This window comes from Paenibacillus sp. BIHB 4019 (assembly GCF_002741035.1).
Lineage (GTDB): Bacteria > Bacillota > Bacilli > Paenibacillales > Paenibacillaceae > Pristimantibacillus.
Genome location: NZ_CP016808.1, coordinates 2,581,040 through 2,696,382 on the forward strand (window position 1 = coordinate 2,581,040; position 115,343 = coordinate 2,696,382).

Annotated in this window: 84 protein-coding genes (2 of these 84 running past the window's edge); 81 read left to right on the top strand and 3 right to left on the bottom strand. The window is 47.5% G+C overall.

Features of this window, described 5'->3' with window-relative positions; genetic code table 11:
- The 18 genes from BBD42_RS11010 to BBD42_RS11095 form a co-directional block, all read left to right on the top strand.
- Positions 1-2,260 carry the 3' portion of a S8 family serine peptidase gene (locus tag BBD42_RS11010; protein ID WP_099518201.1) on the top strand. The gene continues 281 nt to the left of window position 1, outside the view, so only the last 2,260 of its 2,541 coding nucleotides appear in the window; the start codon falls outside the window, past its left edge; its stop codon occupies positions 2,258-2,260.
- Positions 2,261-2,329: 69 nt separating this feature from the next.
- A complete protein-coding gene (locus BBD42_RS11015; protein ID WP_099518202.1) occupies positions 2,330-2,596 on the top strand; it encodes a DUF1146 domain-containing protein in 267 nt (88 codons plus the stop codon).
- A 311-nt stretch (positions 2,597-2,907) separates the two neighbouring features.
- The gene (murA, locus tag BBD42_RS11020) at positions 2,908-4,344 is read left to right on the top strand and encodes a UDP-N-acetylglucosamine 1-carboxyvinyltransferase (RefSeq protein ID WP_099518203.1); all 1,437 of its coding nucleotides are present in this window, start codon (positions 2,908-2,910) and stop codon (positions 4,342-4,344) included.
- A gap of 252 nt (positions 4,345-4,596) precedes the next feature.
- Positions 4,597-5,574, top strand: a complete 978-nt coding sequence (locus tag BBD42_RS11025) for a LacI family DNA-binding transcriptional regulator (protein WP_099518204.1) — start codon at positions 4,597-4,599, stop codon at positions 5,572-5,574.
- 177 nt (positions 5,575-5,751) lie between these two features.
- The gene (locus BBD42_RS11030) at positions 5,752-7,095 is read left to right on the top strand and encodes an ABC transporter substrate-binding protein (protein ID WP_099518205.1); all 1,344 of its coding nucleotides are present in this window, start codon (positions 5,752-5,754) and stop codon (positions 7,093-7,095) included.
- Between the two features lie 104 nt (positions 7,096-7,199).
- Positions 7,200-8,084 (top strand): carbohydrate ABC transporter permease, encoded by an 885-nt coding sequence (locus BBD42_RS11035; protein WP_099518206.1) that lies wholly within the window; start codon positions 7,200-7,202, stop codon positions 8,082-8,084.
- The gene (locus BBD42_RS11040; protein WP_099518207.1) at positions 8,084-8,911 is read left to right on the top strand and encodes a carbohydrate ABC transporter permease; all 828 of its coding nucleotides are present in this window, start codon (positions 8,084-8,086) and stop codon (positions 8,909-8,911) included. Before BBD42_RS11035 ends, BBD42_RS11040 begins: the two co-directional genes overlap by 1 nt.
- Before the next feature lie 25 nt (positions 8,912-8,936).
- Entirely contained in the window at positions 8,937-10,418 is a 1,482-nt protein-coding gene (locus BBD42_RS11045; RefSeq protein WP_099518208.1) for a glycoside hydrolase family 32 protein, read from the top strand.
- A 276-nt stretch (positions 10,419-10,694) separates the two neighbouring features.
- Complete coding sequence (locus BBD42_RS11050; RefSeq protein WP_172455459.1) at positions 10,695-12,308, top strand: efflux RND transporter periplasmic adaptor subunit; 1,614 nt, start codon at positions 10,695-10,697, stop codon at positions 12,306-12,308.
- Positions 12,305-13,063: an ABC transporter ATP-binding protein gene (locus BBD42_RS11055; RefSeq protein ID WP_099518210.1), complete on the top strand. Its 759-nt coding sequence runs from the start codon at positions 12,305-12,307 to the stop codon at positions 13,061-13,063. The genes BBD42_RS11050 and BBD42_RS11055 overlap by 4 nt, the downstream gene beginning before the upstream one ends.
- The gene (locus BBD42_RS11060; protein WP_099518211.1) at positions 13,005-14,177 is read left to right on the top strand and encodes an ABC transporter permease; all 1,173 of its coding nucleotides are present in this window, start codon (positions 13,005-13,007) and stop codon (positions 14,175-14,177) included. Before BBD42_RS11055 ends, BBD42_RS11060 begins: the two co-directional genes overlap by 59 nt.
- A 98-nt stretch (positions 14,178-14,275) precedes the next feature.
- Entirely contained in the window at positions 14,276-15,457 is a 1,182-nt protein-coding gene (spoIID, locus tag BBD42_RS11065) for a stage II sporulation protein D (protein WP_237163446.1), read from the top strand.
- 119 nt (positions 15,458-15,576) lie between these two features.
- Positions 15,577-16,320: a M23 family metallopeptidase gene (locus BBD42_RS11070; protein ID WP_099518212.1), complete on the top strand. Its 744-nt coding sequence runs from the start codon at positions 15,577-15,579 to the stop codon at positions 16,318-16,320.
- A 171-nt stretch (positions 16,321-16,491) separates the two neighbouring features.
- Positions 16,492-16,779 (top strand): sporulation transcriptional regulator SpoIIID, encoded by a 288-nt coding sequence (gene spoIIID, locus BBD42_RS11075; RefSeq protein WP_046231346.1) that lies wholly within the window; start codon positions 16,492-16,494, stop codon positions 16,777-16,779.
- A 133-nt stretch (positions 16,780-16,912) separates the two neighbouring features.
- Positions 16,913-17,914, top strand: a complete 1,002-nt coding sequence (mreB, locus tag BBD42_RS11080; RefSeq protein WP_056036837.1) for a rod shape-determining protein — start codon at positions 16,913-16,915, stop codon at positions 17,912-17,914.
- A gap of 196 nt (positions 17,915-18,110) precedes the next feature.
- Positions 18,111-18,980, top strand: a complete 870-nt coding sequence (locus BBD42_RS11085) for a flagellar hook-basal body protein (RefSeq protein WP_099518213.1) — start codon at positions 18,111-18,113, stop codon at positions 18,978-18,980.
- Between the two features lie 36 nt (positions 18,981-19,016).
- Positions 19,017-19,862 (top strand): flagellar hook-basal body protein, encoded by an 846-nt coding sequence (locus tag BBD42_RS11090; protein ID WP_099518214.1) that lies wholly within the window; start codon positions 19,017-19,019, stop codon positions 19,860-19,862.
- A gap of 17 nt (positions 19,863-19,879) precedes the next feature.
- Positions 19,880-20,185, top strand: a complete 306-nt coding sequence (locus BBD42_RS11095; RefSeq protein WP_099518215.1) for a DNA-directed RNA polymerase subunit beta — start codon at positions 19,880-19,882, stop codon at positions 20,183-20,185.
- A 258-nt stretch (positions 20,186-20,443) separates the two neighbouring features.
- Here the strand turns inward: BBD42_RS11095 and BBD42_RS11100 are convergent, their stop codons facing one another.
- Positions 20,444-22,645 carry an Ig-like domain-containing protein gene (locus BBD42_RS11100; protein WP_150131537.1) on the bottom strand — a complete coding sequence of 734 codons (2,202 nt, stop codon included), beginning with the start codon at positions 22,643-22,645 and terminating at the stop codon, positions 20,444-20,446.
- A gap of 439 nt (positions 22,646-23,084) precedes the next feature.
- Between BBD42_RS11100 and fabZ the strand changes: the two genes are divergently transcribed.
- The 54 genes from fabZ (at position 23,085) to argH (ending at position 98,783) form a co-directional block, all read left to right on the top strand.
- The gene (gene fabZ, locus BBD42_RS11105; protein ID WP_099521566.1) at positions 23,085-23,516 is read left to right on the top strand and encodes a 3-hydroxyacyl-ACP dehydratase FabZ; all 432 of its coding nucleotides are present in this window, start codon (positions 23,085-23,087) and stop codon (positions 23,514-23,516) included.
- Positions 23,517-23,656: 140 nt separating this feature from the next.
- Positions 23,657-25,366, top strand: coding sequence for a phospho-sugar mutase (locus tag BBD42_RS11110; RefSeq protein ID WP_099518217.1), 1,710 nt, complete (start codon positions 23,657-23,659; stop codon positions 25,364-25,366).
- An 87-nt stretch (positions 25,367-25,453) separates the two neighbouring features.
- On the top strand, positions 25,454-27,604 hold the full coding sequence (locus BBD42_RS11115; RefSeq protein WP_099518218.1) for a DUF5693 family protein: 2,151 nt from the start codon (positions 25,454-25,456) through the stop codon (positions 27,602-27,604).
- Positions 27,568-28,767 carry a polysaccharide pyruvyl transferase CsaB gene (csaB, locus tag BBD42_RS11120; protein WP_099518219.1) on the top strand — a complete coding sequence of 400 codons (1,200 nt, stop codon included), beginning with the start codon at positions 27,568-27,570 and terminating at the stop codon, positions 28,765-28,767. The genes BBD42_RS11115 and csaB overlap by 37 nt, the downstream gene beginning before the upstream one ends.
- 58 nt (positions 28,768-28,825) lie before the next feature.
- The gene (locus BBD42_RS11125) at positions 28,826-29,536 is read left to right on the top strand and encodes a WecB/TagA/CpsF family glycosyltransferase (protein ID WP_099521567.1); all 711 of its coding nucleotides are present in this window, start codon (positions 28,826-28,828) and stop codon (positions 29,534-29,536) included.
- Positions 29,537-29,639: 103 nt separating this feature from the next.
- The gene (locus tag BBD42_RS11130; RefSeq protein WP_099518220.1) at positions 29,640-30,782 is read left to right on the top strand and encodes a glycosyltransferase family 4 protein; all 1,143 of its coding nucleotides are present in this window, start codon (positions 29,640-29,642) and stop codon (positions 30,780-30,782) included.
- 360 nt (positions 30,783-31,142) lie between these two features.
- Positions 31,143-34,805, top strand: coding sequence for an S-layer homology domain-containing protein (locus BBD42_RS11135; RefSeq protein ID WP_099518221.1), 3,663 nt, complete (start codon positions 31,143-31,145; stop codon positions 34,803-34,805).
- A gap of 535 nt (positions 34,806-35,340) precedes the next feature.
- Positions 35,341-38,019: an S-layer homology domain-containing protein gene (locus BBD42_RS11140; protein ID WP_099518222.1), complete on the top strand. Its 2,679-nt coding sequence runs from the start codon at positions 35,341-35,343 to the stop codon at positions 38,017-38,019.
- Positions 38,020-38,212: 193 nt separating this feature from the next.
- On the top strand, positions 38,213-40,357 hold the full coding sequence (locus BBD42_RS11145) for a hypothetical protein (RefSeq protein ID WP_099518223.1): 2,145 nt from the start codon (positions 38,213-38,215) through the stop codon (positions 40,355-40,357).
- Positions 40,358-40,452: 95 nt separating this feature from the next.
- Positions 40,453-40,962 carry a hypothetical protein gene (locus BBD42_RS11150; RefSeq protein WP_099518224.1) on the top strand — a complete coding sequence of 170 codons (510 nt, stop codon included), beginning with the start codon at positions 40,453-40,455 and terminating at the stop codon, positions 40,960-40,962.
- A gap of 106 nt (positions 40,963-41,068) precedes the next feature.
- Positions 41,069-41,341: an alpha/beta-type small acid-soluble spore protein gene (locus BBD42_RS11155; protein WP_099518225.1), complete on the top strand. Its 273-nt coding sequence runs from the start codon at positions 41,069-41,071 to the stop codon at positions 41,339-41,341.
- A gap of 193 nt (positions 41,342-41,534) precedes the next feature.
- On the top strand, positions 41,535-42,737 hold the full coding sequence (gene metK, locus BBD42_RS11160; RefSeq protein WP_056036883.1) for a methionine adenosyltransferase: 1,203 nt from the start codon (positions 41,535-41,537) through the stop codon (positions 42,735-42,737).
- Between the two features lie 820 nt (positions 42,738-43,557).
- On the top strand, positions 43,558-47,916 hold the full coding sequence (locus BBD42_RS11170; RefSeq protein WP_099518227.1) for an Ig-like domain-containing protein: 4,359 nt from the start codon (positions 43,558-43,560) through the stop codon (positions 47,914-47,916).
- 318 nt (positions 47,917-48,234) lie between these two features.
- Entirely contained in the window at positions 48,235-50,946 is a 2,712-nt protein-coding gene (locus BBD42_RS11175) for a stalk domain-containing protein (RefSeq protein WP_099518228.1), read from the top strand.
- 204 nt (positions 50,947-51,150) lie between these two features.
- On the top strand, positions 51,151-52,311 hold the full coding sequence (locus BBD42_RS11180; RefSeq protein WP_056036892.1) for a sensor histidine kinase: 1,161 nt from the start codon (positions 51,151-51,153) through the stop codon (positions 52,309-52,311).
- An 8-nt stretch (positions 52,312-52,319) separates the two neighbouring features.
- A complete protein-coding gene (locus BBD42_RS11185) occupies positions 52,320-53,048 on the top strand; it encodes a response regulator (RefSeq protein WP_056036894.1) in 729 nt (242 codons plus the stop codon).
- Positions 53,049-53,607: 559 nt separating this feature from the next.
- Entirely contained in the window at positions 53,608-54,153 is a 546-nt protein-coding gene (locus BBD42_RS11195) for a hypothetical protein (protein ID WP_099518230.1), read from the top strand.
- 376 nt (positions 54,154-54,529) lie between these two features.
- A complete protein-coding gene (locus BBD42_RS11200; protein ID WP_237163447.1) occupies positions 54,530-56,734 on the top strand; it encodes an ATP-dependent helicase ComFA in 2,205 nt (734 codons plus the stop codon).
- A 537-nt stretch (positions 56,735-57,271) separates the two neighbouring features.
- Entirely contained in the window at positions 57,272-57,700 is a 429-nt protein-coding gene (locus BBD42_RS11205) for a ComF family protein (RefSeq protein WP_150131538.1), read from the top strand.
- Positions 57,701-57,819: 119 nt separating this feature from the next.
- Positions 57,820-58,239, top strand: coding sequence for a flagellar protein (locus BBD42_RS11210; protein WP_099521569.1), 420 nt, complete (start codon positions 57,820-57,822; stop codon positions 58,237-58,239).
- A gap of 109 nt (positions 58,240-58,348) precedes the next feature.
- Positions 58,349-58,636 carry a flagellar biosynthesis anti-sigma factor FlgM gene (flgM, locus tag BBD42_RS11215; protein WP_099521570.1) on the top strand — a complete coding sequence of 96 codons (288 nt, stop codon included), beginning with the start codon at positions 58,349-58,351 and terminating at the stop codon, positions 58,634-58,636.
- Between the two features lie 16 nt (positions 58,637-58,652).
- Positions 58,653-59,150 carry a flagellar protein FlgN gene (locus BBD42_RS11220; RefSeq protein ID WP_099518232.1) on the top strand — a complete coding sequence of 166 codons (498 nt, stop codon included), beginning with the start codon at positions 58,653-58,655 and terminating at the stop codon, positions 59,148-59,150.
- Between the two features lie 15 nt (positions 59,151-59,165).
- On the top strand, positions 59,166-60,698 hold the full coding sequence (gene flgK, locus BBD42_RS11225) for a flagellar hook-associated protein FlgK (protein ID WP_099518233.1): 1,533 nt from the start codon (positions 59,166-59,168) through the stop codon (positions 60,696-60,698).
- A 36-nt stretch (positions 60,699-60,734) separates the two neighbouring features.
- Positions 60,735-61,652, top strand: coding sequence for a flagellar hook-associated protein FlgL (flgL, locus tag BBD42_RS11230; protein WP_099518234.1), 918 nt, complete (start codon positions 60,735-60,737; stop codon positions 61,650-61,652).
- Positions 61,653-61,757: 105 nt separating this feature from the next.
- Positions 61,758-62,201: a flagellar assembly protein FliW gene (gene fliW, locus BBD42_RS11235; protein ID WP_099518235.1), complete on the top strand. Its 444-nt coding sequence runs from the start codon at positions 61,758-61,760 to the stop codon at positions 62,199-62,201.
- 1 nt (position 62,202) lies between these two features.
- Positions 62,203-62,439: a carbon storage regulator gene (locus tag BBD42_RS11240; RefSeq protein ID WP_099518236.1), complete on the top strand. Its 237-nt coding sequence runs from the start codon at positions 62,203-62,205 to the stop codon at positions 62,437-62,439.
- 119 nt (positions 62,440-62,558) lie between these two features.
- The gene (locus tag BBD42_RS11245) at positions 62,559-63,326 is read left to right on the top strand and encodes a flagellin N-terminal helical domain-containing protein (protein WP_099518237.1); all 768 of its coding nucleotides are present in this window, start codon (positions 62,559-62,561) and stop codon (positions 63,324-63,326) included.
- A gap of 171 nt (positions 63,327-63,497) precedes the next feature.
- A complete protein-coding gene (locus tag BBD42_RS11250; protein ID WP_099518238.1) occupies positions 63,498-63,875 on the top strand; it encodes a flagellar protein FlaG in 378 nt (125 codons plus the stop codon).
- A gap of 23 nt (positions 63,876-63,898) precedes the next feature.
- A complete protein-coding gene (fliD, locus tag BBD42_RS11255; protein ID WP_099518239.1) occupies positions 63,899-65,374 on the top strand; it encodes a flagellar filament capping protein FliD in 1,476 nt (491 codons plus the stop codon).
- 13 nt (positions 65,375-65,387) lie between these two features.
- A complete protein-coding gene (gene fliS / locus BBD42_RS11260; protein ID WP_099518240.1) occupies positions 65,388-65,786 on the top strand; it encodes a flagellar export chaperone FliS in 399 nt (132 codons plus the stop codon).
- Positions 65,786-66,112 (top strand): hypothetical protein, encoded by a 327-nt coding sequence (locus tag BBD42_RS11265; RefSeq protein WP_099518241.1) that lies wholly within the window; start codon positions 65,786-65,788, stop codon positions 66,110-66,112. Before fliS ends, BBD42_RS11265 begins: the two co-directional genes overlap by 1 nt.
- 108 nt (positions 66,113-66,220) lie before the next feature.
- A complete protein-coding gene (locus BBD42_RS11270; protein WP_099518242.1) occupies positions 66,221-68,464 on the top strand; it encodes a motility associated factor glycosyltransferase family protein in 2,244 nt (747 codons plus the stop codon).
- Between the two features lie 368 nt (positions 68,465-68,832).
- Entirely contained in the window at positions 68,833-75,063 is a 6,231-nt protein-coding gene (locus tag BBD42_RS11275) for a beta strand repeat-containing protein (protein ID WP_099518243.1), read from the top strand.
- A 170-nt stretch (positions 75,064-75,233) separates the two neighbouring features.
- Positions 75,234-76,241 carry an NAD-dependent 4,6-dehydratase LegB gene (locus BBD42_RS11280; protein ID WP_099518244.1) on the top strand — a complete coding sequence of 336 codons (1,008 nt, stop codon included), beginning with the start codon at positions 75,234-75,236 and terminating at the stop codon, positions 76,239-76,241.
- 23 nt (positions 76,242-76,264) lie between these two features.
- A complete protein-coding gene (locus BBD42_RS11285; protein ID WP_099518245.1) occupies positions 76,265-77,467 on the top strand; it encodes a LegC family aminotransferase in 1,203 nt (400 codons plus the stop codon).
- The gene (gene neuC, locus BBD42_RS11290) at positions 77,464-78,636 is read left to right on the top strand and encodes a UDP-N-acetylglucosamine 2-epimerase (protein WP_099518246.1); all 1,173 of its coding nucleotides are present in this window, start codon (positions 77,464-77,466) and stop codon (positions 78,634-78,636) included. The genes BBD42_RS11285 and neuC overlap by 4 nt, the downstream gene beginning before the upstream one ends.
- A 12-nt stretch (positions 78,637-78,648) precedes the next feature.
- Complete coding sequence (gene neuB, locus BBD42_RS11295) at positions 78,649-79,719, top strand: N-acetylneuraminate synthase (RefSeq protein WP_099518247.1); 1,071 nt, start codon at positions 78,649-78,651, stop codon at positions 79,717-79,719.
- The gene (locus BBD42_RS11300; RefSeq protein ID WP_099518248.1) at positions 79,716-80,351 is read left to right on the top strand and encodes an acetyltransferase; all 636 of its coding nucleotides are present in this window, start codon (positions 79,716-79,718) and stop codon (positions 80,349-80,351) included. The genes neuB and BBD42_RS11300 overlap by 4 nt, the downstream gene beginning before the upstream one ends.
- The gene (locus tag BBD42_RS11305) at positions 80,348-81,397 is read left to right on the top strand and encodes a nucleotidyltransferase family protein (RefSeq protein WP_099518249.1); all 1,050 of its coding nucleotides are present in this window, start codon (positions 80,348-80,350) and stop codon (positions 81,395-81,397) included. Before BBD42_RS11300 ends, BBD42_RS11305 begins: the two co-directional genes overlap by 4 nt.
- Complete coding sequence (locus BBD42_RS11310; protein WP_099518250.1) at positions 81,394-82,308, top strand: Gfo/Idh/MocA family protein; 915 nt, start codon at positions 81,394-81,396, stop codon at positions 82,306-82,308. Before BBD42_RS11305 ends, BBD42_RS11310 begins: the two co-directional genes overlap by 4 nt.
- On the top strand, positions 82,301-83,011 hold the full coding sequence (locus BBD42_RS11315; protein WP_099518251.1) for an acylneuraminate cytidylyltransferase family protein: 711 nt from the start codon (positions 82,301-82,303) through the stop codon (positions 83,009-83,011). Before BBD42_RS11310 ends, BBD42_RS11315 begins: the two co-directional genes overlap by 8 nt.
- Positions 83,008-83,820, top strand: coding sequence for an SDR family oxidoreductase (locus tag BBD42_RS11320; protein ID WP_099518252.1), 813 nt, complete (start codon positions 83,008-83,010; stop codon positions 83,818-83,820). Before BBD42_RS11315 ends, BBD42_RS11320 begins: the two co-directional genes overlap by 4 nt.
- A gap of 133 nt (positions 83,821-83,953) precedes the next feature.
- The gene (locus tag BBD42_RS11325; RefSeq protein WP_056036940.1) at positions 83,954-84,151 is read left to right on the top strand and encodes a cold shock domain-containing protein; all 198 of its coding nucleotides are present in this window, start codon (positions 83,954-83,956) and stop codon (positions 84,149-84,151) included.
- A gap of 286 nt (positions 84,152-84,437) precedes the next feature.
- Complete coding sequence (hpf, locus tag BBD42_RS11330; protein WP_099518253.1) at positions 84,438-84,983, top strand: ribosome hibernation-promoting factor, HPF/YfiA family; 546 nt, start codon at positions 84,438-84,440, stop codon at positions 84,981-84,983.
- 463 nt (positions 84,984-85,446) lie between these two features.
- Positions 85,447-87,951, top strand: coding sequence for a preprotein translocase subunit SecA (gene secA, locus BBD42_RS11335; protein ID WP_099518254.1), 2,505 nt, complete (start codon positions 85,447-85,449; stop codon positions 87,949-87,951).
- Positions 87,952-88,115: 164 nt separating this feature from the next.
- Positions 88,116-89,223 (top strand): peptide chain release factor 2 gene (gene prfB, locus BBD42_RS11340; protein ID WP_099518255.1). Its coding sequence is split into 2 segments (ribosomal slippage): positions 88,116-88,187 and positions 88,189-89,223, totalling 1,107 coding nucleotides; the frame shifts between segments, so codons are not numbered across the junction.
- A gap of 201 nt (positions 89,224-89,424) precedes the next feature.
- Entirely contained in the window at positions 89,425-90,348 is a 924-nt protein-coding gene (locus BBD42_RS11345) for a YitT family protein (protein WP_481855933.1), read from the top strand.
- A 185-nt stretch (positions 90,349-90,533) separates the two neighbouring features.
- The gene (gene argC, locus BBD42_RS11350; protein WP_099518256.1) at positions 90,534-91,583 is read left to right on the top strand and encodes an N-acetyl-gamma-glutamyl-phosphate reductase; all 1,050 of its coding nucleotides are present in this window, start codon (positions 90,534-90,536) and stop codon (positions 91,581-91,583) included.
- Between the two features lie 49 nt (positions 91,584-91,632).
- Positions 91,633-92,874: a bifunctional glutamate N-acetyltransferase/amino-acid acetyltransferase ArgJ gene (argJ, locus tag BBD42_RS11355; RefSeq protein WP_099518257.1), complete on the top strand. Its 1,242-nt coding sequence runs from the start codon at positions 91,633-91,635 to the stop codon at positions 92,872-92,874.
- 44 nt (positions 92,875-92,918) lie between these two features.
- Positions 92,919-93,710: an acetylglutamate kinase gene (argB, locus tag BBD42_RS11360; protein ID WP_099518258.1), complete on the top strand. Its 792-nt coding sequence runs from the start codon at positions 92,919-92,921 to the stop codon at positions 93,708-93,710.
- A gap of 30 nt (positions 93,711-93,740) precedes the next feature.
- Positions 93,741-94,943, top strand: a complete 1,203-nt coding sequence (locus BBD42_RS11365) for an acetylornithine transaminase (protein ID WP_099518259.1) — start codon at positions 93,741-93,743, stop codon at positions 94,941-94,943.
- A 25-nt stretch (positions 94,944-94,968) separates the two neighbouring features.
- Positions 94,969-95,946 (top strand): ornithine carbamoyltransferase, encoded by a 978-nt coding sequence (gene argF / locus BBD42_RS11370; RefSeq protein ID WP_099518260.1) that lies wholly within the window; start codon positions 94,969-94,971, stop codon positions 95,944-95,946.
- A 94-nt stretch (positions 95,947-96,040) separates the two neighbouring features.
- Positions 96,041-97,270 (top strand): argininosuccinate synthase, encoded by a 1,230-nt coding sequence (locus tag BBD42_RS11375; RefSeq protein WP_046229721.1) that lies wholly within the window; start codon positions 96,041-96,043, stop codon positions 97,268-97,270.
- A gap of 97 nt (positions 97,271-97,367) precedes the next feature.
- Positions 97,368-98,783 (top strand): argininosuccinate lyase, encoded by a 1,416-nt coding sequence (gene argH / locus BBD42_RS11380; protein ID WP_056037105.1) that lies wholly within the window; start codon positions 97,368-97,370, stop codon positions 98,781-98,783.
- Positions 98,784-98,904: 121 nt separating this feature from the next.
- Here argH and BBD42_RS11385 read toward each other — a convergent pair whose 3' ends face one another.
- Positions 98,905-100,854: an amidase family protein gene (locus tag BBD42_RS11385; protein WP_099518261.1), complete on the bottom strand. Its 1,950-nt coding sequence runs from the start codon at positions 100,852-100,854 to the stop codon at positions 98,905-98,907.
- 237 nt (positions 100,855-101,091) lie between these two features.
- Entirely contained in the window at positions 101,092-102,573 is a 1,482-nt protein-coding gene (locus tag BBD42_RS11390; RefSeq protein ID WP_099518262.1) for a VanW family protein, read from the bottom strand.
- Positions 102,574-102,745: 172 nt separating this feature from the next.
- On the opposite strand from BBD42_RS11390, the gene ftsE reads away from it, so the two are divergent.
- The 9 genes from ftsE to BBD42_RS11435 all read left to right on the top strand — a co-directional run.
- On the top strand, positions 102,746-103,432 hold the full coding sequence (ftsE, locus tag BBD42_RS11395; RefSeq protein WP_046229739.1) for a cell division ATP-binding protein FtsE: 687 nt from the start codon (positions 102,746-102,748) through the stop codon (positions 103,430-103,432).
- Positions 103,422-104,333, top strand: a complete 912-nt coding sequence (gene ftsX / locus BBD42_RS11400; protein ID WP_099518263.1) for a permease-like cell division protein FtsX — start codon at positions 103,422-103,424, stop codon at positions 104,331-104,333. The genes ftsE and ftsX overlap by 11 nt, the downstream gene beginning before the upstream one ends.
- 12 nt (positions 104,334-104,345) lie before the next feature.
- A complete protein-coding gene (locus BBD42_RS11405; RefSeq protein WP_237163449.1) occupies positions 104,346-105,608 on the top strand; it encodes a murein hydrolase activator EnvC family protein in 1,263 nt (420 codons plus the stop codon).
- Positions 105,609-105,963: 355 nt separating this feature from the next.
- Positions 105,964-107,499 (top strand): S41 family peptidase, encoded by a 1,536-nt coding sequence (locus tag BBD42_RS11410; RefSeq protein WP_099518265.1) that lies wholly within the window; start codon positions 105,964-105,966, stop codon positions 107,497-107,499.
- A gap of 142 nt (positions 107,500-107,641) precedes the next feature.
- The gene (locus tag BBD42_RS11415) at positions 107,642-108,979 is read left to right on the top strand and encodes a PDZ domain-containing protein (RefSeq protein WP_099518266.1); all 1,338 of its coding nucleotides are present in this window, start codon (positions 107,642-107,644) and stop codon (positions 108,977-108,979) included.
- A gap of 335 nt (positions 108,980-109,314) precedes the next feature.
- Complete coding sequence (gene uvrB, locus BBD42_RS11420; protein WP_481855934.1) at positions 109,315-111,312, top strand: excinuclease ABC subunit UvrB; 1,998 nt, start codon at positions 109,315-109,317, stop codon at positions 111,310-111,312.
- 42 nt (positions 111,313-111,354) lie between these two features.
- Positions 111,355-114,237: an excinuclease ABC subunit UvrA gene (gene uvrA / locus BBD42_RS11425; RefSeq protein WP_099518268.1), complete on the top strand. Its 2,883-nt coding sequence runs from the start codon at positions 111,355-111,357 to the stop codon at positions 114,235-114,237.
- Positions 114,238-114,593: 356 nt separating this feature from the next.
- Complete coding sequence (locus tag BBD42_RS11430) at positions 114,594-114,806, top strand: hypothetical protein (RefSeq protein ID WP_099518269.1); 213 nt, start codon at positions 114,594-114,596, stop codon at positions 114,804-114,806.
- A 192-nt stretch (positions 114,807-114,998) separates the two neighbouring features.
- On the top strand, positions 114,999-115,343 hold the 5' portion of the coding sequence (locus BBD42_RS11435; RefSeq protein WP_099518270.1) for a TetR/AcrR family transcriptional regulator. The gene runs 237 nt beyond the window's last position; 345 of the gene's 582 nt are visible here — the first part of the coding sequence; its start codon is at positions 114,999-115,001; its stop codon lies beyond the right edge, outside the window.

Genomic DNA, 115,343 nt, shown 5'->3' on the forward strand with positions numbered 1-115,343 from the left:
ATGGCTGCGCCGGCTGCGAAGCACGCCGGGCGTCGAATACGTGTACCCGAATGGACGGGTACACGCCTTAGAGCTGTCCGCCGCACCGCAGGCGGACGACAGCCCTCCAGCCGAAGCTGCCTCCGGCGAGGCTTCGGCCCTTACAGCCGCCGCCGCGAAGGCAGCGGCGGCCAACGATCCCGAGCTTGCGAAGCAAAGCTATCTCAAGCAGATCGGCGCGCTAGCCGCTTGGAAAACCGTGCGCGAGCAAACCGCGCTGACGATCGCGATTGTCGATACGGGCATCGATCTCGACCATCCCGATCTCAAAAAAAATCTCGTCCCCGGCATCAACTTGATCGACACGGATACGCCGCCTGAGGACAATAACGGCCACGGGACAAGCGTGGCTGGAGTAATTGCTGCTTCCGGCAACAATGGCATTGGCGTATCCGGCATTTTGTGGAAGGCGAAGCTGATGCCGATCAAAGCGCTTGATCATAATGGCGATGGGACAGAGCAGGATTTGGGCGAAGCGATTTTGTATGCGGTGCGCAAGCAGGCCAAGATCATCGTGCTCTCCGTGGGATTATACCGTTATTCTCCTTATATGCAGGACATTGTAAATTATGCAGAGAGCAAAGGGGTGCTGCTGGTAGCAGCAGCGGGCAATGATGGACAGACGCTAGGAAGTATGGCAGCTGTAAAATATCCCGCCGCCTATTCGACGGTGCTGGCAGTTGGCGGCGTAAAAGCGGACAATTCGCCGGATTTGCGTTCGAATCCCGGTACGGAGCTGGATTTGTCAGCGGCCTGGAATGTGTATACGACAGCAGTAGGCGGGACCTATAAGAAAGAAGAGGGCACGTCGATGGCCGCCCCTCAGGTAGCAGCAGCGGCGGCACTCATCTGGGCCCGTTATCCGAAGCTCAAAACGTATCAAGTCAGGGAGCTGCTGCGCCAAACGACGCGCAACATTGGCGGCTCGGGCTTCGATAATCGTACAGGCTATGGGCTGCTGCAAATCGATAAAGCGCTGAGCACACCTGTTATAGCCGATGGTTTTGAGCCGAATGATACGAGGGCCACAGCTGCCTTTCTCCCCTTGAACAAGCAAATATCCGCCGTACTCAATACGGGCAAGGATATCGACTGGTACACCGTGGAGGCGCCATATGACGGCAAGCTCACGATGAAGTACCAATCACTGACTGAATCAGGGGCCGCGATTCCGCCTATTCGGCTGCTGCATTATGTGAATGGTGTCCAGAAAAATACTTATACGACGAAGCTTGCCAGCGGCAATGCCGAGTTCACGGTAAAAAAAGGGACCCAAAAAATAGGCGTCCAGTTCATGAACAGCGATAATGCAGCCCGTCAGCCCTATTTGCTGGACTCCTCTTTTATTATGAAACCTGATGCTTATGAATCGAATGACCAGACGTACGAAGCGTTCGCTTTGTCGCCGCGCAGCCAGACGGTAGTGGGCAATTTCCATCAGAAGGCGGATCGCGACTGGTATGCGATTACCTTCAAGCAAAGCGGCACGCTGCGGCTTACCTTGGAGGGGAATACGGCGCGAATCGATCCGGGCCTTGCCGTTCAGCGGGCCGGACAGTCGCTTCGAACCTATGATGAGGAGTCGGAGGGCCAGGCAGAAATATCGCCAACATTGACAGTAACACCCGGGAAATATTATATTCGTGTGCATAATGCTATTTCGTCTGAGGCCAGCCCCGTCATTGGGCAATACACGCTGAAAATCAACTATGTGCCGAAATACGATGATCCTAATGAGCCGAATAATCAATATTACGAAGGCTTGAGCATACGCAGCGGCACAGAATATGTAGGGGTCATTGACAGCAGCACCGATGTCGATTGGTTCCAGCTGCGCCTCGCCCAAGCGAGCCAAATTGATTTGCAGCTGTTTAATGTTCCTTCAGGAAAGGTAATGCAAGTCATAGCATACGATAAAAAGCAGCAGCAGCTTTTTTCACAGAAAACAGGCAGCACAGGCAAGCTGGATGTGAAAAACAAGCGGCTTCCTGCGGGCGTTTATTATTTTAAACTGACAGCCAATGAGCCCTTCGACAAGCAATATTACCGTTTCAAGGTAACGGTCAAAACGTCCTTTGCCATCGCTCCTGCAATTACAGAGCAGCAGCTTCCGGCCAGCGAAGCGGGAGCCGATGAAGGACTCCGCATGTTTAGAGTGGAGGACCCTGCCGTGGAAAGCAGTGGAGAGCCATTTGCAAAAGAGCGGCTGCTCGTGCAATAGCTGAGTAAATGAGCAATCAAGCGGCACATGGGAACTTAAGGCGAACAAAAGGAGGCATCTGGAGCACAGATGGGTTTGACTCAGGATATGTTGAACAACATGCAGACAGCCACAGGAGTTACGGGACTGTTCTCCATCGTTGTAACGCTCGTTAGCATTGTACTTATATGGTTTATTATGCAGGAGCTGAAATGGGAAGCGTTTTTTGCATTTCCCCGCAGCCCCAAGGCTCGCATGTTTCAGGCGGTTATTGCGATCATACTGGGGCACGCTTTTGCCAGCTTCATTTTGGATTACTGGTCTTGGACGACAATGCTGAAGAGTTTTGTCGAATAACGAGAGCGGAATATGTTAACAATGGGTAGTACATGACGGACTTAAAATCCCGCCTGCTTCCGAACGCTATACAAGTGCGGGAATTTTGTTCCAGTATCAGGCAGGGCAACACCTAAAAGCATCGTTCAGCATAGGATGTTAGGGTCAGGATCGGGCTGCTTTAAATGCTGTTGTTACATGGAAATTTAAAGCTTGTCGATTAGTGTAGATAAGTGTTAATATGGAGTTTGGATTAAGACGGGAATTTTTCACTTTTAAACAATAATTTTAAAGCGAGAGACAGAAATTCAGTTCGCGGAGGGAACCATAAGATGACCAAAATTATCGTCCGCGGAGGCAAGCGTTTATCGGGAACGGTACGTGTCAGCGGTGCAAAAAATGCAGTACTCCCCATTCTAGCAGCCTCTTTACTTGCGACGGAAGGAGACAGCGTCATCTGTGACGTTCCCCTCCTCGACGATGTCATGACTATACAGAAGGTATTGGCATCATTAGGCGCAACGATATCGTATCAAGATACAACAATGAGAATTTCGGCGGGAACGATTGCTTCTTACGAGGCGCCCTATGAGCTGATTCGCAAAATGCGCGCTTCCTTCCTTGTTATGGGACCGCTGCTTGCACGGATTGGCAAGGTGCGTATTTCGCTTCCGGGCGGCTGCGCGATTGGAACACGTCCGATTGATCAGCATTTGAAAGGCTTCGAAGCGATGGGAGCGGAAATTACGCTCGGACACGGCTTCATTGAAGCAAGCACAAGCACGCGTCTTAAGGGCGCAAAAATATATCTCGACGTAGCAAGCGTAGGCGCTACTGAGAACATTATGATGGCTGCTGCACTCGCAGAAGGCACCACACTGCTTGAAAATGCTGCAAAGGAACCGGAAATCGTCGACCTCGCTAATTATTTGAATGCGATGGGCGCGAAGGTTCGCGGCGCAGGCACAGGCCTCATTCGCATTGAAGGCGTTGAAAGCTTGCATGGTGTGACGCATCATGTTATTCCTGACCGTGTAGAAGCGGGCACCTATATGATTGCTGCAGCGATTACAGGCGGCGACGTGTTTGTAGAAGGAGCAATTGGCGATCATTTGACACCGGTCATTTCCAAGCTGCAAGAGATGGGCGTGGAGGTGCTTGAGTCGGATAACGGCATTCGGGTTAAAGCGGATCATCCGCTGAAATCGGTAGACGTGAAGACGTTGCCGCACCCGGGCTTCCCGACGGATATGCAATCGCAAATGATGGCGCTGCTGCTCGTATCCGAGGGTACGTCGGTTGTAACCGAAACGGTATTTGAGAATCGCTTTATGCATGTGGAAGAATTCCAGAAGATGAATGCGCATATTAAGATCGAAGGCCGTTCCGCTATCGTTAGCGGAAATATGCCGCTAACTGGCGCGAAAGTATGTGCGACGGACCTGCGTGCAGGCGCAGCCTTGATCTGTGCAGCATTGCGTGCTGATGGCGAGACGGAAGTAACGGGCATCCACCACGTAGATCGCGGTTATGTAGATATTACAGGCAAACTGGCTTCGCTTGGAGCGCTTATTCACCGCGTTGAAGCGGAGGAGGAAGAGAAGCAGGCGGCTGTTGTGGAAAATGCACTTCAAGCTAAAGCGGTCGCTGCTGTAGAACAAGCGAAGGAAACGGCTGCTGTTATCGCAGCAGTTGAGCTGGATTCGGCTTCAAGCTTCAAGCGGGAGAAGGAAGCAACGGTTTTGAAGGTTCAGCCTACTTGGGCTTAACCCTTTAATAAGCATAAGAGCAGAGCTGTTTGCAGACGCGCCGGATGGGGCGATGTGAACGGCTCTTTTTTTGAGATTAAAACCTTATAAGCTGCTCTTTGACCCTACCCTGCCATTTCTTCTTAAAACGAGCGTTGCCATCTATAACGGGCAGCGCCGTTTGTATTTTAAATATAAAGATTGTTTTCGTGTGGTATGATGAAAGCATAATTTGTAAGCGTATAACTTTCTGGATAATGAGAAGGAGATTTTATGGCTACTATTCATGATGTCGCGAAGAAGGCGAAAGTATCGGTTACGACGGTCTCCCGCGTATTAAACAACAGGGGGTATATTAGCGAGACGACTCGCAATAAGGTGTTCCAGACGATGAAGGAGCTGAATTATCAGCCGAACGAGCTGGCGCGTTCTTTGCTGCGCAAGCAGTCCAATGTGATTGGGCTCATTATTCCGAATGTGGCGCATCCTTTCTTCGCTGAGCTGGCCAGCTATGTTGAACGTTATGCCTACGAGAACGGCTATAAAATTATGCTCTGCAACTCGCATCTTGATCCTGTGAAGGAGAAGGAATACATTGATATGCTCAAGCGCAACCGGGTAGACGGCATTATTATGGGCAGCCATACGCTTGAGGTTAAGGAGTACAAGGAGCTGCATTCCCCGATTGTGACGATAGACCGGCAGATTAGCGAGGAAATCCCGTTTATTTCATCGGACAATTACGAGGGTGGCCGGCTCGCGGCACAGCTGCTTGTAGACAAAGGGTGCAGAAAAATTGCGCATATTTGCGGGAATTTAGAGCTTCAGATGATGGCGAACCTGCGAACGGCTGCCTTTCGTGACGTGATGGCGGCAAATGAGATTGAGCCAATTATCATCCAGACGGATATGAACGTATTCGACGAGCAGCAGTACGAGCAGATTATGAGCCGCCTGTTTGCGGAGCATCCGGATATCGATGGTTTGTTTGCGACAAGCGATATTATCGCTTCCTTCGCGGTGAAGGAATGCCGCAAGGCGGGCAAGTCTATTCCGGAGCAGATCAAAATAGTAGGCTATGATGATGTGAGCGCGGCCAACTGGATAACGCCAGCGCTAACGACGATTCGCCAGCCGATTGCCGAAATCGGACGGATTGCGGTTGATTCAATCATCCGGCAAATGAACGATGAGCCGCTGGAGCACAGGTATGTTTTGGATGTCGAGCTGGTGGAGCGCCTGACGACTTAGGAGAAGCTGAAATCCCTTATACAGCAAGGGATTTTTATTTTTATAATGTAATGTCAATCGTTTGACATGTCAAACGATTGACATATTATTTTGCACCGACTATAATACGTTATGAAAGCGGTTTATAAATCGGTTCCAGCATAGAATATTTATCATTTAGAATCGGGGGACGAACGAATGAAATCTTGGAAAAGCTTGCAGGCTCTGCTCGTATCTTTGGTAATGGTTATCGTAGTAACGGCTTGCGGAGGCAACGCTGGCTCAACACCTACAGATTCATCCACAGCTGAAGGCGGCGCAACTAGTGGAAGTGCTTCAGGAGAGGTGAAAATTACGCTGCTGAATTCCAAAGGCGAAATTTTGACGCAGCTTGAAGATGCAGCAAAAGCCTTTAAAGAGGATTATCCAAACATTACGTTGGAAATTATTCCGGTTGCAGCAGGACAATCGCCATTTGAGAAAGCCTCAGCGTTGTATGCGGCGAACAGCCCATCGACCATTACGATGCTGGATACAGGGGATGTCGAGAAGTTCAAAGATCGCCTCCTTGATCTGAGCGGGGAAAAATGGATGTCCGATGCCGTTGACGGCAGCAATGACCTGACGACATTTGACGGTAAAAACTATGCGTTCCCTCTCTCGATAGAAGGCTACGGCTTTATTTACAACAAAGCGGTCGTAGATAAGGCGGTCGGAGGCAGCTTTGATCCAGCTGCCATTACGACGACGAAAGCGCTGGAAGATTTATTTAAAAAAATCGAAGCTTCCGGCACAAGCGCTTTAATCGTGTCGCCTATGGATTGGTCGCTTGGCGCCCACTATCTGCCACTTTCTTACGCAGGGCAATCAGCAGATAAAGCGGCAGTTAACCAGTTCATTGCCGATCTGAAGGCCGGCAGCGTAGACCTTGCTTCTAATAAGGTGTTTAACGGGCTGATGGATACATTCGACCTGATGAAGCAATACAATATTGATAAAGCTTCTCCTCTTGCAGGCACGTATGAGAGAGGGCCGGAAGTGCTTGGCAAAGGCGAGGTTGGCGTCTGGTTCCAGGGCAACTGGGCTTGGACGGAAATTAGCAGCTTTGATACGGCGAGCGGCGAATACGGTTTTCTGCCCGTACCAGTCAGCAACAACCCGGAAGATTTCGGCAACACGCAAATTTCCGCTGCTGTATCGAAACGCCTCGTAATAGATAAAGAGAAGAGCACACCCGAGCAGCAGGCAGCAGCCAAGACGTTTCTGGAATGGCTAGTTTATAAGGAGAAGGGCCAAGACTTCCTGGTCAATAAAGCAAGCATTATCCCTGCGTTCAAAAACATTACTCTTGAGCAGAAAAATGCACTGGCCAAGTCGATTCAAGCTTATATTACAAACGGCAAAATCGAGGAGTCGATGAGCGCGCTCCCAGCGGACCACTGGAGCAAGCTAGGCGCTTCGATGCAAAAATATTTAGCTGGGGCCGCTGACCGCGCCACCTTGGCGAAGGAAATTCAAGATTATTGGACTTCTGTAAAGTAGATTAAAGTAGACAAACAATCAACAGCTGCGAAGCGGAAGCAGTGGAGAAGCCCATGCGACTTGTCCATTGCTTCGCTTCCATGAAACGTTAGCGAGGGATAACGATGATATCGGAAAAAGGACGTTGGAGCCGCCTTCGGCTGCGGTTATTGTTCACCGGGCCCACCCTGTTTGCTTTTGCCACCGTTATGATTGTGCCTTTTCTGTACGGCATTTATTTAACGTTTACGGATTGGGACGGCATTTCCACAACGAGCACGATGGTCGGTTTTGAAAACTATGCCAGCGTGTGGAAAGACGCGGTGTTTTGGAAATCTTTTTATTTGACGCTTAAATATGTGTTTATCAGCGTGGCGCTCGTCAATGTGGTGGCCTTCTTGCTAGCCTATTTTTTATCAAGCGGCTTGAAGGGCCAGAGCTTTTTCCGGGCCGGATTTTTCATTCCAAATTTGGTCGGCGGCATTGTGCTTGGATTTGTATGGCAATTTATTTTCTCGAACGTACTCGTATCCATAGGACAAAAAGCAGGCATCTCCGTATTCGGCACGTCTTGGCTCGCTGATCCGGATAAAGCATTTTTGGCGCTTATTATTGTAACGGTGTGGCAATATGCCGGTTATATGATGGTTATTTATGTGGCGGGCCTCATGAATGTGCCGAAGGATATTATGGAGGCGGCCAGCATTGATGGGGCAACGGCATTCCGCAAGCTGCGGACGATGATTTTGCCGCTGATGGTGCCATCCTTTATCGTATGTGTATTTTTATCGCTGCAGCGCACGTTTATGGTTTACGATTTGAACCTGACGCTGACGAAGGGCGGACCGTTCAAAAGCACGGAAATGGTCTCGATGCATGTGTATGAGAAAGCGTTCCTCTCAAGAGATTATGGGGTAGGCCAGGCGGAAGCGCTTGTACTGTTCCTGCTCGTAGCGGGCATTACGCTATTGCAAGTGTATTTCAGCAAGAAGCTGGAGGTGGAGGCCTGATGAAGCGCTGGAAAGCCTCTATGGAATGGAGCAAGTTTATTGTTTTGCTGGTTGGCCTTGTGGCCTTCGTCTTTCCATTTATTTTGCTAATCGTCAATTCCTTTAAGGAAAATAAAGTGATCACCGCTTCGCCGCTTTCTCTGCCTGGCAGCTTCAATCTGGCGAATTACGAGTCGGCGTTTACGAAAATGAATTATGTATCCGCGTTTACGAACACGGTTATCATTACGGTGCTGAGCGTATTGCTCATCTCGGTGCTTGCGGCCATGACTGCCCATTTCTTTGTGCGAAACCAAAGCAAATTTAATCAATATACGTTTTTTCTGATGGTAGCCGCGATGATTATTCCGTTCCAGGCAATTATGATTCCGCTTGTGAAGGTGTATGGCAATCTGCATCTGCTGGATAACAAATGGACGCTGATTTATATGTATCTCGGCTTTGGAAGCCCGCTTGCGGTGTTCATTTATCACGGTTTTGTAAAAAGCATTCCGGCGGAGCTGGAGGAGGCCGCAATGATTGATGGCTGCACGCGGACACAGACGTTTTTCCGCATTGTGTTTCCGGTGCTCACTCCAACGTCGGTGACAATTGCGATTTTGAATGTATTATGGATCTGGAATGACTTCCTGCTTCCATCGCTTGTGCTGACTTCATCGGAGCAGCGCACGCTGCCGCTCTCGACCTTTTATTTCTATGGCACTTATACCGTCGATTACGGACCGCTGATGGCAGGACTTCTGTTGACTATTTTACCGATACTCGTCGTCTATTTGTTCGCACAGAAATTTATTATTCAAGGCGTCATGCAAGGCTCCATTAAATAAACGCGTAAGAATAGGATGATTGATCATGTTGTATACGCTCGACAATGCCGAGCAGTTTGTGGCGGAAAGAAAGCATCTGCTGCGGCCGCAGTACCGTCTTGGCTATCATTTGATGGCGGAGTTTGGCTGGATGAACGACCCGAACGGTTTTATTTTTCATGAAGGGCAGTATCATTTGTTTTATCAATATTACCCGTATCAGCCGGCATGGGGGCCGATGCATTGGGGCCATGCGATTAGCCGTGATTTGGTTTCTTGGGAATATGCGCCGGTTGCGCTCGCGCCAGATCAGCCTTATGACAGCGGCGGGTGCTTCTCTGGGAGCGCGATTGTCCATGAAGGCAAGCTTCATCTTATGTATACGGGACATGTCGTGACAGGCCCGAATGGGGATACGGACTATTATCAGACGCAAAATATAGCGATATCAGACGATGGCTTGGCATTCGCTAAGCTGGCGAGCAATCCGGTGCTTGGGCTGGAGCAAATTCCGGCTGGAGCGAGCCGCAAAGATTTTCGCGATCCGAAGGTGTTTGAGCGTGACGGCTGCTATTATACGGTCATCGGCTCGAATGACGGTGCAGGGCACGGCTTGATTTTGCTCTACCGTTCACAGAATCTTGTGAATTGGACCTTTGTTGGCGAGATGGCGCGCAGCGACGGACAGATGGGCGACAATTGGGAATGCCCGGATTTGTTCCCACTGGGCGACTATGATGTACTGATGATGTCGCCGCAGCGGATGCCAGCTCAGGGCGACCACTATCGTAATTTGCATTCCACCACTTATATGGTAGGAAAATTAAATGCGGAGACAGGCTCGTTCTCGTATGACGGCTATGAGCCGGTTGATTACGGCTTTGATTTTTATGCGCCGCAGACGGCACTCGACTCGCAAGGCCGGCGCATCGTCATCGGCTGGATGGAAACGTGGGAGCAGGAAATTCCGACCCAGCTCGGACATTATTGGGCCGGGGCGATGACGCTGCCGCGTGAAGCTGTGCTGCGCAGCAGCGATAGGAAGCTGCTGTTTCAGCCGCTGGAAGAGCTGAAGGCGTACCGCCGCAATGGCTTTGAGCTGAGGGAGTTGGAGCTTGCAGGGGAGCAGCTGCTTACTGCTCGTGGGGATTGCTATGAGCTTGAAGTGGTGTTCCGTATCGGCAGCGCCCGTGAGCTCGGCTTGAAGCTGCGGACGAATGGGGCAGGAGAAAAGACGGTGCTTGCCTATCATGCAGAAGAAGGGCTGTTCCGCTTCAACCGGGATTGCTCAGGTATCGGGCAAGGCGGCGAAAGAAGGACGGCCATTGCGCTTGCGGAAGGCGAAGAGCTTTCGCTGCGTATTTTCGTCGATCAGTCGTCGGTGGAGGTGTTTCTCCAAGGCGGGGAAAAAGTGATGACCGGACGTATTTATCCGGGCGAAGCCTCGACAGGCATTGCCGCCTTCGCCTCGGGCGGAACGGGTACACTCGTTTCATTTAAAAAATGGGATATTGAACGCCAGCTTTAATGCAGCTTCAATTCAGCGTCCCTATAAGCGAGGGCAGCCTCGCGGCTAGTTTAGAGCGGCGCTGCAAACGTGAGCGTGATTGGCGCAAGCCAGGTTTGAGAACAGGACAGAGGTTGTGTCCTGTTCTCTTTTTTATTTTCAGCGGCAGAAACGATGGAGGTTCTTGCAGCGCGGTACTAGCTAGGGCGGATCCTCGGCCAGGCTTGTTCATTCTCCGTTCATTTTTTCATGCTATATTCGTCACGAATATGTCAGTCGGAGGGTGGAATACAGTCGATGAAAAAGTGGAAGCTATGGCTTGGTATTATCCTTGTAGTAGGCGCGGCCGGCGGAGGCGGTGCCTATTATTATTTGAAGATGGGGCAGCCGGCGACGGTGCAGGCGGCAACCTCGCAAACGGTGAAAGCGACGCGGGGCAATATTGAGCTGAAAATAAGCGCGACAGGCAGTGTAGAAGCCAACTCTCGCGAAACCGTAACGTCCGGCGTATCCGGTACGATTGCAAAGCTGAACTTCAAAGTCGGCGATAAGGTGAAGGCAGGCCAAGTGCTGGCAACGTTTGAATCCGAGAAGGACTACGATAGCCAGATTGAGCAGACGGAGCTTTCGATCAAGAAGCAGCAGGTGCAGATGGAGCAATATCAGACCAAATATAAGGAAGCTGCGGGCACGGAGGATGAATTGGCGACCCAGCAAAGCATCAAAACGGATATGGAGATGCTGGCGCTGGAAATCAAGCAAAACCAAGACAGCCTGACCACGATGAGGGAAGATCAGCTGAAGGTGACGGAAGTTGTGGCGACGATTGATGGCGAGGTGACGGAAAGCGAGGTTTCCGTTGGTGATGAGGTTGTAGCGAATACGGTTATTGCATCTATCGTCAATTACGATTTGCTTGATTTTGTCGTGCAGGTCGATGAGCTTGATATTCCATCGGTCAAAGTAGGCCAAGTGGTGCAAGTTTATTTGAGTGCCCTGACGGACAAGACGATCGAAGGCAAAGTAGCCAGCTTGGCTCGCGAGGGCACGGCATCGAATGGCGTATCCGCCTATGAGGTAACGATTTCGCTGGACACAATTGATGGCGTGATGACGGGCATGTCGGGGGAAGCGGACATTATTTTGGAGTCGAGAAATGATGTCGTCGTTGTACCGGTAGACGCTGTTATTGAACGTGGCGGCAAATCCTTCGTTCGCGTGCCAACAGGCACGCAAAGTGCGACCGGCACTCAAGGTGCGAACGGAGCAGCAGGGGCACAAGGAGCTGCTGGAGGGTCAGGCGGACAAGGCACGGATGGAGCTGCCGGAGCTCAAGGCTCGAACGGTGCGCAAGGTACTACGGGCACACAAGGCCAAGGCGCACCAGGCGCTCAAGGTGCCGGCGGGACACAAGGCGCTGCCGGTGATCAAGGTGCAAACGATGCTCAAGGCGGCACGGGTACACAAGGAACACGCGGAGCACAAGGTGGAACCGGCGGCCAAGCTGCGGGCGGAGCTGTCCAAGGTACAGCTGGCACCCAGGGAACACGTGGAACACAAGGCGCAGCGGGTACTCAAGGTACTGGAGCAGCAGGTACGGGCGGAACGGCGCAAGGCACGACAAACATGCAGCGCGGCGGCGCCCAGATGGAAGGCCAGCTAGTCGAAGTGGAAGCGGGAATCAGCGATGAAACGTATGTGGAAATTATTTCGGGGCTGAATGAAGGCGACTCCGTACTCATTCCAACGCCGCAGGGCACAGTGGGCATGACAACAACGACGACCCAGCAAAATCAAGCGACTATGGGAGGCGGCATGATGCAAGGCGGATTCGGCGGTGGAGGTGGCGGATTCGGCGGCGGTGGCGGCGGGTTCACTGGCGGCGGCGGAGCAGGCGGTGGTCGCCCATGAGTAGCGAGGGCAGCGGCATTTTAATCGACATTAACCATCTCGTCAAAAATTACGTGATGGGCCGGGAAACCGTGACGATTCTTAAAGGCGTATCCTTTCAGGTGGAAAAAGGCGATTTTGTCGCTATTGTCGGGCCTTCCGGCTCGGGAAAATCAACAATGATGAATGTCATCGGCTGTCTGGATACGCCGACCGATGGCAGCTATAAGCTGGACGGCATCGAGGTAAGAGGGATGAGCGAGAATAAGCTGGCGGATATTCGCAATAAGAAGATCGGGTTTATTTTTCAAGGCTTTCACCTGCTGCCACGGCTTACCGCACTTGAAAATTGCGAGCTGCCGCTCATTTATCGAGGGCTGCCTGCGAAGCAGCGCAGAGCTATGGCGATGAAGGCGCTGGAGCAGGTCGGCCTTGGAGAGCGGGTGCATCACCGTCCGAGCGAGCTGTCGGGCGGACAGCAGCAGCGGGTTGCCATCGCCCGGGCGCTGGCGACAAACCCGCCGATTTTGCTGGCGGATGAGCCGACTGGAGCACTCGATATGAAGACGGGGCAGGAAGTGCTGCAGCTCATGGAGGACTTGAATCGGCAGGGCCATACGATTGTGCTGATTACGCATGATATGGAGGTCGCTCATCGGGCAAGCCGTACGGTTATTATGCGGGACGGCGTGCTGACCGAGGAAAGGAGGGAAAGGGATGAAGCTGACGCAAGGGTTCAGGATGGCGATCAAGAGCGTCTTGTCAAGCAAGCTTAGAACGGCCCTCTCCATGCTGGGCATACTGATCGGCGTAGCGACGGTTATTGCGCTGGTCGGTATGGGGCAAGGCTCGACGAAGCAAGTGGAGGAGCAGGTTGCCAGCCTTGGCACCAACTCCTTGTCGGTAACTATAACAGGCCGCGGAACGGCAACCTCCCTTTCGCTAGACGATGCGATGGCTTTGGGTGATATTCCGAATGTGGAGGGCGTATCCCCGACGGTAAGTGGCAGTGCAACGGTGAAGTATGCGAAAAATAGTACGAGCGTGACGGTAGAGGGCATTACGCCGGATTACGAGCAGGTGAGCGATTTCAGCGTGCAGTCCGGCAGATACATCGCCTCGATGGATGTGAAAAACACCCAAAAGGTTGCATTAATCGGGGTTGATACGGCAACGGAGTTATTCGAAGAAGAGGACCCGATTGGCAAAACGATTCAAGTGAATGGCAGCCGCTTTACGATCGTCGGGCTTTTGGAGGCGAAAGGCAGCTCGCTCACCGGCTCCAACGATGAAAAAATTGCGATTCCAATTACGACGGCGCAAAAGCTTTTTGATAGTGTCGGTGTGCGTACAGTCGCTCTCAAGGTGACCGATCTTGATCTGATGGATATAACCGTCGCAGCGCTTGAGGCCAAGCTGCTGGAAAAATTCAGGGGGGACGACAGCAGCTATCGGGTGTTCAACCAGCAGGATGCGGTAGAGACGCTTAATTCGGTCAACGAGACGATGAATACGATGCTGCTTTATGTGGCAGCTATTACGCTGCTTGTCGGCGGCATTGGAGTCATGAATATTATGCTGGTGTCCGTTACGGAGCGGACGCGGGAAATCGGCATCCGCAAGTCGCTCGGTGCAAAGCGCAGAGATATTTTGTTCCAGTTTCTTGTGGAGGCCGTTGTCATTAGCGGCATGGGCGGCGCGCTCGGCATCGGATTCGGTTATTTGGGCTCCTATGTCATTGGGGTGGTGAATGGGACGGATACTTCGGTTCCGTTTAATACAGTCATTTTGTCGTTTGCCTTCTCTGCTTTTGTCGGAATCGTGTTCGGCATTTTCCCGGCCAATAAAGCTTCGAGGCTGAAGCCAGTCGACGCGCTGCGCCACGATTAGCTCTCCTTTCTGTTCTACCCTATTAAATCCGCTCATAGAATGGACTATCCAGTTAAGCAGGATGGCATTGCTATAAAAAGGTGGCGGAAGGAGCAGGGATGAGACGAAGGAGAATCGAACGCAGAGTGTCAGAAGCGCTGCAACGCTTGAAGAGCAGCCGCTGGGTGCCTATTTTTTCAATAGGCCTATTGCTTGGCATTACCGTAGCTTTAATGAAAGTTTCCCTTGGAGGTATGCCGGCCCGCATGCCCGCGACTCTAGCGAATGCACAGCCGGAAGGGGCAGCGGGGACGGTCTTTGAGCAGCCCGGCACGGGCAGCGGCAGCGGGGCGAATAAAGTCGAAGCGGGCAGCGCTGTTATTGCGCAGCATATGGGCGGGCTGTTGCCCAAAACGACAGGCGCGCTTAACGGGCTCATCGTACGCACTTATATGATGAAGGAACAGCGTACGGAAAGCTTGCCGCTGGAGGAATATGTGCGCGGCGTTATCGCCGCGGAAATGCCAGCGGATTTCGAGCTGGAAGCGCTCAAGGCGCAGGCGATAGCTGCTCGCACCTATATCGTACGCCGCCTCGCTTCCGGGGATGACAGCGGCGTGGAAAATATAGAGGCAGATGTAACGGACACGATTGCCCATCAAGCCTATTTGCCGCTCTCGCAGCTGAAGCAGCATTGGCAAGGAGCCAAGCAGACCGCTAATATGAAGAAGCTGAATGAAGCGGTGAAGCAGACGGAGGGACTAATCGTCACGTATAATGGCGAGCCGATCCAAGCCGCTTTTTTTTCCACAAGCAGCGGGTATACAGAAAATTCCGAAGACTATTGGTCGGGCGAGATTCCTTATTTGCGCAGCGTCGCGAGTCCATGGGACATCAAGCTGTCGCCGCGATACAAAGAAAGCGTGGAGCTGACGCTGGCGCAATTTTATGAGAAGCTTGGCCTTCAGGGGGAGAGCAGGGTTCAGCCTTCCATTCGGGTATTAGCTGCAACGGCAGGAAAAAGCATCAGCAAAATCGAAATCGCCGGAACGGTATTTACAGGCCGCGAGGTGCGCGAACGATTGGGACTAGCCTCAGCCGCTTTTACATGGAAAATGAACGATAAGGCCATCACCATTACAACTTACGGGTATGGACATGGCGTCGGCATGAGCCAATGGGGAGCGAACGGAATGGCAAAGCTAGGCTATTCGGCGAAAGATATATTAACCTATTACTATACGGGTGCGAAGGTAGAGCAGGCTTCCAAGTTCTCGGCAGCGCTGCTCGGGCGCTCCTAGCGCAGGGAAACACAGGCTTTTTCGAAATCTTAAAGTCTCTATATTTTTATCGATTATTCCATCTGCCCTCACGTATAAACCTAGCGAATCTGGCAACAATGGCTAGTGAGGTGATAGAAATGAACAATCAAAATAAACCAAAGCAAGGCTCAGAGGAAACTCCCAAAAATGGACTGGGAGCATCATCTGCCGCGGGTTCAGGCAATGGATTTAAAAGGCTGCTGGCACGCAAATGGGTTTCGCCAGCAATATTTATGGCCGCGGCAGCAATTATCGTAACCTTAATGTGGGTCTACCAGGGAGCGGATGACAGCAAGCAAACGACAGCCTCAGAACATCCGGGCCAATCGGAAGCCACAGTAGGCGAGGGTACGGCAACACAACCGGAGGGCGCAGTGGATGAAGTCATTCGCGAAGGCGAGCAATTGCAATGGCCGGTTGTAAACAAGGATGCGCTGCAAATCGAGACACCTTTCTATGATGCTAACGCGAGCAGTGATGAGCGTCAGGCAGCTATGGTGCAGATGGGAAATACTTTCTCGCCGCATATGGGTATCGATCTTGTAGACCCGAATGACCAGCCGTTTGATGTGGTAGCCGCTATGTCGGGCAAAGTGAGCCTCGTGCTCAATCATCCGACAAATGGCAGCATTATCGAAATCAACCATGGCGACGGTCTTGTGACTACCTACCAAAGCCTTAGCGACGTGAATGTGGCGGTAGGCGATGAAGTGAAGCAGGGAACGATTATTGCCAAAGCGGCTCGCAACGAGCAGGAAAAGGATTTGGGCGTCCATCTGCACTTTGAAGTGCGTGAAAACGGAAAAGCCGTCAATCCAAGCACCGTAGTCGGCGAGCAATAAACGCTGGCAAAATAGGTCTTCAGGCCTTGCAGGCAGGGGAATATCCCCTGCCTGTTTTGTATTTTTATGAAAATTTTATGACAAACTGGCTTGTCAGGCTTGACCATAAAGAATATATACCCGCGCCCCTCATATAATGTACCAAACTATCTCGAGTAGGGAGGCGGGAACGTGCACGATTACATCAAAGAGCGAACCATTAAAATAGGCCGTTGCATCGTGGAGACGAAGCATACGGTACGAACGATCGCCAAGGAGTTCGGCGTATCCAAGAGTACGGTCCATAAGGATTTAACCGAACGGCTGCCGGAAATTAACCCCGACCTGGCGGATCAGGTGAAGCACATTTTGGAGTATCACAAGTCAATCCGCCATCTGCGCGGGGGAGAAGCGACGAAAATCAAATATAAGAAAACGAGCACGAAGAAGAGGGAAGTTCTGGCAGCCGGGAAAACATAATTTATTCGCAAATTATTACAAACGGGTAGAGGATTTTATAGTTTTTTGGCGAATAATGTACGTTAGGGGTTTCTACGTCGTGGGAACTAATTGACCGTAGCGTTTACACTATTCGTTGGAGGACTTACGCCTTATGCTGAGCAAGGACATTGGAATTGATTTGGGAACGGCTAACGTATCTATTCATGTAAAAGGGAGAGGCGTTGTGCTCGATGAGCCGTCTGTCGTCGCGATTGAGAGCGACACGAAGAAGGTGCTTGCCGTTGGTGAGGAAGCTCACCGGATGGTCGGCCGTACGCCAGGAAACATTATTGCAATCCGCCCGTTAAGGGATGGGGTTATTGCTGACTTCGAAATAACGGAAATTATGCTGAAAGCGTTTATTGATCGGGTAGAAGGGCGTAAATGGCTGAGCCGTCCGCGCATCTTGATTTGCGCGCCAACGAATATAACATCCGTTGAGCAAAAGGCGATTCGTGAAGCGGCGGAACGCAGCGGAGCCAAGGAAGTATTTTTGGAAGAGGAAGCTAAAGCTGCCGCTATTGGGGCTGGAATGGACATCTTCCAGCCTAGCGGCAACATGGTTGTAGATATTGGCGGAGGCACGACGGATGTAGCGGTCCTGTCCATGGGCGACGTCGTGACCGCCTCTTCTATAAAAATCGCCGGAGACAAGTTCGACGCTGCGATCATGAAGTATATTAAAGATAAGTACAAGCTGCTGATCGGCGAGCGGACAAGCGAGGATATCAAGATCAAAATCGGTAAAGTTTACGAGGACGGACAACGCTCGGAAATGGATATCCGTGGACGCGATATGGTAACGGGCTTGCCGCTGACCATGACGATTCATTCGGAAGAGATTCAAGAAGCGCTTTGGGATTCGGTCATGTCCATCGTGGCTACGGCGAAGTCCGTACTGGAAAAAACGCCGCCTGAGCTGTCGGCAGATATTATTGACAGGGGCGTTATTTTGACCGGTGGCGGTGCATTGCTGAATGGCCTGGATACGCTGCTTGCGGAAGAACTCAAGGTTCCGGTGCTGATTGCGGAAGATCCGATGCATTGCGTCGTTAAAGGTACCGGCATTCTGCTTGATAACTTGGACAAGCTTGGCAAAAAGCCCCGCTTCTAAGGAGTTAGGCAGAAGCAGCGCTTGCATAGCCGTTTGCGCGGGTAGGGCGTTTAAAAGGGGACGCGCCGAGGCGTTAAATTGAGTCAAAGGTCGCATAGGAAGCTATAACTGAAGTCATGCCAATAACCGATATATAAATAGTGGCATATACAGCGAGAGGGAACAGCCTTATACGATCTTCGAGGAGGCAATTGCAATGCTTAGAGGGCTTTACACAGCAGCTGCAGGCTTGACGGCCCAGCAGCGCAGACATGATACCGTAACGAATAATATTTCAAATATAAATACACCGGGCTATAAGCAGACGAATGCGGTCACGCGTTCGTTCCCGGATACGCTGCTTTCCATGACAGGGGTACAGGGAGAGCCAAGCAAGTCCATCGGTCGTCTCGGCATGGGGGTATTTGCAGAGGAGAGCTTGTCGCTGCATGTTCAAGGGGACTTGTCCCAGACGGACAAGTCTACTGATTTCGCACTCGTGTCCAACATTGCGGTGGAGGGTGCGGCGTTTGACGAGTCCGGCAAATATGTGGCTGATGACGGTACGGTAACGTTCCAGCCGCAAGCATTCTTTACGCTTCAGGATGCGCAAGGGGATCTTCGCTATACGCGGGGCGGCTCCTTTACGCTGACAGCGGACGGTTTTCTCGTTAACGGAGACGGAGCCAATGTGCTCGGAGCTGATGGAAATCCTATTCAATTCGCAGCAGGCATTGGGCTTGAGCAGCTGTCGCTGACGAAGGATTTGCGTTTTGTTAATTCACAAACCGGTGTGGATAGTGGCGTACAGCCGCTTTTGGTGACGCGAATAAACGAGCCGAACCAACTCGTACGCGCCGGAGACGGCCAGTTCCGTTTTAATGGAGACGCCGCGCAGGCTGTAGCGCTTCAGGGAACGGATCAGGTAGAGGTGAAGCAAGGCTATGTGGAGCGTTCTAACGTAGATGCGGCACAATCCTCCGTTGATTTAATGGCGGCGCTTCGCGCTTATGAAGCCAACCAGAAGGTTGTGCAATTTTATGATCAAAGTCTGGAGAAGGCTGTAACGGAAGTAGGCCGCGTTTAAGACGAAATCAGCAACGGAACGTGAAGGAGGCAGACGATGAACGGCTCAATGATTAATGCGGTAGTCTCGATGGGTGGACTCCAGCAGAAGCTTGATATGATCGCTGATAATATCGCCAACGTGAATACAGTAGGCTATAAGCGGAAGGAAGCAACCTTTGAGGATTTGTTGACGAATGTCAGCAAGCAGCCAAATGAATTTAAACAGCCGGGCCGTATGACGCCGCTTGATTTTAACCAAGGCTGGGGCTCCCAGTTGACGATGATTAAGCCGAATCTGGAGCAAGGAACGATTGCGACAACAGGTAAGGACACGGACTTTGCAATTGAAGGAAATGCGTTGTTCGAGGTCATTGTGAACGCTAATGGCGACCGTGCTTATACGCGCAACGGTGCGTTTCAGTTGACGGTTAATGCAAACGGTGATAACATTTTGGCAACGGCTGAAGGCTATCCTATTGTTTCGACGGTAGTGACCCAGCCAGGAAATGTAGTAGTTGAGCAGCCAGTAACTGTTCCAGATGGCTATAAGCTGGTTATTGGTGCTGATGGCAGTGCGCAAGGTGTTGCTGCTGACGGTACAACCATTAATTTAGGCACAATTAAATTGATGCAAGCAACCCGGCCTTCTGCTCTTACTCAGCTGGATGACAATTTGTTTTCCGTAGCTGAAGGGCTGAATGTGGGTGATGTAATCCAAGAGGTTACTCCTGACGCGGATAATGCGATCGCGCTGCGCCAAGGCTCTCTTGAGCAATCCAATGTGGATATGAGCAGCGAGATGACTGAGCTGATTAATGTACAACGTGCTTACCAACTGGTAGCTAGGGCATTAACATCAAGCGATTCGATGATGGGGTTGGCGAACGGCTTGCGCAGATAGATAGGGTGATGGTGGTAATGAGTACGACGAATGAACGAGCTGATTTTGCGGATGACAGGCTGGAAGATGAACAAGCAGAACAGACCCGCAGCAGCTCGCGCAGGAAGGGGCAAGGCTCCGCTCCAGAGAAGAAGAAGCGGCCCCTGGTACTGAGAATCATATTATGGATTTTGCGCCGCAGCATTGTGCCTTGCATCATGGTCATTATGCTGATTGCGGGCCTCTATATCGGTTATACGGTGCTGGGCAAGCAATCGGGAGATGATGTGTTCCAATGGTCAACTTGGCAGCATGTCTATGATCTTGTATTTTCGGATTCGTAGTTCGCACCGTACGATTGGTTAAAGGCGGTATTCGCAGCTTATTGCGGATGCCGCTTTTTTTGCAAATATAGGAAAGGATATGATTTTTCTATCCTTGCTCTATATTTCCTGGTATGAAAGGCGCTGCGCCGCCCAAGGGCGGCGACAGCCGTTTCACCTTGGTCGTCTGCCGGGATAAGATCAGCAGATAAAAAAAGAACACCGATCCGTTTGTTTAAAAAACAAGCGGAAGGTGTTCTTTTTCATAAAATCATTGGCTTATTTTACAGTTACACGCATCGATACTGTTTTGCCGTCAAAGGTAGCTTTAATGGTAGCGGAACCTTTGCTCAGAGCGATAATTTTGCCATTGGATACAGTAGCTACGCTCGCTTTACTTGTTACCCAAGCTGCGTTCGTTGTTACATCTACTGGATTGCCAGTTGTATAATTGGCTTGCAGCTTCAGCGAATAAGAAGCGCCTGGGCTAAGTTTAAGCGATTTATCCGAAAGGGTTAGCGATTTAAGCTTAGGCGAAACCGTAATCGGAATTTCCAGCGTTTTGCCTTGATAAGAGCCAGTCAGCTTGCCGCTGCCTACAGCCAGCGCTTTGACGGTGCTGCCATTAACCGTTGCCAAGGTGCTGGAAGAAACGGTCCAGTTCATTTTGGAGCTCAGAACTACTTTCTTGCCGCTCACATAGTAGCCTGTTACTTTAACCGACTTGCTTTTGCCTGGGTAGAGCTCAAGGCTGGATGGTTCTGCTACCAGCTTCTCGATCTCTTCTTCAACGTAAGCTTTGACGGTAGTTGTTTTAGTTAAATAGGTTGCTGTTAATGTCACTTTGGAGGCTTCAAGCCCCTTTACTTTGCCATTAACGACAATTGCATTATCCGATGATGTTTTCCACGTTGCTTTGGAGGAAACATCCTCTTCCGATCCATCTTGATTGACAACCGTAATCGTAGGCAGCGCCGAATCCTTGCCGATAACTACGCTAAGTTCTTTGGTGCTTGGGACGAGCTTCACAGGTGTAAGGTGTACATTGAGCTCAAATGTCGCTTTCAGGCCATTAAGCTCGGCTGTTACGACCGTTTTGCCTACAGTATCCGCTGTCCATTTGCCATCTTTAATAGTAGCAATTTTTTCGTCGGCTACCGTCCATTTCACAATTTTGGAAACGTCAGCTGTATCTCCGCCGAAAGTAGTGCCGCTCACTTTAGGCAGCGTCTCGCTTTTTTCCGGGAATGTATCGATAGACTCTTTATCGATTGTCAGCTCGGTGACGCTAGGGAAAACTGTAATGTCAATGCTCCGGCTGATGCCTTTGATAGAAGCTGTAATTTTAGTTGTTCCAACTGCTTTTGGCGTAACAAGTCCATTCGTTACTGTAGCGACTAACAGGTTGGAGGATGTCCATTCCGCTTGCGTAGTCACGTTTTCGTCATTGCCGGAAAGCTCCTGAACTTCAGCTGTAATTTGCAAGCCTGGGCTGTTCAGCATCATTTGATATTCCTTGGCTGGCGACAGCTTGATCGATTGGTATGGCGTACGAACGACAACATCAATAGTCGAGCTTACACCAAGATAAGTTGCGGTAATCTTAGTTTGACCAGTCGCAACTGGAGTTACGACACCATCCTCGACGGTTGCAACAGCAGCGCTGCTAGTTGTCCAGGTCGCTTTTGCCGTTACCGTTTCTGTCGAGCCGCTAGTCGTTGTAGCTATTGCTTGAATCGTCTGGTCATCGTCGCCCATATCGATTTCAAGCAGCGTCTTTGGCGACAAAGCCAGTGATTTATAAGGGGAAGTGACGACGAGCTTAACCGTGTCGGTCTTTCCTTTATATTTGGCTGTAATGGTTGTTGTTCCTACGCCTACCAGCGTGACTGTACCGTCGTCGACTGTCGCGACGGAAGAGCTGGAGGATGTCCAGGTTGCATTGGTAGTAATGTTTTCATTGGAGGCGCCGCTCTTAATGCCGCTAAGCGTAAACACTTGCTCTGCGCCAAGGCTTACATCATAGCTTTCTGCGGCGTTGCTGCCATTTTTCAAAATTTGTACAGAATCATATACGTAATCGGATGTAACTTTAATATTTTGCGTGTATCCGCCATAAGTAGCGCTAATCGTAGCCGTTCCTTTGCCTACAGCCGTCAGGACGCCCTTGTCCACTTTGACGTAGGAGGTGTTGGAAGATTTCCAAGTAGCGGAGGCGCTAACGTCCTTCTTGGTGGAAGAGCTTGAAGTGGCAGCCAGCAAGGAGACGATAACGGCATCGTCATCAATAAATACTTCCAGTGAAGAAGTGCTGGTATTGTAATCCCAAGAATCATAGCTTAGTTCAATGCCTGTTACAGTTTCGTCCGCAGCACTCGCGATGCTGCTGAATGTGGTAGCGATGAGCATGACAGATAGAACGGCGGCGAGCCATCTCCTGATTTCCCTGAGCGACTTGTTCCCGTTTACACTTAAATTCACTACATCCTATCCCTTCGTCTATAGAATAAAAGAACTCTCTATCCTATATAACGGCTTACATATAGAGGAAATGAATAAAGATGTCGTATTTTGTTTGAAAAAAATCATTTGCCGCCGCAATTGTACCTGCAAGTCCCAAGTTTAGCCATACGAGGGCTATGGCAGTTTTATTTTTGATACGGTAGTTGTATAATGGTTTGGAGCCTTAATGCCGCGCCCGCCAAGGGGTAGAATGCTTGCCAATCTGCACTTGCGTGCCACCAGGGAGTCCATAGGGATTCGCGGTAAAATGAAAGAAGCTTGGCCGCAGACGCTTCGGGTCCGCACAGCCAAGCCCTCTATCTCAACCTTCACAAACTGCAGCTTCATGAAGGATATCTATAGTTTCAGTAAAAATTGCATTTTTTATACCCTCGACAACAAGGAAGGAGCTTTATTCATGCTCGATATTAATCAAATTCAGGAAATTATCCCTCACCGCCCGCCTTTTTTGCTCATTGACCGTATTTTGGAGGTAGAGCCGGGTGTCAGAGCGGTTGGCCTGAAAAATGTAACGATGAACGAACCTTATTTTGTAGGACATTTTCCAAACTATCCAGTTATGCCTGGCGTGCTTATCGTTGAGGCGCTGGCGCAGGTTGGTACTGTCGCAATGCTTATGCTGGAAGCCAACAGAGGCAAATTGGGCTTTTTTGCAGGCATTGATGGCTTTCGGTTCCGCGGTCAGGTAAAGCCTGGCGATACGCTTACGCTTGAGGTCGTCATTACCAGATTGAAAGGCAGCATCGGCAAAGGACAAGCAACTGCAAAAGTGGGAGATCAAGTGGTTGCCGAAGGCGAGCTTATGTTTGCCCTGTCCGATCCGTCTTAAATTTTTTAAAAATATAAGAATTTATAAGCTTGATCTTTATCAAACGGCTTATATTTCACACGCGAAACGGTAGCTTTGCCGCCATAGGGCGGCGACAGCCGTTTACGCTAGTTTCATTTATATATAAGGGAGAGATTCGTATGAGTCAAAATGAAGCGGCAATGCAGCGTTACAACGCTTGGTTAAATGATCCATTGATCGATGAAGCGACCAAAGAGGAGCTTCGCGGCATCGCGGGCGATGAGAAGGAGATTACAGACCGTTTCTATCGCGATCTGGAATTCGGTACAGGCGGATTGCGCGGCGTTATGGGCGCGGGCACAAACCGTCTTAATACTTACACTGTAGGAAAAGCGACGCAAGGGCTCGCGAACTGGCTGCTGGGCAATGCTGCGGGAAATGCTCCTTCAATGGTTATTGCTCATGACTCACGCAACTATTCACCGGAATTTGCGCTGGATTCAGCGCTTGTGCTGGCGGCTAACGGCGTGAAAACATATTTGTTCCCATCGCTGCGCGCAACGCCACAGCTGTCTTATGCTGTACGCTCGCTTAAAGCCTCCAGCGGTATTGTGATTACGGCAAGCCATAATCCGCCTGAATATAATGGCTATAAGGCGTATGGGGCTGACGGCTGCCAGCTCATTCCTGAGGATGCGGAGCAGGTTATCGCTTCCATTCAGCATGTGACGGGTTTTGATCAAGTGAAGCGTCTGAGCCGTGAAGAAGCAGAGGCACAAGGCTTGCTCGTATGGCTGGGCGAGGATGCCGACGAATCCTACATTAATACGGTGGTCGCGCAAAGCCTGAATGTGGAGCTTCTCCGCAGCGGTGTTGGCGAGCAGTTCGGCGTAGTATTCACCCCTCTTCATGGAACAGGTAATATACCCGTTCGCGAGGTGCTTGCGAAAGTCGGATTTAGCAATGTACATATTGTCGCGGAGCAGGAGCAGCCGGATGGCTATTTTAGCACGGTCAAATCTCCTAACCCGGAAGAACGTGAGGCGTTTACGCTAGCGATCAAGCTGGCGCAGCAGGTCAATGCCGATATTATTATCGGAACAGACCCGGATGCAGACCGGATGGGCGCAGTTGTGAAAAACAATAACGGCGAATATGTCGTGCTGACAGGCAACCAGTCGGGCGCTTTGATGGTGAATTATGTGCTCAGCCAGTTGGAGGAGCGCGGACAATTGCCGGATAACGGCGTTGTTATCAAAACGATTGTTACGAGCGAGATGGGTGCGGATATTGCCCGCTCTTACGGTGTAGCTGTTGAGAATACGCTCACTGGCTTTAAATATATCGGCGAGAAAATGACAGGCTATGAAAAAACGGGCGAGCGCTCGTTCCTTTTCGGCTATGAGGAAAGCTACGGTTATTTGACTGGAACTTACGCGCGGGATAAGGATGCTATTGTAGCAGCTTTGCTGATTTGTGAAGCAGCAGCATATTATAGAAGCTTAGGTAAAACACTATATGATGTATTGCTTGAGCTGTATGAGAAGCATGGCGTTTATTTGGAAGGTTTGGAATCCCGGACGCTGAAAGGCCTTGACGGCGTACAAAAAATTGCTGGCATTATGGATAGCTGGCGCAATCAGCCGCCCGTTGATATTAACGGCGTGAAGGTAGAGAAGGTGCTCGATTACAAGCTCGGATTAGACGGTCTCCGCCCGGAAAACGTGCTGAAATATATGCTTGCTGATGGCTCATGGTTCTGTCTTCGTCCATCGGGTACCGAGCCGAAGATTAAAGTTTATTTTGCGGTTCGCGGCGAATCGACTGCGCAAGCTGAAGAAGCGCTGAATGCTTTGCGTCAGGCGGTTATGGCAAGAGTAGACGGATAAGGAATATTTGGCTTTAACCGTGGGCAACCGCTCGGCAATAGAGCAGTAGGAAGCGGAATGACAAGGATCGATGAACGGAGGATTTTCGTGCTTCAAAACTGGCTGCAATGGAATCGCAGAGCTAAGCAGTGGCTCTGGATCATTACGCTCATTGGCGTGATGGCGGCACTTCCTATTGGTTATAACCGTATGAATACGGAGTCGACGTCAAAGCAAGTGGAATATGTGTTTGATTATCGCGACTTGATCGAAATTGCGGAATATTCGGCAAAGCCGCAGGATTTTATATCGCAGCATCTTATTTTTATGAAAGAAGCCGGCATTTCAACCATGGCTGTCTATGAAAGCTCGCTTCGCGAGCTGATGCAGGCAGGCAGATTGACCTACTACAACTCCAAGGAGGCGGCTTTGCTCCAAGGCAAGCTGGAGACGCCGGGTCAAAATTTCACTTATATTTTGTATTCCGGCAGTGCTGAGAAGGAGCAGATTGGACCGATTGTTCGCGCAGCATTTGACCGGGCGGGCATCGTCTATCGGGACTGGTCCTTCGATGGCCGCGATGGCCTTGTGGTGGAGCTGCCGCTGCAAAATTCGCTGCTTCAACCGCTTGGCTTTGATCCGATGTCGCTCGAAAGAATCCAAGCAGCAGGCTTCCGTGTTTTGCCTCGTTTGACCGACCGGGTTCTTCCGTATTCACAGGAAGAAGCAGAGGCGACTCTTGCCCAGTTGAAAAATTATGGCGTTACACGGATTTTGTTCGACGGCGATAAAGTAAAAGGCTACACCGACAACGCCGAGGAGAAGAGCTTGCGCGCATTTGCCGAGCTGCTTAACAAATATCAAATCGGTGTAACGACCATCGAGAATTTGAAAAAAGAGCAATCAGGCATGACGACACTCGCCTACCTGACAGACTATAATATTGTACGTCTTTATTCGTTGTCCCCTACGGACGCGATGAGAATGAAGCCGGAAGATATTGCCGACCGCTTCCTGCTTGCAGCAAAGGATCGCAACATTCGGATGTTTTTCCTGAATGGTGCGCCTGCATCGAGCCAGGACAAATCGGCGGTTATTAATCCGCTGGACAACCTCTACCTGTCCCTTAAAGGGGAGGATGGAAACAAAGGCACAATTCAGCGTTTGGCTGATGCCGGATTTGCTCCGGGTACAGCGGAGCCCTTTGACCGGGAATATCCGTCATGGGTTAAAATGCTGAAAGGAATCGTCGTCATTGGCGCTATCGCTTTGATTGCGCTGTTAATTAATGCTTTTCTGCCAGGTACGCTTATTGCGGTATTCCTGCTCGGTATTGCCGGAAGTGCCGGCTTGTATGTGCTGAGCAGCTCCGTGTTAGAGCAGGCTCTTGCGCTTGGGGCGGGCATTAGTGCGCCAACGCTTGCGCTAATCTGGGTTATGAACCGGATTTATAGCAGGACGGAAGGGAACCAGCGTTTTGTTGGTGGAGCGGATTGGACTTTCCGCAGCAAAGAAAAAGGACAAGGCGTCGTTATTCCGCTGAGCAGCTCCGGTGATGCTGGTAGCAAGTGGGTATTTGAAGGCTTGCCGGCACGCCGACGTCTGGGACTTGCTTTTAGCTGGTTTATTGTAGTAGCGCTGATGTCGCTTATTGCAGTGCCTTATGTGTTCGGTTTGCTGAACAATATAACGTATATGCTTGTGCTTCAACAATTCCGTGGAGTTAGCCTGCTGCATCTCGCGCCGATTGCGCTTGTTGCGATCTACGTTGTGTTTTACACAGGACATGCTCCAATTGCCCGCATTCGCAAAATGCTGTCAACCCCGATTAACGTGCTTATGGTTGTCGTTGGTTTAATTGTGGTAGCTGCGGGTATGTATTATTTATCACGTACAGGTAATGAGGGGCAGACGCTGCCATTTGAGCGTCCTTTCCGCGAATGGCTGGAAGGCACGTTTGGCGTCCGTCCGAGAAATAAAGAGTTTCTGCTTGCGCATCCGCTGCTGTTAGTGGGATTGTTCGCTGCGCTGCGTTACCGCGCAGCCTGGCTGTTCGTAATTATTGGCTCCATTGGCCAGCTTTCGATGGTCGACACATTTGCGCACATCCATACGCCGCTGCATATTTCCATCATCCGCGTATTCCTTGGCCTCGGCCTTGGCGCGGCAGTCGGATTTATACTCATCGGAGTGTGGCAGCTGCTGGAAGGAGTCTGGTCTAAATGGTCGCCGGCCCTCAAACGCATATTCGCCGAATAGCGATTTCTGGCTACTACGGCTTTCAGAATAGCGGCGACGAGGCTGTGCTGCGTTCTATTTTGCTGGCGCTTGCCGAGCAGAGCAAGGCGCATGGGCTTGAAGTGCAGCCGGTCGTGCTGTCGGGCGATCCGGCTTGGACGAAGGCGATGTACGGCGTAGAGGCCGTACATCGGATGCGCCCCGCGGACGTGTGGGGCGCGCTGCGCAGCTGCGATGGGCTGATCAGCGGCGGCGGAAGCCTGCTGCAGGATGCCACAGGCACGAAGACGATTCCGTATTATACCGGAATCGTGAAGCTTGCCCAATTGCTGGGCAAGCCGACATTCATTTATTCGCAGGGCATCGGGCCGGTGAACCGCCGGTGGATGGACCCGATGATCCGCCACGTTATGCGGCGGAGCGCTTATGTTTCGGTGCGGGACGATCAATCAGCCGCTTTGCTGGGGCGGATGGGCGTGCCGCATGACCGGATCGAGGTAGTACCCGATCCGGTGATGGGCTTGCCGCTGCCGCTAGGCGCAGCGGCGGCCGGGGCGCCAGGCGGCGAAGCAACCGCGGCGGCTGCGCCTGGCGGTGCGGGGACCGCGCAGTCCGGCAGCGAAGCTATGCCGGTCGTCGGCGTGTCCCTGCGCCGCTGGCGCGAAGACGGCGCGGATCTTGCGCGCGCCGCCGATGCGCTAATCGCGCTGACGCGCCGCCGCCAGGTACGGCTGCGCTTTCTCCCGTTCCATACCCCGGATGATGTGGAAACATCGAAGCAGGTCATGGAACGGCTGCAAGGGCAGCTCGCCAGCGGAAGCATCGCTGAGCTGGCGACGCCGGGCGACGACCCGCAGCAAATGCTGCTGGAAGTAAGCCATTGCGATATTTTATTCGGGATGCGGCTGCATGCGTTAATTTATGCAGCAAACCAGATGGTACCCATGCTTGGCTTATCCTATGATCCGAAAATCGATCAATTTCTGAAACGGATCCATCTGCAGCCAATTGGCTCAACAGAGCTGCTTGATGCAGAAGCTTTCGCCGATGAGGCGGAGCGGATGCTGGCGAACGGCGACAGCTGGCGCAGATCGCATCAGGAAGCTATATCAAAGTTGAAGCAACAAGCGCAGCAGCCTGCTGAGCAAATAATAAAACTGCTGCTCCATCCCATATCGAGGTGATATTCGTTTGTCGAACCATGTTCCAACCGTATCTATTTACGGCATACCCTTCTCTAAAATGACAATGGATGAGACGGTCAGCTACTTAGTGAAAGCTATTGAGGAGAAGCGTCAAACGCATGTCATTACAGCTAATCCGATTATGGTGATGTCTGCTCTGGAGAGTCCGGATTATTACCGGATGATGACGAAGGCAGAGCTTATTGTTCCTGACGGCGCAGGCGTTGTATGGGCCGCCAATTATGTGGGCACGCCTGTAGCCGAGCGAGTTGCCGGCTTTGACCTGATGCACCGTTTAATGCGCGAAGGCGAGCAGCGCAAATGGACGGCTTATCTGCTCGGAACATCCCAGGAGGTTATTGAAGCGGCAGCCGAAAAGCTGCAGCTCCAATATCCGCAGGTGCGAATTGTTGGATACCGCAACGGATATTTTGGTCCCGATCAGGATCAGGAAGTTGTGGAGGCGATTCGCCAGGCAGCGCCGCATATTTTGCTCGTTGCCAGGGGAGCCGAAACGCAGGAGCCTTGGATTGCTAAGTATAAGCATCAACTGGGTGTCCCTTATATAATGGGCATTGGCGGCAGCTTCGATATTATTGCGGGCAAGCTGAAGCGCGCGCCGATGATTTTTCAAAAGCTGCGCTTAGAGTGGTTTTATCGTCTGCTTCAAGAGCCCAAAAGGCTGCCAAGAATGCTCGTTTTGCCGAAATTCGTTGTGAAAGTGATGCGCGACAAAGAAAACGTAACAAAACCTGGGCCATTATCGTAAAAACTCGTGAAAACCGTTGAAATTGAATGAAAACGGGATTGGAGTTTCTTTTTCGATCGGAGTATAATTCACTTCGGTAGAAACAAAAGGGGAGCTGCATTACATGCCAGAAGGCTTATTGTATTCGATTGGTTTTATTCTTGCTCTGACGTTAGCGCTTGTCATGACACCGCTTGTAAAAAAATTCGCTTTTTTCGTCGGTGCAATTGATAAGCCGAATCATCGGAAGGTTCATACCCGCATTATGCCACGCATGGGTGGTTTGGCAATTTATGCTGCATTTGTTGCAGGTTTTTTATTGCTGTTCCCGTTCATTCCTGATGGAATGCTGACAGATGCAAATATGAATATGATTAAAGCGCTGCTTGTAGGCGGCACGATTATTATTTTAATAGGCGCCTTGGATGACCGTTTTGAGCTGTCCGCCAAAGTGAAGCTGCTGGGACAGCTGGCTGCGGCAAGCGTCGTCGTATTTGGCTTTGGCATCAAGATCGATTTGGTTAACATTCCGTTCGGAGATGCTATGCAGCCGATTGCAGGCTGGATTGCTGTTCCGATTACGATTCTCTGGATTGTTGGCGTGACCAATGCAATCAATTTGATTGATGGCTTGGATGGGCTCGCGGCTGGTGTTTCTGGTATCGCGATCTCTACTATTTTGATTATGGCGATTATTATGGGCAATATCCCCATTATTCTGCTTTGCAGCTTGCTGCTTGGCGGCATCGTCGGATTTTTATTTTTCAACTTCCATCCTGCGAAAATTTTTATGGGCGACTCGGGCTCGCTGTTCCTTGGATTCAGCCTTGCCACATTGTCTATGATTGGCTTTAAGCAGGTTACGATTGTTTCGTTCGTTACACCGTTGCTGATTATTGGCGTTCCGCTTTCGGATACCTTTTTTGCGATCGTCCGCCGCTGGGTGAATAAACGCCCGATTTTTGCGCCGGATAAAGGGCACTTGCATCATTGCTTGCAGGAGCTTGGCTTTAGCCATCGCCGTACCGTTCTGATTATCTGGTGTGTGGCGGCGATATTCGGAGGGTTTGCGATTTTGCAATCTACCGTTATACAGTCTACCGCAGCTAATTGGGTCACGTTCTCCGTCATTTGTTTGCTGATGTTCAGCCTGCAAATTGGCGCCGAACTTATTGGTATCGTTGACAAGACGCGCCGCCCGGTAATTAACTTCTTTAATCGCGTGCTGCTGCGGACAAAGGTAGATGCGCAATCGCGTTCGAAATAATTTAGCATTCCCGCTATTATTTATTAATAGGATTTTATGATGAAGCTCCACAGCCTTTGCAAAGGCTGTGGAGCTTTTTTTGCGTAACTTTCCCAAATAGACTAAAAATATAGGCCGGAATAACCGATAACAACAGTACGGAACTTTTCTTGGGTCTTTGCGTCTAATTGTAACAAACAATGGCAAACATTCACTCAAGAGGGAGAAGGAGGAAAGTTTATAGAGTAGAGAACGATAAGCTCTTTTGTACGATATCAACGTTTGTCTATACAGCAAGATCATAAACCATTTTTATGACGAACAGGTATCGGCTATTGAGATATTTGTTCAAAGCAATGCATATAAGGAGGAACCAGTGTGATGAGAAAGTGGAAACAAGTGTTAAGCTTATTTTTATCAATTGCTTTGATTGTAACGTTGGCTCCGCTCCAACCGGCGAAAGCTGCGTCAATCTATTTCCAATTTACCGATTTTAGTACAGTAGAGGCAAGTCCAACTATCGTTAATACGAGTACAGTTGATTTGCGAGGCTCATTCAGTGATGTGTCTGCAAACTCGATTACATTTAAAGTAGAACGTCTAGTGAATGGTACTGTAGTCGCCACCTCTAATGGAGCGCTTACCCCTTCTATAGTCGGAAATACCTTTTTGTTTGCAGGGGTACAGCTTTACGAGGGATTGAATAAAATTACGGTTACGGGCATGAGCAGCAGCATTACTGGAAATGGAGGGACAGTAGAAGGAGTCAGCTATGTCAGCTATGGCAATGTCCCTGTAATTTCAAGTATTGCTCTGGCTGATGGGACTGTCTTGCAAGAAGGACAATCGAAAATTGTAACGACTGCACGTCCTTCTTTAATTGTAAAGGCGGCAAATGCTACGGAAGTTTTGATTAACGGAACTTCTATGTTCAACGGTGGTGCAGGTACGTTCGTAACGTCAGATTTGCAACTACAGCTTGGATTAAACAAGCTGCAGATTGTTTCACGCAATGGAGATAAAAGTTACACGCTGAATCGTGAACTAGTATATTTTCAGGCAAATACACCGGTTGCTTATAATGTATTCGCCAATACGACTCAGCTTGATGGCAATCCAATAATCTCGCCTATTTCAAATCAAACGGTTACAGGTAGACTATTGTTTTCAACACCTGCAACTGCAACAGCAGCCCCGACAGTAACGTTAGAGCTTATTGATGATACTGCGACTATTGTGAGCACCCATACCGCTACAGTAACGGCAGGCACAAGCAACTCCACTTACACGGAATTTAGGTTCACTTCCGATACAGCTATTTCTGCAGCATCAAGTGGCAAATATCAATTGCGTGTAAGGAGCTCCATATATAGCGGGCAGGAAGCTAATTTTCCAGTCGATTTTACGGTTAGAACAGCTACTGCACCATATATTACAGGATTAAAACAGGTATATGATGCAACTGAATCAGGCACTACCGTAAACTATACTTCGAGCGGTATTTTTTCAAATAACGCTGTAGTATCGCAGTTGCCTCTTTATGTTGCTATTGATACGTCAAATTTCAATTTAGGCAGTGGATCTACAACTCTTACAGCAAAGCTAAATGGTACTGCAATTACAGGTTCGTCCTTCAGTTCAGTAGCACTGAGCACATCAGATTCACAAAGAGTTTATCGTATTGATTCGATGCCGCAAGGCGAAATTGAATTGACATTTACCGTTATAAAAGGTGCCGAGAAAGATGTCGTCACAAGAACATTCAATTTCAATCCTATATCTTCCATTCAAGTAACGAACACCTTCAATGGCGCTGTGTTTTATGGAGCAGGATTGGCTGAATTGAAAGGTAAGCTGTTGAACTTTAATTTAGCGACAGATATTGGTACTGTTGCCTTCAAGTTGAATGGTGCAGACATTCCATTGACTGCTGCTATGTTTAATGGATCTCAGTTTACAATTCCATTGCTAGACGCCGTGAGTGGGAGCTCTAAGCTTGTTTTTGGCAGCAATGAGTTGGTATTAAGCGGTCGTGCTAATGGTGTTTATGTCACCAATACTTTATTGATTTATCGTTTCTCGGATCAACAGCCTGCGGTTACTAAGCTCGTTCCTGTTCCATATAAAATCGATCCTACTCAAGATACTGGTAATACACGCTATCAGAGCGACATTGACAATAAGTTTATCTTAGGTGATAAAGCGGATAATTATGTTACCACACAAAAAAGCGTGGATTTATTGTTTACCGTGGCCAAACTTGCAAATCTAATTGTAACTATAGATGGCCAAACCTATGCGACAGCTTCTGTTAATGCAAGTGACCAACTGGTTTATCAAGTCGCTAATAAATTATTTTTAGAGCCTGATGGAACAGATACAAATAATAAGACATATCGTTTGCGGCTTTATAATGTTCCTCTCCCAGTCACAGGGGCATCAAGTATTACGGTCACTTCTCAAGTAGGAACAGAGAGTGTCAGTCAGACTGTAACGATTACGAGAGAGCGTCCTACTTATGAAATTTTATCGCCTAAACTGCCACAAGAAGCCGTTATCAACCAAAACTTCCTTAATGTAAGTATTTTGGCAGAAGGTGCAGACTCCATTACAATCGGTAAAAATGAAATGAACAAAAGCCTTATTGATGATATTTTCAGATACGAGATGACTGGTCTGAAAGCAGGAGTCAACAAGGTTAAATTTACAGTTCTCCGTGGTACCCAAAAGATAAATGGAGAGTTCTCAGTAAATTACGCAGCTGACAATTCACCTGGGGCACAGTATAAAACATCTATTACTAAGGCTGGAAAAGCATCGGCTTTTAAAGGAGAGGTATCGGTTAACTTTCCGAAAAATACATTCCTGCGAAAAGCAAATGAAAGTCCTGGCCAAGATGTAACAACCATTGATATGTTTGATAATCAGCAAGTTTTGTTCTCTATTGCTGATCGTGCAGACGGCAGAACTGTAAAAACATATAATGCAGTTGGTGAATATACCGGCGGTACCCAATCTGTTGCTAAAGATGGCACTTTTACTCAAATTGGTTATGATGATTATGGTGCGGCAGTTCTGCGTCCATCTGCTCACTTCGGTTATGCGTCCAAACTGTTTTGGATCGATCCCGGTTATGTTGATGGAACGAAAAGTACAGGATATACGTTTCATAAAGGGACTCAGCCATATGATTTGACGAATCTGTTCCACCAGCGCCCGCTATCACGGTGGCTTGAGACAACAAATCCAGGCACAATAACACTTAAATATGATTCAGGTATTATTAATACAGCGGCTAACACACTGAGCATTTGGCGCTATTATAATGGGCAATGGACCAATATGGGTGGTAAAGTCAACACGGGAAGTAAGACTATTACAACACCTATTGATGGATTTGGTTATTATGTAGTTATGCAGTTGCGTTATAGCTTTACAGATATTATCGGCCATTCATATGCACGGAACTCAATGGAGCTTATGTTCGCTCGGGGCGTGATGATCTCAACCAGCAACAATGAATTTGGTGTTTATGATAATATCACACGCGGCGAATTCGCACAGTTGCTAGTGAAAATGTTCCAAATTCCGCTGGATTACAATCCAAATGATATGACGTTCGATGATGTTATTCCTGTCATTGGTATAAGTCGACTATGGGATTATCGTTATATTGAAACGGCAGTAAGAAAAGGTATTATTCGAGGTAAAGGTCCTCGTCAGTTCTTGCCGAATGAAGCATTGACAAGAGAGGAAGCGGCAGTAATGATTGCTCGTGCTGCTAATCTTTTGAAGGATGGCAAGGATGATCAAACAAAAGACAGAGCAACGCTTCAAAAACAGTTTACGGATGCCAACTCTATTGACGGGTACTCCTTAAGCTCGGTTATTGCAGTAGTCAAAGCTAAGTTTTTAGAAGGACTACCTAATACAACTACTGGCACAGCGAAACCAACCTATCGCTTTGATCCTAAAGCTAATCTTAAACGTGCTGATGCTGCAATTATCGCAGAGCGCGTGATGAGAAAGAACAAACTTCTGTAAAACCCAGCTTAAATTGGAACAGGGAAGGGTTAGCTCCTGGCTGATCCTTCCTGTTCATTAAAACAATGAGTAAGATTATCCATGGAAAATCTTTTGCATCGACGTAATGCATGAAGCCAAGCTATACTAAACAAGTAATAAAACATAGAAGTGCATTTAGAACCAAAGCGACCGTTTTTTGAAGATCGCATGCAGTTGTTTCGATGCTACATAGCGAGGGTAAAACTTTTTTGAAATTATTTTTTGGGGGGCGCAACTTTTTTAAAGCCCGTGCGTCTAATTAAGTGGTGTTACATCAATCGCCAAAAAAATCATACTTTAGACTTGCCTAATATCAGAGTTAGTTGGAATGAATTCTCAACTTTCTCTTTACGATAAGGGTATGCCATTGTATAATGTTATAGTGGTATAAAGGTCTAGCAATTTTCTGCGTGTTTACGAGTTTCTGCGACATGTTATTACATAGGGTTAAACATGGCGACAGACATTATTTATACTAAATACTGCTCAACTCTGGGAAGGGGGTGACACACACATGAGGGAAACGAGCAATTCATTTTCTAAACAAAACTCTCAACAACCGAAGCAATTTAGAGGAGGAGAAAAAAAGGTTATGAAGAAAAGTTTATTGGCATCCGTGCTATCTCTCTCCCTTGCTATGGCCGTAGCAGTTCCAGCATTTGCTGCAACCCCTACTGATGTAGCAGGCGTGAAAGAACAAAGTGCAATTGAGGAGCTTGTAGCTCTTGGAATTATCAATGGTTATACTGACGGTACATTCAAACCAGGCAACAGCATCACTCGTGCTGAGCTTGCTAAAATTATCGTTATCGCAACTGGTAGCGAGCAAGCTGCTACTGCTCTGCAAAACGTTAAATCCCAGTTCTCAGACGTTAAAACAAACGAATGGTACACTGGTTACATCAACGTAGCAACTGGCAAAGGTTTGCTGCTTGGTGACAAAGGTACTAAAAACTTCCGCCCGAACGCTAACATCAAGTTCGAAGAAGTTGCTGCAATCGTGGTTCGTGCTCTTGGTTACCAAGATGCTAACCTGACTGGTTCGTGGCCTTATAACGTCACTTTGAAAGCTGAAGAAGTTGGCGTATTCAAAAAAGTTGATCTAGCTCTTGGTACTGCAGCAACTCGTGGTGTTGTAGCTCAACAAGTTAGCAACGCACTTGGTACTGACCTAGTTCAATGGATTGCTGATGCTAAAGTTTACAGCAGCACTGGCAAAAAATTGATCTCCCGTCTGGGAACAACGACTGAAGAAGTTGTTACTTCTGCAGTTCTTGATGACAATGGTCGTCTTTCGTTGAACGGTCTTTCCAAAACTTTGGCACCTAACTTCATCATCACTGGTGGAGTGAAACTGGTTGACCTGCTTGCTCACAACGTAACTGTTTTGGCTGATACTGATGGTCGCGTTCGCGCTATCACTGACAACCAAAATGAAAACAATGTAGTAACTGGTAAACTGAATGTTGATTTCAACAACGCTCTACAAGTTGAAGTTAAAAACGGTACTGCTGTTACTAAGTACAACACTGTAGGAAACTCGGTTTACTACTTCAACAGCGATTCTGTTGCTGGTACTGACTCGAACCTGAAAAAAGATGCTGATGTGTCTGTTTACCTGTTCGATAACAATTCCACTAACGTTAACGCTGGTGTAGTTGGTAAAGTCCGTGCAGTAGTTGTTTCTAAAGCTAATGGTGCTGACAAGTTGCTTGATTCTTATATCGCTGCAACTTCGACTGCTAAAGCTCGTCTTCTAACTCAAGACAACCTTTCTGTATCGCTTAATGACTCCACTTCTATCGTTCTGAACGGTGAAGCTAAAGCTGCAACTGATCTTGCTAAAAACGATGTTCTTGACATTGTTTATAACAAAGACAGAGTAGCAGTTAAAGTTGTTGCGACTCGTAATGTTGTTGAAGGTAAAGTTACACTTGTAAGCACATCTGCTGATGGTACATTCGTTTACACTATCGATGGTAAAACATATGCAAGTGTATCCGGTGCTAACCTGACTGGTTCGAAAGCTGTTACTAAAGACGGTACTTTCAAACTGTTCTTGAACAAAGACGGTAAAGTTGCTGGTGCTGAATTGTTGAGCGGTGGAAGCTCCGATGCTAAATACGGTGTTATCCTGAACGCTGCTAACGATGTAGCTCCAACAAGTGCTTTCAATGACGCTAAAGACGTATTCAAGTACTACTCAATTAAAGAAAACAAAGAAATTGAAGTTAGCTTGGATGCAGCTACTTGGAACGCAGTAACAAACACTGTACGTCTTGGTGATGCTGCTCCTTACGGTAGCGCAGCATTCAATAACTCTGCAGCTGTATTCGTAACTTGGAAGCTGAAAAACTCCGATGCTAGCGTTAACGGTATCGACAGCCTTACAGCTCTTACTGAGAACTGGGAAGTAAAAGAGAAGAAAGATACTACTTTGAAAGTTTCTTCTTCTACTTCTACTATCACTTACGAAATCAATGCAAACACTGTAGTTCTTGATGCTACTACTTACAACAAAGCAGCTGCTGGTGATCGTGAAGTTAAAACTAGCACTCTTGCTAACCTTGCTGTAGGTAACAAAGTAACTATCGTTCCTGATGGTACTTCTACTTTCGCTAAGTATGTTCTGATTACTAAAAAATCGGCTACTGATGCAAAAGAAACTCAATATGGTCTGTATGTTGATGCTTATCAATCTGATGACGACTACTTCATCAAAATCAACGTAAAAGGTAATGTTGAAACTCTTGCTTTGACTGGTACTGAAGGTGCTTCTATCTACAACTCCATCGTTGCTAGCAAATCTGCAGGTAGCTCGACTTACAAAGAATCTTCCAGAACTCTGGTTGAAGTTAAAGACTCCGTAATTACTGGCGCTGCTGGTAACCTTGGAGAAGCTAGCACTGCTTATGACACAGTTAATGTGTTCGCAGCTACTAACGCTTTGACTGCTGTAAACAACTCTGATTCGACTGTAACTGTTAACGGCGTAGTATACTATGTTAACAGCTCGACTGCAATCTATGTTTACGACGAAGCAAATGATTCCCTTGTAACTGATGGTATCTTTGCTGATGTAACTGCTCACCTTGGTGAAGCAACTAGCAAATACGGTATCGCTATCGTTGGCGATGCAAGCTATGGCAACTTCACACTTGCTAAAGCTGTTGTAGTTGTTAAAAAGAAATAATATTTCTTTAATCGAAAGAAACCGATGAGATATCTCATCGGTTTCTTTTTTTGCGTTCACACTTGATTCATAAAAGTTTGTTATAATTAAAGTAGAAAAAAATGCTTTGAAGGGGTGAATTGCTCGGCATTACAGCGAAACTTTTTGTTGGGTATGAACGTCTATATAAAAAAAGATGTGGAGTGATATTTTAATGCAGACAGTTGTTTCTGGAAGCTCAAGATTGAAGTGGCGTTTTTATGTAGCTATGTTGTTGGTTGCAGCATTGCTCTTTCCTGCATTGCCAAGCAGTAGTGAGGCGGCCTCTAATGCGAGCAGCATTAAACCTGTGTACATAAACAGTAATTCTTACGTGAAACTGGATAGCGCGGATATACTATCGACAAGCAAAGGGAAGACAGCCAGCTTCACGATCACTCTTTATAACGGTGGAAGCAAAGCAATTAATCTTCAAGACTATTGGTTCCGTTTAGCGTCTACCAGTGGGACAAAATATACCTTGTATATGCTGGACAGCGATAAAACGAAGAAAACTGTTCAAGCCAATTCGAATGTTACTTTGACTTTTTATAGCGAGCTGCCATCAAGCATGACGTTGCCTAAACTCATTTTCAAAGTCGTAAAGTTTGATTTCAGTGTGGCCGGATATGAGAAGACATTAGGACAATTTAAGTTTCCAGCAGACTATTCTACGGATGTTAAAGCAGGTGGCTATACTTCTGTGAAGTTGAATAGCACTCCTGTAAATATTAGAATCAGCAAATCTACGATGTCTACAAGCACAGATAATAATACAGTTAATATTGAGCTCGCTATGCGCAATACGAGCAGTTCTGAGCTGTCGATTGCTAACCTGCAGTTTCTAGCTCAGTCAGCAGCTGGAGGCATGTACAAGATGAAGGTCACTTCGACTACCTCAGGTACAGCAGATGCTATCGTCTTGCGTCCGAAAATTCTTGAAACGATTAAATTAAGCATTACCCTTCCTAAATCTGTTTCTATTAAAGGTCAGAAGCTTGTTATTACACAAGGTATTAGCTCTGGCTCAGGAGAAGGGGCATCAACATTATCTTTGCCTGTTTCTAAAATAGGGTATAACCTGAAAACAGCTAATACCACAACAGCAACAAATTATGAATATATTAAAGATGATTATACTTATAAAATGAATGTTGCTTCAATCCAAAGAAATACATGGGGCGGCGAAGACAGTCTGATCGGCAAGCTAGTTATTACAAACACTAGCTCAAAAACAGCACCAATCCCAGCAGTCGAAGGTTCATTGTATCTTGGGGATAATGCAGCTGTGAAGACAACAATCATTCCATTCACCAACCCAGTAGCTATTCCGGCGAAAAGTTCTATCACGATTTACTATACAGGTACGGTTCCTACAACTACATCGTTAACTGATCTAAAGCTCAAGCTTTTTGAGAAGTCCGGTGAATCACAAACAGAATTGGCTGCTTTAAAAACACCAGCTGTTATCGTACCGAAATCAATTGCTATTGGCAGTGAAAACAAGGTTAATGATATTGGCGAAAACTTCACAGTAAATGTGATGAAAACACAATTGCTTGAAGGTACTTCTAACAATCTTTATGCCGTTTATTTAGATGTTACGAATAAGCAATCCCGTGCAATTGCAACTTCAAAGCTTGTAGGCTACCTGAAAACAGCCGATGGGGATAAATACGATATTAAATTGTTGAAAACAAGCAATTTGATCAATCCTGGGAAGAAAGAGCAAATTATTGTTACTACTGAAGTGCCAAAACAGCTTGATTTAACTGGCGCAACGGTTGTACTGGGTAGTGCTTTTAATGCTCAGGGCATTGTTAAGAAAGATGATGCTGAAATTTCAGGTTTTGTTAATCCAGTGAGCTATGCATTGCCACAGTATGGCCAAACCGTTACATCCGAGTTTAATAAGGTTCAGGTCGGTCCTTATACGATTAATATGGATAACATTATCACTTATTTGACAGATGATAAAATTGATGTGGATTTCTCTGGTCAAGTAACGAAGGATCTTAGCTATGAAGGCTTTAGCGCTAAAAAGTTCACTTTTGCGATCGAGGATCAATCTACTAATCTTTCAATGATTAATGCTCCATTTGAACTCGAAGGTGCATCTGGTACTGCAGGCCAATATGTTTGGAAAGTTGGCAACAACTATACGAACATTGTCCAAAGCGTGACAGATAAGCTAGTTGCTAAAACAATTCAGCTTACTATCTATGAGGAAATTAATGGATATAAAACGAAGTTGGTATCCAAAAATATTAAATGGTCGGCATACTTGAACTGGGCTGACCCAAATAATAAGGAATTTTAATTTTGAATTAGATTATTAAAATTTTGTAGTTAATTTTTAAAAAATCAGGTATCTTAATAGGATACCTGATTTTTTTTCTGAGAGGAGTAATAGAGTTGAAGAAAACGACAATGAAAGTGGCTATTGGTGCAGCACTCCTATTGGTAGGTTTCGGTATTGGCATTCTCAATCCGAAAGCAATCGAAGCAGATGGCGTATCAACAACTCCAGGCTCTATTGACGATCCTGTTATTACAAAAAGTTATTTAGATGAGCAGCTTGCTAAAGTATCTGGTGGCAGCATCGGCGCGGGTACTGGTTCAACTGGTACGTCCAACGCTCAAGCTTCCCTGCAAGTCGTTAGTGTACCTAATGGCAAATTGCTGCTTGGTGATGAAGGAACAGAAATCATTCTTCGTGTAGGCAAAGCAGTAGCCTACAGCTCAGATAGCAGTGGTATTGTAGATATAACGGATGGCAAGGATCTGGTTAAAGGTAATTCCATAGCCAGCAATCATCTTTTACTAATGCCTCGCTCGGGCAGGGGAGTTACGGCTGCGGCAGGTTACACTAAATCATTAACGGTATTAGTTCGTGGTGGATACAAGCTGCAATCCGTTAACTGAGTTAGTATAATTTGTGTAAGTTGACAATAGATTATACGCTTGAACAAATGCCCGAAGGTTAAAATAAGAGCATGCTCCCATCATCCAACAGTGAGGTGTTCTTATTATGAGTCGTTCTAATAAAGTAGCCGTTCCACTAAGTAAAGCAGCGCTGCAGCAAATGAAATATGAAATCGCTGAAGAATTTGGGCTATACTCCTATCCTTCCCAGTCAAACGGTGATGATACGGAGTTTGCGGGAGAATTGGGAACAGTACCACAAACTACTGGTTCAGTCTATTGGTCACAGCTTTCGACAAGACAAGCGGGTTCCGTTGGCGGTGAAATGACGAAACGCCTTGTAGCGCAAGCAGAGTCCGTTTTAAACGGTTATATTTAAAATAACCGTCTCACCTTAACTTTTACTGAAAATTAATTCTTATCGGGATAGTATCCATTGACAGGAAGCGACATTTTCGGTAACATACTTTATTAGAGAGTTGTAAAACAGCCTTTTCCATAAGGAAAAGGTTCGTTTTTTGTTTATAAGTTCTGAACTTATTTATACTAAAAGCTGTAGGAGGTTGATACGGGTGTCAATTAAAGGTCGTCATTTGTTTACATCAGAATCAGTAACGGAAGGTCATCCCGATAAAATTTGTGACCAAATTTCCGATGCAGTATTGGATGCATTCCTGGAGTCAGATCCTTATGCGCGTGTAGCGTGTGAAGTATCTGTAGCGACAGGACTTGTTCTCGTTATTGGTGAAATTAGCAGCCGTGCGGACTATGTCGATATTTCGGCTATCGCACGTCGTACAATTAAAGAAATTGGGTACACTAGAGCTAAGTTTGGTTTCGATTCCAGCACTTGTGCAGTTCTGACCTCGCTTAATGAGCAGTCTGCTGATATTGCTCAAGGCGTTAATGCTGCCCTTGAAACACGTGATGGCAAAGATATTCAACAAGAGAACGAAGATATTGGTGCTGGTGACCAAGGCTTGATGTTTGGTTTTGCAACCAACGAGACACCGGAGCTTATGCCTCTTCCGATCGCGCTATCGCACCGTATTGCACGTCGCTTGTCCGAAGTGCGTAAAAACGGTACGCTAGAATATCTTCGTCCTGATGGCAAAACTCAAGTTACAATTGAGTATGTCGATGGTAAACCAGTACGTGTTGATGCAATCGTTGTATCTACACAGCATGCTGAGGAAATTAGCCTAGAGCAAATTCAAAGCGATATTCTTGAGCACGTTATTAAACCAGTTGTACCAGTTGAGTGGCTGGACGCTGAAACAAAATACTACATTAACCCGACAGGCCGTTTCGTTATTGGTGGTCCTCAAGGTGATGCGGGTCTAACTGGCCGTAAAATTATCGTTGATACGTACGGTGGTTACGCACGTCACGGCGGCGGTGCATTCTCCGGTAAGGATCCTACAAAAGTTGACCGTTCTGCGGCGTATGCGGCCCGTTATGTAGCTAAAAACATCGTTGCAGCTGGACTAGCTGATAAATGTGAAATTCAGCTTGCTTACGCTATTGGCGTGGCAAATCCGGTTTCTATCAGTGTAGACACTTACGGAACAGGTAAAGTCGATGAAGAGAAGCTGGTTGAAGTTATTAGCAACAACTTTGATCTTCGTCCTGCAGGCATTATTAAAATGCTTGATCTGCGTCGTCCAATCTACCGTCAAACTGCTGCTTATGGTCACTTCGGCCGTACAGATGTGGATCTTCCATGGGAACGCGTTGACAAAGCGGATAAGCTGAAAGCAGATGCTTTGGCGTAATTATATTTTAAATAACTAAAGCCCTTCAGAAAAAAGTTGAGAACATTGGTTCTTAACTTTTCTGGAGGGTTTTTTGAAATGAAAATGCGAGTATTATACTTAGATGAAACCAAAATTTTATACATATAATAGTTTTCTTATATTTTAAAAAAATCAATATTCAATACTTACTTGAAAATTAAGAATGTATATTATGAAATTATAATTTAAAATGTAAAATTTTTTTAATATTTGATAAGGGAATGGACGTTTTTGAGTATCAAAAAGAATGTTAGGCGAGTAGCGGTTGTTGCTTTAGCATCAACTATTTTTTTATCTGGTGCGACATTTACCGGTTTGACGCAAGGAGATCTTAGTCCAGCGGCTGTACAGGCATATGGAGAAACATTGAAGTTAGGAACACACAAAATGTACTTTTGGCAAACTATCAGAACCCCCAAGGTGTTTATAAGAATATAGATTACTTGCAATATTTCTATTGGGAAGGTAATGATTTGATCGTTACAGGATATGCTCGGAATTATGATAATGGGACTGCCAAATATATAACAATGAGATTTGATAATCTTCCGGCATTAAATCCGAATTAATAACTTTAGTTTGGGATATTGTTTGAATAAGAACTTTGTTAATAATAATTGACTCATATATATAGCCTGCGAAAAACATTTTCTCAATGGAGAATGCCATTCGCAGGCTATTTTTAATGAGAAATGACGAATTATTCAAAAAGGATGGAAATTATCCGGAAAACCTACATTTTTGGTGCTTAGAAGCCGACAAATAAGGTACGAGTGTAAATTTTTGGGGAGTGAATGAAATGAGTCGTTACAAAATTAGTATTCTTCTAGTATTCGTACTCTTGCTACAAATTGCATTGCCGCCAAGTAGCAGCCTTCTGACCAATGAAGTGCATGCGGCAGTCACCGGACCTGTTATTACAAGCAAATCACCAGCTAATACTTTTGGAAATGTCGGACTTGGTGCGCCTCTTTCCTTTACTTTTGATGAAAGTGTAATAAAAGGAACTGGCCCTGCTTCAATTACGATCTACAATTATTCGAATAATACTCCATTTGAGACGTTTAATGTTGCGACAAGCAATCGGGTTACCATTGATGCTACTGGTAGAACGGTTACGGTACAGCCAAGTACGTCTTTTGCTGTAGGCACCGAATATTATGTATTCATTGACCAGGGCGCATTTGTAAATGCATCGAATGGCGCGAATTTTAGCGGCATATCTAATGCTGCGGATTGGAACTTCAGAACAGTAAGTCAGGTTGACAGTACACCTCCAGACTTGCGGTCTGTGGTGTCGCCTGCTCCTGAATCGGGCGGGGCGCTCATTACAACTACAATAACGCTCCCATTTAATGAAAACGTATATACGACATATGGGGCGATTACGCTGGTATCTGCTCCAAGCGCAACGGCTTATGACTCCAGAGAGATTGCAGTCAATTCCGTGCAGGTGGTTGGCAGCGGCACCCCCACCTTAACGATTAAGCCAACTGAGGCGCTCTATCCGAACACGACCTATACAATTACGATTCCTAGTCATGTCATTCAAGACAGCTCAGGCAACCGCTATGCCGGAACGACATGGCGTTTTACAACTGCGCCAGCGCCAGTTAATGCAACCGGCTTAACACCTGGAAATTCCGCGACTTCTGTCGGAGTAAACAGTTCTTTTAGCATGAGCTTTGATAAAAATGTGAAAGCGAACGCTGGGAAATACATAAGCCTCGTGCGCGTAAATGATAATTATGCCGATCGCTATCAGGCTACAGATACGTCCCGTGTCATCGTTAGCGGAAATACCGTTACCTTTACACCTCCAAAGTTGCTTGCAAACACACGCTATTATATTTTAATCGATGCAGGAGCCTTCGCGGACAGTGCGACTGGGGACTGGTTCCAAGGTATATCCAATGCTGCTACGTGGAGCTTCACGACGAGTCCAGGCGATGAGACTGATCCGCCACGGATTCAGAGTACTTATCCTGCTCACACGGCAGCAATCGGCACGCTTAACTCCAGCATTGAAATAAACTTTACGGAGCCGGTTTATCCGAGCGCAGGCAATATAGAAATTCGCAACTCAAACAATACCATTTTTGCCACTATTCCCGTGACCTCAAGCTATGTAACGGGTGGCGGAACGAGCAAAATTACGATTAACCCGAATAAGACCTTTATTAACAATTCGCAGTATTATGTAGTTATTGGGAGCAGTGCTTTCCGTGATGCCGCGGGGAACTATTTCGCCGGACTTTTGGCGAACAACTGGACGTTCCGGGTAACTCAAGATACCGTAAGGCCAACGATTGAGTCGCAAAATGCCGTTAATAATACGCAAAATGTACTTACAGATGCATACTTCTCTGCTATTTTCAGTGAGACTATAGTAAAAGGCACAGGTACGATTACGATTAGACCGGTTACACCAGCACCTGGTGTAGTCGATATTCCAACTTATTTCTACATTAATCCAGACAACAGCCGTCAAATAGTCATCACGCTTCCAACAGGAACGACGATGGCTCCGAACACGAATTATTATATCGAGATTAGCCCAACAGCAATCTACGATTTATCGGATAATGCGTTCCTGGGTATTCAGAATGCTTATCAATGGGCTTTTAAAACAATAGGTATTGATACGACGCCTCCTGCTGTTAGCAAGATGGAAGTCAAAGGCTCTACTATCGTCATGACCTTTAACGAGGACCTTAAAGCAAGCTCTGTCCCGGCCTTAAGCAGCTTCTATATTACGGTTAATGGCGAACGGCGTGAATTGCTGTCGGCTGCTGTATCGGGAAGTACCGTTACGCTGACGTTAGCGGGAACGCTCGTTAATATCCAGACGGTTAAGCTTTCCTATTCCAAGCCTACGACGACAACTGGCGGCATACAGGATCTCGTTGGCAATCAGGCGCTAAGCATTGCGAATCAGGACGTGGCATTTGCAGTAGATGCTACAGCGCCAACGCTTTCCAGCGGAACGGCAACAGGCAGCGTTGTGACGCTCACATTCAATAAAGCGCTGGCTTCCGTCAATAATTTGGCGTATCAGCAATTCCGTGTCAATATCGGTGGTGCCTCCTACACACCGACGGCTATTAGTATTAATGGCTCGGTTGTCACGATGAGTGTAAATGCGACGATTGCCAATCAGTCCGTTTACGTCTCTTACACGCCGGGCAGCTATCCGCTTAAAAGTACGGATGGAGCCAATGTGGCCGCTTTTAGCAGCTACTACATTACGAATACGGTTGATGTAACAGCGCCAACGCTGCAAGGCGTATATGCAAATGGCAGCATCATTACGCTCAGCTACAACGAGACGCTGAGCACGAGCGCTATTCCGCCTGTTAGCAGCTTAACCGTCAGCGTGAATGGCAGCCTCCGTTCGATCGTGCAAATATCGGTGTCCGGCAGCCAAGTGCTGCTTACACTAAGCTCGGCCATCAGCTCAAGCGATACGATCTATGTGTCGTACAATATGTCTTCACCAAGAATAGCAGATCTGGCCGGGAATGCGGCAGCAAGCTTCTCGACTCAAAAAGCATCTATGGGATCTGCAAATAGCTCGCTGTATTCAGCAGTCATTAAAGGAAATTCGCTTGTACTTACATTTGGAGAAACGATGAATAGCTCCTACGTGCCCTATACAACGCAATTTTCCGTAATGGCGGGAAGCTCGACGGCTTCGGTTACAGGCGTATCGATTAGCGGCTCTACAGTTACGCTTACGCTCGCAACGGCGATTGCTTCGACGAGTTCAGTGACGTTCAGCTATTATGCTTCAGGAACGACGCTTCGTACTTCATCGGGCAAAATCATTGAGAACATTTTGAGCCAGTCTGTTACGAACAGCTCGTCAATCATTGATTTGATTCCGGGAGAGTTTACCCAATCGTCTGATGGCGGCGTTCTCATGACAAGCGGTGCTTTTACAAAGACGTCGTATCAGACCGCTTCAGGCAGATCGTCGGTGAAATATTCCATTTCAGCCGAAAAACTTGCTCCTGCCTATCAGGCGGCAAGAACGGCTGGCCTTACGAAATCGCGAATTATCGTAGAAATTCCGAATTCTGAAAATGCGGCAGTCGTAGCTGTACCACTGTCTACGCTGCTCAATGCGAGTTCTATCAATACGAATCCGTTTTTTGTTGTAAAATACAATGGCACGTCGTATGAAATTCCGCTCGGTGCCTTGAATTATTCCAAGCTTACAAGCTCTGTGGGAACAACGGGCGAGCTATTAATTGAGCTTGAGCTTGGTACCACATCGCTAACATCGGCATTGACGAATAGGCTGAATCTATCAACGATCTCACTATTATCGGGAATTGTTCATTTTCAGCTCTATGCAGTTAGTGGTACAATGAAAAGCGAGATTACAGAGCTTAACAGCTATGCGACTTTAAGCGTGGATACATCGTTGGCTGTGACGAGAAAAAATACAGCAATCGTGCGGGTTGACCCTGTTGCGGGTGCATTGACCTACGTACCGACGATATTTTCCACGTTGAATAACAAGACGGTTGCTACTTTTAGAAGCAAAAGCATCGGCGCTTTTGCATTAGTTAGCAATTCTGTCAGCCTTATTGATATTAGCAGTCATTGGGCTGGCCCAACGGCGCAGTCGCTTGCCAACAAAAATATTGTTGCAGCGCGCACAGGCAACCAGTTCGTTCCAGACAAGCCTATTACCCGCGGTGAGTTCGCAACTTATATTGCGAAGGGACTAGGGCTTTCAGGCAATAAGGCAGCAGCAGCCAAATATTCGGACGTTAATATAGGCACTGAGCTTGCCGCCTACATTGGAGCAGCATCGGAAGCAGGCATCGTGCTTGGCTATACGGACGGAACATTCAAAGCAGATAAATATATTCAACGCCAGGAGATGTCGGCAATGATGACGCGCGCAGCAAGTGCAGCTGGCGCCACCATTCAACTGCCATCTTCAGCCTCAACGTATTTGCAGCCATTTACTGATCGCAACAGCATCAGCTCATGGGCGCGTACGGATGCGGCAAAAGCGATTTATACCGGCGTAATTGGCGGTAAAACGACTAAAACCTTTAGTCCTTTGACGAATGCAACCCGGGCAGAAGCAGTCGTCATGATCAAGCGCTTGTTAGAGCATATTCAATTTCTAAACACGTAGTAAATTGGTACCAGCCCCGGGACACCTTGCATAAAGGTTGTACGGGGCTTTTTTGTAGCTATATACATATTTGGAATTTTATTCGCTTGAGAGAGGACTGATGCCGCAGCGACAGGCGCTCACAGCAAGAAGCAAGATCAGAGACGAACGCTGTTGCCATACGACAAAATTCGCAAAAATCGGAAGATTAGCGGAACTTTTTGCACCTCTTTATAGTCTATATTTAATAGGCTTAGTAGATTAGGCTGCTGCTGCCATCCCTTTTTCATATTTTTGACAAGGATGGAGCGGGCCTGAGATGGGAGAGTTGCAAAAATAATGCGCAAGTTAGTAAGAGGATACGACCAAGGTAACCGCGGAATAGGTAAAAAGGTAGCTATTGTTATAATCGGGGGAGCGTTGCTCCTGCATCCAATTTCAGAGCTTGCCCCGGCAAGCTGGAAGATGCTAAAAATAGAAACGGCCGCAGCTGCGAGCAGCGGAACGCTTAAACAACTGCAGCAGTCCTACGTGACATCAGGCGCCCAACGAATCGATTATCTTTGGACGACAACACGCAGCGGCAAAACGGCGCAAGCGAACGTCCATGTCATTGAAGTGGATCTTACGAATAAATATGTGCAATTGAATGCGCTGAGCGGCAAAAACAATACAATCGGCGATCGCGATACGATTTTGAATATGGCGAAAACGAGTGGAGCGGTAGCTGGCATTAACGGCGACGTCTATGTGACAACAGGCGAGGGCTCGCCGATGGGGGCGCAGATTACTAGCGGAACGCTCATGACGACGCCAATGCAAATTAAGGGCATGTATGCTTTTGGAGTTACGAAGGACCGCCAGCCGAAAATCGACAGCTACAGCTTCAGCGGTACGGTTACGTCTGCAAGTGGAGCGACTTTCGCCCTTTCAGGCATTAACCAGTCGTCTTATACGCCGGAGAGCGGAGACTCTACTTACAGCCACGCCAACACGATGTATATCTATACAAGTGCGTGGGCTGGCTCGGAGCGTCCGAAAAATTCCGCGGCATTGCCGACCGAAGTGCTTGTTCGCAATGGCGTTGTCGAGCAGATTTCCGACGGAACTGCGCTTACGATGGCTGCGCCAAAAGATGGATATATTTTACGCGCCAATGGTACGGCCGCTAAATTCATCCGCGCCGAGATCAAGGTCGGAGACAAGCTGAAATCGGACTACTCGTTAGTTTCCCAAACGACTGGAAGCAAAGTAGATCCGAATCAATTTGAAATGATGGTTAGCGGTCATACGATTCTGGTTAATAATGGGGTAGCATCGGCATTCTCGCGCAGCATTACAGGTGTTAGCGGAGCGGCATACCTTTCCCGTTCAGCCGTAGGCTATTCCAAGGACGGTACAAAGGTATATCTGATTACCAGCGAACAGTACGGAGACAGCAAGGGCGTGAATTTGGCGGAGCTGCAGCAGATTATGGTGAAGCTTGGCGTCTACAAAGGCATGAATTTGGATGGCGGCGGTTCAACAACGATGATCGAGCGCCCGCTTGGGCAGTTTGCTCTGCAATCGGCTCATTCCACGACGTATGGGACGACGATGCGCAGCGTTGCAAGCGGAATTGGCGTATTTACGACCGCGCCTAAAGGTGATGTCAAGGGCATTACAGTAGGCGGCACGAATGTATTGCTGATTGGGCAGCAGGCGACTTTTACGGTAAAAGGGTACGATACGTATTACAACCCGGTAGCGGTTGATGGTACCAATGCCAAATGGAGCAGCTCCTCAACGGTTGGAACATTTAAGGGTGCGGACTTTACAGCGACAAAAGCAGGCTCCACGACCATTAGCGTCAAATCGGGCTCGGCGAGTGCTACATACAAGGTAGATGTTGTCGGCCAGGATCAAATTGCGTCGATGACGATTGATAGCGCAGCGGGCATGCTTTCCAAAGGAGCAACCGTTTCGGTACCCCTGACAATGACCTTGAAAAACGGCAAAAGCTATAAGCTGAGTGGCGATTCGCTTAAATGGGAGTTCGTTGGCTTTACCGGCAAAGTATCGGGCGATACGCTTACCGTGCAATCGGTCAATGAGGGCGCAACGACAGGTTATGCCATTGGTCGTTATGACGGCTATCCAACGATGCTCCCGCTAACGCAGGGAGGCTCGGAGAAGGCGCTTGAGGATTTTGAAAATGTGAACTATGGCATTTCGACGCAGCTAACTCCGTCTGCGACGACTAAGGGCAGCGTCAAGCTGACTAGCGATCTGGCAGGCCAGACATCGGCTAAAGCTTTGCAGCTAACGTATGATTTTAGCGCAGGTACAGGAACGAAGGCCGTCTATGCTGTGTTTAACGGCACTTCCGGTAAAACGATTGAAGGCTCGCCTACTGCCATGACGCTTGATGTTTATAGCGATAAGAGCCTTAACTGGCTGCGGGCGGAGTTTACCGATGCCGATGGCAAATCGCATCTGGTAGACGTGGCGAAGCAGCTCAATTGGAGCGGCTGGAAGACGGTGAAGGCTGATTTGTCGTCTTATGGCATGAAATATCCGATCAAGCTGAAGCGGGTCTACGTCGTTACAATCGCGGAGGGCGCAGATGAGCGTGCGGCAACCGGCACGATTGGCATTGACAATATGAAGCTGCAATATCCGGGTGAAGCCGTATCTTCTCAAGCGAAAAACATTGTCATGACGATTGGCAGCAAAGCGGCTTCCATCGGAGGCAAGGCGACAACGCTCGACGTGACGCCAATTACGCTAAAGGGAACAACCTACGTTCCAATCCGTTTCGTATCTGAAGCGCTTGGAGCCAATCTGCAATGGGACAATAAGCTGAACCGGGTGACGGTATTTGATGGCTCCCATTTGCTGGAGATGGTTATTGGTAAAAAAGAAATCGTGGCGAATGGCAAGCGTTCCACGACAGAGGTTGCGCCTATTGTGCGGAACAATCGGACGCTCATTCCGATTCGACTATTTTCGGAGCAGCTGGGTCTTAAAGTAGGCTTTGATAATAGCACGAAGAAAATCACCATTAACTAGGGAAGAGTTCTAAACCGGGATTGCAGGAGCGAGAGCGGATAATATAGGAGGTTTTGCCTGGAGCTAATGGGTAATTCTACCTTTGTTCCCTCCCGTTCCCGCAGCATCTGGCAGCTAGAGTTCAAGGCCAAGGAGGCGGCGGACTATGCAATTGTGTTATGATAGTCTAAAAGAACCTTCTATTGGAAAGGTTGCCGAATTTTTATGGATCAACATATTTTAGATATTAACCGTGTTATTACGAATGCGACGCAGGTCATGGAAGACAGCAAATTTCAGATTTTTGAAATTTGCGAGGCTGCGCGCGCTGAATTGGAATCACTTGAGCAGGAGCTCGAAGTGGTTATTCAGGAAACGGTAAAGACGATTGAAAGAGTCGATCAGCTTGAGCTGGATTATCGGCAGGCGAGGATCCGTCTAACGGAAGTCAGCCGTGACTTCGTCAGATATAAGGAAGAGGATATCAAATCCGCTTATGAGAAAGCAACGCAGATCCAGCTCGATTTAATGGTTTGCCGCGAGAAGGAAACCTATCTAAAATCGAGACGCGATGATTTGCAAAAGCGCGTGCGCAATGTAGAATCCTCGATTGAGCGTGCGGAGATGATCGCTTCCCAAATTAATGTCGTATTGGAATATTTGTCGGGCGACCTCAACCAGGTCACGCGTATTTTAGAATCCGCGAAAACAAGGCAGCTGATTGGCCTGAAAATTATTTTAGCCCAAGAGGAAGAGCGCAAGCGTATAGCCCGTGAGATCCATGACGGACCAGCGCAATCCCTTGCAAATATTGTCATGCGTACGGAAATTGCAGAAAGAATGTTTCTAAAGAAGGAATTTCAGCTAGTACAGGACGAATTAGTAGATTTAAAGGGTCAGGTTCGTCTAGGACTCGAGGAAATTCGCAAAATTATTTTCAATCTGCGTCCAATGGCGCTTGATGATTTGGGACTTGTACCCACGCTTCGCAAATTTGTACAGGACTTTGAAGAGAAAACAAAAATACATACTGTATTTGATCTTACGGGCAGAGAGATACGGATGCCTTCCGCCATGGAAGCTGCTATTTACCGTTTGGTCCAAGAAGCCTACTCCAATGCGCTTAAGCATGCTAATGCCTCTTACGTTACTCTAGACATGGTTTATACCTCAGATTCAGTTACAATCACCGTATTCGACAATGGTAGTGGATTCCAACAAGAGCTTATCCAGGTGCATAACGGAGATAACTCGCATTTTGGGTTAGTTGGCATGCAGGAAAGGATTGATCTCTTGGAAGGGAAGATGGATATAGACTCAAATTTAGGAAAAGGCACGAAGATTATATTTAAAATCCCTATTACAGCGGAGAATAGAAAGGAGTAAGATGACGAATGAACCAAAGCGCACCTAATCATAAACGTAAAATTAAAATTTTGCTTGCTGACGATCATCAGCTTTTTCGTGAAGGATTGAAACGTATCTTGAATATGGAGGAGGACCTGGAGGTCATTGGCGAATGCGGTGACGGTATTCAGGTGCTCGAATTTTGCAATCATACGATTCCAGAAATCGTCCTGATGGACATCAATATGCCGATTGAAAATGGGGTCGTAACGACCGAGAGGCTTAAGACGATTTTCCCAGATGTGAAGGTTATTATTTTGTCGATTCATGATGATGAAAGTTATGTATTCGAGACGCTTCGCAAAGGAGCGACAGGCTACCTGCTGAAGGATATGGAGGCAGAGGCACTCATTAATGCTATACGCTCCGTAGTTAACGGACATGCTTACATACATCCTAAAGTCACAGGCAAGCTGATCAACCAGCTGCGTCGCATGACGTATTTGGATGAAATGGGTGTTGTGTCTGGCGCGGCAGCAGCGAAAGAGCCAGGCGTGAAATTTGTCGCTGGCGATGACAACCCATTAACGCGTCGTGAGGCTGAAGTATTGCGCCTGATGGCTGAGGGCAAAAGCAACAAGCTCATCGGTGAATTTCTATTCATCAGCGAAAAAACGGTTAAAAACCATGTTAGCAGCATTTTGCAAAAAATGGAAGTGGATGATCGTACGCAAGCCGTTATCAACTCCATTAAGTTTGGATGGGTTACGCTGTAGTTCTTCTGGCAGGGAAATTGAAACAATCTACATAGTGCTGCTTAGGACGCCTATTGGACTAGGTTGTATGAGCGAGCAGCAGCATTCTTATAGAAGAATAACTAAATACGATTAAGATCGAATGATTAAATGAAGAGCTTCTGGAACCATGTTCACATGGCGGAAGCTCTTTTTGCTGTCTCTATCATACATAAAAGAGGATGAACTCCAAAATAGGATTGCATGAGCCGGATAAATGACGAAGAGAAAGCTAGGTACAAGATGGGCTTAGGTCCACGCTTTAGCTGGCATTTTTTTTCGGCAATAGCTGTGTGCATGTCCGTTAAGGAAGGAACCACTGGGCGCCCGCAGGCATATAATGCAGAACAAGACAGGTTGGGAGCAGCAGTAAAACCGTCTGTAGAATAATTTAAACCTGCCAGATAATAATTCGGACTTATGGCAAGAGCAGTTTGCAGTAAAAAAGATAGCAGCAAAATAGGGCCAAGCATGTATAAGGAAATGCTTGGGAGCGGGATAGGGAATGAAGGCTTATATTATTTTCAGGAGGTGCGGTGCCATGATCAAAATTTTCTTGCTAGTCGTGGGCTGCTATGTGCTGGCTGGCTTCATGGTGCATGCAGTTTACCGCTTGAAGCGACAGCGGCGGCGCTCTGCCAAACATTATGTGCTGCTTGCGAGCCGCCAGCATTCCAATATGGAACGGATTATTCGCTCTTTTTTCTCCTTCTCGCGGTGGATGGGAGTGGATGTTCACCTGACTGTCGTAGATGCCGGGCTCAGTGAGCAGACACGCGAAATCATTGAGCGGTTAAACCGTCCCGCTGGAGGAGTGCACCTCTATGTAGATGGTTTTGAAGAAAATGAGTTCACACATCCGTTGGTTAAACAAGTGGAGCAGAGCAGGAAATTTGAAGGCGAAATTAAGCAAGGTCTGAGTGAACGTGTGCCGCAGAAGCAATCCGAGCCGGATGTAAACAAATCAGATATAGGGGCCTCCAGCCTGCTATGGCGACTTCAGGCGGATGGAGTAATAACCAAAAATGACTGTCCTGTCGTCATTGATTTGCATAACCCAGAGGATTTAGGGAAGATTCCTTTTTGAGTGATGAAGATGGCCATGGCCAGGGAAGAGGAATCTACAGGTGAAAGTGGGCGTGATGAAGAACAAACATTGAAGGAAGAGAAGCAGCAAAAGCAAGACTAGAATTGAAAAATAGACTTAAGTTCGTATAATACGTGTGAGAATATAGCAAGCGGGAATCGCAGGAAACAGGCCATTGATAAAAACGGTATAATCTATTATAGTTAAAACAATAAAATAACAGCAGCAGTTTGTTTGCTATTTTCCTATTTGTTTAAGTGGAACTCAGCAAGCAGAACAGTTTTTAGAAAATCGGGATGAAGCACATCTTTGATAACGCTTAGGCGTTGTTGAAGGGTGCTTTTTTGCGTTTTCTATCGAAAAGGAGGATATCTGGATGAAAGCCTATATGTATGTTGTACGGCAATTCGGCAACTGGTCTTGCAAAGTAACGATTGCGCCCGAAGTAGATATCGACTTCTGGCAGCATGCTGAGAGGATGCTTTTATGGAAAACCCGCCTTCCGCTTGGTATTGCGCTGGAGGCTGTTGAGCACTTCAACGAATATGAAAATAGAAATGACCAGTATATTAGTCAAATTAAGCAGAGAGCAGATCAGAATGCCGGAATGAATAAGTTACACTCCTTTAGAAAATGGCTGGATATGTGCCTGAAGAAAAAGAGGGGTAGAACAACTAAAGATACAGGAATAGGGAGTAAGGGCGGTGGATGGAAAGGAGAACAATTGGGAGAATCGCCAGAGAAAACGCTGGGAAAACAGAAAGAGTACTCCAAAGGGGCGGGAGCTATTGCTGGAAGCGCCTCACGCTGTGGGAACGAGAGCGATCAGGAGGTGTCAGATAGGCTTGCTGCCGCTATCCGTAAGGCAAGCAGCGGAGCAGCTGGACAGGTCGAGCATATACAGGAGGGGCTTGCAGGGGAGCAAATGCGGATGATGCCAGTCGGACAGGCGGGGCAAAGCCTGTCCGGTTTAGGGGGGCAGATAGCGCTCGCTGCGGATAGCTGCGAGCGCAGTGGGCAGGCGCGCGGAGTGGAACGCGCGCCTGCAGAGGCGCTTGCCGCCGCCGCGCAGCAGGCGGCAGCGGCGCTGCAAGGCCGTGCGCTGCTGCGCGGCGAAGCGCACGCACTGCTTGATGGGACAGCGCCTGCGGCAGCTGTCCCTGCCATGGACAAGGACGCTGCGCTGCAGCTGGCGTCCTTGCAGGGCTTGATACAGCTGCGCAGCGCTGTATCAAAGAAGGCCAGCCGCGAAGCCGGCTGGCCTCGGCGCGCCAAGCGCGCGCTCCGCTGCCTGCGCTGCGGCAGCGGAGAAGAGCAGCTGCACAAGGCGCCCTGTGCAGCCTGCGGGCGAGAGGCATGCGCGTATTGCACCGCATGCCTCACAATGGGGCGCAGCCGCGAATGCGAGCTGCTTATCATAGGAGGAGGAGCTGGCAGCAGCCGCTCCTCCATCGAGCTGCCGCCCCCGCAGCAGCGTCTCGCGCGCTGGGGGCTAAGCCCTGCCCAATCAGCGGCGGCGGCAGCCGCGCTTTATTTTACAGAGCAGCCGTCTCGCGTTGGTTGGATTGGCCCGCTCGCCGCCACACAAAACAGCTTCCTGCTCTGGGCCGTCACCGGCGCTGGCAAAACCGAGATGGTGTTTCCTATAGTCGAGTCCACGCTACTACGAGGTGGCAAAGCCCTGATAGCCACACCACGCAGGGATGTCGTGCTGGAGCTGAGCCCGCGCATTAAAAAAGCTTTCCCGGACTTTAGCGTGGTCACATTATACGGCGGCAGCGAGCAAAAATGGGAGCAAGGCGACATTACGCTGGCAACGACTCATCAATTGCTGAGATTCAATTTTGCATTTGATTTGGTCATCATTGATGAGCTGGACGCCTTTCCATATCAAAATAATCCCCAATTGTACTACGCCGCCAACAAAAGCTGCGCTCCTGAAGGTGTGAAAATTCTGCTCTCGGCTACGCCTCCAGCAGAGCTGCAGCAGCTTGCACGGAGCGGAAAGCTTGTGCATGCGAGAGTTCCCGTACGTTTTCACCGCCATCCGCTCCCTGTTCCAGTATTGCTTCACACCTTAAGTGTAGGGCAAATGCTGGACAAGCTTCAGCTGCCCAGACAGCTTCGTGAGGCCATGCTTTGTTCCTATAGCCGCGGCGCACAGCTGTTCGTTTTTGTTCAGCGTATTTCCCAGGTAGAGCGGATGGCAGCACTATTGAGACAGAAGCTTAATATTTCTCAAGTAGCAGGCACCTCCTCCCAAGATCCTGAGCGGGGGGACAAGGTTCAGATGTTTCGAGCTGGAGAAATACGCATTTTGGTGACGACTACGATTTTAGAACGAGGTGTAACAATCCCTAGGAGCGACGTGTTTATTTTGGATGCCGATGGGCAGCTGTTCGATGAAGCTTCGCTCGTACAAATGGCGGGAAGAGCAGGGAGATCCAGCGATGATCCCAACGGAAGGGTTGTTTTTTGCGCAAAAGAGCGTACCCGGCCCCAAATGCAGGCCGTCAAGCATATTAAGAAAATGAATCGTATCGCACGGGCCAAAGGCTATTTTCAAAATGCAGCTAAGTAAGAGGCCGATTCAAAAAATTACTCATAAAAGAAAGTAAATAAGGGAAGGAGTTGAAAAATGAATAGGTTGTCGTTATCCCAGCTAGGAAGTCAACTGAGCAAATATTTAGGGGATGCCCTTAGTCTCCTCGGCCCGACTGTTCGGCTTTGTCCACTATGCGGCAAAACGGCAAAGCCGTCTTCTTCCGATAAAATTTCATTGAATTCGGGGAAATCGGCCGTGTTGTCCCCAAGCTTTTATAAAGAGATTTGCGGAGCTTGTCTCTCATCCATCCCATGGATTCAACAAGTGCAATGCCGAATATGCGGGCGGGGCATTTCTTGTCCAGACTGCATAAGACGAAGTGGCACAGCCTTTGTTTATAATAGGAGCGCCGTTCAGTACAACAAGGAAATGCGAGAGCTTTTAGCCAGATATAAGTATCGGGGAAATGAAGCTTTACAGCCTTATATGGGACAGATGTTGTTGTCTCCTCTGGCTGGAATGACACTTGAATTAACGGGCAGACTCGGTGGCTATAAGAGTGGTAGTCATTCTTTGGCTCATGGACATGTTGATACGCGTAAATATTCCGTTTGGCATGCGATTACCTATGTGCCTGTTAGCAGAGAGCGCGCCGAAGAGCGTGGATTTAACCAGGCAGAGAGATTGGCGGCAACCGTATCCAGCCATACTCAAATTCCTCTTTTGCATTTATTGGAACGGAAGCGTCATTCGGCCAAACAAAGCTTCAAGACCCGTTCTGCGCGCATGCAGGATATGGAAAGCCTTTTTGCTGCCAAGCGCGGGGCTGTGGAGCAGTTTTTACTAGCAAATCAGCGAAAAGAGAGGCAATATGTATTGCGACTGCTGCTTGTAGATGACATCTATACAACGGGAAGCACCATTCAAGCTTGCTCGGAAGCGCTGCAAATAGCATGTCCTGACGGAATCGATATTTACGCTCTAACATGGGCGAGGTCCTAATTGGAGTCTATCACTTTTTTCCAGTTCAATAAGATTACTAGTGAAATTATTGTTTGTTTCAGCTAGAATAGAGCTAATCATATCTTCAAAAGGTAGATCAGGGAGGTCGGAAAATAATGATGAATTTAGATAATTGTCCACGCTGCGGCAAGCTGTTCTCCAAGAACTTTCGTGACGTCTGTCCGGCTTGCATTAAGGAAATAGATAGAGAGTATGAGCTCTGCTCCGATTATTTGCGTAAAAATAAAGGCACGAATATAAATGATCTATCCAATGAAACGGGAGTATCGGTCCGCCAAATTACAAAGTTTGTGCGAGAAGGCCGGATTTCGATTATGAATGCCCCGAATATGTCTTATCCGTGCGAAGTATGCGGTACTTTTATACGGGATAACAATATGTGCGATAGCTGTAGAGCGCGTTTAATTAGCGATACGGGAAAGATGCGCAATGAGGATGCCAGAAGGGCTGAGGAGCTGGAAGCACAGAGGGCTAATCAGAACATTTATAAAGGTTTGGACCGCTATAAGGATCGTTAGAATTTATTAATATTTGTCAATCGTCGATATAACTATAAATTTCTTGGGGAATAAGCCGATAATACTGTTAAAGGTTATCGGCTTATTAGCATGTGTCCAAATAAATGAGGTGAATAAATTGAAGATAAATGAACCTGGTCGTATCCATTCTCTTAACCAGTACCAGAAGAAGAACGAAATGGCAGTAAACAACGCCAATAAGAAGCAGAAGAAGGATGAGGTGCAGATCTCAGCCGCTGCCAAGGAGATGCTCTCTACGAGTCAGATGAACAGCCCCGAACGCGCAAAGCATATTGAGAGCCTGAAACAATCCATAGCAACTGGAACGTATCATGTTGATTCGGGCAAGCTGGCTGAGAAGCTGCTACCTTATTTCGGCAACAATCCAAGTGAATGAGGATAGGTGAACGGAGATGTCTCTTGAACTAATTGCAGATACCCTGCAGCAGCAATTGAAGCTGTATCATTCACTTTTGGCCATTGAACAGAGCAAGAAGGACATGATTATTCAGAATGATGTTCTGCAATTAAATGTGCACACCCAGAAGCAGAAGCTGCTTGTTGCGAAAGCAGAAGAGCTTGAGCGCATGCGTACCCAGCTGACTTCCCGTTATTTTAAGGATATTGGGTTTAGAATCCGCAGCGGTATTTTAGCCGAGCTGATTCGCTCCGTCACTGACCCTGTAATTAAGTCACAGTTGATGGAGCTGCACAGTCAGCTGAACAAGGTATTGGCTCAGCTTAAGGAAGCAAGTGCTTTGAATCAGCAATTAATTAATCAATCCTTGTCTTTTCTGGATTTCTCGATCAGCCTGATGATGGATGACCCCAATGAGGATCTTGTTTATCAGCATCCGATGAATCAGTATCCAGGCAGCAAGCGCAATGGATTATTTGATAGTAAAGCCTAAGAAGGAGGCAAGCAGATGACCTCAACTTTTCATTCATTAGAAACGTCGAAACGAAGCTTGATTACCCAGCAGGTAGCTTTGACTACACTCAGTCATAACATTGCAAACGCCAACACGGAAGGATATACGCGGCAAAAGGTAAACATGGTGGCGACTCGTCCAATGGAAGCCTACGGCATGACCAAATCCACAGCACCGGGCCAAATCGGAACAGGTGTCGAGTATACGTCTATTACACGTATCCGTGATGCTTTTCTGGACGCACAGTATCGTGACCAATCCGATATTGCGGGTACAACATCTATCCAAATGGATACATTGAGCAAGCTTGAATCCTTTGTCAACGAACCGTCAGACACAGGTATTCGTACCGTATTGTCGGATTTTTGGAATGCATGGTCAGATCTCAGTAAAGACCCGGAGAATGTAACAGCTCGGGAAATACTTGTAGAGCGGACGCAAGCATTGACCGACACTTTTAATGGGCTTAGCAAGCAACTTTCTGATCTTGATGCAGACATTAATATGACGATTGAAACTTCGACGGAGCAAGCAAATTCAATGATGAGCTCTATTGCATCGTTGAATGATCAAATAAAAAAAATTGAGTCACTCGGCGACAATGCCAATGATCTTCGCGATCAGCGTGATCTTCTAACGGATAAGTTGTCCAAGCTCGTCAATGTAACCGTTACGGATACGGAGGACGGGTACACCATTAATATGGGGGGAACAAACCTTGTTACCGGTGGGGATACAACGCCTCTGACAGCAATTGCGCTGGAACAGTCCTATAATAATGGCACGCTTACTGGCGGAGAAGTTCACGGGATGTTCGTATCTTTGGATACAGTTGCAGAATTCGTTGGGCAGTTAAATACACTCGCTAATACGATCGTAAACGGCAAGTTCGATGTTACGATTCCTAAAGGCTCCGTATTGCCGGGAACAACAGTACCTACAACAGCAGACCAAGTGATGACGGTCAATGGTATCAATGGACTGCATCAGCTTGGATATACACTTGGTAATCCGGCAACTTCTGGACAACCTTTGTTTACGATTAAGACGGGTTTTACAACACTTACTGCTGAGAGCATAGAGATTAACACCAATATTGCCTCAGATTCTAATCTTATTGCTTCTTCCATGCGTACTACGACAGATGGAGCTGGTGTATCGACGGTAGTCAAAGGTAATAACAGTCTAGCATTGTTAATGTCCCAAATGACTGAGGTCAAGTTTTCTTTCGACGAGACAGCTACTGGTGGTGGGATTAAGGAAGCCACATTGGGTGACTTCTACAGTGCGCTTGTCGGGGCATTAGGGGTTAAAAGCCAATCTGCTGCCCGTGAAAACTCCAATGCTGAGGCACAACTGGCTCAAGTAGATGGAAGCCGGATGTCGATCAGCGGTGTTTCCTTGGATGAGGAAATGTCCGATATGATTAAGTATCAATATGCATATAGTGCTGCTGCACGTTTTATGACGACATTTGATGAGATGCTTAATAAGCTCATTAATAATACTGGTGTAGTAGGTCGTTAGATTAATCATTTTCTCCAAAATGGGAGGTTATATATAATGGCTCTTCGTATTACACAAGGTATGATGCATGCCCAGCTTACACGTAATATAAGCCGTAATTTGAATAAAATGGCGGAAATTCAGAACCAGTCCTCGACAGGCATGAAGCTTCATAAGGCGTCTGATGATCCAGTGGGCATTACTTATTCGTTGCGTTATCGTACGGAGCTTGGTTCCAGTGATCAATATGAGAAAAACACAAACCAGGCACTGTCTTGGCTTGATCTTACTGATACTGTCATTAATCAAGCAGGCGATATACTCCAACGTGTAAAAGAGCTTGCAACGCAGGCTGCCAATGGAACAAACCCTCAAGAAGCACTTGATGCTATCCAAAGTGAAGTTGAGGAATTAAAGGGACAGCTTATTGACATCGGAAATAGTAAAATAAATGGAAAATATATTTTTAATGGGGAAATGTTTAATCAGATCCCTTATGATGCATCGGCTGCTGGATTTGATGCTAAAGGGGTTGCTACAGATACAGGAACTGTACAATACGCTCTTGGTGCCAATGTGACTGTAGGCATAAGCTTAACAGGAAATACTGTATTTGGGGACTCTGACCCAGCTGGAACGGGGAATAACGTTTTCTCGGTCATGGATCGATTGATTACATCATTGTCTACGGGGAATTATACAGGTGTTTCAGCAGAGATAGGTAATATTGAAATCAGCTCTGATCGCTTGCTTAATGCAAGGGCTGAAATCGGCGCAAAAGTAAACCGTGTAGAGCTTATGCAAAATCGGATTGCCGACTTCAAGTTGAGTCTGACAGACATGCAGTCAAAAGTAGAGGATGCTGATTTGGAGCAGGTTTTGATTGACTCGACAACTGCTCAATCAATTTATCAAGCCTCTTTATCTGTCGGAGCGAAGGTAATCAGCAAATCGCTTGTTGACTTCCTTAGCTAATTGTTCGAAGTATACAAAAAATGTTACATTAATTTGGAAGCTATGGAATCGGTGACGATGCCGTAGCTTCTTGTTTTTAAATAAATTGATTGGAGAGTGGAACAAATGATCATTGAAACGACTCGTTTTGGATCACTTGAATATGAAGCGGAGCAAGTTATCACTTTTATATCTGGCATACCCGGCTTCAAGCAATTTCAACGTTATACAATAGTATCTATTGAAGAAAGCCCATTTCAATTTTTGCAGTCCGTGGAAGATGGGGCACTAGCTTTCATTATTGTGTCGCCATTTGATTTCATAAAGGAGTATGAATTTGAATTGTCTGAGCAAATTAAAGATGAGTTGAAAATAGAAAATGCAGAATCTCTTCAAATTTATAGTATCGTTAGAGTAGTCGAAGATTTGGCCTCAGCCACGATTAACTTAGCGGCTCCTATTATTATCAATACTGAATGCAACCATGCAGTCCAATACATATTGTCCAATGAACATTATTCCATTCAGTATCCGCTGTTTGCGGAAGGTATGCCGACAGGAGGCGAATAGTATGCTTGTTTTAGGCCGCAAAAAAGGAGAGTCCATTCTCATTGGCAATAATATTGAGCTTAGTGTACTGGAGATCGTTGGCGATACGATTAAACTAGGTATTAAAGCGCCTGCTGAAGTAGGCATACTTCGCAAAGAATTGTATGTTTCTGTGGAAAGTATGAATCTCACAGCGGAACAATCAACGATCTCAGCTAGTGATCTGAAGCATCAATTTAAAAAAATCAAAAAAAGTTAAATTAGCTATAAACTCTTGGTTAAATATGCCGATAAATAGTATATAGCGAGCAAGCAACCTGCTTGATCAGCTAACCACAAGGATGTGGGACTAATAACCATTTCAGGGAGGAAACAACAATGCGTATTAATCACAACATTACAGCTTTGAACACTCACCGTAACATGACTTTGAACACTGCTGCTGCAGGTAAGAGCATGGAGAAACTATCTTCTGGTCTTCGTATCAACCGTGCGGCTGACGATGCTGCTGGTCTTGCAGTATCCGAAAAAATGCGTGGTCAAATCCGTGGTCTTGAGCAAGCTCAAAAGAACGTTCAAGACGGCGTATCTTTCGTACAAACAGCTGAGGGCGCAATGAACGAAGTAAGTGCAATGCTTACTCGTATGAAAGAATTGAACGTACAGAAGCTGAACGGTACATACAGCTCTGGCGACAAATCCAACATCAACGTTGAGCTTGATCAACTGGGTTCGCAAATCACTAAAATCATGTCCGATACTAAATTCAACGGTATCAACATCACTAGCGGTGCAACTATTCAATCCGATGATGCTTCGCAAACAATTGATATTGGCTCGATCGATACTTCTGCATTCAATGCATTGACTAGTGCTAGCGATCTGGGCACTGTAGAAACAGCTATCACAGCTGTTTCCACTGAGCGCGCTAAATTGGGTGCTGTTCAAAACCGTTTGGAGTACACTTCGAACAACTTGGGTACTGTAGTTGAGAACATCACTGCTTCCGAGTCGCGTATCCGTGATACCGATATGGCTAGTGAAATGGTTAAGCTTACGAAGAACAACATTCTTCTTCAAGCTTCCCAATCGATGCTTGCTCAAGCAAACTCGCAGCCACAAGGCGTATTGTCCTTGCTGCAATAATCATTTACTTGAAAGGAGAGGCCTTAGATATTCTAAGGCCTCTTTTTTCTATAGATTTGTATAAATTTAAATAAATATTTTCAGCAAGAATAATATCAGCTAACAAAGACACGAACTTTTTCCGATATTAAACTATAGAAAGCACTCTAAATTGAGGTGGGGAAATTGACGATGAATATCTCATCAGTGAATACCACGACGGGTTATACATCTGAGAAGGCAGCAGGCAGCGAGTCGGTTAAGGAAGTAACCGTAACTCCGGAAGCTTCCAAAAGCAATGATAATATAGCGGGGAATGAAGCTGGCATTGCAGCTGCTCAAGTTCAGCAGGAAACCTATTCGAAAAATATCGAACGTGTTATTGAATCGATGAAGGGTCCCGTCACCATGGTCGAAAGATCAGTACATGAAGGAACCAACCATATCATGTACAAAATTAGAAACAAGGAAACGGGAGAGCTTATTAAGGAAATTCCAGAAGAAAAGCTTCTAGACATGGCAGCGAAGCTTATTGAGCAAAATGGAATTGTCATTGACGAAAAAATCTAGAATTTAGTAGGAGGTTTTAGCATATGCGTATGGCAGGACTAGCTTCTGGCCTACAAGTAGATGACATGGTCAAGGAGCTCATGAAAGCTCGGAGAACGACTTATGACAATATGGTAAAAAAACGGACTCAACTGGAATGGAAGCAGGAAGATTATCGTTCGATGAGTACGAAAATTGCAGATTTTCGTTACAATAAGCTGACTTCTTTTAATTTATCCAGCGCAATCAGTGCGAAAACGTCAGAGGTTGGCGGGGATACAAACGCCTTAACACTTAATGCTACTAGCAGTACTGCAGCTGGTACACTAAATGTGCAAGTAAATCAGGTTGCAACAGCCTCGAATAGTGTGTATACCTTTAATACAACCGAACGTGCTCAATCTTTAGAAGATCTGGGTTTTGAGCTAAGTGCACCTGGCGCTGATACGGTTGATGTGAGAATTAATGGGAAAAATATTACAGTATCCAAGGATGCTAAGCTAAGCGATCTAGCTCAAGCTATTAATGCGAATTCGAGCAATGTAAAAGCTACAGCACTTTATGATGCGAACACAGGAAGGCTTTCTATATCTGCGAGCCAGACTGGTATAGGGCAGCTATCTCTTCAGGATGATGTTTTTACAGGGCGAGTACCTACCAGCAGCCAAGAGGGCGTTAATGCTGAGATTACAGTAAACGGCTTGACCTATGAGCAGGCAGGAAATCGTTTTAATATAAATGGCGTCGACTTTACGGTAAAGGCCGCTAGTCAATCAGGGAGCACAACGACGCTGAATGTTGTAAAAGATACGACTAAAATTATTGATACTATTAAGTCTTTTATCACAGAATATAATAGTTTAATTGGTTCAATAAATACCGAATTATCTGAAGAGAAGTATCGAACTTTCAAGCCGTTAACCGATGACGAGAAGAAAGAGATGTCTGATAAAGAAGTTGATTTGTGGGAATCCAAGGCAAGAAGCGGAAGTCTGAAAAATGACAGCATTCTTAGCGGCATGGTATCTGATTTGAGGATTGCAGCTACCTCGTTAATTTCGGGTATTGCAGATCAAGATGGAAATCGACTTTCGATTGGAATTACGACGGGGAGTTATTCTGATAAAGGAAAGCTAATATTGGATGAAACAAAGCTTAGAACGGCGCTTGAAACGGATGCCGACAGCGTCATTAGTTTGTTCACGGCTAAAGGGACGGATACATCACCTGGAAGCAGCACATCAGGGGTTTTCGCAAAAATGACAGCTACAACAACAAAAACATTAAGCGGATTAAGAGAAAAGGCAGGTACCTCACTAATAAGCTCAGATATTAATTCCGCCTTTGCTGAAAATTCTTTGATTAACAGCCAATTAAGAACGATGAAAGAACAAGAAAGCCGAATGACAGCAAGATTAACTGCCATTGAAAATCAATATTATAAACAGTTTTCTGCAATGGAAACGGCAATTAACAAATTTAATTCGCAGTCATCTGCGCTAACAAGCTTTAGTAATTAAAGGAGTGAAACCTTTGTTAAACTCACCATATCAAGTGTATCAGCAATCTTCTGTTCAAACAGCGACTCCTGGCCAGCTAATTATTATGCTATATGAAGGGGCTATTCGCTTTACCAAGGGCGGAATTGAAGGGATCAAAAAACAAAATTATGAAATGGCCAATACGAATTTGAAAAAAGCACAGGCCGTCATTAATGAACTGTTGGCTTCCCTTAATTACGACTTTGAAGTCTCGAAAAATTTATCTCAAATTTATGAATATCTTTTGCATCTTCTAATTGAAGCTAATTTGAAGAAAAATGATGCATTTGCACAAGAAGCATTAGGTTATTTACAAGAATTTCGAGATACTTGGAAGCAGGCAATGAAAGCTTCGGCAGGCCAAACACAAACCGCAGCTGGTCCTATGTAATGGAAGATATAATTTTTGAACTATATGTAAAAACCAAACAGGTAGTTGAACAATTGGATCATGCAGAAAGTGATGATTTACTCGCGTTAATTGAGCTCCGTGAAAATGTTATAAACCAGCTGGAAACGGGGCTTATAGTTTCGGAAGAGCAAAAGCAATTGCTGCGAGACATCGGTGGGTTTGATGAGGTTTTACTGGCGAAGATGCAATTATTAAAAGATGAAGCATCACAAGGATTGAACAAGTTAAATAATAATCGCCTTCAAAAACAAGTCTATGAACAAGCATATGCGTCAGAAAGCTATTTTATCGATAGAAGAGAATAGTTCGCTCGCAACAAATTTTTATAAACCGTCAGACAGAGTTTTGGGCTGACGGTTTATGTTTCTTTTTAAGACAATAATGATGGATTTGCACAGTTAGGAGACCGGCAAATGGAACAGCAACAAATTTCAGTAGAAGATGTATTAGATAATATCCGTCCATTTTTACCTGAATTAATTAACGCTTGCCAATTCGTTGCAGATAGACTCTATCAATCAATGGAACAAGAGACATGGGATAAGTTTGCAGATGTTCTTGAAGGTATGGATGACCTCTATCGTACACTTAATTCTATTCATTTGGAAATGGCTCCATCTGCTGTGCTTGGGCCTTATTTGAAGATGTTTATTGCTGAATTTAGCAGCAAGTTTCAAACGATGAACAATTTTATGGATGAAGAACAGTATAGAGAAGCCGGCGATTGTATTCATTATGAATTAAATCCGCTATTCCAACAGTTGGAAATTACTATTAGTGGTTCGCGGACAATCGAAGAGCAGAAATTTGGGGCTAATATCGGATATATAAAAGCCAAGCTTCCTAAACTATATGATCAAATTATAAAAATAGATACAGATAATGATGTTTATCAAACGATGAATGCCAAAAATGGAGAGCCCAATCTATATGTCACAATGACGGAAAAGGCTCCTATTTATTTATATAGTACATATAACCCTCACGATGAAGCGGATCGCTGGGTGCAGCATTTAGCAGAAAAAGTGAAGGGTAAAGATAATATTATCATTTATGGTGTAGGCTTTGGCTATCACATTTCAGCGTATTTGGATGCCTATCCGGATCATAATGTTTATCTTTATGAACCAGACGAGCAGATTTTTTTAGCGGCAATGAAAAGCGTGGAATTGAAAAAACTTTTAGATCGTCCACAAATTAAGGATTTTGTAGTTGGTGGGAATGCAAGCCAGCAAGCTAAATTGTTTTATAAGTTTTTACGCTACATGAAGGGTGAGCCTGAAATACTGAGTCTGCCTATTTATCAGAACCTAATGGGAGATAAAGTGGCGCAATTTTGCAATGATGCGATTATCGCTATTATGAATTACGACAGCTCATACCGACTCTATGAAAAGTTTGGTAGGGAATGGCTAGAAAATTCCCTATATAATTTATCCACGACGTTGAGTACTCCTCCTATAACGAACATGAAAAGCAAGCTAGAAGGTTTCAGTGCTGTTATTGTGGGGGCTGGCCCTTCATTGGAAGCTGATATCAAGCATTTATCCCAATTAAAGGATCATGCTTATATCATTGCGGCTGGCTCAACCATTCAGTCCTTACTTCACTTCGGAGTAACGCCGCATTTAATCATTTCTATGGACGGTACCGATGCGAACTATAACGTATTTAGAGATCTAGAGCTCAGCCATATACCATTGCTTTATACACCTATGATCAAATATAAGATTATAGATAAGAAATGGAACTATTTATTCCATATGCATTTCTATAATGATGTAGCATCTAAAAAAATAATGGATCTGCCTGGACAGGATCCGCTCTTTAATTCCAATCATTCCGTAACAGGAACAGCTATTCAGGCTGCTATATACATGGGCTGCAAAGAAATTATATTTACGGGTCAGGATTTATCTTATCCTAATGATAGAGTTTATGCCCCTGGAGCTAAGCATTTTAAAGATGAGAAATTGGAGCAGCAAATAGAAGCTGCAACGCTCGTTGTTGAAAATGTAAACGGTACAATGAATCGAACAAGCAACTTGATGAAGTTGACATTAGCTGATATAGAAAGTGTGCTGGAGGGTTATCCAGATGTTCAGTTTATTAACACTACAGCTATGGGAGCAAAGATCAAATATACGACGGCCGAACCTATGGAGCAGGTAGTTAGGCGTCTTAGTCATAAAAAAACCGATGAAAACTTTTTTATTAAGGAAATAAAGGAAGCAAGTCATTATAAGAACGAACGTCTTCAAATGATCAAAAACCGGGTATTCCGTATGCCTGAGGAGTTGAAATCGTATGAAGAAGGATTAAAAGCAATTAATAAAAATATTGAAAAGCTACCGGAGCTAAGCAGGAAAAATCCTCAGAAATGTTTTACGTTAATTAAAACAATTGAGTCTGATTGGAAAGTGGCAATTAATAGTCAGCCGTTCCAAGTATTTTGTTTTATGCTTTTCCGCAACGCATTAAGTGAGTTTGAGCGAGATCTTCCGGAGCTAGCTGAAGAAAATAATATGATCAAAAAAGCAAAGCTGGCACAGGAAATTATGAAGCCGTTAGTTGTTAAACTATTGGACGAAATACCTAGAATGAAAGAACTGGTAGATGAAACAGTTAAAAGAGTTGAAGCCGGGACAAATATTTAATTTTATGGAAATGGAATGTTTAAAAAAGTAATTCGACAATTTACAGAAAATATTTAGATATACATCTAAAGTCCTTAAAAAAAAATCCGATATAACAAGTAAGTAGATTATGCCAATAAGTTGAAACTGTTTAAAAGTAGACAATAAACACTATGGGGACAGTTTTTCTAGGCATTTTCACCTATTTTAGCTGAGATAGATATCCTATTTTTTAAAAAATGAAATGACTTTATTTGAAAGGGGCGGTGAGGCCTAGGTGACAAGTTAATAACGATTGATTTTTCATATTATTAACGGAATCAAATCGTAATTAGATCGCCTGTTTTATCGCACTTTACTTAAGCAGCATACTGGGGAGGATTTTTTAAATGATATTGAGAAAAAAAGAACAACTGGCTATTGCTACAGTGTTACTGAGCTCTGTATTAACGTTTGGTCCTATTTCTAGCGTATTTGCAGCTCCTGTTACTACTTCATGGGATACAGACAATGTTACGATAACGAATAATGTTGGTAAAGCAGATACAGTAAAGGTTACTGGTCTTACAGCTGGTTCTACTGTAAATGTTTATGATAAAGCAACTGGTGGTAAATTAATTGGCACAGCTAAAGTTCCGGCTGGACAAACAGAGGTAACAGTAACGATTGCTAACTTTGATGTAGCTGGAGGAAAAGTCTACATATCTGTAGTTGCAGAAAGTACAGCAAGTGAGTTCACTGTAGAAGCGGAAGCAAAAACAGATAAAGCAGATGCAGCAGATGTAGCATCGGTGAATAACGTGGGCAAAGCAGATACTTTGACTGTAAAAGCTGCAGTTGGAACCATTATTAAGGTGTATGATTCGGAAACAGCAGGTAAAGTATTGGGAACAGCAACAGTAGCGGCGGGTAAAACCGAAGCAGTTGTATCGATTGCACAAATCGGCGTAGCAGAAACAAAAGTGTATGTAACCGCAACAGAAACAGGTAAACAGGAAAGTGACCGTCTGGAAGTAACGGTAGCAGCGGAAGCGAAAACAGCGAAAGTAGCGGCATCGGATGTAGTGGCCGTGAACAATGCAGGCAAAGCGGACACGTTGACCGTAACAGCCGCAGCTGGAACGATCGTAAAAGTGTACGATTTGGAAACAGCAGGCAAAGTGCTTGGAACAGCGACGGTAGCGGCAGGTAAAACGGAAGCGATCGTATCGATTGCACAAATCGGGACAGCCGAAACAAAAGTGTATGTAAGTGCAACAGAAACAGGCAAGCTGGAAAGTGACCGCCTGGAAGTAACAGTAGATGCAGAAGGCAAAACCGACAAATTAACGGCATCGGATGTAGTAGCGGTGAACAACGTAGGCAAAGCCGATACGCTGACGATCACAGCCGCAGCTGGAACGATCGTAAAAGTGTACGATTTGGAAACAGCAGGCAAAGTGCTAGGAACAGCAACAGTAGCGGCAGGTAAAACGGAAGCAGTTGTATCCATCACGCAAATCGGCGCAGCCGAAACAAAAGTCTATGTAAGTGCAACAGAAACAGGCAAACAAGAAAGCGACCGTTTGGAAGTAACGGTAGCAGCAGAAGCGAAAACAGCGAAAGTAGCGGCATCGGATGTAGTGGCCGTGAACAATGCAGGCAAAGCGGACACGTTGACCGTAACAGCCGCAGCTGGAACGATCGTAAAAGTGTACGATTTGGAAACAGCAGGCAAAGTGCTTGGAACAGCGACGGTAGCGGCAGGTAAAACGGAAGCGATCGTATCGATTGCACAAATCGGGACAGCCGAAACAAAAGTGTATGTAAGTGCAACAGAAACAGGCAAGCTGGAAAGTGACCGCCTGGAAGTAACGGTAGATGCAGAAGGCAAAACCGACAAATTAACGGCATCGGATGTAGTAGCGGTGAACAACGTAGGCAAAGCCGATACGCTGACGATCACAGCCGCAGCTGGAACGATCGTAAAAGTGTACGATTTGGAAACAGCAGGCAAAGTGCTAGGAACAGCAACAGTAGCAGCAGGTAAAACAGAAGCAGTTGTATCCATCACACAAATCGGCGCAGCTGAAACAAAAGTGTATGTAAGTGCAACAGAAACAGGCAAACAAGAAAGCGACCGTCTGGAAGTAACGGTAGCTGCAGAAGCGAAAACAGCGAAAGTAGCGGCATCGGATGTAGTGGCCGTGAACAATGCAGGCAAAGCGGACACGTTGACCGTAACAGCCGCAGCTGGAACGATCGTAAAAGTGTACGATTTGGAAACAGCGGGCAAAGTGCTTGGAACAGCGACGGTAGCGGCAGGTAAAACGGAAGCGATCGTATCGATTGCACAAATCGGTGCAGCCGAAACAAAAGTCTATGTAAGTGCAACAGAAACAGGCAAACTGGAAAGTGACCGCCTGGAAGTAACGGTAGATGCAGAAGGCAAAACCGACAAATTAACGGCATCGGATGTAGTAGCGGTGAACAACGTAGGCAAAGCCGATACGCTGACGATCACAGCCGCAGCTGGAACGATCGTAAAAGTGTACGATTTGGAAACAGCAGGCAAGGTGCTGGCAACAGCAACAGTAGCGGCAGGTAAAACGGAAGCGATTGTATCGATTCCACAAATCGGTACAGCCGAAACAAAAGTCTATGTAAGTGCAACAGAAGCAGGCAAGCTGGAAAGCGACCGTCTGGAAGTAACGGTAGATGCAGAAGGCAAAACTGACAAATTAACGGCATCGGATGTAGTAACCGTGAACAACGTAGGCAAAGCCGATACGCTGACGATCACAGCCGCAGCTGGAACAATCGTAAAAGTGTACGATTTGGAAACAGCAGGCAAAGTGCTGGGAACAGCAACAGTAGCGGCAGGTAAAACGGAAGCAGTTGTATCCATCACGCAAATCGGCGCAGCCGAAACAAAAGTCTATGTAAGTGCAACAGAAACAGGCAAACAAGAAAGCGACCGTTTGGAAGTAACGGTAGCAGCAGAAGCGAAAACAGCGAAAGTGGTAGCAGCAGATGTAACAGCAGTGAACAATGCTGGAAGTGCAGATACTATTACAGTAAAAGCCGCAGCTGGAACGATCGTAAAAGTGTACGATTTGGAAACAGCAGGCAAAGTGCTTGGAACAGCGACGGTAGCGGCAGGTAAAACGGAAGCGATCGTATCGATTGCACAAATCGGTGCAGCCGAAACAAAAGTGTATGTAAGTGCAACAGAAACAGGCAAACTGGAAAGTGACCGCCTGGAAGTAACCGTAGATGCAGAAGGCAAAACCGACAAATTAACGGCATCGGATGTAGTAGCGGTGAACAACGTAGGTAAAGCCGATACAGTGACCGTAACGGCAGCAGCTGGAACGATCGTAAAAGTGTACGATTTGGAAACAGCAGGCAAGGTGCTGGCAACAGCAACAGTAGCGGCAGGTAAAACGGAGGCGATTGTATCGATTCCACAAATCGGTACAGCCGAAACAAAAGTCTATGTAAGTGCAACGGCAACAGGCAAACAAGAAAGCGACCGTCTGGAAGTAACGGTAGATGCAGAAGGCAAAACCGACAAATTAACGGCATCGGATGTAGTAGCGGTGAACAACGTAGGCAAAGCCGATACGCTGACGATCACAGCAGCAGCTGGAACAATCGTAAAAGTGTACGATTTGGAAACAGCAGGCAAAGTGCTGGGAACAGCAACAGTAGCGGCAGGTAAAACGGAAGCAGTTGTATCCATCACGCAAATCGGCGCAGCCGAAACAAAAGTCTATGTAAGTGCAACAGAAACAGGCAAACAAGAAAGCGACCGTTTGGAAGTAACGGTAGCAGCAGAAGCGAAAACAGCGAAAGTGGTAGCAGCAGATGTAACAGCAGTGAACAATGCTGGAAGTGCAGATACTATTACAGTAAAAGCAGCAGCTGGAACGATTGTAAAAGTATACGATTTGGAAACAGCAGGCAAAGTGCTTGGAACAGCGACGGTAGCGGCAGGTAAAACGGAAGCGATCGTATCGATTGCACAAATCGGTGCAGCCGAAACAAAAGTGTATGTAAGTGCAACAGAAACAGGCAAACTGGAAAGTGACCGCCTGGAAGTAACCGTAGATGCAGAAGGCAAAACCGACAAATTAACGGCATCGGATGTAGTAGCGGTGAACAACGTAGGTAAAGCCGATACAGTGACCGTAACGGCAGCAGCTGGAACGATCGTAAAAGTGTACGATTTGGAAACAGCAGGCAAGGTGCTGGCAACAGCAACAGTAGCGGCAGGTAAAACGGAGGCGATTGTATCGATTCCACAAATCGGTACAGCCGAAACAAAAGTCTATGTAAGTGCAACGGCAACAGGCAAACAAGAAAGCGACCGTCTGGAAGTAACGGTAGCAGCAGAAGCGAAAACAGCGAAAGTGGTAGCAGCAGATGTAACAGCAGTGAACAATGCTGGAAGTGCAGATACTATTACAGTAAAAGCAGCAGCTGGAACGATTGTAAAAGTGTACGATTTGGAAACAGCAGGCAAAGTGCTTGGAACAGCAACGGTAGCGGCAGGTAAAACGGAAGCGATCGTATCGATTGCACAAATCGGGACAGCCGAAACAAAAGTGTATGTAAGTGCAACAGAAACAGGCAAGCTGGAAAGTGACCGCCTGGAAGTAACGGTAGATGCAGAAGGCAAAACCGACAAATTAACGGCATCGGATGTAGTAGCGGTGAACAACGTAGGCAAAGCCGATACACTGACGATCACAGCCGCAGCTGGAACAGTCGTAAAAGTGTACGATTTGGAAACAGCAGGCAAAGTGCTAGGAACAGCAACAGTAGCAGCAGGTAAAACAGAAGCAGTTGTATCCATCACGCAAATCGGCGCAGCCGAAACAAAAGTGTATGTAAGTGCAACGGCAACAGGCAAACAAGAAAGCGACCGTCTGGAAGTAACCGTAGCAGCAGAAGCGAAAACAGCGAAAGTGGTAGCAGCAGATGTAACGGCAGTGAACAATGCTGGAAGTGCAGATACTATTACAGTAAAAGCAGCAGCTGGAACGATTGTAAAAGTGTACGATTTGGAAACAGCAGGCAAAGTGCTTGGAACAGCAACGGTAGCGGCAGGTAAAACGGAAGCGGTCGTATCCATTGCCCAAGTTGGCACAGCCGAAACAAAAGTGTATGTAAGTGCAACAGAAACCGGTAAGCTGGAAAGCGACCGTCTGGAAGTAACGGTAGCTGCAGAAGGCAAAACCGACAAACTAACTGCCTCAGAAGTAGTAGCCGTAAACAACGTAGGTAAAGCAGATACGCTGACGATCACAGCTGCAGCTGGAACGATCGTAAAAGTGTACGATTTGGAGACAGCGGGCAAAGTGCTTGGAACAGCGACGGTAGCAGCAGGTAAAACAGAAGCAGTTGTATCCATCACACAAATCGGCGCAGCCGAAACAAAAGTGTATGTAAGTGCAACGGCAACAGGCAAACAAGAAAGCGACCGTCTGGAAGTAACCGTAGCAGCAGAAGCGAAAACAGCGAAAGTACTGGTAGCTGATGTAACGGCAGTGAACAATGCAGGCAGCGCAGATACCTTCACGGTAAAAGCAGCAGCTGGAACGATCGTAAAAGTGTACGATTTGGAAACAGCAGGCAAAGTATTGGGCACAGCAACAGTAGCAGCAGGTAAAACGGAAGCGGTTGTATCGATTGCTCAAGTGGGCACAGCTGAAACTAAAGTATATGTGAGTGCAACAGAAACCGGTAAGCTGGAAAGCGAACGCCAAGAAATCACACTAGCGGCAGAAGGTAAGACCGATAAAGTTGTAACAGCAAATATTACGGTAGCGAACAATGTGGGTAAAGCAGATACGATTACAGTTCCTGCAGCAGTTGGTGCAGTTGTAAAAGTATATGATGCTGCTACAGCTGGTAAACTTTTAGGCTCTGCAACGGTAGCTACTGGCAAAACAGAAGGAATCGTTTCTATCAGTCAATTAGGTGTAGATGCGACAAAAGTATATGTAACTGTAACGGAAGCTGGTAAACAGGAAAGTGAACGCGAGGAAGTGGCGGTAGCAGCAGAAGCTGTAACAACGGCTCCAGCAGAAAGTGCAATTACAATTGTAAATAATGCTGGCAAAGCAGATACGATTACCGTTACAGATGTCGTTGCAGGTGATATCGTTAAAATCTTTAGAACGGGTACGACTACGGTTATCGGTTCTGCTACCATTGCAGCTGGTAAAACAGAAGCCACTATCTCGATTGCTCAATTGGGCGTGGATGCTTCCAGCGTAGATGTGACTATCACAAGCAAAGACAAACGCGAAAGCGCAAAAACGACAAAGTCGTATGATGCGGAAGCTGTGACAACTGCTCCAGATGCAAGTAAGATTACCATTACCAACAATGCTACAGGAACCAATGATACCATTGCGGTAAGCGGACTTACGGGCGGAGATGTTGTAAAAGTATATGCTGCAGGTACTACGACCGTAATTGGAACTTACACAGTTATCAATGGTGGATCAGAAGCAGTTGTTTCCATTAAACAATTGGGAGCAGCATCGGGGTCCGTTGATATTACGGTAACAAGCGTTGGTAAACGTGAAAGTGAAAAAACAACAAAATCGTACGATGCAGAAGCTTAAGTAATAAAAAGCTAAAGAAAAAACACCTTCCTGAAAATGGAAGGTGTTTTTTCACGTTTATAAAGGGTTCATGTTATTATGAACTACATATTGAGTCATTTATAACCGATAAATGAACTATAGCTTAAAATCGAACGATTTCCCGAAGTAGTAAGTCTTAGGAGGAACATATGAGAAAATACGGAAAAGTACTAGTGACTGGAGCAGATGGATTTATTGGCTCTCATTTAACAGAGGCGCTTGTTCGTCGTGGATACGATGTGCGAGCATTTACATTGTATAATTCGTTTAACACTTGGGGCTGGCTGGATGAATGTGCAGATGATGTTCGTGGGCAATTTGAGGTTTTTGCAGGGGATATCCGTGATGCATACGGAGTGCGTGAATCCATGAAAGATTGCGATGCGGTACTGCATTTGGCTGCACTTATTGCCATACCCTATTCGTATCATTCTCCGGACACATACGTCGATACCAACATAAAAGGAACATTGAATGTATTGCAAGCTGCACGTGAATTAAAGCTTTCTAAAGTCATACATACGTCTACAAGCGAGGTTTATGGGACAGCGCGCTTTGTTCCTATAACGGAAGAGCATCCACTGACTGGACAATCTCCATACTCCGCTACAAAAATTGGTGCCGATCAAATGGCGATGTCATTTTATCGTTCCTTTGAAACGCCAGTTGGCATTATCAGGCCATTTAATACATACGGACCACGTCAATCTGCAAGGGCAGTTATCCCGACCATCATTACACAAATTGCAGCAGGTCAAGAGAAAATTAAGTTAGGCACTATTCATCCTACAAGGGATTTTAACTATGTTGCCGATACAGTGAACGGCTTTATCGCAATGCTAGAGTCGGATAATTGCATTGGAGAAGAGATTAATATTGGAAGCAACTATGAAATATCTATTGGCGACACGGCTAAACTCATCGGTGAAGTGATGAATAAGGACATTGAAATCGTAAGTGACGAAATACGTTTGCGTCCAGAAAAAAGCGAAGTGGAACGCCTATGGGCGGATAACTCGAAAGCAAAAAGGTTATTACAATGGCAGCCTGAATATGCCGGATTAGAGGGATTTAGGCGGGGTCTTGATGAAACGATTGAGTGGTTTACAAAACCAGGCGCCTTAAGCAAATACAAAGCCGGACAATACAATGTATAGTTGACATTATGGAGGCTTTAGTTATGAAAACAGAAAGTTTAGCCAAGCAAATAGTAGAATCTTTAAAGCAGGCATTGCCCAATCGTCAGTCTTTTACGGCGCTGCACGAGCCTGTTTTTCAGGGAAATGAATGGGACTATGTTAAAGAGTGTTTGGATACCGGGTGGGTATCTTCAGTTGGGAAATTTGTAGATCGCTTTGAATACGATATGGCTGCTTATACCGATTCGCCTTATGCTATAGCTGTTGTAAATGGTACAGCGGCGCTGCACATTAGCTTGCTGCTTGCAGGCGTTGAGAAAGACGATGAGGTCCTTATACCCTCTCTAACTTTTGTGGCAACAGCAAATGCTATATCTTATTGCCAAGCAATACCTCATTTGGTTGATGTTGCGAGAGATACACTTGGCTTAGATCCTATTAAACTGGCTGAATATTTACATGAAATAGCGGAAACCCGGTCGGATGGTTTTACATATAACCGAAAGACGCAAAGAAGAATTGCGGCTGTTGTACCCATGCATGCTTTTGGACATCCTGTAGATCTGGATGCATTAATGGGAGTATGCGAACGTTACCGTCTGGTTCTAGTAGAGGATGCTGCCGAATCACTCGGTTCTTACTATAGGGGTAAGCATACGGGCACTTACGGCAAATTGGCTGCTTTAAGCTTTAATGGCAATAAGATCATTACGACAGGCGGGGGCGGAATCATTTTGACTGCTGACGAGGGCCTTGCCAAGCAGGCGAAGCATCTTACAACAACGGCAAAAGTTCCGCATCGGTGGGCTTTTCAGCATGACCAAGTGGGTTACAACTACCGTCTTCCTAATTTAAATGCAGCGTTGGGCTGTGCCCAGCTTGAGAAGCTGCCACAAATCTTACACAAAAAAAGACAGCTGGCCGAGCGTTACAAAGACGTTTTTTCACAGCTGGAGGGTGCGGCTTTTGTCGAAGAAAAGGAAGAAGGAACTTGCAACTACTGGCTTAATACATTATTGCTGAATCAGCCTGATGAGCTCATACGCGATCAGATTTTAGAGCTTACTAACGATGCAGGATTTATGACACGCCCCATTTGGACTCCGATGCATCGGCTCCCTATGTATAGTCATTGCCCTCAAATGGATATGACAGTTACTGAAGAGTTGGAGCATCGTGTTATTAACATTCCAAGCGGTTCTTCTTTGTATGAGGATATAGTGAGCAATGAGGTAACCCTATGAGGAACATATGCGTAGTTACCGGTTCTCGGGCTGATTATGGGCTTTTGTATCCTTTGTTAAAGGAAGTTAAAGCAGATAATGAACTGGTTTTAAAAATCGCCGTGACGGGCATGCATCTTTCTCAAGAGTACGGATTTACTTTTCAAGAAATTGAAGATGATGGATTTGTCATTGATGAAAAGGTAGATATGCTGCTTGCAAGTGATACGCAGGCAGGAATCACCAAATCAATGGGAATGGGCTTGATTGGGTTTGCAGATGCCTATCAACGACTTAAGCCTGACATGGTAGTAGTGTTGGGTGATCGCTATGAAATCATGATTGCTGTACAAGCAGCCATGATGGCTAATATTCCAATTGCCCATTTGCATGGAGGCGAAAGTACCGAAGGAATGGTTGATGAAGCGATCAGGCATTCGATATCAAAAATGGCGCATTTACACTTTGCATCAACAGAAAAATATCGACAGCGCATTATTCAACTCGGGGAAAATCCCAATAGAGTATTTAATGTAGGTGCCATCGGTTTAGATAATATTCGTAATTTGGATTTACTAACCAAGGAAGAGTTTGAGCAATCTATTAACTTTAGCTTGTGCGCAGTTACCTTTTTAGTTACTTATCACCCATTAACGCTAGCCCATCGGAGCTCGGAGGAACTGACGAGCGAGCTGCTTGCAGCGTTAGACCAATTTCCGCAGGCTGGTATCATTTTCACGAAACCAAACTCGGATGCGGATGGACGAATTATTTCAAAAATGATAGATGATTATGTGAAATTGAATGAGAAACGATGTGTTTCCTTTGATTCACTCGGAAAGCTGAGATATCTAAGCGCTTTACAGCATGTGGATGTTGTAATTGGCAATTCATCCAGTGGCATCATCGAAGTGCCTATGTTCAAAAAACCAACGGTCGATATTGGAATTCGGCAGCAGGGCAGGATAAAGGGAACGACGGTCATTCAGACAGGTGAAACGAGGGAGCATATTATTCAGGCGATTCATCAGGCAATGGATCGAACATTCCTCCAATCATTTGTGGAAGGCTCCTCTTCTTTGTATGGAAACGGTGGAACTGCGGCTAAAATTAAGGAACAACTAAAGCAGATAGACTTAACCGGGATTTTGAATAAAAGGTTTTATGATATAGAGGGTTCAAAGGATTAAGGAGGCGAGCTAATGAAAGTATTCATCATAGCTGAGGCGGGTGTTAATCATAACGGCTCATTGGAGCTTGCAAAGCAGCTCGTTCATGCAGCCGCAAATGCTGGTGCGGATGCAGTGAAATTTCAAACCTTTCAAGCCTCTCAACTAGTCAGCAAACATGCTTCAAAAGCAGATTACCAGAAAAAAACGACAGCTTCTGATGAATCGCAGTTGGAAATGATAAGAAAGCTGGAGCTATCTGCAGCAGATCACGAAGAACTACAGAATGAATGTCAAAATGCGGGTATTGCGTTTATGTCGACGCCGTTCGATTTTCCAAGTCTAACTTTATTAACAGAAAAAATGAATCTTTCGATACTCAAGATATCGTCAGGAGATTTAACTAATCTACCTCTGCTCTATAAGGCTGGGCAAAGTGGCAGGGATATTATTTTATCGTCAGGAATATCTACTTTAGGGGAAATTGAAGAAGCGCTTGGCGCATTAGCCCATGCCTATTTATCCTTGGATGAGTTCCCATCTGAATCCGCTTTTAGAGCAGCCTACTTCTCTGATGCTGGCCAGACTGTATTGAAACAAAAGGTTTCGTTGCTGCATTGTACGACAGATTATCCGACCTCATATGAAGATGTTCACCTAAATAAGATGCTGACTCTGAGGCAGGCTTTTGGCTTGAAAACCGGCTATTCCGATCATACAATTGGAAACGAGGTTTCAGTAGCAGCAGTGGCACTGGGAGCACAAATTATCGAGAAGCATTTTACATTGGATAAGCAAATGGAAGGGCCTGATCATCTGGCTTCGATGGACCCGGGTGAGTTAGTGAGTTTGGTGAAGCAAATTCGAAATGTCGAGCAGTCGATGGGTATTTCCTCTAAGATCCCAGCGGTTTCCGAATTACGTAACGCTGGACCTGCTCGTAAAAGCATTGTAGCTGCTGGGCCAATTAAAAAAGGAGAGATTTTGCAAGAATTTCATCTTACGTTGAAACGGCCGGGAACGGGCATTTCCCCTGCAAAATACTGGAGTATTTTAGGGAAAGCAGCTGCTAAAGATTACGAAACCGATGATCTAATAGAATGAAGAGCAAATCGTGCATTATTATAGGTGGCGGCGGTCATGCCAAAGTATGTGCAGACCTATTGCTTCGGCAAGAGTACAAGATTTTGGGTTATGTTGATGTGAGCGATAAGGGTCTGCTGCTTGACACCATTCCATATTTGGGTAACGACTCAGTCGTACTTTCTTTCAATCCATCTGAGGTTGCTCTTGTTAACGGAGTAGGGAAGCTGGGAAGCTCTTTAGTAAGAAGCGAGCTGTATTTAAATTTCACCTCACAAAATTATGTATTTGAAACAATCATTCATGATTCTGCTATAGTCTCCTCTTTCGTCCAAATTGAACCTGGCGCACAAATTATGGCTGGAGCCATCGTTCAAGCAGGCAGTTATCTAGGCGAAAATGCCATTATTAATACACGGGGAGTATTGGAACATGACTGCAGAGTAGGAGCGCATGTGCATATATCTCCTGGAGCCATTCTTTGTGGAAACGTTAGTATTGGCGAACATACACATATCGGAGCTGGAGCAACTGTGATTCAAGGTATGTCCGTCGGGAGGCATGCCATAGTAGGAGCAGGTGCATTAGTTCGCAAGCCCGTATTGAATCAAACTACTGTATATGGTGTTCCGGCAGAGGAGGCTCTAAGATGAAACCTACTGATCAACTATTTATTTCGCCCTATTCCTCTATACTTGAGGCCATAAAAGTCATTGATCGCGGATCGGTTCAAATCACACTTGTCGTTGATGAAGATCAGCGGCTGTTAGGCACAGTAACAGACGGGGATATCCGCAGAGGGATATTGAGAAATATCGGCTTAAATGATGAAGTTCGACAGGTTATGAATACACAGCCCGTTACTTCACGCGAGGAAGACAGCAAAGAATACATTCTTTCGAGTATGCGCCATCATAATTTGAAGCAAATACCTGTGCTGGATCGTATGGGACGAGTAGTTCGTTTGCATTTGCTTGAGGAAATAATTAAACCGGAACGCTGCGATAACTGGGTAGTACTGATGGCAGGCGGGCTTGGTACGAGACTAGGAGAATTAACGAGAGATTGCCCTAAGCCTTTGCTCCTAGTGGGAAATAAACCTATTTTGGAAGTCATCCTTGAAAATTTTATTGCAAATGGTTTTCATAGATTTATGATATCCGTTAATTATAAAGCAGAAATGATTATGGCTCATTTTGAAGACGGCTCCAAATGGGGGGTCGAAATTGAATATATAAGGGAAGATAAGCGTCTGGGTACAGCAGGTGCTTTGAGTCTGCTCCCATTTGTTCCAGAAGAGCCGCTGCTTATTATGAATGGAGATTTATTGACTAAGGTTAATTTCCGTCAGCTGCTTGATTATCATAATGATTCCAAAGGGCCAGCTACTATGTGTGTTAGGGAGTATGAGTATCAGGTTCCATATGGTGTTGTTAAGGTTGAAAATAATAGGCTTCAAAGTATTGAAGAGAAACCGCTGCAGCGCTATTTTATTAGTGGAGGGATTTATGTCATTTCCCCCGAGGTTTTGTCTTACATACCTAGTGACACTTTTTATGATATGCCAACGCTGTTTGAAAAACTTATAGAAGAAGGTGCCTCTACCTCGGTGTTCCCGATTAGAGAATACTGGCTGGATATTGGCAGAATGGATGATTTCAACCGAGCAAACGGAGAATATTCGGAGGTATTCAATTGAGGGCTTTAGTCGTAGGGTACGGGTCTATTGGCGAACGTCATGCCAGAATTTTGAATAAATTGCTAGTTGAGACGGCTGTTGTCAGCAGCAGAGCAATCGATTTTCCGGTTACTTTTCAGACGTTGGAACAAGCCGTAGCAGAATTTCAGCCCCATTATATTGTTATTGCCAATAAAACGTCAGATCATTATACGTCATTATCTATATTGGCAAGGCTTAAATGGCAGGGCAAGGTGCTTGTGGAAAAGCCGTTGTTTCATAAGAATAAAGCATGGGACGAGAAATTGGGTTTACAAGTTTATGTAGCATACAATCTCCGGTTTCATCCTATTCTTCAGCGTTTAAAGACTCTGCTGGCGCAGGAGAAGATTTTATCTGTTGCTGCATATGCGGGACAATACTTGCCAGATTGGCGACCGCAACGGGATTACCGGCTTAGCTATTCCTCTAATAAAGAGGAGGGCGGCGGTGTACTCAGAGATTTGAGCCATGAGCTCGATTATTTGATCTGGTTGTTTGGAACATGGTCAAGGCTAACTGGCCTTGGCGGGCATTACAGCACTTTAGCAACGACAGGTGATGATATTTGTGGTGTCATGATGGAGACCCAAAAAACGCCTCTTGTGACGCTTCAACTGAATTATATGGATAGGCCTGGCCGCCGAGAAATAGTGGTTGTGACGGATCGTCATACTTATAAAGCAGATCTAACGAAAGCATCGCTTGAAACAGATGGGCAGGTGGAGCATTTTCAGGTAGAGAGAGACTTGACTTATCTTGCACAACATATGGCGATCTTGAATGATACGGTTGAACATGTATGTTCCTATAGTGAAGGTCTGCAAACCGTTCAAATGATTAATCGTATCGAGCAGGCTATCGTCAGTAAGGAGTGGGTTTATAATGAGTAGGCTGTGCACCATTTGTGCAAGAGGCGGCTCCAAGGGAGTAGAGAATAAAAATATTCGAGACATGCATGGAAAGCCGCTGATCGCTTATAGCATTGAGGTGGCCAAGCGATCGGGATTATTTGAATATGTGGCTGTGAGCAGCGACTCTGAAGATATTTTGCGGACCGCACTACAATGGGGAGCAGATTTTGTCATTAATCGTCCATTAGAAATGGCACTGGATACATCGGCTAAAATACCTGCTATCCAGCATTGCGTTTTACAGGTGGAGGCTAAATTGAGTGTCGTGTTTCCGACGATTGTTGATCTAGATGCAACCTCGCCGCTTAGGACGGTTGATGATTTGATTCAAGCCGTTCAATTATTTGAGCAGCAAGATGCATCTAATCTTATCACAGGCATGCCTGCGAGGCGTTCGCCTTATTTTAATTTGGTAGAGCAAAATGAAAAGGGGTTTGTGGCGTTGTCCAAGCGGTTATCCAAGCCTGTTGTAAGAAGGCAGGACGCGCCTAAATGCTTCGACATGAATGCATCTATATATATTTGGCAAAGAGAGAAGCTTATTCATGAACCGGCGGTTTTTTATGAAGATACATTATTATATGAAATGCCGGAGGAGCGCTCGATAGATATAGACAGTCCATTGGATTGGACTATAGTGGAATTATTAATGGATGCTAGAAAAAAAGGAGGCCCGTTATGATTGAAGCCTTTAGTCTAAAAGGAAAAACCGCATTTGTAACCGGAGCTATGGGGATTATTGGACAAAAAGTATGCGCGGGCCTCGCAGAAGCGGGAGCTAATATCGCAGCCATCGATTTGGATCAAGCGGCTTTGGGCAATTTTGCCGAGCAGCTTCAAGCAAAATATGCTGTAAAGGCCATTGGGATAGCGGGAGATGTATCGAACCCTGAACAGGTAGTTTCAATGGTCGATCATGCTGTAGAAGCTTTAGGGGCCATACATATTTTGCATAACAATGCTGCAAGCAAATCCTCCAATCTAGAGGAGTTTTTTGCTCCTTTCGAAGAATATTCGCTTGAACAGTGGCGCGAAGTCATGTCTGTCAATTTGGACGGGATGTTCCTAGTAGCAAAAGAAGTAGGCAAGCAGATGATCAAGCAAGGCAGTGGCGGAGCTATTATTCAAACGGCTTCTATATATGGCATTATGGCGCCTGATCATCGCATCTATGAAGGTTCATTTTATATGGGATTGCCGATTACTTCCCCAGCCGTTTATGCGGCCTCCAAGGGTGGAGTTGTCGCATTAACGCGATATTTGGCTACATATTGGTCGAAACATGGGATTAGGGTGAACACGATTACACCTGGAGGCGTGAATAGCGGGCAAAATGATGAATTTGTGCAAAACTACTCTAATCGCATACCGCTGGGACGGATGGCGGAAGCGGATGAAATGGTCGGAGCAGTTCTTTATTTGGCCTCGGATGCTTCGCGTTATGTTACGGGACATAACCTAATTGTAGATGGCGGACTGAATGCGTGGTAGGCCTGATACATATGCAATGTATTCGCTTACAATAAATTGTTTGACAATTCTAATAACGCGGTGTTATAGTCAAATTGTGGGCCACATGAGTAAGGTGTTTCACAGTATTTGAAGATGAAGGGACTGTTTATGCATGCAAGGTAAAGTTAAATGGTTTAACGCGGAGAAGGGTTATGGATTTATCGAAACTGATCAAGGCGGCGACGTATTCGTTCACTTCTCGGCTATTCAAACAGAAGGTTTCAAAACTCTTGACGAAGGCCAAGCGGTTGAATTTGACATCGTAGAAGGCGCACGCGGTCCACAAGCTGCTAACGTCACTAAATTGTAATCATCAGGCTGCATTAGCCAGTCTATAGGATTCATTTATATGTAACTTTAAGCTCCGGGCAACCGGGGCTTTTATTTTTTGGAGCTGACGCTTAAGACAGTGAACAAGCAGGAAGTAAACCGCTCCAGCGGATATACAATGCTCGATCTTGCCATCTGCCTGCCCACCTCAACCTCTGTTCAAATCTTCGACATAAATTATTAGAAAATTCTAAATAAATAGAAAATAGTTTTACTATACCTCCCCTACTATGTTATAATAAGAACATGTAAAGGAGGCATGCCCCATGGAATACATCATTCGAGGTCAACATTTACAAGTGACAGATGCACTCAAGGATTATGTCGAGAAGAAGCTCGGCCGCTTAGAGAAGTATTTTGAAGCCCCTACCTCCGAAACAACCGTAACCTTATCGGTAACGAAAGGCATACACGCTGTCGAGGTCACGATTCCGATTGCCCGCAACTTTTTGAGAGCAGAGGAGAAAAGTGCCGACATGTACGCCTCTATTGATACAGTTGTGGATAAGCTGGAAAGACAAATTCGCAAACACAAAACGAAAGTCAACCGTAGATTCCGCCATGATAGCGGTGTGAAATCGTTATTCAGGGAAGAAGGCTCCGCCGTAGGCGTTCTTGAGCATGAGGAAGAGGATTTCGAAGTCGTAAGGACAAAGAAATTTCTGCTCAAGCCGATGGATGTGGAGGAGGCCATTTTGCAAATGAATATGGTCGGCCATAACTTTTTCGTATTCGCCAATAGCTTAAATGAAGAGGTGAACGTCGTATACAAACGCGATGATGGAACATATGGATTAATTGAACAAGGCTAATAGAAGGCCAGTCGTACTTATACATTTATTGCAAATTCAAGCCTTTCCTCCTGCGGGAGGGAGGGCTTTTTCATTTTTTTATGAAATATTGGGAAAGGATATAATTTTCCCGCCCTTTCTCTCTATTTCTCGGAATGAAACGCGCTGCGCCGTCAAAGGACGGTGACAGCCATTTCACCCTCGAAACGGCAGATTAACCGCCAGAGGACGGCTTCAGCCGTTTACGCTTGACATGGTGTATTTAACCATAGGGGAGAGAGCCGCTTTTTAATAGGAAGTCGTTTTGATTTCGCCCTCTGCGCGATGTATAATGAACTCAGTTGAATACGTAGGCGATACGCCTTTTTTCCTTTTGGTAAAAATGGTTATATTCTTACCTGAAAATAATGGTGATGCGTTGCGGTGCATCCTGCAAACTGTTACAATTTAAGGCAAACAAGCGTAAGGTGAAAGGGGAAGCCCCATGCTCGGATTAGTGAAAAAAATATTTGGTGATGCGAACGAGCGCGAGGTTAAGCGCCTCACGCGTAAAGTAGAAGAAATCAATGCACTGGAGTCCACCATCTCGGCTTTGTCCGATGAGGAGCTCGCAGCTAAAACTGTACAATTCAGAGCTCGCCTTGCTAAAGGAGAGACGATTGATCAAATATTGCCAGAAGCTTTCGCAGTTACGCGTGAAGCTTCGAAGCGTACGCTCGGCATGCGTCACTTCGATGTGCAGCTGATGGGCGGTATCGTTCTCCATGAGGGCAAAATCGCTGAGATGAGAACCGGTGAAGGTAAAACGCTCGTAGCGACACTGCCTGTATATCTGAACGCGCTGCTTGAGAAAGGCGTACATGTCGTAACGGTCAATGATTATTTGGCTTCTCGTGACAGCCAGCTGATGGCTCAGCTTTACAATTTCCTCGGCATGACGGTCGGCTGCAACCTGAACGGCTTGTCGCATGAGGAGAAGCAAAGCGCCTATGCTTGCGATATTACGTACGGTACGAACAATGAGTTTGGCTTCGATTACTTGCGCGACAACATGGTTCTTTACAAAGAACAAATGGTTCAGCGCCCGCTTTATTTCTCAATCATTGATGAAGTTGACTCCATCCTTGTCGATGAGGCGCGTACACCGCTTATTATTTCGGGACAAGCTGCCAAGTCGACTGAGCTTTATTATTCGGCAGACCGCTTCCTGAGCCGTTTGAAGGTGGAAGAGGATTACACGATTGATGTGAAGCTGCGCAATGTCATGCTGACGGAAGAAGGCGTGGAGAAGGCGGAGAAGGCGTTCCACATTGAAAATCTTTTTGACCATGAAAATGTGACGCTCAATCACCATATCCAACAGGCGCTCAAAGCCAATGTCATTATGAAGCGCGATGTCGATTATGTCGTTCAAGATGACGAAGTCATCATCGTCGATGAATTTACTGGACGCCTAATGTCCGGTCGCCGTTACAGCGATGGCTTGCATCAAGCGATTGAAGCGAAGGAGCAGCTCAAAGTACAAAATGAGAGCATGACCTTGGCTACGATTACGTTCCAGAACTATTTCCGGATGTATCGCAAGCTTGCGGGCATGACGGGTACGGCGAAGACGGAGGAAGAAGAATTCAAGCGGATTTACGGCTTGGACGTTATTCAAGTTCCGACGAACCGCTCCATGATTCGTAAAGACCTTCAAGATGTCGTTTATAAATCGGAAAAAGGCAAGTTTAATGCTGTTGTGGAAGAGATCGTAGCTCGCCACGCGAACAAACAGCCTGTACTGGTCGGTACGATTTCCATTGAAAATTCCGAGCGTCTGGCAGAAATGCTTAAACGCCGCGGTGTTGCCCATAAAGTACTGAATGCGAAGTTCCATGCGGAAGAGGCTGAAATTATTTCGCGTGCCGGTCAAGAGGGCTCTGTTACTATTGCTACTAACATGGCGGGACGCGGTACCGATATTATGCTCGGTGAAGGGGTAGCTGATTTTGGCGGCCTTCATATTATTGGTACGGAGCGCCATGAGAGCCGCCGGATCGATAACCAGCTGCGTGGTCGTGCCGGACGTCAAGGCGATCCGGGCTCATCCCAGTTTTATTTGTCGCTGGAAGATGAACTGATGCGCCGTTTTGGCTCGGATAACATTATGGCCATGATGGATCGTCTCGGTCTGGAAGAGGATCAACCGATCGAAAGCCGGATGATTACCCGTGCAGTAGAATCGGCTCAGAAGCGTGTAGAAGGAAACAACTTCGATCTTCGTAAAGTCGTTCTTCAATATGATGATGTCATGAACCAGCAGCGTGAAGTAATTTACAAGCAGCGTCTGGATGTGCTCACTTCCGATAATATCCGTGAAATCGTCATGGAAATGATTAAAGCGGTCATTGATCGCACGGTTAAAGCTCACTGTACGGAGGATATTCCGGAAGAGTGGGATTTGGAAACCATTATCGACTTCGTAGATGCGAACCTTCTGAATGAAGGCACCGTGACGAGAGACGATATTTGGGGCAAGGAAATTGAGGAAATTACCGAATTTATTTATGGCAAAGTCGTTGCTTATTATGACGAGCGTGAAGCAGAGCTTGGCGAAACGACGATGCGTGAATTCGAGAAGGTCGTTTCACTTCGCGCAGTTGACAGCAAATGGATGGATCACATCGATGCAATGGATCAGCTGCGTCAAGGTATCCACCTTCGGGCATACGGCGGTACGGATCCGCTTCGCGAGTACCAATTTGAGGGCTTTGAGATGTTCAAGGCGATGATTGATACGATCCAAGAGGAAGTTGCCAAATACATTATGAAGTCGCGCGTAGAAAGCAACCTGGAGCGCCAAGAGGTAGCTCAAGGCCAGACGACGACGAACAGCCCAGGCGAAAGCCAGGAAAAACGTCCGGCGAAGCGTTTGGACCGGGTTGGCCGCAATGATGATTGCCCATGCGGCAGCGGCAAGAAATACAAGCAGTGCCACGGTAAATAAGGTGCTGTGATCGGATAGGCAAGGCTTAACGCGCCAGTGTGCGGAGCAATGCGGCAAAAGCTGCAGCGCTTCGCAGCAGGCGCGTTTATGCCATCAGGCAGCAGCAGAGCAAGAAAAAGCTGGGCAACCAGACAAGATGAGAAATTTGAGGTGAAACGTACGCTATGATAGAACCAACGGTGAAACAAGATTTGCGGGAAATAGCGAAGCGGCTCCAAGATCTCAGGGGGTCTCTTTGACTTAGATCTAAAAAACGAATTAATCGCCAACTATGAGGAAAAAATGACGGCGCCTGATTTTTGGGATGACAATGACAAGGCGCAAAACGTGATTTCCGAAATGAATGCAGTCAAATCGGTCGTCGATCAATATTTGCGTTTGAACGGCGAGATGGAAGATTTGCAAACGATGCTGGAGCTGGCAGAGGAAGAGCAGGACGAGACGCTTGAGCCTGAGCTGCTGGAAGGAACAGCCCAGCTGCTGCGCAAGCTGAATGATTTTGAGCTGACGCTGCTGCTTAACCAGCCGTATGATAAGCTTAACGCAATCGTTGAGCTGCATCCTGGCGCTGGCGGCACCGAGTCGCAGGACTGGGGCCAAATGCTGTACCGGATGTATACGCGCTGGGCAGAGAAAAGCGGTTTCAAGGTTGAGCTGCTGGATTATCTCCCTGGTGATGAGGCAGGCATCAAGAGCGTTACGATTTTGGTCAAAGGCTACAACGCTTACGGCTACCTTAAAGCGGAGAAGGGCGTACACCGCCTCGTTCGCATTTCGCCGTTTGATGCGTCAGGCCGTCGCCATACATCCTTCGCATCTTGCGATGTAGTGCCGGAAATAACTGATGACATCGATATCGAAATCCGCAGTGAGGATTTGAAGGTTGATACATACCGTGCCAGTGGAGCGGGCGGACAGCATGTCAACAAGACGGAATCGGCGATTCGTATTACGCATATTCCTTCGGGGATCGTTGTGGCCTGCCAGCAGGAGCGTTCACAAATCCAGAACCGTGAGCGGGCGATGAATATGCTGCGCTCCAAGCTTTATGAGCGGAAAATTGAAGAGCAGCGACAGCATCTCGCGGAAATTCGCGGGGAGCAATCGGATATTGCCTGGGGCAGCCAAATCCGCTCCTATGTTTTTCATCCGTACAGCATGGTCAAGGATCATCGCACCTCGGTGGAGACAGGGAATGTAGGCGCTGTAATGGATGGCGACCTGAATGCCTTCATTAACGGATATTTGCGCCATCAAATTCGCCACGACTAAACGGCAGGCTATTATAGCGCTCCTAGCAGTTAGCTACCGCATCTGGCAAATGCGGTTATAGGAAATAGAATATGGATGAATACGCATGGTTCAAGCCATATTGACGTAAGCTAAGAAGAGTTCCGACTCGAACAAGGGTGGAACTCTTCTTTTTTATGAGCGCTTATAGGGATGAATTTATGAACTTGGGTGGGATTCGAGATGAGTAAAGAGATGAATGATGCACGAAACGGCAAGCTGCATGCGGCCAATTCGAAGGTAATAAATAAACGGAAGAAAAAACCGCTCAGCCCTGGCAAACAGCTCGTTTGGAGCATGCTCCAGGTGCTGCTGGGCTCTTTTATAATGGCGGCAAGCTTTAATTTATTTCTGGTGCCTAATGAGATTGCCTCAGGCGGTGTTTCCGGCATTTCGATTTTGGTCCAGCGTTTTGCTGGCATTTCGCCAGCTTATACGCAGTGGGCTGTTAATATTCCTTTGTTTTTTGTAGGGCTGTGGCTGCTGGGCAAACGTTATGCGTTAAAAGTGGCGCTTGGCTCCGTCGTGCTGCCTTTATTCGTTCTGCTTACTTCCCATTGGGATACACCGACTCATAATCCTTTGCTTGCTGCTATTTATGGCGGGATCGGCGTTGGGCTCGGGCTTGGCATCGTCTTTCGCGGAGGCGGCTCAACGGGAGGGCTTGGTTTGGCTGCGCAAATTTTGCATCGGTACACGGGATTGTCGCTGGGGCTCTCCGTCGCTATTTTTGACGGATGTGTCATCATTGCGGCAGGCCTGCTTATTTCGCCGGAAGTGGCGTTGTATGCTTTAGTCGGGCTGTTTGTAACGAGCAAAACAATTGATATTATTCAAAGCGGGCTGCCGGTGTCGAAGGTTGCTTTTATTATTAGCAGCGAGCCGGAAAAATTGTCAGAGACGATTCTTTATGATCTCGACCGCGGTTTGACGAAGCTTGATGGGCATGGCGGCTACAGCGGGGAGGGGCGGACCGTGCTAATGGTCGTCGTGGGGCAAATGGAAGTAGCAAAGCTCAAGCAGCTCGTTCGTTCAGTTGACCCAACTGCTTTCGTCATCATTAGCAATACATCAGAGGTAGTAGGGGAAGGTTTTAAGCTTGAATAGGAATAGCGGCAATGATACCAAACAACGGGTTGTACGAGCGTGCTAGACACAAAAATACATCCATTCGCTCATTGTATTAATATGAAATGACATGTATAATAATACGGAAAAACAGTGTGTTTTAATCGACTGCCGAATCATGTACAATATACTTTTAGATAGTCTCATAGGGAGAGATGATGGATATGAGCGATAAACTGAAAATAGCTATTATCGGTTCAACCGGCTACGGCGGCGTTGAGCTTATTCGATTGTTAGCCTCACATCCTCTTGCTGAGGTGACCTCGGTTATTTCATCATCCAGCGCGGGGACGCCGATTACAGAAGGATACCCGCACTTAACAGGCATTCGCGAAGAATTGCTAGATGATGTAGAGCCACAAGCGATCCGCAGCAAGGCGGATGTTGTATTTTTGGCAACACCAGCGGCTGTCGCATCCAGGCTGGCACCTGATTTGCTAGCTGTAGGTCTTAAAGTGATTGATTTATCCGGCGACTACCGCCTGCAAGATAGAGCTTTATATGAAAAATGGTACAAAAAGCCCGCTGCGGACGAGGCGTATTTGAAGCAAGCGGTATACGGCTTGGCCGAAGTGTACGGCGACCGTGTACAGGGTGCGAATCTCATTTCGAACCCGGGCTGTTACGTTACGGCGGCGCTTCTCGGCCTTGTTCCAGCTGTGCAAGCTGGCTTTATCGATCCGGACAGCATCATTATTGATGCGAAATCCGGCGTTTCTGGAGCGGGACGCGGCGCGAGCCTTGGCACGCACTATTCCGAGCTGAACGAGAGCTTGAAAGCGTACAAGCTGAATCAGCATCAGCATACGCCAGAAATCGAAATGGTGCTTTCCGATGTTGCGGGCCGCTCGGTTGTGATTACGTTCTCGACGCATCTCGTGCCGATGACGCGCGGCATTATGACGACGATGTATGCAACGGTGAAAGACGGCAGAAGCGCGGATGATTTTATGGACCTGTATCGCAGCTATTACGAGAACCGTCCATTTGTGCGCATTCGTCCTGAAGGACAATTGCCTGCCACGAAGGAAGTATGGGGCTCGAATTATTGCGATATCGGCTTTGCGTTCGATAGCCGTACGGGCAGAGTGACGATTGTTTCGGTCATTGATAATTTGGTCAAAGGCGCAGCGGGACAAGCGATTCAGAACATGAACCTTATGATGGGCTGGGATGAGACGCTTGGTTTGCAGTTTGTTCCTGTTTATCCATAAGAAGCAGCATAACCTAATTTAGAATGAAGCGAAGGAGAACGATGTAATTATGGGACAGGGACACACTGCACCCCTTTATAAGGTTGTGGCGGAAGGCTCGATTACAACACCGAAGGGCTTTACAGCGGGCGGCATACACTGCGGCCTCAAAAAAACGACGCGCAATGACCTCGGCGCAATCGTATGCGAGGTTCCGGCGGCAGCGGCGGGCGTTTACACGACAAATGTTTTTCAGGCGGCACCGCTTAAGGTGACGCGCGAGAGCATTGGCGCAGGCGGCCGCCTGCGTGCTGTGCTGGTCAACAGCGGCAACGCCAATGCATGCACTGGCGAGCAGGGCGAGGCGGATGCCTATGAAATGCGCAATAAATTTGCTGAGCGTGTTGGCATTGCAGCAGATGAAGTGGCGGTAGCTTCTACCGGCGTCATTGGCGAGCTGCTCAAGATGGACAAAGTGCGCAGCGGCATCAGCGAGCTGCCAGCTAAGCTGGGTTCGGATAAGCAAGCAGCAGAAAGCTTCTGCCAAGCGATTTTGACGACCGATTTGGTGCAAAAAATGGTCTGTGTATCCGTTGAAATTGACGGACAGCTCATTCATATCGCTGGAGCGGCGAAAGGCTCCGGCATGATTCACCCGAACATGGCAACGATGCTTGGCTTCGTTACGACGGATGCGGCAATTGGCAGCGAGGCGCTGCAGCAGCTGCTGCGTGAAGCGACGAACCATACTTTTAATATGATTACGGTAGATGGCGATACGAGCACGAACGATATGCTCGTTGCGATGGCGAGCGGACTTGCCGGCAACAGCGAGCTTAATGCGCAGCATGAAGGCTGGGCAGCTTTCGGCGCGGCGCTTCGCCATGTGTGCGAGGTGCTTGCGAAAGCGATCGCGCGTGACGGCGAAGGCGCAACGAAGCTTGTCGAGGTTCAAGTGCGTGGAGCGGTTAGCGATGCATCGGCGCAAGCGATTGCGAAGACGGTCATTGGTTCTTCCCTTGTGAAATCGGCAGTGTTTGGCGCAGATGCGAACTGGGGCCGGATTATTGCGGCAGTAGGCCGCGCTGGCGAGCCTGTCAACCCGGATACGGTCGACATTTCTCTGGGCAGCATTGTGACGCTGCAGCAGTCGAAGCCGGTCGCTTTTGACGAGGAGAAGGCGCTGGAGTATTTGAAGGGCGATACGGTCGTCATTCATGTGGATCTGCATATGGAAGCAGGCGCGGCAACGGCTTGGGGCTGTGACCTGACTTATGACTACGTGCGAATTAATGCGGCTTACCGTACATAACGGTGAATGCGGCGGCATTAAGCGATAAAGGAGCTCATAATAGCATGACGCAACGATTTGTAATGAAATGCGGCGGCAGCACACTTGCTGCGCTGCCTGAATCCTTCTTCGGCGAGCTGCGGGAGCTGCAGCAATCTGGCGTTAGCCCGGTTATTGTACACGGCGGCGGACCGGCGATCTCGGAGACGCTGGCAAAGCTCGGCATTGAGACGGAATTTGTCGGCGGCTTGCGCAAGACGAGCGAAGCGGTGCTGGATGTCGTCGAAATGGTTTTGTCAGGACGCATCAACAAGGAAATTGTGCGGAAAATGTCTTCCTGCGGCGCTCAGGCGCTCGGCTTATCCGGTGTGGATGGCCAGCTCATTACCGCACGTCCTGTGGCGAACGCCGATGAGATCGGCTTTGTAGGCGATGTGACGGACATTAACGCTGCTGTTATAGAAGGCGTAATGGCAATGGGTTATATTCCTGTTATCGCGCCAGTAGGCATTGATGCACAGGGGCAGCGCTACAACATTAACGCGGATACCGCGGCTGGAGCTGTAGCTTCCCATCTGGGTGTGCATCAAATGATCGTAGTAACCGATGTGCCGGGCATTATGCGCACGGTTGATGGTCTGAAGCTAGTACTGCCTGTGGTCACCGTTGCCGATATTGACGAGATGATCGCAAGCGGAGAAATATATGGCGGAATGATTCCGAAGGTCCGCGCAGCTGTACAATGTATTCAAGGACAGGTGCAGGAAGTCGTCATCGTCAGCGGCGAGGAGCCAGGCGTATTGACTAAGGCAGTGCGCGAGGGCGGAGTCGGTACGCGTATTGTCAAAGGGGTTTAAATCGCGAGAGCGGGAGGGAGGATATAAACGATGAGTGAGAAAACAGCATCTGCGGCAGCGGCAAATTCGCTGCTGCCTACTTATGCGAGATACCCAATCGCGCTGGTGAAGGGCGAAGGAAGCTGGCTATGGGATGATCAGGGCAAGCGCTACCTCGATTTCATGAGCGGCATCGCCGTTACGAATTTGGGACATGCGCCTCGCAAAATCAAAGAAGCTTTAGTGAAGCAGCTTGATGAGCTGTGGCATGTATCCAACCTGTTTCATATTCCGAATCAGGAGGAAGCTGCTAAGCTGTTGACGGACAACAGCAGCGGCGACGCTGTGTTTTTCTGCAACTCGGGCGCAGAGGCGAATGAAGCGGCAATCAAGCTGGCGCGCAAATACCAGCAGAAGATTAAAGGCAATGGCCGTTATGAAATCATTACATTCGAAAACTCCTTCCACGGACGGACGCTGGCAACCTTGACAGCGACGGGCCAGGAGAAGGTAAAGGAAGGCTTTGCTCCGTTGCCGGAGGGCTTCCGCTACATTCCTTACAATGATATTGAAGCTTTGGAAGCGGCAATCAGCGACAAAACAGCGGCGGTCATGCTGGAGCTGGTTCAGGCGGAGGGCGGCATTTATCCAGCTGATCCGGCATTTGTGCATGCGCTGTGCAAGCTATGCCGCAAGCATGGCATTTTGCTTATCGTCGATGAGATCCAGACAGGCATGGGCCGTACAGGCAAGCTGTTCGCTTATGAGCATTACGGCATTGAACCGGATATTTTCACGCTGGCCAAAGGGCTGGGCAGCGGCTTCCCGGTAGGGGCGGCTGTGTGCAGGGAAGAGCTTCGCGAAGCGTTTGGCCCAGGAAGCCACGGTTCGACCTTTGGCGGAACACCTATCGCAACAGCTGTTGTGAAGGCGACGCTGGAGACGATTGTCGGCGACCGTCTGTCTGAGCGTGCGGAGGAGAAAGGCGAATATTTGACGTCGCAACTGAAAGCGAAGCTTGAAGGCAATTCTTTCGTGAAAGACATTCGCGGCAAAGGGCTGCTCGTAGGTATCGAATGCGCGGCACCAATCGCTGGCTTGCTTACTGCAGCGCAGGATAAAGGGCTGCTCGTCATTTCGGCGGGGCCGAATGTCATCCGTTTGCTGCCAAATCTGCTCGTGACGAACGAGGAGATTGATCAAGCGGTGGGCATTTTGGCAGAGCTGCTGGCAGGCGCAAGCGACAATAAATAACAGCTATCATTAATGAAATGCATAGATGGAAGTGGAGGAGATACGATTGCAAGAAGCAGTAAAAGAAGAAATGGCTGCGAGCCTGAAAGGCCGCGATTTTCTCATGCTGGTCGATTATGCGCCAGCGGAAATCCGTTACCTGATCGATCTCGCTATCGAGCTTAAGCAAAAGCTGAAAGCGGGCGAAACGCATCATTTGCTTAAAGGAAAAACACTCGGGATGATTTTTGAAAAATCCTCGACACGTACGCGCGTATCGTTCGAGACAGGCATTTACCAGCTCGGCGGTCACGGATTGTTCCTGAGCGGCAATGATTTGCAAATCGGGCGCGGCGAGTCCATTTGGGATACGGCACAGACGCTTTCCCGCTATTTGGACGGCATTATGATTCGTACATTCGCTCATCGCAAAGTAGTGGAGCTGGCGCGCGGTGCTACGATTCCGGTTATTAACGGCTTGACCGACCTTTCACACCCTTGCCAGGCGCTGGCCGACTACCAGACTATTCTGGAGCATAAAGGCAAGCTGGAAGGGCTGAAAGTGGCTTATATCGGCGATGGCAACAATATGGTTCACTCCCTGCTGATGGGAGCGGCTAAGCTGGGCATCGACATGTCGGTAGCGACTCCGGAAGGCTATGAGCCGGATGCAGACATCGTACAGCAAACGAAGGATCATGCAGCTGAGACAGGCTCGCGCATTCATGTGTGCCGCGATCCGAGAGAAGCGATTGAAGGCGCTGACGTCGTTTATACGGACGTATGGGCAAGCATGGGACAAGAAGCGGAGCAGAAGGAACGCGAGCTTGCTTTTGCCGCTTATCAAGTGAATGAAGCCTTGACTTCACATGCCAAGAAGGACTTTTTGTTCATGCACTGCCTGCCTGCGCATCGCGGCGAGGAAGTGAGCGAGGGCGTCATTGACGGCGACCACTCGATCATTTTTGACCAGGCGGAAAATCGTCTTCATGCTCAAAAGGCCATCATGGCCGCCATTATGTAACAAAGCTTAACTCGGCGTTATTCGGCTTGCCACCCGCATAGCGGGATATTCGCCGAGATTATTCATATTGATTTTAAGGAGTGCGACAATAACAATGGCTAAGGAAAAAATCGTATTGGCATATTCGGGCGGTCTGGACACGTCCGTTATTCTCAAATGGCTGAAAGAAACGTATGATGCGGAAATTATCGCATTCACAGCAGACATCGGACAAAAGGATGAGCTGGACGGACTGGAAGCAAAAGCGCTTGCGACTGGCGCTTCGAAAGTGTATATCGACGATCTGCGCGATGAGTTCGCGTCTGATTTTATTTTCCCTATGTTCCAAGCTGGCGCCTTCTATGAAGGTCAATACCTGCTGGGAACTTCGATTGCCCGCCCGCTGATCGCTAAGCGTATGGTTGATATTGCCCGCGCTGAAGGTGCGACTATTATCGCTCACGGCGCGACTGGCAAAGGGAACGACCAAGTTCGTTTTGAGCTTGGCGTTGCTGCGCTTGCTCCTGATATTAAAGTGATTGCGCCTTGGCGTGAAGAGCAGTTCCGTGAAGAGTTCCCGGGACGCGCGGAAATGATCGCTTATGCGGAGAAGCACAACATTCCAGTTCAAGCTTCGGCTGCCAAGCCCTACTCCACTGACCGCAACCTGCTGCACATCAGCTTTGAGAGCGGCATGCTGGAAGATCCTTGGTTCGACCCGAGCTCCGATGAGAACAAAGATATGTTCGTGCTCAGCGTAGCGCCGGAAGATGCGCCGGATCAATCCGAATACGTGGAGCTGTCCTTTGAAGCGGGCAACTGTACGGCGATTAACGGCGAGTCCCTTACTCCGCTGCAAGTTATGGACAAGCTTAACGACTTGGGTGGCAAGCACGGTATTGGCCGCGTGGACATGGTCGAGAACCGTTTTGTCGGCATGAAGAGCCGTGGCGTGTATGAGACGCCGGGCGGCACAATCCTGTTCAGCGCCCACCGCAAAATGGAGTCGCTCACGATGGACCGTGAAGTCATGAATCTTCGTGATTCCCTCATTGCAAAATACAGCCAGCTTGTATATAACGGCTTCTGGTTTGCGCCTGAGCGCCTTGCGCTGCAAGCACTTGTGCTGGAATCCCAGAAAAACGTGACTGGTACTGTGCGCCTGAAGCTGTACAAAGGCAATATCATTGGCGCTGGCGTACAAAGCCCTGTGAGCTTGTACAACCCAGAAATCGCTACGATGGAAGCTGATCCGACACAAGCCTATGATCAAGGCGATGCTACAGGCTTTATCCGCCTGAACGCGCTGCGTTTGAAAGTCGGAACGAAATACAGCGGTAAATAAAAATAAGTGTACGTCATTTATTAATAGATGCCGGAAGCAAAGGAGAGGCCGCTGCATGCAGCGGCCCCGCGCCTTTTCCGGGAGGGAGTGCGATAACGTGAGCAAGTTATGGGGCGGCAGATTTACGAAGAAGACCGATCAGCTGGTGGAGGAATATACAGCATCCATCCTGTTCGACAAGGAACTGGCGGAAGAAGATATTCAAGGCAGCTTGGCTCATGTAACGATGCTGGGCAAGCAGGGCATTTTGCCGGATAAAGATGTGGAGACGATTCAGGACGGCCTTCACCGCGTCTTGCAGCGCATTAAGCGCAATGATCTGGAGTTTTCGGTGTCCGACGAGGATATTCATATGAATATCGAGAAAACGCTCATTGACGACATTGGCTCGGTAGGCGGCAAGCTGCACACCGGACGCAGCCGTAATGACCAGGTTTCGACCGATATGCATCTCTATTTGCGCAAGCGTGTTGTTGAATTTGTGGATTTGCTGCAAAAGCTGCAATCGTCGCTCGTAGAGCAGGCGAAAGCGAATACGGCTACAATCGTGCCGGGCTACACGCATTTGCAGCGTGCCCAGCCGATTTTGTTCGCCCATCATCTGATGGCTTACGTAGCGATGTTCGGACGCGACATTGAGCGCCTGCAAGACAGCTACAAACGCATCAATATGCTGCCGCTTGGCGCAGGCGCGCTTGCGGGAACGACGTTTCCGATCGACCGCCATTTTGTAGCGAGCCAGCTGAAATTTGATCGTGTTTATGAAAATAGTCTGGATGCAGTCAGCGACCGCGACTTTATTTTGGAATTTCTCTCCCATGCTTCGATCATTATGATGCATCTGTCGCGTCTGAGCGAAGAGCTCATCATGTGGTCCAGCACCGAGTTTAATTTCGTTGAGCTGGATGATGCTTTCTGCACAGGCAGCAGCATTATGCCGCAGAAGAAAAATCCGGATGTTCCTGAACTGGTGCGCGGCAAAACAGGCCGTGTCTACGGCAACCTGGTTGGCCTGCTGACGGTTTTAAAATCGCTTCCGCTGGCGTACAACAAGGATATGCAGGAAGACAAGGAAGGCATGTTTGATACGGTTCGCACGCTGCAAGGCGCGCTGCAGCTGTTCGCGCCGATGATTGCGACGATGAAGGTCAACAAAGACCGGATGCGCCAAGCGGTCAATCAGGATTTCTCCAATGCGACGGATATTGCCGATTTCCTCGTGGGCAAAGGGCTGCCTTTCCGCCAAGCGCATGAAGTTATTGGCAAAACGGTGCTTTATTGCATCGAGCAGGGCAAATACTTGCTAGATCTGAAGCTGGAGGAATTCAAGCAATTTTCCGAGCTGTTTGATGATCGCATTTATGCGGTGCTCCAGCCGGAGCAGGTTGTGGATGCACGCAACGTCTATGGCGGCACAGCGACTGTACAGGTTGAAGCAGCTATCGGCCGTGCCGATGAGGATCTGCTGAAGGTAGCCGCATGGGTAACGGAATACGCTGAGCGCAGCCGTTAAGCTATGCTTAGGGTTTAAAAACAAAAATCTCCAAATCCTCCTTTACGGCGGGTTTGGAGATTTTTTTGAATTCTCGCGTGAGCTTGTGATCATTGTAATCGCAAGTATAGGTGCTTCCCCTTTAAGGGGCAAGTACAGGAGCGACGCGATGCTTCGTTCCTTGCTCGTACGAGTAAGCCAGTTTGATCAGTGTCGGTTCGCTGTAATCGCGGCCGAGGAATTCAATGCTCGCTCCGAGCCCTTCAGCTGTGTAGCCGGCAGGCACGGTAATGGCTGGGAACCCGGAGAACGGGCTGAGGCGATTGTTGCCGCCTGCATTTTGCGCTTCGCCAATTAATGCAGCTGTTTGCGTAGTGGATGGGTAGACAATCGCATCCAGCCTATTGTCAGCCATCACCTTCAGCAGCGCGTCTTTTGTCGTTTTCGTACGGAACAGCACGATGTCCTTGTAATCCTCTGTATTCAGCGATTGCCGGGCATCACGTGTTTTGAGCGAAGCTTCCATCGATTTGTCGAATTGGCCGGAAGCGATAATTTCAGTAAGCGAGTGGTAAGGGGCTTTGGAGCCCAGCTCTGCCAAATATTCATTCAGCTGGAATTTGAATTCATAGCCGCTGAGGCTTGGGTAAGCCATAATTTCCTTCAGGTTTGGAATGGTAATATCGACAGTTACCGCACCTAATTTAGCTAAGTCCTTAACAGCTGCTTGTACCACTTCAGTGGTCGGCTGCTCCGCTTCTGTAGTGCCGAATAGCTCTGTCGCCACCCCGATGCGTGCGCCCTTTAAGCCTTTTGCATCCAGATAGCTCGTGTAGCTGCTTGGAATGTGGCTAATGCTTGCTGCTGTCGCTACGTCGTCAGGGTCATACCCGACCGTTGCATCGAGTACGATGGCTGCATCCGTTACGGTGCGGGTCATAGGTCCGCCTACGTCCTGCGACAGGGCGAGCGGAATGATGCCGTCGCGGCTGGAGAGGCCAATCGTTGGGCGAATGCCGACCAGACTGTTATAGGTCGATGGGATGCGGATGGAGCCGCCTGTATCGGTGCCCATGCCGATGACGCCGAAGTTCGCTGCAATGGCAGCGCCTGTGCCGCCGCTGGACCCTCCAGGGTAGTGGTCCAGCGCATAAGGGTTCAAGGTTTGGCCGCCTAAGGAGCTGCTCGTTGTAATGCCGAATGCAAACTCATGCAAGTTGGCTTTGGCTAAAATAATGGCGCCTGCTGCCTTAAGCTTGGCAACCTGCTCGGCATCCTCAGAAGGAATCGAATCCTTCAGGCACAGACAGCCTGCCGTCGTAGGCATATCATTCGTGTCATAGTTGTCCTTCACGATGACGGGAATGCCGTGCAGCGGGCCGCGGATACCAGAGGCTGCGCGTTCTTTATCCAACTCCTCGGCTATTTCGAGCGCCTTTGGATTGATCGTCAAAATCGCGTTCAGCTTAATGCCTTGGTCATCGTATTTCTCGATGCGATCCAAATATTGCTGAACCAGCTCTTTGTAGGTGAGCTTGCCTTGGCCGACAGCTTGCTGAATGCTGGCAATTGTCGCTTCCGGCAGCAGGAATGGCATGCTGTAATTATAAATGCGATAGGCAAGTGCATAAGCGCCTGCATAAGTCAGCGATTGGTTTGGGGCAAATTGGGATTGGTTCACGCCAAGCATCAGCTTCGCTTCCATAACTGCTCCCACTGATGAAGCATAGGATGCTTTATCCGGCACATCTTTGTATGGCTCGGCAGCAGGGGACAAATGCAGTCCCTTTGCGATCATAACTGCAGCATCCTTGCGAGTGATGGTCGCCCCTTTCACCGCAGCTGTAAACGTAGCGTCTCCGCCTGCAAGCTTGGCGCTTTGATCAAACAGTTTTTTTAGCTCCGCAGCTGGGATGAGCTTATCAGGGGAAATGCTGGCATCCCCCAGCTTAAGCTCTATCGCTTTTGTAGCTTCTTCTTGATAAACAGCTGCTGCCGCAGCGGTAGAGGCTGTTAGAGGCCCTGTGAGCAGCAATGCGCCGGCAAGCAAAGCAGCACTGTGTTTTTTCCATGATGAAAGAAGATTTGGCATCTTTAAACTCCCTCTCTAATATGTAATGTAACCTAACATTAATAAGAGAGTATAGTAGGGAGCATAGAGAGCGCAAGGCTTGAAAATCATCCAAGTAAGCGATTGAATAAGTGTATTTCTAGCTATATCGACGATTTAATCTCGTTATCTCATTATGTTAATAATAATGACATAAATTATAATTAACAATCTATTGGTGTCATGTTTATGTTATATTAATCAAATGTAAAATGAAAGCTAGCTAATGCCGTCCTCAAGCAGCGGCTCTGTCGGTGTGCCCGATCCATTTGGTGTACTCGGTGCGTTTGGAGCCGGATCGAGTTGTGGTGCTGGTGCTTGATCGGTGCCCCCTGCTTTCCCTGTGCCAATATGAATGACAGTAGGCTGGGCACGGTAAGTGTCGCGCGAAATGCGTTCCTTAATTGGAGGTTTGCCCTTTTCCAGCGCCACTCTGTATGTGTCGACGACATAGCCGTTTCGTCCTGGAGCAATCACCTTGCGTGTGCCAGCTGGCAGCGCAGGGTCTTGTAGCTGCTGCACCTCTGGAGACAAAGTGCCGACGGTAACCGATTCAATGCGGTATTGGACATCCTCGGACATTTTTCCGAACAGCTTGATTGTCAGCTTGCGGCCCGCAGATGTTGCGCGAATGACAATGTACTTGTCCGTTGAATTGCGAAACCGAAAGTTTATGGCGCCGTCGGCATAGGTAGCGTCTTGTCCAACGGGCAAATAAGAGACGGGCAGCGAGTGGTTGCGTCTTTCGACAATTTCAAGGCCTGCGCGCAGTGCGGCGTTGTAAAGCGTGCTGGACACTTGGCAGATGCCGCCGCCGATACCGGGAACAAGGTTGCCGTTCAAGATGACGGGAGCTTCCCGAAAGCCGTATTTTTCCTCAACCCTGCGAATGACTTTGCTGTAATCAAAAATTTCGCCAGGAGCCAGCAGCCAGTTGTCGAGAGCAGCCGCCGTTGAGGCGACATTATAGGCGCGGCCCTCGGCACTTGCAGCGAAGTCGGTCGTGAATGACATCATTTTGCGCTCAACCCCTTGCGCTTTAAGCTGCTCGATCGTGACGGAGGGAGAAAGGGTAAGGACAGGAAGTTCGGTGTTATATGCCGCTTGCTCCGCAGGGGATTTAGCAGCGGCGGCGAGCCAAAGCCAGCTTTTCACGTCAGCGGATAGTCGGCTCATTTCAATACGGTATGCTTCTGCTTCCGGCTCATAAAAAATTTCATCCTGGTCCGTAATAATACGAGCTGCATCCTTGGGCTCATTTTGCTCCAGCCAGCCCCACTGCTGGCGTATAAGCTTTTCGAACAAAGCTTGATCAAACGTCTGCGCAAGCTCAAAGTTTCGCGGAAAATGATAGCGGTATTTCACTGCTTCCCATAACGCCCCTTTGCCAAGCTGCTGCAAAGCCCCGCGCACCTCGGAGGTATCGGCCTTGTAGCCAAACGCTTCGGCCCTCCACGTGCGCCTGTCCGAGCCGGCATTGCCGGTGGCGACTGTCAGTTCACGCGCTCCAAGCGCCTGCTCATAGTCATTTAGCAGTTTAATCGCTTCTGGGATAGGCAGCCCGCCAATATCCAGCCCTCCCGCGGTTACGCCTGCCGGAACGGTGCGCTGCTCGGCATAATACGTGAGTCCGCCTGAGCTGACGGACGCTGCAAGCAGCAGGGCAAATACATAAATGCTGATGAGATGCAATTTTTTCAATGGGACAATCCCCCTTCCTCCGGGTCAAGCAAAAACGACTCTGTTATGTATATGCAAGCAGCTAGAATGAATATGAGAATTGTGAAAAATGAGGAAAGAAACCGTCGAAAAGAAAGGATTTACCACGTCATTGTCGAATTACTAATGCTGACTAAAAACAGGATGTGATAACGTGATTGAAATGCAAGACATTTGGAAGACTTACGTCGACGGTACTCATGCACTGCGAGGGGTGTCCGTACGCATAGATCGCAATGAATTTGTGTATTTGGTAGGGCCTTCCGGGGCAGGGAAATCAACCTTCATGAAGCTGATCTATCGCGAGGAAGTGCCTACGAAAGGGCAGCTTTCCGTAAATGGTTTTAATATAGGCAAGCTGAAGCCGCGGAAAATTCCATTTGTACGGCGGAACATAGGCGTTATTTTTCAAGATTTTAGATTGCTTCCGAAGCTGACCGTGTTTGAAAATGTCGCTTTTGCGATGGAGGTTATCGAAGCTCCAAAGCGGATTATCAAAAAAAGGACGATGGAGGTTCTCGATCTCGTCGGCCTCAAGCATAAGCATGCCAGCCTGCCGGCCCAGCTTTCAGGGGGAGAGCAGCAGCGTGTGTCGATTGCCCGGGCAATAGTGAATAACCCGTCGGTTATTGTAGCGGACGAGCCTACCGGCAATTTGGACCCGGAGACGTCCATGGAAATTATGGCTTTGCTGGAGGAAATCAACTTTCGCGGCTCGACCATCGTCATGGCGACGCATAACCGCGATATAGTAAACAGCTTGCGCAAGCGTGTCATCGCAATCGAGAATGGCTTGGTCGTTCGGGATGAGGCAAGAGGGGAGTACGGTTATGAAATTTAGAACCCTGCTCCGCCACCTTAGAGAAGGCTGCAAAAATATTATTCGCAACGGTTGGATGTCGTTTGCTTCCATTAGCTCGATTTTTATTTCGTTATTTTTACTAGGGGCTTTTATGCTGCTGGCGCTGAATGTCAACAATTTTGCCTCCTCGGTGGAGAGCAAGGTGGAAATTCGCGTATTTCTGCAGCTGGATATAGACAAGGCGAAGATGGATGAGGTCGAGAATAAAATCCGCCTCATTCCTGAGGTGAAGAAGGTTACGCTCGTTACGAAGGAACAGGGGCTCGAGGAGCTTCGCAAAAACTTGAGCGACGAAGGCTTGCTTGACGGCTATGACGATGCGAGCAATCCGCTCCCGGACTCTTTTACCGTAGAAGTATTCAATCCCCAGTCTGTCAGCAATGCAGCTGCGCAGATCGAAACGCTTAACACAGGCGATGAAACAGCGCCTATTACGAGCGTGAAATATGGGGAAGGCAAAATCGAGACGCTGTTCAAAATTACGAATGCGGTACGTACCATTGGCCTCGTGATTGTGCTGGCGCTTACGGTAACCGCTATGTTCCTCATTTCCAACACGATTAAAGTGACGATTGTCGCTAGACGCCGGGAAATCGGCATTATGAAATTGGTAGGAGCGACGAATGCGTTTATCCGTTGGCCGTTTTTTATTGAAGGTGCGCTTATTGGCATGATTGCTTCGATATTGACGACGGTTGTGCTGCTCATCAGCTACGCACAGTTTGTTACATTGACGCAGGAGGGACTTGGGCTAATGATGCTTAGTCTCGTATCGGTTCAGGAAGTAGGACTTCAAATTAGCGGTGTATTGATTGGACTTGGCACCTTGATCGGCATATGGGGCAGTACGATATCCATTCGAAAATATTTGAAAGTGTAGGTGGAAGCATCGGTGAAGAGAAGAAATCTAATCGTTCTTATGGTGATAATGACGGTATTGCTTGTACAGCCACTGAGCAGCAGTGCCGCATCGCTGGACAGCATTAATAAGCAGCTTTCAGATGCCAAGAAGGCCATTGACAAGGCGCAGAAGGAAGCTGACGCGACAGAGCAGCAAAAGACGGAAGTATCGACACTCAAATCTGATGTACAAGCTTCTATTAAAGCCGTATTGGCACAGTTGGATGCTGTTGTAGTCAATATGAATAATACGCAAGCAAAGGTTGATCAAACGGAGTCGGAGCTGCAACAGGCTGGCGCGGAGCTGGTAGAAGCGGAAGGCCGTGTCAAAACACGCGACATTCTGATTCAGCAGCGTCTGCGGCTTATGTATGAGAACGGCTCGGTGTCGTATCTTGACGTCTTGCTGAATGCGAGCAGCTTTTCCGATTTTATCGACCGCTTCGATTCGCTTCAGCTGATATTAAGCCAGGATCGCAGCATTTTAGAGCAAAACAAGGTTGATCAGGCGCTGGTTGAGGAGAAAAAAGCTGAGGTCGAGCACAAGCTTGAAGAAGTCAAAACGATGTACACCAAGCTGCAAAACTACCAAAGCGATCTAGCGAAAAAAGAAGCCGAGAAAAACAAGCTCGTTGCTGAATATGATCATCAGCTTGAGGATCTCGAAGATATAAGCGCAGAGCAGGAAGCGCTAATGATTGAATTCGCACAGAAGGTATCCGAGCTGGAAGCCGAGAAGGTGGCGAAGCTGGAAGCGGAAAGAATCGCGAGAGAAAAAGCTGCTGCAGCTGCGGCTGCTGCTGCGGGTAAAGGCAATGGCAGCAACGGAGGCGGAAGCGGCGGTACAGTCTATACGGGCGGTAAGCTGGGCATGCCTATTTTTGACTCGTATCGTGTCAGCTCGGGCTATGGCTATCGGATTCACCCGATTACGGGCTCTAAGAAGCTCCATACCGGCATCGACTTTGCAGCTCCTCAGGGAACGGCTATTCATGCAGCGGAAAGCGGCGTTGTTATTATGGCGCAGCGCTGGAGCGGTTATGGCAATGCTGTCATTATCGACCATGGCGGCGGCATGTGGACGCTGTATGGCCATATTCGCGAAGGCGGCATTAAAGTAAGCAAAGGCGACAGTGTTACAAAAGGCCAAAAAATTGCCGAGGTTGGCAGTACGGGCAATTCCACCGGACCGCATTTGCATTTTGAGGTGCGTATTAACGGATCAACAACTGATCCAAGCAGCTATTTAAAATAGGACGATCAGCAACAAGCGGCAGCCTTCGGGCTGCCCTTGTTCGAAATCCAATCAATTATACATGACTTCATAATTAGTCAGCTTCTATTTCTATTTCTGCTTCTGCGTGAAACGAGCGTTGCCGTCAAAGGATGGCAGCGCCGTTTACGCTTGAACTATTGAGAAAGGATATTTAACGTTATCCATTCTCTATAGTTCCCGGAATGAAAAATATGGAATAAGCAGGTCGCTGGTCGGACGCAAATAAAAGGACAGAACTTGTCATATACTAGGGCGTGTCCTCCAAACGGGAAGGCATGAACTGAAGTAGGTTCTATTTAATGCTGTGGTCAAACGAGAAGGTGGTGTCCTGAATATGCAGTTTAGAGGCCGTACAGTCATTGCTTTTGTGATGATTACGATGCTCGCTTCTGTTCTGGTCACGCTTGTAGTGGCTCGCGATCTTGTCGTGAGCAGCTATCAGGCGTCAGGCTCCGCTCCGGCAGCTGCCGAAACTAGCGGGCAACATGATCTGAATGAAGCCGAGATTGACAAAATGAATGCGGTGCTTGATTTGATTGAAACCAAATATGTGAAGAAGACGGATCGTGAAGAGCTGGTAGACGGCGCAGTCAAAGGCATGCTGGAATCGCTGGATGATCCTTACTCCGTTTATATGGAGAAGACGTCAGCGCAGCATTTTTCCGAATCCATCGAAGGATCTTTCACAGGTATTGGTGCGGAAGTGACGCTGCAAAACGGAAAGCTCGTCGTCGTATCCCCGATCAAAGGCTCTCCTGCCGAACGGGCGGGGCTGCTGGCGAAGGATGTCGTCATTTCGGTCAATGGAGAGAAGCTGGAGGGTCTTGGGCTGAATGAGGCTGTAGACAAAATTCGCGGCCCGAAAGGGACGAAGGCCAAGCTGCAGATCCAGCGGGCAGGCACAAGCGAATCGATCCAGCTGATTTTAATACGGGATGATATTGATGTGGAGACCGTATATGCCCATTTGTCCGATGACCGGATTGGCGTCATTGAAATCCGCCAGTTTTCGCTCAATACGGCTGAACGCTTCAAGGAAGAGCTTGCCCGTCTGGAGCAGGAAGCGAAGCAGCAGGCGGCAGGGCAGGCTCAGGTACAGTCTGGTGCCCAGGTCAGCGAAGGAGCAGGCGATAAGGGACGGCAAGGGCTTAAGGGCCTCGTAATTGACGTCCGCAATAACCCTGGCGGCGTATTGCCGGTCGTTGTAGAAATTGCCGAGCAGTTTATTGCGAAGGGCAGTGCGATTGTTCAGGTGGAGGATCGCGACGGCAAGCGGGAGAAGACGTTGTCCAAAGGCAGCCGCAAAGCCTATCCGGTCGCCGTAGTCATGAACAAAGGCAGCGCCAGCGCCTCGGAAATATTGGCTGGCGCGCTGGGCGAGGAAGCCGGTGCGATACTGGTCGGCGAGACGACGTTCGGGAAAGGAACGGTACAGGTGAGCTACAATAAAGCGCTGGGAGATGGCAGTCTTGTGAAAATGACGATTGCCAAGTGGCTGACGCCAGAAGGCGTCTGGATTCATGAGAAGGGCGTTGAGCCGACCGTGGCCGTAGCCCCTCCATCGCTTTACACCGTTGCGCGGCTGACGATAACCGAAACGCTGAAGCGCGATATGAACAATGAGCAAATTCGCAGTGCGCAAATTATGCTTAAAGGGCTTGGGTATGAGCCGAAGCGCAATGATGGTTATTTCAATGAGGAAACCGTGCAAGCTGTTAAGCAATTTCAGCGAAACTCAAGTCTTCCGGTGACGGGAGAACTGGACAAGTCGACAGCCGCAGCATTGGAGAAGGCGGTTATTGCATGGATTAAAGACAAGAACAACGATGTGCAGCTTCGGGAAGCGATTGAACGGGTAGGCAGGAAATAACGCCTCGTTGTCGAATCCATTACAAGGTTGACTCTGTCTTCGGAGTCAGCCTTTTCTTTTGAATAGGCAGCAGGTGTGAGGCGGGAAAATGCCGCAAAGGCGGCTAAAGGAATAAGTTGGTAAAAATGAAGGAGTGTATGCGGTGAATCAGGCTCTTGCTTTGTTGCAGCAATTCCAGCTGGCGTTGCTTCAACTGCTGGTACAACCTTTTTATTATGTGGCTATTTTATTTATTTTGCTCCAATACACAAAGCAGATTAAGCTTGAACGGCAATTGTTCGCCGTCAAGCTGCATATATGGCCCCGGCTGCTCGGCCGGGCAATCGTCACAGGCTTGCTGGTAGGACTAGCTGTATCCCTTGTAGGCGCGTTTATTGGCGTTGCCGTTACCCAGCAATCAGTGATGTGGTTATGGGGCGTCTCAGCGCTGCTCATGCTGTTTCGCATCCGTTATTTATGCTTCGCTTATGCTGCCGGCGTACTTGGCCTGCTGCAGTGGATCGTTGGGTTTACGCCGCTGGCTTCAGGCGAAGGCATAGCCGGTCAAGCTGCAGCTTCACTCGCCGCCATGGATATGACGGGGCTGTTCATGCTCGTAGCTCTGCTGCACTTGGCAGAGGCGCTGCTAGTGCGAAATCAGGGCGGCAAGCTGGCGACGCCGCTGTTCCTCTCGGGCAAGAGAGGGAAAATTGTCGGCGGCTACATGCTGCAAAGCTTTTGGCCGGTGCCTTTGCTGCTGCTCGTTCCTGTTGGTGGAGGTGCAGGCACTGGCGCTGCAACAGCAGCATTGCCGTGGACGCCGCTGCTTGGCGCAGATTGGTCGCAGGGCTGGACGATCGCCGCGCTGCCGATGATTATCGGCTTTAGCGAATTGACACGCTCGATGCTGCCTGAGGAGAAGGCCAGACACGCCGCGAAAGGCTTGCTGCTTTACAGCGTCGCACTCGCAGCAGCCGCTTTGCTGGCTTGGTGGCTGCCCGTGCTGCTGCCGATTGCCGCGCTCTGCTCGCTGCTGCTCCATGAAGCGATCATCTGGCGCAGCCGCAGGCTGGAAAATGCCAGCAGCCCGCTTTTCGTCCATGACCAGCGCGGCTTGCGCTTGCTAGGCATTTTGCCGCAAACGCCGGCTGAGGCGCTGGGGCTTCAAGCTGGAGAAATTATTTCCAAGGTTAATGGTGTTCGCGTGCATTCGAAGGCTGATCTGCATGCCGCGCTGCATCTCAACTCGGCTTTTTGCAAGCTGGAAGTGCTGAACTATGCGGGTGAAGTAAAGTTTGTGCAGCGTGCGCGTTATGAAAATGAGCATCATCAGCTCGGAGTTATTTTGGCGCCGGACGAGGATGCGAATTTCTATGCGGCCTCAGGCCCTGCTTCGCTGATTGACTTGTTGAAACGCAAGCGTACGGCGCATCGCCGGGGTTCATCTAAAGTGCCGGCTGCTGTAAATAATGCCGCGTCTGGCGAAAAAACGTCAGTATAGCATGAGCTGCGGTACTACCGTTCTAAATGGCTTTTGTCTAGGCCTGCTGGACAGGCTGATAGCAAATATTGTTCCAAAAGCGCAGTGACAGATTTTTTGATTCTGTCACTGCGCTTTTTTATTTGGCCTCATGTAGGGAAATTTAGCTGGTTGCATCGGAGAATGCTTAGAGCTATAATAAACGGGAACACATATTCTTATAGAAGAGCAGATTTGTCTGCATGAACTGGAATTACTTGTAACAGCATGAACAAATTGAGGCTTGCTGCTTCTTTTGCACGATATAGACTATAATGATAGATAGCTGAGGAACGAAGAAGGAGTGGATGGCTGAAGTGAGTAATCTTGCACCGCAAGCCCGTAACTTTGAGATTAAGTCCGACTATACGCCGCAAGGCGACCAGCCGCGTGCCATTAAGCAGCTGGTTGAAGGCGTTGAAGCAGGAGAGAGATTTCAAACGCTGCTTGGGGCGACTGGAACGGGAAAGACCTATACGATTGCCAATATGATTGCGCAGGTGAATCGGCCTACGCTCGTTATTGCGCATAACAAGACGCTCGCAGCGCAGCTGTGCAGCGAATTTAAGTCTTTTTTTCCCGATAATGCCGTGGAGTATTTCGTCAGCTATTACGATTATTTTCAGCCGGAAGCTTATATTCCTTCAACCGATACGTATATTGAGAAGGATTCGAGCATCAATGAAGAGATTGATAAGCTGCGCCACTCTTCGACCAGCTCGCTGTTCGAACGCAGAGACGTTATTGTTGTAGCCAGCGTTTCCTGTATCTATGGCTTAGGTTCGCCGAAGGAGTACGGCAGCATGCTGCTGTCGCTGCGCGTAGGGATGGAGAAGCCCCGCGATGCGATTTTGCATAAGCTGGTCGATATTCAATATCAGCGCAACGATATTAACTTTATTCGCGGGACATTCCGTGTCCGCGGCGATATTATAGAGATTTTTCCCGTTGCCAATAATGAGCGGGCGATTAGAATTGAACTGTTCGGCGACGAGATTGAACGGATTACGGAAATTGACGTATTGACCGGCGAGATCGTGGGCGAGCGTGAGCATGTTGCGATTTTTCCAGCGTCTCACTTTGTAACTCATGAGGAGACGATGAAGCTTGCGCTCGTTAATATTGAGCGAGAGCTGGAGGAGCGGCTTGCCGAGCTTAAGGAAGCGGGCAAGCTGCTGGAGGCGCAGCGGCTTGAGCAGCGTACGCGCTATGATATTGAGATGATGAGCGAGATGGGTTTTTGCTCAGGCATCGAGAACTATTCGGGTCCATTGACGTTCCGGGAACGGGGAGCAACGCCGTATACGCTCTTCGATTATTTTCCGGATGACATGCTCATTGTGATTGATGAGTCGCATGTATCGCTGCCGCAGATTCGCGCCATGTACAATGGCGACCGGGCTAGGAAGGAAATGCTCGTCAATCACGGTTTCCGGCTGCCATCGGCGATGGACAATCGGCCGCTTAAGTTCGAGGAGTTTGAGGCGAAGGCTAAGCAGACGATTTATGTCTCTGCTACACCGGGTCCTTTTGAACTGGAGCAATGCCCGACAATGGTAGAGCAAATTATTCGTCCTACCGGCCTGCTTGATCCGATCATTGAGCTTCGGCCAACGAAGGGACAGATCGATGATTTGCTGGGCGAAATTCGCGATCGGGTAGCGAAGGATGAACGGGTATTGGTGACGACGCTGACGAAGAAGATGGCGGAGGATCTAACCGATTATTTTAAGGAAATTGGCGTGAAGGTGCGTTATTTGCACTCGGATATTAAGACGCTGGAGCGGATTGCAATATTGCGCGATCTAAGGCTGGGCGTGTTCCACGTACTGGTGGGCATTAACCTGCTTCGGGAAGGGCTTGATTTGCCCGAAGTATCGCTGGTAGCGATTTTGGATGCGGATAAGGAAGGCTTCCTGCGCTCAGACCGCTCCCTCATTCAAACGATTGGACGCGCGGCGCGCAACAGCGAAGGCCGGGTTATCATGTACGGCGATAAGGTGACGGATTCTATGGGCCGTGCAATGAAGGAAACAGAACGTCGGCGGACGATTCAAGAAGCTTTCAACGAGAAGCATGGCATTACGCCGCAGACGATTCGCAAGAAGGTATTGGAAGTGATTGAAGCGACCAAGGTTGCCGAGCAGAAGGCCGATTATTTGGCGGATGCCGGATCTGGCAAGATGTCGAAGAAGGACCGTCAGTCGATGATTAATAGATTGGAAGTTGAAATGAAGGATGCGGCGAAAAACCTGCAATTTGAGCGGGCAGCCGAGCTTCGTGACGCGTTGCTGGAACTGCGTGCAGGATTGTAGAAGCGAATCAAGAGGATGGACAGGATAGAGGAGGAAATAAGATTGGGTAGCGACAAAATTGTAGTCAAAGGCGCTCGTGCACACAATTTGAAAAATATTGATGTCACCATTCCGCGCGACAAGTTTGTTGTATTAACGGGATTGAGCGGCTCAGGCAAATCGTCCCTTGCATTTGATACGATTTACGCCGAAGGACAGCGCCGTTATGTGGAGTCCTTATCTGCCTATGCCAGACAGTTTCTCGGCCAGATGGAGAAGCCCGATGTGGATTCCATTGAAGGCTTGTCTCCGGCCATTTCGATTGACCAGAAGACGACTAGCCGCAATCCTCGTTCGACTGTAGGTACAGTAACGGAAATTTACGATTACCTACGCTTGCTGTTCGCACGGATTGGCAAGCCTCATTGTCCAGAACATGGGATCGAGATTACTTCGCAGACCGTAGGCCAAATGGTTGACCGTATTATGGAATATCCCGAGAAGACGAAGCTGCAAATTTTGGCACCTCTCGTTTCCGGCCGCAAGGGCGAGCATACGAAGCTGTTTGCCGATATTCAGAAGCAGGGCTTCGTCCGTGTTCGCGTAAATGGCGAGCTGCGCGAGCTCAGTGAGAAGATCGAGCTGGAGAAAAATAAAAAACATAGCATTGAGGTCGTTGTCGACCGCATCGTCGTGAAGGCAGACGTGCACAGCCGCTTGGCTGATTCAATAGAGACGGCACTTAAATTGGCCGATGGCCGGGTGCTCGTTGACGTAATGGAGAAAGAAGAACTGTTGTTCAGCTCAAACCTGGCTTGTCCAGTATGCGGCTTTAGCGTAGAAGAACTCGCACCGCGGATGTTTTCATTCAACAGCCCTTTCGGTGCTTGTCCGGATTGCGACGGTTTAGGCGCGAAGATGATCGTCGATCCAGATTTGCTCGTTCCCGATACGAGCAAATCCATTAAAGATGCAGCATTTCTTGCCTGGGCCGGAAGCACATCCAATTATTATCCGCAGTTTTTAAGCTCGGTTTGCGAGCATTATGGCATTCCACAGGATGTGCCGGTTTCTGAGCTCAGCGACGAGCAAATGAATAAGCTGCTTTATGGTACGGGTGGAGAACGTGTTCGCTTTCTATATGAGAATGACTTTGGTCATCGCAAAGAGGCTTATGTGCCATTTGAAGGTATCGTTAATAATTTGGAGCGGCGCTACCGCGAGACAGCGTCCGATTCCATGCGTGAGTATATCGAAGCTTATATGAGTGCCAAGCCATGTGGCGGCTGCAAAGGCCAGCGGCTGCGCAAGGAAACACTAGCTGTAACGATTGCCTCCCAGAACATCGCTCACGTCACTTCGCTTTCCATTGGCGATTCGCAGCGCTTCTTCGAAGGCTTGGTATTAACGGAGAAGGAACAAACGATTGCCAATCTGATTTTGAAGGAGATTAACAGCCGGCTGGGCTTCCTTGTCAATGTGGGGCTGGAATATTTGGCAATGAACCGTGCGGCGGGAACGTTGTCCGGCGGTGAAGCACAGCGAATTCGATTGGCAACGCAGATCGGTTCGAGCCTGATGGGCGTTCTTTATATTTTGGATGAGCCGAGTATCGGACTGCATCAGCGGGACAATGATCGGCTGATTGAGACGCTTGTGCACATGCGGGATATTGGCAATACGCTTATTGTTGTAGAGCATGATGAGGATACGATGCTGGCGGCTGATTACATTATCGATATTGGCCCTGGTGCGGGCATTCATGGCGGTACCGTTATCGCCGAAGGAACACCAGCGGAGATTATGCACAATGAGCATTCGTTGACTGGCCAATATTTGAGCGGGCGCAAGTTTATTGAGGTACCGCTGGAGCGCCGCGCTGCGGGCGATAAGTGGTTGGAAGTTCGCGGTGCGAAGGAAAATAATTTGCGCGGGGTCAATGTGAAAATTCCGCTTGGCATTTTTACGGCAGTTACTGGCGTATCAGGTTCGGGCAAATCGACCTTCGTCAATGAAATCGTATATAAGACGCTTGCTCGTGATTTGAACCGAGCGAGAACACGTCCAGGACAATATAAGGAAATGCGCGGTATCGAGCATTTGGAGAAGGTCATCGACATTGACCAATCGCCGATTGGCAGAACGCCGCGCTCGAATCCTGCTACGTATACCGGCATGTTTGATGACGTTCGCGACCTTTATGCCTCGACCAATGAGTCCAAGGTACGGGGCTATAAGAAGGGCAGATTCAGCTTTAATGTGAAGGGCGGCCGCTGCGAGGCTTGCCGTGGAGACGGCATTATCAAGATTGAAATGCATTTCCTCCCTGACGTGTACGTTCCTTGTGAAATTTGCAAAGGCAAGCGTTACAATCGTGAAACGCTGGAAGTGAAATATAAAGGCAAGAGCATTGCTGATGTTCTCGAAATGACGATTGAGGATGGCTGCAAGTTTTTTGAAAATATTCCGAGAATTCAGCGCAAATTGCAGACGCTGCTTGATGTAGGTTTAGGCTATATGCGCCTGGGACAACCTGCAACTACATTGTCTGGCGGCGAAGCACAACGTGTTAAGCTGGCTTCCGAGCTGTATCGCCGGAGTACGGGCAAAACGATGTACATTTTGGATGAGCCGACGACAGGCCTGCATGCCGATGATATTGACCGTCTGCTGATGGTGTTGCACCGCCTTGTTGATTCGGGCGAATCGGTACTCGTCATTGAGCATAATCTGGACGTTATTAAGACAGCCGATTATTTGATCGATTTGGGACCGGAAGGCGGAAGCGGCGGCGGAATGATCGTGGCAACGGGAACGCCTGAGGAAGTGGCCAAGGTAGACAAGTCCTATACAGGAAAATACCTGAAGCCTATTATGGAACGTGACCGTGAACGGACTATCCAGCGTCGCGAGACGGAATCTTCCGTTGCGGCAGCATCTAATTAAGCTTGGTATTATGAGGCTAGCCAACCGATAGGGGCTAGCCTTTTTTCTATGTTTGATTGTTCCTTTAGCTACATTTAATGACGGCTGCAGGTTATAAGGTTGGACAAAGCTGGACACCGTATAATGAGATAGCAGCAAAGCCTCCTGCTAGCGGTTAGTCAGGATGCGGCGTACTTCATGGACAAACGTGACAAAGTTGTTACGAAAACAGATTCGGACTTGCGTCGGACGCATGGAAAAGATAACATATAGGTTAGGATAGGATGCGTATGGCCAAATGGATTTTTTAGTTTGGAAGACTGGTCCTAAAGCAAGTGGAATGGAGCAAAAGCTTAACTGTGGGAGGGGTCATTCAAATGTTTTTGGCAGAAGAAGCAGCACAAACGACCAGCAACATTAACACGTTTGACTGGTTCATGCTTGCGTTTACAATTTTGTTATTGATCGGCTTTGTCCGGTTGGTCAAAGAGCGCAAGAAGAACATTTTTGCGATTGGTTTCACAGCTGTATCTTTGGGATTGTTTTTGTTTATTGATTACGTCATGATCGCCAAAGTATGGTTGGCATAAGGAAAAACAAAAAAAGTTCGTCCAAGTTGAATCCAACCTGGGCGGACTTTTTTTATTGCCTACTTGACAATATACCAGTGATCCGATAGGATTTAAAACAAAACTGACTGACGAGTCAATCAATGGAGGCGATGCTTTATCGGAACCGTAGATCGGAATACGGCGAACAATGCGGAGCGCAAACACCAGATTATGGAGTCCGCACTGAAGCGTTTTGCCCTTCATGGTTACCATTCGACGAAAGTTTCGGATATTGTAGCGGATGCAGGGGTTGCACAAGGCACTTTCTATTGGTATTTCAAAAGCAAAGAAGCAATAGCTATAGAAATTGTACAGGATGGCCGGGAGCGGCTGCTTACGGTTATTGGGCAAGGCTATCGTAAAAATGCTGGTTCGGTGCAGGACATGGTTTCGGCCTCTGAGCATTTGCTGACCGAGCTGTTCCATTTTGCCAAGGAAAATCGGTATTTAATGGGCATGCTGCTGGATGGCACGGGATTCAGCGAAGTCGTGAGACAGGAAATAACGGTTACTCAA

Bases quoted from the DNA above. Each gene is read 5' to 3' on its own strand.
- BBD42_RS11015 (WP_099518202.1), top strand. From the start codon at position 2,330: ATGGGTTTGACTCAGGATATGTTGAACAACATGCAGACAGCCACAGGA.
- murA (WP_099518203.1), top strand. From the start codon at position 2,908: ATGACCAAAATTATCGTCCGCGGAGGCAAGCGTTTATCGGGAACGGTA.
- BBD42_RS11025 (WP_099518204.1), top strand. From the start codon at position 4,597: ATGGCTACTATTCATGATGTCGCGAAGAAGGCGAAAGTATCGGTTACG.
- BBD42_RS11030 (WP_099518205.1), top strand. From the start codon at position 5,752: ATGAAATCTTGGAAAAGCTTGCAGGCTCTGCTCGTATCTTTGGTAATG.
- BBD42_RS11035 (WP_099518206.1), top strand. From the start codon at position 7,200: ATGATATCGGAAAAAGGACGTTGGAGCCGCCTTCGGCTGCGGTTATTG.
- BBD42_RS11040 (WP_099518207.1), top strand. From the start codon at position 8,084: ATGAAGCGCTGGAAAGCCTCTATGGAATGGAGCAAGTTTATTGTTTTG.
- BBD42_RS11045 (WP_099518208.1), top strand. From the start codon at position 8,937: ATGTTGTATACGCTCGACAATGCCGAGCAGTTTGTGGCGGAAAGAAAG.
- BBD42_RS11050 (WP_172455459.1), top strand. From the start codon at position 10,695: ATGAAAAAGTGGAAGCTATGGCTTGGTATTATCCTTGTAGTAGGCGCG.
- BBD42_RS11055 (WP_099518210.1), top strand. From the start codon at position 12,305: ATGAGTAGCGAGGGCAGCGGCATTTTAATCGACATTAACCATCTCGTC.
- BBD42_RS11060 (WP_099518211.1), top strand. From the start codon at position 13,005: ATGAAGCTGACGCAAGGGTTCAGGATGGCGATCAAGAGCGTCTTGTCA.
- spoIID (WP_237163446.1), top strand. From the start codon at position 14,276: ATGAGACGAAGGAGAATCGAACGCAGAGTGTCAGAAGCGCTGCAACGC.
- BBD42_RS11070 (WP_099518212.1), top strand. From the start codon at position 15,577: ATGAACAATCAAAATAAACCAAAGCAAGGCTCAGAGGAAACTCCCAAA.
- mreB (WP_056036837.1), top strand. From the start codon at position 16,913: ATGCTGAGCAAGGACATTGGAATTGATTTGGGAACGGCTAACGTATCT.
- BBD42_RS11085 (WP_099518213.1), top strand. From the start codon at position 18,111: ATGCTTAGAGGGCTTTACACAGCAGCTGCAGGCTTGACGGCCCAGCAG.
- BBD42_RS11090 (WP_099518214.1), top strand. From the start codon at position 19,017: ATGAACGGCTCAATGATTAATGCGGTAGTCTCGATGGGTGGACTCCAG.
- BBD42_RS11095 (WP_099518215.1), top strand. From the start codon at position 19,880: ATGAGTACGACGAATGAACGAGCTGATTTTGCGGATGACAGGCTGGAA.
- fabZ (WP_099521566.1), top strand. From the start codon at position 23,085: ATGCTCGATATTAATCAAATTCAGGAAATTATCCCTCACCGCCCGCCT.
- BBD42_RS11110 (WP_099518217.1), top strand. From the start codon at position 23,657: ATGAGTCAAAATGAAGCGGCAATGCAGCGTTACAACGCTTGGTTAAAT.
- csaB (WP_099518219.1), top strand. From the start codon at position 27,568: ATGGTCGCCGGCCCTCAAACGCATATTCGCCGAATAGCGATTTCTGGC.
- BBD42_RS11125 (WP_099521567.1), top strand. From the start codon at position 28,826: ATGACAATGGATGAGACGGTCAGCTACTTAGTGAAAGCTATTGAGGAG.
- BBD42_RS11130 (WP_099518220.1), top strand. From the start codon at position 29,640: ATGCCAGAAGGCTTATTGTATTCGATTGGTTTTATTCTTGCTCTGACG.
- BBD42_RS11135 (WP_099518221.1), top strand. From the start codon at position 31,143: ATGAGAAAGTGGAAACAAGTGTTAAGCTTATTTTTATCAATTGCTTTG.
- BBD42_RS11140 (WP_099518222.1), top strand. From the start codon at position 35,341: ATGAGGGAAACGAGCAATTCATTTTCTAAACAAAACTCTCAACAACCG.
- BBD42_RS11145 (WP_099518223.1), top strand. From the start codon at position 38,213: ATGCAGACAGTTGTTTCTGGAAGCTCAAGATTGAAGTGGCGTTTTTAT.
- BBD42_RS11155 (WP_099518225.1), top strand. From the start codon at position 41,069: ATGAGTCGTTCTAATAAAGTAGCCGTTCCACTAAGTAAAGCAGCGCTG.
- BBD42_RS11170 (WP_099518227.1), top strand. From the start codon at position 43,558: ATGAGTCGTTACAAAATTAGTATTCTTCTAGTATTCGTACTCTTGCTA.
- BBD42_RS11175 (WP_099518228.1), top strand. From the start codon at position 48,235: ATGCGCAAGTTAGTAAGAGGATACGACCAAGGTAACCGCGGAATAGGT.
- BBD42_RS11180 (WP_056036892.1), top strand. From the start codon at position 51,151: ATGGATCAACATATTTTAGATATTAACCGTGTTATTACGAATGCGACG.
- BBD42_RS11185 (WP_056036894.1), top strand. From the start codon at position 52,320: ATGAACCAAAGCGCACCTAATCATAAACGTAAAATTAAAATTTTGCTT.
- BBD42_RS11195 (WP_099518230.1), top strand. From the start codon at position 53,608: ATGATCAAAATTTTCTTGCTAGTCGTGGGCTGCTATGTGCTGGCTGGC.
- BBD42_RS11200 (WP_237163447.1), top strand. From the start codon at position 54,530: ATGAAAGCCTATATGTATGTTGTACGGCAATTCGGCAACTGGTCTTGC.
- BBD42_RS11210 (WP_099521569.1), top strand. From the start codon at position 57,820: ATGAATTTAGATAATTGTCCACGCTGCGGCAAGCTGTTCTCCAAGAAC.
- BBD42_RS11220 (WP_099518232.1), top strand. From the start codon at position 58,653: ATGTCTCTTGAACTAATTGCAGATACCCTGCAGCAGCAATTGAAGCTG.
- flgK (WP_099518233.1), top strand. From the start codon at position 59,166: ATGACCTCAACTTTTCATTCATTAGAAACGTCGAAACGAAGCTTGATT.
- flgL (WP_099518234.1), top strand. From the start codon at position 60,735: ATGGCTCTTCGTATTACACAAGGTATGATGCATGCCCAGCTTACACGT.
- fliW (WP_099518235.1), top strand. From the start codon at position 61,758: ATGATCATTGAAACGACTCGTTTTGGATCACTTGAATATGAAGCGGAG.
- BBD42_RS11240 (WP_099518236.1), top strand. From the start codon at position 62,203: ATGCTTGTTTTAGGCCGCAAAAAAGGAGAGTCCATTCTCATTGGCAAT.
- BBD42_RS11245 (WP_099518237.1), top strand. From the start codon at position 62,559: ATGCGTATTAATCACAACATTACAGCTTTGAACACTCACCGTAACATG.
- BBD42_RS11250 (WP_099518238.1), top strand. From the start codon at position 63,498: ATGAATATCTCATCAGTGAATACCACGACGGGTTATACATCTGAGAAG.
- fliD (WP_099518239.1), top strand. From the start codon at position 63,899: ATGCGTATGGCAGGACTAGCTTCTGGCCTACAAGTAGATGACATGGTC.
- BBD42_RS11265 (WP_099518241.1), top strand. From the start codon at position 65,786: ATGGAAGATATAATTTTTGAACTATATGTAAAAACCAAACAGGTAGTT.
- BBD42_RS11270 (WP_099518242.1), top strand. From the start codon at position 66,221: ATGGAACAGCAACAAATTTCAGTAGAAGATGTATTAGATAATATCCGT.
- BBD42_RS11275 (WP_099518243.1), top strand. From the start codon at position 68,833: ATGATATTGAGAAAAAAAGAACAACTGGCTATTGCTACAGTGTTACTG.
- BBD42_RS11280 (WP_099518244.1), top strand. From the start codon at position 75,234: ATGAGAAAATACGGAAAAGTACTAGTGACTGGAGCAGATGGATTTATT.
- BBD42_RS11285 (WP_099518245.1), top strand. From the start codon at position 76,265: ATGAAAACAGAAAGTTTAGCCAAGCAAATAGTAGAATCTTTAAAGCAG.
- neuC (WP_099518246.1), top strand. From the start codon at position 77,464: ATGAGGAACATATGCGTAGTTACCGGTTCTCGGGCTGATTATGGGCTT.
- neuB (WP_099518247.1), top strand. From the start codon at position 78,649: ATGAAAGTATTCATCATAGCTGAGGCGGGTGTTAATCATAACGGCTCA.
- BBD42_RS11300 (WP_099518248.1), top strand. From the start codon at position 79,716: ATGAAGAGCAAATCGTGCATTATTATAGGTGGCGGCGGTCATGCCAAA.
- BBD42_RS11305 (WP_099518249.1), top strand. From the start codon at position 80,348: ATGAAACCTACTGATCAACTATTTATTTCGCCCTATTCCTCTATACTT.
- BBD42_RS11315 (WP_099518251.1), top strand. From the start codon at position 82,301: ATGAGTAGGCTGTGCACCATTTGTGCAAGAGGCGGCTCCAAGGGAGTA.
- BBD42_RS11320 (WP_099518252.1), top strand. From the start codon at position 83,008: ATGATTGAAGCCTTTAGTCTAAAAGGAAAAACCGCATTTGTAACCGGA.
- BBD42_RS11325 (WP_056036940.1), top strand. From the start codon at position 83,954: ATGCAAGGTAAAGTTAAATGGTTTAACGCGGAGAAGGGTTATGGATTT.
- hpf (WP_099518253.1), top strand. From the start codon at position 84,438: ATGGAATACATCATTCGAGGTCAACATTTACAAGTGACAGATGCACTC.
- secA (WP_099518254.1), top strand. From the start codon at position 85,447: ATGCTCGGATTAGTGAAAAAAATATTTGGTGATGCGAACGAGCGCGAG.
- BBD42_RS11345 (WP_481855933.1), top strand. From the start codon at position 89,425: ATGAGTAAAGAGATGAATGATGCACGAAACGGCAAGCTGCATGCGGCC.
- argC (WP_099518256.1), top strand. From the start codon at position 90,534: ATGAGCGATAAACTGAAAATAGCTATTATCGGTTCAACCGGCTACGGC.
- argJ (WP_099518257.1), top strand. From the start codon at position 91,633: ATGGGACAGGGACACACTGCACCCCTTTATAAGGTTGTGGCGGAAGGC.
- argB (WP_099518258.1), top strand. From the start codon at position 92,919: ATGACGCAACGATTTGTAATGAAATGCGGCGGCAGCACACTTGCTGCG.
- BBD42_RS11365 (WP_099518259.1), top strand. From the start codon at position 93,741: ATGAGTGAGAAAACAGCATCTGCGGCAGCGGCAAATTCGCTGCTGCCT.
- argF (WP_099518260.1), top strand. From the start codon at position 94,969: ATGGAAGTGGAGGAGATACGATTGCAAGAAGCAGTAAAAGAAGAAATG.
- BBD42_RS11375 (WP_046229721.1), top strand. From the start codon at position 96,041: ATGGCTAAGGAAAAAATCGTATTGGCATATTCGGGCGGTCTGGACACG.
- BBD42_RS11385 (WP_099518261.1), bottom strand. From the start codon at position 100,854: ATGCCAAATCTTCTTTCATCATGGAAAAAACACAGTGCTGCTTTGCTT.
- ftsX (WP_099518263.1), top strand. From the start codon at position 103,422: ATGAAATTTAGAACCCTGCTCCGCCACCTTAGAGAAGGCTGCAAAAAT.
- BBD42_RS11410 (WP_099518265.1), top strand. From the start codon at position 105,964: ATGCAGTTTAGAGGCCGTACAGTCATTGCTTTTGTGATGATTACGATG.
- BBD42_RS11430 (WP_099518269.1), top strand. From the start codon at position 114,594: ATGTTTTTGGCAGAAGAAGCAGCACAAACGACCAGCAACATTAACACG.